The organism is Collinsella sp. CM84Y_54, from assembly GCF_036317945.1.
In the GTDB taxonomy this organism is placed as follows: domain Bacteria; phylum Actinomycetota; class Coriobacteriia; order Coriobacteriales; family Coriobacteriaceae; genus Collinsella.
Window position 1 is genome coordinate 57,672 of record NZ_JAWQCX010000001.1, and the last position, 115,343, is coordinate 173,014.

At 59.3% G+C, this 115,343-nt stretch carries 101 protein-coding genes and 1 riboswitch (2 of these 102 cut by a window edge); of the genes, 72 read left to right on the forward strand and 29 right to left on the reverse strand.

Annotated features, from left to right (window positions below):
* A protein-coding gene (locus tag V2391_RS00270; protein WP_329737805.1) for a LysR family transcriptional regulator crosses the window boundary here: on the reverse strand, nt 1-182 show its beginning. The gene continues 721 nt to the left of window position 1, outside the view; the window shows 182 of its 903 coding nt (coding positions 1-182); it begins with the start codon at nt 180-182; its stop codon lies beyond the left edge, outside the window.
* Nucleotides 183-456: 274 nt separating this feature from the next.
* On the opposite strand from V2391_RS00270, the gene V2391_RS00275 reads away from it, so the two are divergent.
* From V2391_RS00275 to V2391_RS00285, 3 genes are all read left to right on the forward strand, one after another.
* On the forward strand, nt 457-1,767 hold the full coding sequence (locus tag V2391_RS00275; protein WP_329737806.1) for an O-acetylhomoserine aminocarboxypropyltransferase/cysteine synthase family protein: 1,311 nt from the start codon (nt 457-459) through the stop codon (nt 1,765-1,767).
* Between the two features lie 312 nt (nt 1,768-2,079).
* On the forward strand, nt 2,080-2,856 hold the full coding sequence (locus V2391_RS00280) for a hypothetical protein (protein ID WP_117745853.1): 777 nt from the start codon (nt 2,080-2,082) through the stop codon (nt 2,854-2,856).
* Between the two features lie 186 nt (nt 2,857-3,042).
* Complete coding sequence (locus tag V2391_RS00285; protein ID WP_148345631.1) at nt 3,043-3,249, forward strand: hypothetical protein; 207 nt, start codon at nt 3,043-3,045, stop codon at nt 3,247-3,249.
* 108 nt (nt 3,250-3,357) lie between these two features.
* On the opposite strand, the gene V2391_RS00290 is transcribed toward V2391_RS00285, so the two are convergent.
* Both V2391_RS00290 and V2391_RS00295 read right to left on the reverse strand, forming a co-directional pair.
* Entirely contained in the window at nt 3,358-4,272 is a 915-nt protein-coding gene (locus V2391_RS00290) for a ketopantoate reductase family protein (protein WP_329737807.1), read from the reverse strand.
* Nucleotides 4,273-4,389: 117 nt separating this feature from the next.
* A complete protein-coding gene (locus V2391_RS00295; protein WP_138374657.1) occupies nt 4,390-4,584 on the reverse strand; it encodes a hypothetical protein in 195 nt (64 codons plus the stop codon).
* A gap of 163 nt (nt 4,585-4,747) precedes the next feature.
* On the opposite strand from V2391_RS00295, the gene V2391_RS00300 reads away from it, so the two are divergent.
* The 6 genes from V2391_RS00300 to V2391_RS00325 all read left to right on the forward strand — a co-directional run bounded on the left by V2391_RS00300 (nt 4,748) and on the right by V2391_RS00325 (nt 11,340).
* A complete protein-coding gene (locus tag V2391_RS00300; RefSeq protein WP_148345629.1) occupies nt 4,748-5,935 on the forward strand; it encodes an aldo/keto reductase in 1,188 nt (395 codons plus the stop codon).
* Nucleotides 5,936-6,028: 93 nt separating this feature from the next.
* Nucleotides 6,029-7,048 (forward strand): Gfo/Idh/MocA family protein, encoded by a 1,020-nt coding sequence (locus V2391_RS00305; RefSeq protein ID WP_329737808.1) that lies wholly within the window; start codon nt 6,029-6,031, stop codon nt 7,046-7,048.
* A 172-nt stretch (nt 7,049-7,220) separates the two neighbouring features.
* Nucleotides 7,221-8,087 carry a deoxyribonuclease IV gene (locus tag V2391_RS00310; RefSeq protein WP_329737809.1) on the forward strand — a complete coding sequence of 289 codons (867 nt, stop codon included), beginning with the start codon at nt 7,221-7,223 and terminating at the stop codon, nt 8,085-8,087.
* 147 nt (nt 8,088-8,234) lie between these two features.
* Nucleotides 8,235-9,095, forward strand: a complete 861-nt coding sequence (locus V2391_RS00315; protein WP_035138867.1) for an ABC transporter substrate-binding protein — start codon at nt 8,235-8,237, stop codon at nt 9,093-9,095.
* 118 nt (nt 9,096-9,213) lie between these two features.
* Nucleotides 9,214-10,575: an ABC transporter permease subunit gene (locus V2391_RS00320; protein WP_329737810.1), complete on the forward strand. Its 1,362-nt coding sequence runs from the start codon at nt 9,214-9,216 to the stop codon at nt 10,573-10,575.
* 12 nt (nt 10,576-10,587) lie between these two features.
* Nucleotides 10,588-11,340, forward strand: coding sequence for an amino acid ABC transporter ATP-binding protein (locus V2391_RS00325; protein WP_117745860.1), 753 nt, complete (start codon nt 10,588-10,590; stop codon nt 11,338-11,340).
* 117 nt (nt 11,341-11,457) lie between these two features.
* Here V2391_RS00325 and V2391_RS00330 read toward each other — a convergent pair whose 3' ends face one another.
* Together V2391_RS00330 and V2391_RS00335 are read right to left on the reverse strand one after the other, a co-directional pair.
* The gene (locus tag V2391_RS00330; protein ID WP_329737811.1) at nt 11,458-11,877 is read right to left on the reverse strand and encodes a flavodoxin; all 420 of its coding nucleotides are present in this window, start codon (nt 11,875-11,877) and stop codon (nt 11,458-11,460) included.
* A gap of 46 nt (nt 11,878-11,923) precedes the next feature.
* Nucleotides 11,924-12,628 (reverse strand): DUF3793 family protein, encoded by a 705-nt coding sequence (locus V2391_RS00335; RefSeq protein ID WP_329737812.1) that lies wholly within the window; start codon nt 12,626-12,628, stop codon nt 11,924-11,926.
* 176 nt (nt 12,629-12,804) lie between these two features.
* On the opposite strand from V2391_RS00335, the gene V2391_RS00340 reads away from it, so the two are divergent.
* Both V2391_RS00340 and V2391_RS00345 read left to right on the forward strand, forming a co-directional pair.
* Nucleotides 12,805-13,188, forward strand: coding sequence for a heavy-metal-associated domain-containing protein (locus V2391_RS00340; RefSeq protein ID WP_329737813.1), 384 nt, complete (start codon nt 12,805-12,807; stop codon nt 13,186-13,188).
* Nucleotides 13,189-13,461: 273 nt separating this feature from the next.
* Nucleotides 13,462-15,987 (forward strand): hypothetical protein, encoded by a 2,526-nt coding sequence (locus V2391_RS00345; RefSeq protein ID WP_329737814.1) that lies wholly within the window; start codon nt 13,462-13,464, stop codon nt 15,985-15,987.
* Here the strand turns inward: V2391_RS00345 and V2391_RS00350 are convergent.
* Together V2391_RS00350 and V2391_RS00355 are read right to left on the reverse strand one after the other, a co-directional pair.
* Complete coding sequence (locus V2391_RS00350; RefSeq protein ID WP_329737815.1) at nt 15,984-16,409, reverse strand: hypothetical protein; 426 nt, start codon at nt 16,407-16,409, stop codon at nt 15,984-15,986. The two genes, V2391_RS00345 and V2391_RS00350, sit on opposite strands and share 4 nt — an antisense overlap.
* Nucleotides 16,402-17,928 carry a Y-family DNA polymerase gene (locus V2391_RS00355; RefSeq protein ID WP_442877992.1) on the reverse strand — a complete coding sequence of 509 codons (1,527 nt, stop codon included), beginning with the start codon at nt 17,926-17,928 and terminating at the stop codon, nt 16,402-16,404. The genes V2391_RS00350 and V2391_RS00355 overlap by 8 nt, the downstream gene beginning before the upstream one ends.
* A 236-nt stretch (nt 17,929-18,164) precedes the next feature.
* On the opposite strand from V2391_RS00355, the gene V2391_RS00360 reads away from it, so the two are divergent.
* Nucleotides 18,165-18,668, forward strand: coding sequence for an iron-containing alcohol dehydrogenase (locus V2391_RS00360; RefSeq protein WP_329737817.1), 504 nt, complete (start codon nt 18,165-18,167; stop codon nt 18,666-18,668).
* A gap of 199 nt (nt 18,669-18,867) precedes the next feature.
* Nucleotides 18,868-20,562 (forward strand): glucose-6-phosphate isomerase, encoded by a 1,695-nt coding sequence (gene pgi, locus V2391_RS00365; protein ID WP_329737818.1) that lies wholly within the window; start codon nt 18,868-18,870, stop codon nt 20,560-20,562.
* A 141-nt stretch (nt 20,563-20,703) separates the two neighbouring features.
* Here pgi and V2391_RS00370 read toward each other — a convergent pair whose 3' ends face one another.
* The 3 genes from V2391_RS00370 to V2391_RS00380 form a co-directional block, all read right to left on the reverse strand.
* Nucleotides 20,704-22,008 (reverse strand): VirD4-like conjugal transfer protein, CD1115 family, encoded by a 1,305-nt coding sequence (locus tag V2391_RS00370; protein WP_329737819.1) that lies wholly within the window; start codon nt 22,006-22,008, stop codon nt 20,704-20,706.
* Nucleotides 22,001-22,618 carry an ATP-dependent Clp protease proteolytic subunit gene (locus V2391_RS00375; RefSeq protein ID WP_022094432.1) on the reverse strand — a complete coding sequence of 206 codons (618 nt, stop codon included), beginning with the start codon at nt 22,616-22,618 and terminating at the stop codon, nt 22,001-22,003. Before V2391_RS00375 ends, V2391_RS00370 begins: the two co-directional genes overlap by 8 nt.
* A gap of 63 nt (nt 22,619-22,681) precedes the next feature.
* A complete protein-coding gene (locus V2391_RS00380) occupies nt 22,682-23,572 on the reverse strand; it encodes a hypothetical protein (RefSeq protein ID WP_329737820.1) in 891 nt (296 codons plus the stop codon).
* A gap of 489 nt (nt 23,573-24,061) precedes the next feature.
* Between V2391_RS00380 and V2391_RS00385 the strand changes: the two genes are divergently transcribed.
* The 8 genes from V2391_RS00385 (at nt 24,062) to V2391_RS00420 (ending at nt 32,558) form a co-directional block, all read left to right on the forward strand.
* The gene (locus tag V2391_RS00385) at nt 24,062-24,904 is read left to right on the forward strand and encodes a Cof-type HAD-IIB family hydrolase (RefSeq protein ID WP_329737821.1); all 843 of its coding nucleotides are present in this window, start codon (nt 24,062-24,064) and stop codon (nt 24,902-24,904) included.
* A gap of 63 nt (nt 24,905-24,967) precedes the next feature.
* On the forward strand, nt 24,968-25,627 hold the full coding sequence (locus V2391_RS00390) for an HAD family hydrolase (protein WP_308196326.1): 660 nt from the start codon (nt 24,968-24,970) through the stop codon (nt 25,625-25,627).
* A gap of 150 nt (nt 25,628-25,777) precedes the next feature.
* Nucleotides 25,778-26,521, forward strand: coding sequence for a GntR family transcriptional regulator (locus V2391_RS00395; RefSeq protein ID WP_035138851.1), 744 nt, complete (start codon nt 25,778-25,780; stop codon nt 26,519-26,521).
* A gap of 218 nt (nt 26,522-26,739) precedes the next feature.
* Nucleotides 26,740-28,203, forward strand: coding sequence for a YfcC family protein (locus tag V2391_RS00400; protein ID WP_329737822.1), 1,464 nt, complete (start codon nt 26,740-26,742; stop codon nt 28,201-28,203).
* 9 nt (nt 28,204-28,212) lie between these two features.
* A complete protein-coding gene (locus V2391_RS00405; protein WP_118081839.1) occupies nt 28,213-29,796 on the forward strand; it encodes an amidohydrolase in 1,584 nt (527 codons plus the stop codon).
* Nucleotide 29,797: 1 nt separating this feature from the next.
* The gene (locus V2391_RS00410) at nt 29,798-30,649 is read left to right on the forward strand and encodes a sugar phosphate isomerase/epimerase family protein (protein WP_117745875.1); all 852 of its coding nucleotides are present in this window, start codon (nt 29,798-29,800) and stop codon (nt 30,647-30,649) included.
* Nucleotides 30,650-30,711: 62 nt separating this feature from the next.
* On the forward strand, nt 30,712-31,680 hold the full coding sequence (locus tag V2391_RS00415; protein WP_329737823.1) for an SIS domain-containing protein: 969 nt from the start codon (nt 30,712-30,714) through the stop codon (nt 31,678-31,680).
* A 14-nt stretch (nt 31,681-31,694) separates the two neighbouring features.
* Nucleotides 31,695-32,558: a PfkB family carbohydrate kinase gene (locus tag V2391_RS00420; protein WP_138374647.1), complete on the forward strand. Its 864-nt coding sequence runs from the start codon at nt 31,695-31,697 to the stop codon at nt 32,556-32,558.
* A 279-nt stretch (nt 32,559-32,837) separates the two neighbouring features.
* Here the strand turns inward: V2391_RS00420 and V2391_RS00425 are convergent, their stop codons facing one another.
* Both V2391_RS00425 and V2391_RS00430 read right to left on the reverse strand, forming a co-directional pair.
* The gene (locus V2391_RS00425) at nt 32,838-33,620 is read right to left on the reverse strand and encodes a TatD family hydrolase (RefSeq protein ID WP_118081837.1); all 783 of its coding nucleotides are present in this window, start codon (nt 33,618-33,620) and stop codon (nt 32,838-32,840) included.
* 14 nt (nt 33,621-33,634) lie between these two features.
* On the reverse strand, nt 33,635-34,432 hold the full coding sequence (locus V2391_RS00430; protein WP_118081834.1) for a tRNA threonylcarbamoyladenosine dehydratase: 798 nt from the start codon (nt 34,430-34,432) through the stop codon (nt 33,635-33,637).
* 460 nt (nt 34,433-34,892) lie between these two features.
* Between V2391_RS00430 and V2391_RS00435 the strand changes: the two genes are divergently transcribed.
* The 3 genes from V2391_RS00435 to ettA all read left to right on the forward strand — a co-directional run bounded on the left by V2391_RS00435 (nt 34,893) and on the right by ettA (nt 37,733).
* Nucleotides 34,893-35,171 carry an autorepressor SdpR family transcription factor gene (locus V2391_RS00435; RefSeq protein WP_022094448.1) on the forward strand — a complete coding sequence of 93 codons (279 nt, stop codon included), beginning with the start codon at nt 34,893-34,895 and terminating at the stop codon, nt 35,169-35,171.
* A complete protein-coding gene (locus V2391_RS00440) occupies nt 35,164-35,868 on the forward strand; it encodes an SdpI family protein (protein WP_329737824.1) in 705 nt (234 codons plus the stop codon). The genes V2391_RS00435 and V2391_RS00440 overlap by 8 nt, the downstream gene beginning before the upstream one ends.
* 185 nt (nt 35,869-36,053) lie before the next feature.
* On the forward strand, nt 36,054-37,733 hold the full coding sequence (gene ettA, locus V2391_RS00445; protein WP_329737825.1) for an energy-dependent translational throttle protein EttA: 1,680 nt from the start codon (nt 36,054-36,056) through the stop codon (nt 37,731-37,733).
* 61 nt (nt 37,734-37,794) lie between these two features.
* On the opposite strand, the gene V2391_RS00450 is transcribed toward ettA, so the two are convergent.
* Together V2391_RS00450 and V2391_RS00455 are read right to left on the reverse strand one after the other, a co-directional pair.
* The gene (locus tag V2391_RS00450; RefSeq protein ID WP_329737826.1) at nt 37,795-39,102 is read right to left on the reverse strand and encodes a hypothetical protein; all 1,308 of its coding nucleotides are present in this window, start codon (nt 39,100-39,102) and stop codon (nt 37,795-37,797) included.
* Between the two features lie 138 nt (nt 39,103-39,240).
* The gene (locus tag V2391_RS00455) at nt 39,241-40,185 is read right to left on the reverse strand and encodes a hypothetical protein (RefSeq protein WP_329737827.1); all 945 of its coding nucleotides are present in this window, start codon (nt 40,183-40,185) and stop codon (nt 39,241-39,243) included.
* A 203-nt stretch (nt 40,186-40,388) separates the two neighbouring features.
* Between V2391_RS00455 and V2391_RS00460 the strand changes: the two genes are divergently transcribed.
* From V2391_RS00460 to V2391_RS00480, 5 genes are all read left to right on the forward strand, one after another.
* Nucleotides 40,389-42,368, forward strand: a complete 1,980-nt coding sequence (locus V2391_RS00460; RefSeq protein ID WP_329737828.1) for an NAD(+) synthase — start codon at nt 40,389-40,391, stop codon at nt 42,366-42,368.
* Nucleotides 42,369-42,486: 118 nt separating this feature from the next.
* Complete coding sequence (locus V2391_RS00465) at nt 42,487-43,650, forward strand: pyridoxal phosphate-dependent aminotransferase (protein ID WP_329737829.1); 1,164 nt, start codon at nt 42,487-42,489, stop codon at nt 43,648-43,650.
* A gap of 201 nt (nt 43,651-43,851) precedes the next feature.
* The gene (locus V2391_RS00470; protein ID WP_022094138.1) at nt 43,852-44,802 is read left to right on the forward strand and encodes an L-lactate dehydrogenase; all 951 of its coding nucleotides are present in this window, start codon (nt 43,852-43,854) and stop codon (nt 44,800-44,802) included.
* A 159-nt stretch (nt 44,803-44,961) separates the two neighbouring features.
* Complete coding sequence (locus V2391_RS00475; protein WP_329737830.1) at nt 44,962-46,122, forward strand: DUF2974 domain-containing protein; 1,161 nt, start codon at nt 44,962-44,964, stop codon at nt 46,120-46,122.
* 111 nt (nt 46,123-46,233) lie between these two features.
* Complete coding sequence (locus tag V2391_RS00480) at nt 46,234-47,238, forward strand: nucleoid-associated protein (protein ID WP_329737831.1); 1,005 nt, start codon at nt 46,234-46,236, stop codon at nt 47,236-47,238.
* Nucleotides 47,239-47,530: 292 nt separating this feature from the next.
* Here V2391_RS00480 and dapD read toward each other — a convergent pair whose 3' ends face one another.
* The 3 genes from dapD to dapA are packed head-to-tail and all read right to left on the reverse strand — an operon-like array spanning nt 47,531 to nt 51,332.
* The gene (dapD, locus tag V2391_RS00485) at nt 47,531-48,250 is read right to left on the reverse strand and encodes a 2,3,4,5-tetrahydropyridine-2,6-dicarboxylate N-acetyltransferase (protein WP_329737832.1); all 720 of its coding nucleotides are present in this window, start codon (nt 48,248-48,250) and stop codon (nt 47,531-47,533) included.
* 39 nt (nt 48,251-48,289) lie between these two features.
* Nucleotides 48,290-49,030: a 4-hydroxy-tetrahydrodipicolinate reductase gene (gene dapB, locus V2391_RS00490; protein WP_199409411.1), complete on the reverse strand. Its 741-nt coding sequence runs from the start codon at nt 49,028-49,030 to the stop codon at nt 48,290-48,292.
* Nucleotides 49,023-51,332: a 4-hydroxy-tetrahydrodipicolinate synthase gene (gene dapA / locus V2391_RS00495; RefSeq protein WP_329737833.1), complete on the reverse strand. Its 2,310-nt coding sequence runs from the start codon at nt 51,330-51,332 to the stop codon at nt 49,023-49,025. The genes dapB and dapA overlap by 8 nt, the downstream gene beginning before the upstream one ends.
* A gap of 65 nt (nt 51,333-51,397) precedes the next feature.
* Nucleotides 51,398-51,566, reverse strand: a riboswitch (Lysine riboswitch).
* Between the two features lie 144 nt (nt 51,567-51,710).
* Between dapA and V2391_RS00500 the strand changes: the two genes are divergently transcribed.
* The 7 genes from V2391_RS00500 to V2391_RS00530 all read left to right on the forward strand — a co-directional run bounded on the left by V2391_RS00500 (nt 51,711) and on the right by V2391_RS00530 (nt 56,496).
* A complete protein-coding gene (locus V2391_RS00500) occupies nt 51,711-52,898 on the forward strand; it encodes an amidohydrolase (RefSeq protein ID WP_329737834.1) in 1,188 nt (395 codons plus the stop codon).
* Nucleotides 52,899-52,998: 100 nt separating this feature from the next.
* The gene (locus tag V2391_RS00505; protein ID WP_117745894.1) at nt 52,999-53,280 is read left to right on the forward strand and encodes a type II toxin-antitoxin system RelE/ParE family toxin; all 282 of its coding nucleotides are present in this window, start codon (nt 52,999-53,001) and stop codon (nt 53,278-53,280) included.
* On the forward strand, nt 53,252-53,593 hold the full coding sequence (locus V2391_RS00510) for a HigA family addiction module antitoxin (protein ID WP_192919605.1): 342 nt from the start codon (nt 53,252-53,254) through the stop codon (nt 53,591-53,593). Before V2391_RS00505 ends, V2391_RS00510 begins: the two co-directional genes overlap by 29 nt.
* Before the next feature lie 29 nt (nt 53,594-53,622).
* Entirely contained in the window at nt 53,623-53,946 is a 324-nt protein-coding gene (locus tag V2391_RS00515) for a hypothetical protein (RefSeq protein ID WP_329737835.1), read from the forward strand.
* Between the two features lie 164 nt (nt 53,947-54,110).
* Nucleotides 54,111-54,554 carry an FxLYD domain-containing protein gene (locus V2391_RS00520; RefSeq protein ID WP_117745896.1) on the forward strand — a complete coding sequence of 148 codons (444 nt, stop codon included), beginning with the start codon at nt 54,111-54,113 and terminating at the stop codon, nt 54,552-54,554.
* Between the two features lie 32 nt (nt 54,555-54,586).
* Nucleotides 54,587-55,009, forward strand: coding sequence for an XRE family transcriptional regulator (locus V2391_RS00525; RefSeq protein WP_329737836.1), 423 nt, complete (start codon nt 54,587-54,589; stop codon nt 55,007-55,009).
* A gap of 71 nt (nt 55,010-55,080) precedes the next feature.
* Nucleotides 55,081-56,496 carry a serine/threonine protein kinase gene (locus V2391_RS00530; RefSeq protein WP_329737837.1) on the forward strand — a complete coding sequence of 472 codons (1,416 nt, stop codon included), beginning with the start codon at nt 55,081-55,083 and terminating at the stop codon, nt 56,494-56,496.
* 39 nt (nt 56,497-56,535) lie between these two features.
* Here V2391_RS00530 and V2391_RS00535 read toward each other — a convergent pair whose 3' ends face one another.
* The 6 genes from V2391_RS00535 to V2391_RS00560 all read right to left on the reverse strand — a co-directional run bounded on the left by V2391_RS00535 (nt 56,536) and on the right by V2391_RS00560 (nt 64,899).
* Nucleotides 56,536-57,669, reverse strand: coding sequence for a coiled-coil domain-containing protein (locus V2391_RS00535; RefSeq protein WP_329737838.1), 1,134 nt, complete (start codon nt 57,667-57,669; stop codon nt 56,536-56,538).
* A gap of 526 nt (nt 57,670-58,195) precedes the next feature.
* The gene (locus V2391_RS00540; protein ID WP_329737839.1) at nt 58,196-58,942 is read right to left on the reverse strand and encodes an energy-coupling factor transporter transmembrane component T family protein; all 747 of its coding nucleotides are present in this window, start codon (nt 58,940-58,942) and stop codon (nt 58,196-58,198) included.
* Nucleotides 58,935-60,686: an ABC transporter ATP-binding protein gene (locus tag V2391_RS00545; protein ID WP_329737840.1), complete on the reverse strand. Its 1,752-nt coding sequence runs from the start codon at nt 60,684-60,686 to the stop codon at nt 58,935-58,937. The genes V2391_RS00540 and V2391_RS00545 overlap by 8 nt, the downstream gene beginning before the upstream one ends.
* Nucleotides 60,687-60,792: 106 nt before the next feature.
* Entirely contained in the window at nt 60,793-61,362 is a 570-nt protein-coding gene (locus tag V2391_RS00550) for a hypothetical protein (protein ID WP_329737841.1), read from the reverse strand.
* 409 nt (nt 61,363-61,771) lie between these two features.
* A complete protein-coding gene (locus V2391_RS00555) occupies nt 61,772-63,571 on the reverse strand; it encodes a C69 family dipeptidase (protein WP_052044126.1) in 1,800 nt (599 codons plus the stop codon).
* A 410-nt stretch (nt 63,572-63,981) separates the two neighbouring features.
* Nucleotides 63,982-64,899, reverse strand: coding sequence for a diacylglycerol/lipid kinase family protein (locus tag V2391_RS00560; protein ID WP_329737842.1), 918 nt, complete (start codon nt 64,897-64,899; stop codon nt 63,982-63,984).
* A 98-nt stretch (nt 64,900-64,997) separates the two neighbouring features.
* Here V2391_RS00560 and rnd point away from each other — a divergent pair, with 98 nt between their 5' ends.
* The 7 genes from rnd to V2391_RS00595 all read left to right on the forward strand — a co-directional run bounded on the left by rnd (nt 64,998) and on the right by V2391_RS00595 (nt 72,109).
* Complete coding sequence (gene rnd, locus V2391_RS00565) at nt 64,998-66,131, forward strand: ribonuclease D (RefSeq protein WP_035137916.1); 1,134 nt, start codon at nt 64,998-65,000, stop codon at nt 66,129-66,131.
* 238 nt (nt 66,132-66,369) lie between these two features.
* Nucleotides 66,370-67,074, forward strand: coding sequence for a zinc metallopeptidase (locus V2391_RS00570; RefSeq protein ID WP_329737843.1), 705 nt, complete (start codon nt 66,370-66,372; stop codon nt 67,072-67,074).
* Between the two features lie 115 nt (nt 67,075-67,189).
* The gene (gene xseA / locus V2391_RS00575) at nt 67,190-68,641 is read left to right on the forward strand and encodes an exodeoxyribonuclease VII large subunit (RefSeq protein ID WP_329737844.1); all 1,452 of its coding nucleotides are present in this window, start codon (nt 67,190-67,192) and stop codon (nt 68,639-68,641) included.
* Between the two features lie 42 nt (nt 68,642-68,683).
* Nucleotides 68,684-68,950: an exodeoxyribonuclease VII small subunit gene (xseB, locus tag V2391_RS00580; protein WP_006234311.1), complete on the forward strand. Its 267-nt coding sequence runs from the start codon at nt 68,684-68,686 to the stop codon at nt 68,948-68,950.
* A 155-nt stretch (nt 68,951-69,105) separates the two neighbouring features.
* A complete protein-coding gene (locus V2391_RS00585) occupies nt 69,106-69,441 on the forward strand; it encodes a histidine triad nucleotide-binding protein (RefSeq protein WP_329737845.1) in 336 nt (111 codons plus the stop codon).
* Between the two features lie 147 nt (nt 69,442-69,588).
* A complete protein-coding gene (locus V2391_RS00590; RefSeq protein ID WP_329737846.1) occupies nt 69,589-70,767 on the forward strand; it encodes an acetate/propionate family kinase in 1,179 nt (392 codons plus the stop codon).
* 163 nt (nt 70,768-70,930) lie between these two features.
* On the forward strand, nt 70,931-72,109 hold the full coding sequence (locus V2391_RS00595; RefSeq protein WP_035137923.1) for an acetate/propionate family kinase: 1,179 nt from the start codon (nt 70,931-70,933) through the stop codon (nt 72,107-72,109).
* Between the two features lie 353 nt (nt 72,110-72,462).
* Here V2391_RS00595 and pta read toward each other — a convergent pair whose 3' ends face one another.
* Nucleotides 72,463-73,443 carry a phosphate acetyltransferase gene (pta, locus tag V2391_RS00600; protein ID WP_006234296.1) on the reverse strand — a complete coding sequence of 327 codons (981 nt, stop codon included), beginning with the start codon at nt 73,441-73,443 and terminating at the stop codon, nt 72,463-72,465.
* 231 nt (nt 73,444-73,674) lie between these two features.
* On the opposite strand from pta, the gene glf reads away from it, so the two are divergent.
* Nucleotides 73,675-74,877, forward strand: coding sequence for a UDP-galactopyranose mutase (glf, locus tag V2391_RS00605; protein WP_329737847.1), 1,203 nt, complete (start codon nt 73,675-73,677; stop codon nt 74,875-74,877).
* Nucleotides 74,870-75,901 (forward strand): glycosyltransferase family 2 protein, encoded by a 1,032-nt coding sequence (locus V2391_RS00610; RefSeq protein WP_148345564.1) that lies wholly within the window; start codon nt 74,870-74,872, stop codon nt 75,899-75,901. Before glf ends, V2391_RS00610 begins: the two co-directional genes overlap by 8 nt.
* A 362-nt stretch (nt 75,902-76,263) precedes the next feature.
* On the opposite strand, the gene V2391_RS00615 is transcribed toward V2391_RS00610, so the two are convergent.
* The 5 genes from V2391_RS00615 to ppk1 all read right to left on the reverse strand — a co-directional run bounded on the left by V2391_RS00615 (nt 76,264) and on the right by ppk1 (nt 82,497).
* Nucleotides 76,264-77,265 (reverse strand): P1 family peptidase, encoded by a 1,002-nt coding sequence (locus tag V2391_RS00615; protein ID WP_329737848.1) that lies wholly within the window; start codon nt 77,263-77,265, stop codon nt 76,264-76,266.
* A 101-nt stretch (nt 77,266-77,366) separates the two neighbouring features.
* Nucleotides 77,367-77,948 carry a Maf family protein gene (locus tag V2391_RS00620; RefSeq protein ID WP_329737849.1) on the reverse strand — a complete coding sequence of 194 codons (582 nt, stop codon included), beginning with the start codon at nt 77,946-77,948 and terminating at the stop codon, nt 77,367-77,369.
* Nucleotides 77,945-78,487, reverse strand: coding sequence for a DJ-1 family glyoxalase III (locus tag V2391_RS00625; protein ID WP_329737850.1), 543 nt, complete (start codon nt 78,485-78,487; stop codon nt 77,945-77,947). Before V2391_RS00625 ends, V2391_RS00620 begins: the two co-directional genes overlap by 4 nt.
* A gap of 180 nt (nt 78,488-78,667) precedes the next feature.
* Complete coding sequence (gene rlmD, locus V2391_RS00630) at nt 78,668-79,996, reverse strand: 23S rRNA (uracil(1939)-C(5))-methyltransferase RlmD (protein WP_329737851.1); 1,329 nt, start codon at nt 79,994-79,996, stop codon at nt 78,668-78,670.
* 98 nt (nt 79,997-80,094) lie between these two features.
* A complete protein-coding gene (gene ppk1 / locus V2391_RS00635) occupies nt 80,095-82,497 on the reverse strand; it encodes a polyphosphate kinase 1 (RefSeq protein ID WP_329737852.1) in 2,403 nt (800 codons plus the stop codon).
* A 556-nt stretch (nt 82,498-83,053) separates the two neighbouring features.
* Between ppk1 and arcA (V2391_RS00640) the strand changes: the two genes are divergently transcribed.
* From arcA (V2391_RS00640) to pstB, 27 genes are all read left to right on the forward strand, one after another.
* Nucleotides 83,054-84,295: an arginine deiminase gene (gene arcA, locus V2391_RS00640; RefSeq protein WP_329737853.1), complete on the forward strand. Its 1,242-nt coding sequence runs from the start codon at nt 83,054-83,056 to the stop codon at nt 84,293-84,295.
* A 149-nt stretch (nt 84,296-84,444) separates the two neighbouring features.
* Complete coding sequence (locus V2391_RS00645; RefSeq protein ID WP_329737854.1) at nt 84,445-85,569, forward strand: aminotransferase; 1,125 nt, start codon at nt 84,445-84,447, stop codon at nt 85,567-85,569.
* Between the two features lie 571 nt (nt 85,570-86,140).
* The gene (gene arcA, locus V2391_RS00650; protein ID WP_099431519.1) at nt 86,141-87,382 is read left to right on the forward strand and encodes an arginine deiminase; all 1,242 of its coding nucleotides are present in this window, start codon (nt 86,141-86,143) and stop codon (nt 87,380-87,382) included.
* 105 nt (nt 87,383-87,487) lie between these two features.
* Complete coding sequence (gene argF, locus V2391_RS00655) at nt 87,488-88,483, forward strand: ornithine carbamoyltransferase (protein WP_006234279.1); 996 nt, start codon at nt 87,488-87,490, stop codon at nt 88,481-88,483.
* A gap of 138 nt (nt 88,484-88,621) precedes the next feature.
* Nucleotides 88,622-90,109 carry a YfcC family protein gene (locus V2391_RS00660; protein ID WP_438861074.1) on the forward strand — a complete coding sequence of 496 codons (1,488 nt, stop codon included), beginning with the start codon at nt 88,622-88,624 and terminating at the stop codon, nt 90,107-90,109.
* Between the two features lie 553 nt (nt 90,110-90,662).
* Nucleotides 90,663-92,144 (forward strand): DUF1846 domain-containing protein, encoded by a 1,482-nt coding sequence (locus V2391_RS00665; RefSeq protein WP_022094206.1) that lies wholly within the window; start codon nt 90,663-90,665, stop codon nt 92,142-92,144.
* A 256-nt stretch (nt 92,145-92,400) separates the two neighbouring features.
* Nucleotides 92,401-92,736 (forward strand): hypothetical protein, encoded by a 336-nt coding sequence (locus V2391_RS00670; protein WP_329737856.1) that lies wholly within the window; start codon nt 92,401-92,403, stop codon nt 92,734-92,736.
* Between the two features lie 177 nt (nt 92,737-92,913).
* On the forward strand, nt 92,914-94,575 hold the full coding sequence (locus V2391_RS00675) for a CTP synthase (RefSeq protein WP_329737857.1): 1,662 nt from the start codon (nt 92,914-92,916) through the stop codon (nt 94,573-94,575).
* 2 nt (nt 94,576-94,577) lie between these two features.
* Entirely contained in the window at nt 94,578-95,519 is a 942-nt protein-coding gene (xerD, locus tag V2391_RS00680) for a site-specific tyrosine recombinase XerD (RefSeq protein ID WP_329737858.1), read from the forward strand.
* A 461-nt stretch (nt 95,520-95,980) separates the two neighbouring features.
* Entirely contained in the window at nt 95,981-96,415 is a 435-nt protein-coding gene (locus tag V2391_RS00685) for a division/cell wall cluster transcriptional repressor MraZ (RefSeq protein ID WP_006234269.1), read from the forward strand.
* A gap of 20 nt (nt 96,416-96,435) precedes the next feature.
* On the forward strand, nt 96,436-97,401 hold the full coding sequence (gene rsmH / locus V2391_RS00690; RefSeq protein ID WP_117840379.1) for a 16S rRNA (cytosine(1402)-N(4))-methyltransferase RsmH: 966 nt from the start codon (nt 96,436-96,438) through the stop codon (nt 97,399-97,401).
* A 90-nt stretch (nt 97,402-97,491) separates the two neighbouring features.
* Complete coding sequence (locus tag V2391_RS00695; protein ID WP_329737859.1) at nt 97,492-97,962, forward strand: hypothetical protein; 471 nt, start codon at nt 97,492-97,494, stop codon at nt 97,960-97,962.
* A 183-nt stretch (nt 97,963-98,145) separates the two neighbouring features.
* Complete coding sequence (locus V2391_RS00700) at nt 98,146-99,846, forward strand: peptidoglycan D,D-transpeptidase FtsI family protein (protein WP_329737860.1); 1,701 nt, start codon at nt 98,146-98,148, stop codon at nt 99,844-99,846.
* A 123-nt stretch (nt 99,847-99,969) separates the two neighbouring features.
* Nucleotides 99,970-101,394, forward strand: a complete 1,425-nt coding sequence (locus tag V2391_RS00705; RefSeq protein ID WP_329737861.1) for a UDP-N-acetylmuramoyl-tripeptide--D-alanyl-D-alanine ligase — start codon at nt 99,970-99,972, stop codon at nt 101,392-101,394.
* Nucleotides 101,395-101,397: 3 nt separating this feature from the next.
* Entirely contained in the window at nt 101,398-102,417 is a 1,020-nt protein-coding gene (mraY, locus tag V2391_RS00710; protein ID WP_329737862.1) for a phospho-N-acetylmuramoyl-pentapeptide-transferase, read from the forward strand.
* Between the two features lie 9 nt (nt 102,418-102,426).
* Nucleotides 102,427-103,833: a UDP-N-acetylmuramoyl-L-alanine--D-glutamate ligase gene (murD, locus tag V2391_RS00715; RefSeq protein ID WP_329737863.1), complete on the forward strand. Its 1,407-nt coding sequence runs from the start codon at nt 102,427-102,429 to the stop codon at nt 103,831-103,833.
* Nucleotides 103,834-103,869: 36 nt separating this feature from the next.
* Nucleotides 103,870-105,363 carry a putative lipid II flippase FtsW gene (gene ftsW / locus V2391_RS00720; RefSeq protein ID WP_329737864.1) on the forward strand — a complete coding sequence of 498 codons (1,494 nt, stop codon included), beginning with the start codon at nt 103,870-103,872 and terminating at the stop codon, nt 105,361-105,363.
* Nucleotides 105,353-106,468 (forward strand): undecaprenyldiphospho-muramoylpentapeptide beta-N-acetylglucosaminyltransferase, encoded by a 1,116-nt coding sequence (gene murG, locus V2391_RS00725; RefSeq protein ID WP_329737865.1) that lies wholly within the window; start codon nt 105,353-105,355, stop codon nt 106,466-106,468. Before ftsW ends, murG begins: the two co-directional genes overlap by 11 nt.
* A 97-nt stretch (nt 106,469-106,565) precedes the next feature.
* Nucleotides 106,566-107,984: a UDP-N-acetylmuramate--L-alanine ligase gene (gene murC / locus V2391_RS00730; RefSeq protein WP_329737866.1), complete on the forward strand. Its 1,419-nt coding sequence runs from the start codon at nt 106,566-106,568 to the stop codon at nt 107,982-107,984.
* A gap of 5 nt (nt 107,985-107,989) precedes the next feature.
* On the forward strand, nt 107,990-108,901 hold the full coding sequence (gene murB / locus V2391_RS00735) for a UDP-N-acetylmuramate dehydrogenase (protein ID WP_329737867.1): 912 nt from the start codon (nt 107,990-107,992) through the stop codon (nt 108,899-108,901).
* A gap of 73 nt (nt 108,902-108,974) precedes the next feature.
* Entirely contained in the window at nt 108,975-110,126 is a 1,152-nt protein-coding gene (locus V2391_RS00740; protein WP_329737868.1) for a cell division protein FtsQ/DivIB, read from the forward strand.
* 198 nt (nt 110,127-110,324) lie between these two features.
* The gene (gene ftsZ / locus V2391_RS00745; protein ID WP_118080350.1) at nt 110,325-111,479 is read left to right on the forward strand and encodes a cell division protein FtsZ; all 1,155 of its coding nucleotides are present in this window, start codon (nt 110,325-110,327) and stop codon (nt 111,477-111,479) included.
* Between the two features lie 215 nt (nt 111,480-111,694).
* Nucleotides 111,695-112,495: a polyphenol oxidase family protein gene (locus V2391_RS00750; RefSeq protein ID WP_329737869.1), complete on the forward strand. Its 801-nt coding sequence runs from the start codon at nt 111,695-111,697 to the stop codon at nt 112,493-112,495.
* Nucleotides 112,492-113,328 (forward strand): phosphate ABC transporter substrate-binding protein, encoded by an 837-nt coding sequence (locus tag V2391_RS00755; RefSeq protein WP_329737870.1) that lies wholly within the window; start codon nt 112,492-112,494, stop codon nt 113,326-113,328. The genes V2391_RS00750 and V2391_RS00755 overlap by 4 nt, the downstream gene beginning before the upstream one ends.
* 1 nt (nt 113,329) lies before the next feature.
* Nucleotides 113,330-114,253: a phosphate ABC transporter permease subunit PstC gene (gene pstC, locus V2391_RS00760; protein ID WP_329737871.1), complete on the forward strand. Its 924-nt coding sequence runs from the start codon at nt 113,330-113,332 to the stop codon at nt 114,251-114,253.
* A gap of 3 nt (nt 114,254-114,256) precedes the next feature.
* Nucleotides 114,257-115,162, forward strand: a complete 906-nt coding sequence (pstA, locus tag V2391_RS00765) for a phosphate ABC transporter permease PstA (RefSeq protein ID WP_329737872.1) — start codon at nt 114,257-114,259, stop codon at nt 115,160-115,162.
* A gap of 12 nt (nt 115,163-115,174) precedes the next feature.
* On the forward strand, nt 115,175-115,343 hold the start of the coding sequence (pstB, locus tag V2391_RS00770; protein WP_035137966.1) for a phosphate ABC transporter ATP-binding protein PstB. Its footprint extends 635 nt past the window's final position; the window shows 169 of its 804 coding nt (coding positions 1-169); the start codon lies at nt 115,175-115,177; its stop codon lies beyond the right edge, outside the window.

Below are 115,343 nucleotides of genomic sequence, written 5' to 3' on the forward strand. Positions count from 1 at the left end.
CCGTCGTTGGTGAGTGCAACACCGCGGCAAGAGCGCGTAAAGATTTCGATATGAAGTTCCTGTTCCAGGCTTTTGACGGCGTTTGAGATGTTGGACTGAGCGGTATAGAGGCGCTGAGCTGCGGCGTTGATTGAGCCGGACTCTGCCACGGCGATCAAAAAGCGAAGCTGCTGGAGGGTCATCGGCGCCCGTCCTTTCGATAGCTATCTATAAAACCGATAACAGGTTAGCGCTTTTAAGTGATTGACCGAGGGAAACAATGTTCGTACTATTCAAAACACACAAAGGCGGTAGGTAATTAAGCCAACCACGGAACCGGGATGCGAAAGGAGGCCCGCATATGAATTGCTTACCAAGACGAATGCCGGGCTCCTGTTTGCGCCCGTCGGCGTGATCAGGAGACAGCGACTTACTTCTCTCTTATTTATTTACTTTTATTTGATCAAGGAGATCGTCATGAGCCAGTTCATCAACAACCCCGAGCACACCTTTGGTTTCGATACCCTGCAGCTGCACGTTGGTCAGGAGAGCGCCGATCCTGCATCCGACTCCCGTGCCGTGCCTATCTACCAGACCACGAGCTATGTGTTCCGCAACTCCCAACACGCCGCCGACCGCTTTGGTCTTGCCGACGCCGGTAACATCTACGGCCGTCTGACCAACTCCACCCAGGGCGTCTTCGAGGACCGTATCGCCGCCCTCGAGGGTGGCGTGGCAGGTCTTGCCGTCGCCTCCGGTGCTGCTGCTATCACCTATACCCTGCAGGCTCTTGCCCAGGCCGGTGACCACGTGGTGGCTCAGAAGACCATCTACGGTGGTTCCTACAACCTGCTGGAGCATACGCTCTCCCAGTTTGGTGTCGAGACCACGTTTGTCGATGCCCATAACCTGGAAGAGGTCGAGGGTGCCATCAAGGACAACACCACGGTCATTTACCTTGAGACGCTCGGCAACCCCAACTCCGACATCCCCAACATTGACGCCACCTCCGAGGTCGCCAAGAAGCACGGTCTGCCGGTTGTCGTCGACAACACCTTCGGCACCCCGTATCTGTTCCGTCCGCTGGAGCATGGTGCCAACATCGTCGTCCACTCTGCAACCAAGTTCATCGGCGGCCACGGCACCTCGCTGGGCGGTGTGATCGTCGACGGCGGTAACTTCGATTGGAAGGCGAGCGGAAAGTACGCCCAGATCGCTGAGCCCAACCCCTCCTACCACGGTGTTTCGTTTGCCGAGGCTGCCGGTCCCGCTGCCTTCGCAACCTATGTCCGCGCTATCCTGCTGCGTGACGAGGGCGCCTGCATCAGCCCGTTCAACGCCTGGGTCCTGCTCCAGGGCACCGAGACTCTGTCGCTGCGCGTTGACCGTCATGTCGAGAACACCAAGAAGGTCGTTGAGTTCCTGACCGGTGACAGCCACGTCGCCAAGGTGAACCACCCGAGCCTGCCTGAGCACCCCGATCACGAGCTCTATCAGAAGTACTTCCCCCGTGGCGGTGCCTCGATCTTTACCTTTGAGATTAAGGGTGGCCAGGAGGCAGCTTGGAAGTTCATCGATCATCTGCAGGTGTTCTCGCTGCTCGCCAACGTGGCCGACGTCAAGTCGCTCGTCGTGCACCCGGCTACCACCACGCACTCCCAGCTCTCTGCCGAGGAGCTCGCCGAGCAGAACATCACGCCCTCCACGATCCGTCTTTCCATCGGTACCGAGAACGCCGAGGATATCATTTGGGATCTGAAGCAGGCCTTCGCCGCGCTGGACGAGTAAGGCGACTTGTGCAAGGACCCCTTGCGACTCGATAGGTATAACTGCATAAAATGCCTGATCAAGGCGCCTGTGCGAACAATGGTTGCACAGGCGCCTTTTTTGCATAGAGAGGGTGCAAAAACAGGGTTTTTGATACGATTTATGCATTTGAGTTGTGGAAAACTCCTGTTGAGAGGATGTGAGTTTTACGCAATTGACGTGCGCCTTTTGAGTAAAACCGCAGGTCGCGATTTGCTCGGGGTACTATGCAGCGCGATCGAATCACACGCAGCCCAAACGCAGCAAAAACACACTACGGAGGTTTCCAGCTACATGAGGATCGATTCACGAAAACCGAAAGCCGCCGCCCTTTCCGCCGCTCTGACCGTGGCACTTTTGGCGGGCGTCGGCGCAACTGATGCCCACGCGGCAACACTATCCGATACGGTCGGATCTACGCCGTCCGAGGCGACGCTGGTGCAGCCCGTCGACTACCGCGGTGACGGTTACGGCTCTATGCAGGAGTGGAACGCCTCGATGGGGGCGAAGCGCGATTCCCTGGAGATGCGCGCTCAGATCATTATGAATATGTATGGCGACTATGCTACCGATGACGAGCGCGCTGTGTTGCAGGGCTGCATCGACGGCGCGAGTAGCCTGTTGACGATGGGGGAGGTCGACGCCAAGTCGACCGAGCTCGACGAGCTTCGCTCTACGCTAGAGGATGCCAAGCGCGAGGCGCTCGAGGCTGCCGCAGCCGAAGCCGAGGCCGCTGAGGCCGTTCAGGCTTCGTATTACAACGCTGGCTCCGGCTCGTCTTACGCGTCTGCTGCGTATTACGCGAACGGCTCGGGCCTGACGCGCTCGAGCGGCGTCAATAACTATAACGGCCGCCGCGAGACTTATTACAGCAGCAACGTGTTGTATCACCACCGCACGGGCGAATGGACGCAGGACGCCGAGGGCTTTTGGCGCGATTCCGATGGCTACTACGTCGTTGCCGCGGGCGATAAGGCCCAGGGCTCCACGTTTACCGGGTCCAAGGGCGAGTGCAAGGTCTATGACTCCGGCTGCGCTGCCGGAACCACCGATTACTACACTGGCTGGTAATTTTTCTGCATCACGGATATTTGACGGACGGGCGTCTTTACCGAGCTTTAGGGCAACGTAAGGACGCCCGTTCTATGTATGCGTTTGAGTTAACAGAGCGCTTACCGTGGCAGTACGCCGCGCATATGGGCGCGGGGCACACTAGTTCATGAGAAATAAGGTCTTTCTCGTGGAGGAAGTGGTCTTGTGAACGCTCGAGATATTGCTATTGCCGCCGTCGCATTGGTGCTTGGCTGCCTTGGTCCTACGGCCGCGCTCGTTGTGGGCATGCAGGGGTCTTGTGGGGCTGCCTCTATCGTGGTCAGTGCGTTGATCGCGGCCGCACTGCTGGGAAGTGCGGGTGTAGTCCTTTGTCGCGACGATGAGGACCAGGCGTCGGAGTCGCAGCTCTAACCGTCGGGACATCGACTACTGGTTATAGATGAAGATGAAAGCCGCCGTAAGGGGAGTGCTCCTTGTGGCGGCTTTGCTGTTGAGCCTGTTGACGTGGTGAGCCGGGCGCTACCAGCTTTTCTCGATATCGCGGATGCGCTGATAGAGCCAATCGTTTTGCGGCACTTGGATATCGTGTTTGACGGCCAGGCGGCAAATGGTGCCCGCGAACTCCTCGACTTCGGTTTTTCGTTGTGCGATGCGGTCCTGCGCCATTGAGGGCATACCGGCGGGGTCGATTCCCTCGATGAGGTGCACCATCTGCGTCAGGTCTGCCTCGGTCAGCTCAATGCCCTCGGCGTTGGCGACCGCAAGCGTTTCGCGCATGGCAGAAACAAAGCAGCGACGCTGCTCGGAGCCCGGCTCCGTGGCGCTTCCGTAGGTCCCGCCGTAGGCCATGCACGTCTGGTTGATGCCGTCGTTGAGCATGAGTTTGGCCCACATGCGGTGCGTAACGTCGCTCTCGACGGTATGGGCGATGCCGCAGCGCGTGTAGAGCTCGTCGATGGCGGTGACGGTTGCGAGCTCAGTGCCGGCCGCCGCGCCAAAGCGGATTTCGCCCGCATTGGTAAAGGTGAGCTCTCCGTTGAGGAACACGGCGTCCATGCCCTGGCAAATACCAAGAACGGTATGCTCCCAGCCAAAGCGCTCGGCAATCTTCTGCTCGCTCGTAATGCCGTTACACAGCGAGGCGATGAGCGTATTGGGTCCCACGACGCGCTCCATAGTCTTGAGTGCTTGGTTGAGTCCAGTCGTCTTGACCGTGAGAATGACCAGATCGGCGGGCGTTGCCTCGCTGGCGCGGACGGACTTGAGCGCACAGGGCTTGCCATTGACGGTGAGCGCATCGCCCGCGTGACGCTCAAAACGGGCGTCATCCATAACGTATTCGACGGCGTCGTTACCGAGTGCCTGGGCGATCATACTGCCGTAGAGTAGCCCGACGCCGCCCTTGCCGATAAAGGTGACCTTGTTGATCTGCATGTGAATTATCTCCCCATATAAAAGGTGCCCGCGTAAGGGGCGCCTGATGGATTGTATGCCGCCAGCGCACCTTGTGCATGCAGGGTGGCGATTTTTAAATGAATGGACGTGTGGAGCTTACGCTGCGGGGCAGACCGCGAAAACGCGTGCGGGATATCCAACGCCATCGCGCACCTTGGGGAAGGTGCAGAAGATGACGGCGCCTGTGGCGGGAAGCTCGTCCAGATGGTCCATGACCTCGATCTGATAGCGGTCGACCGAGAGGATGTACTGCTCGCCGGGGTAGGGGTAGGCGTCCTCACGTGTGGTCACGGTCGCTTCCTTTCATCGGGCTTTTTGCTGATGTTAAAGCGGTGTCGTGACGGCTCGATTTCTGCTACGTTACGATACATTCTCGATTGCGATTCCACGATGTTTCGGCTGCGTGACCATTGTGTTTCGCCTTGCCGGGGCGCTGATGGCGAAGGGAGGGGCCGTGCAATACCGTGTTGACCCCAAAAGTGGTAACCGAATATCCGCTCTGGGTCTGGGCTGCATGAGGTTTCCCGGTGCGCCGGGACATCCCGATGCGAAGACGGCCGATGCCATCATTTCCCGTGCGGTGGAGCAAGGGATAACCTATCTGGACACGGCCTATCTCTACCCCGGTAACGAAGCTTGTGTGGGAGCTTCGCTTGAGCGCCTGGGTCTGCGCGACCAGATTTTGCTCGCGACCAAGTTGCCGCACGCTTCGTGCAAATGTGCGGAGGATTTCGACCGCTTTTTTGACGAGCAGCTGCGCCGTTTGCGGACTGACCATATCGACTACTACCTCATGCACAACATCACCTCGCCCGCGCAGTGGGAGCGCGTGGCAGCTTTGGGTATCGAGGACTGGATTGCGCACCAAAAGGCTGCGGGGCGTATTCGCCAGATAGGTTTTTCGTACCACGGCGGTGCGGCGGATTTCCTCATGATGCTTGACGCGTATGACTGGGATTTTTGCCAGATCCAGTACAATTATGCCGGAGAGCGCTACCAAGCGGGAACGGCGGGACTCATGGCAGCCGCCGAGCGCGGGCTCGCGGTGTTTGTGATGGAACCGCTTTTGGGTGGACGCCTGGCGGGCAAGCTGCCTCCGCGGGCCCGCGCCGTGCTCGATGACGTACGCGATCCGTACCTGAAGACGCCGGCTGCTTGGGGCCTTTCGTGGGTGTGGAACCATCCTCAAGTCACGATGCTGCTTTCGGGCATGACCGATACCGCGCAGGTGGACGAGAACGCGGCATTGGCGGATCGCGCACTGCCGGATTCGATGACGACAGAGCAGCTCGATACCATCGCACGCGTGCTGGGAGAGTTTGAGAAATCGAATCGCGTGCCCTGTACGGGGTGCGGCTACTGCATGCCGTGCCCCAAGGGTATCAATATTCCCGGCTGCTTTGGCGCCTACAACGCGAGCTATGCGCATAGTTGGTTTACGGGGCTGTCTCAATACTTTACGGCGAGCGCGGTGCGGACGAACGAGCCCAAGCTGGTGAGCAATTGCGTCAAGTGCGGCAAATGCGCACGTCACTGCCCGCAGCACATTGATATTCCCGAGCGTCTCGACGATGTGCGCCGACGTTTCCAGCCTGGTCCCGTAACGGCCGCGCTTAAAGCCTTTTGCAAAACGCGCTCCTGATGCCCCTTTTATAACTTGCGGTGGAATAGTTCCTGTTTGCGGCAGAATAGGGGCCAAGCAGGAACTATTCCACCGCAACTGAAGGGGGCTGTCGTGGGCTATCGGGATTCATGTGATGGTTTGCGTGATGTTCGCTGGGGCGTTTTGGGCGCTGGACACATTTCGCATCGATTCGCATCGTCGCTCAAGGAGGTGGACGGGGCACGGCTTGTGGCTGCCGCCGGTCGCACTCCTTCGCATGTTGAGGAGTTTTGCAGGGCGTTTTCGATTGATGCCGCGCACGGCTATGCCACGGCTGACGATAGCGGCGATGCGGCTTATGATGCGCTGATTGCCGACCCCGATGTCGACGCAATCTACTTGGCTCTTCCACATGGCATGCATGCGCATTGGGCCTGTCGGGCACTGCGCGCGGGAAAGGCCGTACTGTGCGAAAAGCCGGCCGTTTTGAATGAAGAAGAGGCCCATGCGATCGCCTCCGTTTCCCGTGAGTACGGCGTGCCGTTTATGGAGGCGATGAAGAATCGGTTTTGCCCGATGCGCACTCGCGTGAAGGACTTGCTTGCGTCGGGTGAGCTTGGCCGTATTGTCTCGATTGAAAGCGTGCAAAAGCTCGATTACGGCGAGTCTCCTTCGGGCTATCTGCTTGATCCGTTGCAGGGCGGCTGTCTATATGACATGGGCTGCTATGCAGTCGGGTGGTTTGAGGATCTGCTTACGGGCGCGTGCGATGTTTCGTCTCGTGAAGTTCGCTGGCGTGACGTATCGGGCGGCCGCGTGGATTGGGCCGATGAGATCCATATGAGTGTCGGCGGCATACCCATTCATATGGTGTGCGACGGCAAAGCAGCATATGAAAGCCGCTTAACGATTGCCTGCGAGCGGGGTTCGTTGGAAATCGAGCGCCTCCATCGCCCCGAGCTCGCCCATGTGAAGTACTCCGACGGACGAATGCTCGAAATAAATGCCCCGTTTGAGGTCGATGATTTCTACGGCGAAATCCGGCATGCGACCCAGCTCATCCGGGCGGGGAAACTCAAGAGTCCCGTCATGCCCCTAGCCGCCACACAGCGCTGTGCGCGCATCATCGATGCAATCCGTCTAGCCCTCTAGGACCTGGCGCTGACGCGTGAGGGATCATGACGCCCGCGCCCGTAGCCGTAGTGCTTGGTGGCCCGCATCTCTGATGCCCCTTTTATAACTTGTGGTGGAATAGTTCCTGTTTGCGGCAGAATAGGGCATCGACAGGAACTATTTCACCGCAACTGATGAGGGGGAGCTGGAGATGCTGACGATCGGGTGTCATCTTTCGACGACGAAGGGCTATCGGGCAATGGGGGAGACGGCGCTGTCCATTGGCGCCAATACCTTTGCATTCTTTACGCGCAACCCGCGCGGCGGCAAGGCGAAAGACCTTGACATGGATGACGTGGCGGCCCTGCGCGAGCTTATGGGGCAAAACGACTTTGGCCCGCTCGTGGCTCATGCCCCGTATACCTATAACCCCTGCTCGGCCAAAGAGCGGGCGCGCGAGTTTGCCCTGGAGGCCATGGCAGAGGACCTGCGTCGCATGGAAGCGCTGCCCGGCAACTACTACAACTTCCATCCCGGTGCGCATGTGGGGCAGGGCTCCGACGCCGGCATTCAGATGATCGTCGACACCCTGTGTCAGGTGATGTTTGAGGGTCAGCAGACGACGGTGCTGCTCGAGACTATGGCCGGCAAGGGCACCGAGGTGGGCCGCAGCTTCGAGGAGCTGGCGCTCATCATCGAGGGCGTTGCCGACAAACGCCCCGAGCTGTCGGCCAAGTTGGGCGTTTGCCTGGACACCTGCCATGTGAATGATGCCGGCTATGACATCGTCCACGATCTTGACGGTGTGCTCGACGAGTTCGATCGTGTGGTGGGTATCGAGCGCCTGCGCGCCGTGCATATCAATGACTCCAAGAACCCTTGCGGCGCCCATAAGGATCGCCACGAGTGCATCGGCAAGGGCTACCTGGGTAGTGAAGAGTTTGGCGGCGGTATGCAGGTTATGCAGAATATTGTATCGAATGGCCGCTTGCGCGCCTTGCCATTCATTTTGGAGACACCGAACGAACTTGCAGGTTATGCGGCTGAAATCAAACTGTTAAGGTCCTTGCAGCAGTAATGGCTGCCATAAAGTGGAGTGCTCCATTCACGTTATGGGTTTGTTTCAATCAGTTTTCTAATTGCAGATTCTTCCAAGCGGGTGCATAATAACCCTCAGTTTTTGCAGACCTCTGAATCACATGGGGTCATTGGAAGGAGACTGATTATGAAGCTGAAGAAGCTTGGCGCATTTGCCGCCACGGGTGCTATGGCGCTCGCCCTCGCTCTGACGGGCTGCGGCTCGTCCAACGCCACCTCTGGCTCTGATGCCGGTTCTAGCAGCTCTGACGACGCTAAGGTCGAGAAGGTCGACGGCTCCAAGGAGTACGCGCTCGTCAAGGACGGTACGCTGACCGTCGGCACCTCTGCCGAGTACGCTCCGTTTGAGTACAAGGATGACAACGGCGATTATCAGGGCTTTGACCTTGAGCTCATCAAGGCCATCGGCGACAAGCTGGGCCTGGATGTCGAGTACGTCAATAACGACTTTGACACGCTGGTTCCGGGCGTCGCTTCGGGCGCCAAGTATGACGTCTCCATCGCGGCTATCACCGACACGCCCGAGCGTGAGAAGGAAGTCACTTTCTCCGATTCCTACTACATGGACGATCAGGCTATCGTGACCAAGGTCGATAACACCGACATCACGGCCGATAACTACAGCGAGAAGCTCAATAACGCTGACGCTACCATCATCGTCCAGTCTGGCTCGACCGCCGAGTCCTTTGCCCAGGAGAACTTCCCCAAGGCCAAGATTGTCCCCTACAAGGACGCCACCGAGTGCTTCAGCGCCCTGCAGTCCGATAAGGGCGACGCCGTAGTCACCAACCGCTCCGTTGCTAGCCAGCTGACCGCCGAGCAGTTCAACACCTGTCAGACCATTAAGCAGATCAGCACCGGCGAGGAGTACGCCATCGCCATCAACCAGGGCAACACCAAGCTCAAGGACGACATCAACCAGGCCATCAAGGACCTGACCGATGACGGTACCGTTGACGCCCTCATGGCTAAGTACAACATCAAGTAAAATAACTACTTGATTGCGCGCGGGCCCTTTCCGTTTTGGCGGAGAGGGCCTTTGCGCTTCTCTTGACGGAGAGCATTTCCGTCTCGTTTTGCCGGCAACTTCTACGATAGGAGCCACCTTGTCTCGACTGAACAAAGGGGCCGCGGAGCAGCATTTTCCACTGCCCGCCTTGCTCCAAAAGCTAGTCTGCGTCATGGCCGTGGCGCTCGCGCTGGTTTGCGCGGGGGCATATGCGCCCACGACCGCCCAGGCGCTTGAGACCGCAAAGATTACCGCCCGACCCAACACCGGTTCGGGCAGCGCTGTGGTCGGCGGTACCGAGACGCGCGTTACCTGGGAGGTCCAAGCCGATGCCGATGAGGAGCTGAGCGGTCTTTCGCTGACGTTTGTCGACGGCACGACGTTTGGTACCGATGACACGCGATTGACGATGCTCTCGGGCGAGGACCTCATGGATCGTACGCCCATGAAGCCCACGTGCAAGGCTGACGGCCAGACGCTCAAGATTGACTTTGGCGAGACGGCGCCTGCCGGCGGCTTTTTCCGTGTCGAGGTTTACGGCGTGACGTTTCCCGTCGAGGGCGGCGATGAGGCCTTTAGCGGCACCTATACGCTTGCCGACGGTTCGACCAAGAAGATTTCCAAGATTCCTTCCGTCGAGATTAAGGGCGTGACGGCATTCGATAACTTCCTGGCCGACCTTAAGGAACAGCCGTGGGTCGAGGCATGGAATTCCAACATGTTCCTTCGCCTGTTCCTGAACCCGGTCATTTTGGTCCAGAGCCTGCCGATCGTCTTTAAGGGCTTCCTTATGTCGCTCTCGATCGTGCTCGTGGCATTTCCGTTGGCCATTCCCTTTGGCTTTGCGCTGTCGCTCATGCGCATTTCCAAGTCGCGCATCCTTCGTTGTCTTGCCGGCATCTATGTGAATATCATCCGCGGCACGCCGGCGTTCCTGCAGATCTACATTGCGTTCTTTGGCCTGCCGCTTGCCGGTGTCAAGGTTGACGACTACGTCTTGGGCGTTATCGTCATGGCCATGAACTCGTCTGCGTACCTGTGCGAGATCTTCCGTGCCGGTATTCAGTCGATCCCCAAGGGTCAAAACGAGGCTGCTCGCTCGCTGGGCATGAATGCCTTCCAGACGCTGCTCTACGTTATGATTCCGCAGACGTTCCGCAATGTCCTGCCTACGCTGACCAGCGAGTTTATCCTGCTTTACAAGGATACGTCGCTGCTTGCCGCCGTGGGCGTGGTCGAGATCGTCATGAACGCCCGCACCATCGTGGCAACAACGGGCTCCATTACGCCGTATGTGGTTGCCGCCCTGTTCTATCTGGTCATTACCCTGCCGCTTGCGCGCTTGGTGAGCGGTCTTGAGGCGAGGCTGCTGGGTACGGCCGAAACCAAAAAGAAGCGTCCCACCAAGAGCGCCGGACAGGTTGTCGCGACGCCCGCCGACCATATCGCTGGTCTGTAAGGAGGTTCTATTATGAGCGAAACCAATAACTCGAACGAGGTCGTCGTCAGCATCAAGAATCTCCAGAAGGCCTTTGGCGATAACGTGGTCCTGCGCGACATCGACCTTGATGTGCACAAGGGCGAGGTCGTCGTAGTCCTGGGCCCTTCGGGTTCGGGCAAGTCGACGATGCTTCGCTGCATTAACCGTCTCGAGGAGCCCACGAGTGGTTCGATTGTCGTCGAGGGCGTGGATGTGTGCGCCAAGGGCGTTGACCTCAATAAGGTGCGTACGCACTTGGGCATGGTGTTTCAGCAGTTCAACTTGTTCCCGCACCTGTCGGTCAAAAAGAACGTCATGCTTGCGCAGCAAAAGGTGCTCAAGCGCAGCAAGGAAGAGGCCGAGAAGATTGCCATCGAGGAGCTGACCAAGGTCGGCCTGGCCGAGCGCATCGATTTTATGCCGAGTCAGCTTTCGGGCGGTCAGCAGCAGCGCGTGGCCATCGCCCGCGCCCTGTCGATGAATCCGCACGTGATGCTCTTTGACGAGGCCACGTCGGCGCTCGATCCTGAGCTTGTCCGCGATGTATTGGGCGTCATGCGCGATCTTGCGCATGACGGTATGACCATGATCGTGGTGACGCACGAGATGGGCTTTGCCCGCGACGTCGCCGACCGCGTCGTCTTTATGGACGGCGGCGTTATCGTGGAGGATGGCACGCCGAGCGAGGTCTTCGACCATCCTAAGAGCGAACGCACCAAGGCGTTTTTGGGCAATATCTCGTAGCCGCTTTATATGACTGACATAGCAGAAAACGGGAGCCGGATGTGATCCGGCTCCCGTTTTTGTTGGGACGCGAATGTGTTTTGGTGCAGAGCGCGTTACGGGCGGAGCTCATTGCCGCTAGGCGAGCTCAGCTCCAAGGGCGCGGCAGGCCGCCTCGCCCTCATCGTCGGGGGCGTCGTAGCAAATGACGGAATCGACGACGTTGACACCTGCCTCGTCGGCATCGGCCTTCCAGTTGTCCATCCACTCGCCCTCGGCCCACGAATAAGAGCCAAAGAGGACGACCTTCTTGTCGCCGAGGGTTTCCTTGACTTCGTCCCACATCGGTTGGAACTCATCGTATTCAAGCTCCTCGGAGCCCATGGCGGGGCAACCGAAGGCGAAGGCATCATAGTCGGCGGCCCTGTCGGCAGAGAAGTCGGCGCAGGGGATGACTTCGGCCTCGGCGCCCGCGGACGTGGTGCCCTCGGCAACGAGGTTTGCCATGGCCTCGGTGTTGCCCGTGCCGCTCCAATAGACGACGGCGATCTTGCTCATGTTGAGTCCTTTCGGTTGTGCGGCGTGCGGCCGCGTTTTGTATGCACTATCGGGTTGCCTGGACAAGTTGTCCCAGGGTGCAGCCCCGTTGATAGATGTAGGTAAGGTATTGCGTGCATGCGCGATAGGAATCGAAGGTCGTGAGCGCCTGCTCAACGTTTGTGTATACCTTCCATGCGCCAAAGACCTTATAGTTTTCGCCGTGCTGGACGATAAACTGATGGACATCTTCGTAGGGATAGCCCAAAAAATAGCCAATTTCGTGGGGGAACTCGCACGTGCATCCCGTATCGCAGTGCCTATTTCGCGCGAATGCGCAGACGCTGCCGTCATAGGCGCTTTCTGCGGCATTGCTGCTTGCCAGCGTGATGCGCGCGGCGAGATGCACCAGGGATGCGGGCAGGTTGTGGACATCGTAACCTTCGGCTGCAAGCGCCGTCGTGGCGCGGGGGTCGGAGAGGTATCGCATGAGGTCCGCAGGGCGGTACACATAGATGAGCGCTCCGCAGGGGCGCCAGACCAAAACGCTCATATGGATCCCGAGTGGCCGGAGCTCGCGGTTGCATTGGGCTATGACGGCGAGCAGGCGAGAGCGTCGATCTTCGATATGGGCGGCGCTAGGTTTTCCGTTTTGGTTGGCGTAAACGCCGGGATAGGTAAAGAGCGATGCCGGCTTGATACCTGCGAGCGTAGAGGAGCAGTTGCGTACGACAGCCGTTTGGTATGTTGGGATGTCAATGGTTCGAGTCACGATGCTCCTTTCGGGTCCTCAGTTGTTAGCCTAGGAAAACTTATACACGAAAGTAAGCCTTGGTCAACTAAAAAGTTTGAAGAGGGAAACTAATTGACCGAACCGACACGAGTTTGGAGTAAGATGGGAACACCCCATGGGGGTATAGGTATAAGAGTTTGGAGAAAGGGGATCGCATGGACGACTTGATCAGCCCTGCAAATATCATCGTGCTTGCCGTGATCGCACTCGGCATGTTCTTTGGTGTGCGTCGTATTGCCGTATCGACACGCGGAAAGAGCTGCTGTAGTGATGGCGCGAGTTGCAAGAAGGCCAAGAAGGTTGTGGTGGCCGATGCCGATGAGTCTCACTATCCCTACCACGATGAGCTGCTTATCGGCGGCATGAGCTGCGACGGGTGCGCTCAGAACGTAGTCAATGCTCTCAATGCGCTGGATGGCGTGTGGGCAACGGTGACGTATGCGGACCACACGGCACGCGTGCGTTCGAAGCGCCCGATTGACCGCGAGGCACTCGAGACGGCGGTGAGAGACGCGGGCTATTTCGTTATGAAAATGTAGATGCTGCCCTCTCCAATGAGTACCGGCCTCCTCCCCATTGGGGCTATCGACGTCCTAAAATTTGCGCAAAAAACAACTCGCGGATGCGGCGAAAGTGGAGTTTGGTGACGGTTCGCGCGGAATTCGTGACCAATCGAGCATCCGCTATCCCGTAAGAAAAAATACAGGTGTATATTTATATGCTGATTATTGCTGTGCCCAGATTGCAATTAAACGTGGACAGAGATGATGAATGCTAAAACTGGGCTTAAGGACAGGGGAGGCTATAGCCTTATGAGACGAGTGGGAACACTTGGCTTGGTGGCAGCGCTTGCCGCTATCTTGGCATCACCGTTGCCGGCGAATGCCGAAGACACTTCGGGTGCCGTTACCTACAATGCGGGAAATGGATATTCCTTTGAGAAACTCTCGCATCCTTCGGTAGGAACGTCGCAGCCTGATGGCATCGTCGACTACCAGGGTGACGGTGTCGTTGCCGTCCCGGGCACCGACGGTAACACGGCCAATAACGAAGGCGATCGCGGCCAGAGCTACACTTGGGCGGCTGCGAGCTATGGTGACTGGCTTTATGTGGGCACCTGCTATGCGGCGATGGGCAACACGCTTACGCTCATGAACAGTACGCTGGGCGATTCCTTTGATGTCGAGACCATGCGCCTGACGCTGGAGGCCATGTTTAACGGCACGTTCTTCTATGGACAGCAGAAGGAGGACGGCACGGCCGACAAGGACAGCGGCGGCATCTTGGTCAAGATCAATACCAAGACCGGTGAGACCAAGCTGCTACTCTCTGAATCGCTCAACGGCGTCGCTCCTTTGTTCCGCAATGCCGTGAGCTATAAGGGCAAGCTCTATTTCTGCGGCAGCGTCAGGGCCAATGGCGGCAAAAGCGGTCTGCCTGCTGTATATGAGATTGATCCTAAGACGGATGAGTACAAAGTTGTCTATCAGGGCCTTTCGAGCATGCAGGATTACGGTGCCGCCTACAAGCAGGGCATTTCTACCGGTATCCGCGGCATGTGTGTCCATGATGGCCAGCTCGTCATCAGTAATGTGGGCAAAGACGCGGCCGGTAAGTTTGTGTCGACAATCCTGACGTCGCCTGACCCGTCAAAGGGCCAGGACAGCTTCACCGAGATTGCCAACTCGGACACGTTGTTTAACTATCCGGCGATTCGCTATCAGGACAGCATCTACGGCGGCGCCATTTGGGATATGGTCTCGTACAATGGCCATCTCTATGCGACCATCTGCACCGGTACGCCCGAGAACGCTCCCGATGATAATTCCATGCAGTCGTTTGCCATGGTTCGTGGCGACAAGAACGCCGACGGCAGCTATTCGTGGACTCCGATTGTCGGCGACAAGGCAGACGGTGCAAAGTACTGCTTTGGCATCGATCCTGCCCGTACCCGTTCTGGCGCTGCCAACCTCGTCGTCTACAACGACTACCTCTATATCGGTGAATACAACGACGAGGAGATTGCTCTCGAGCGCATCCTGTTCAACAAGTCCAGCACCGAAGAGGGCGGCAAGAGCAGCATGGGCGGCGTTGACTGCTCGTTTGTGAATGCCAATCTTGAGCAGTCGGTCAACATCTATCGCATGGACAAGGACGAGAACATGGAGCTCGTCGTTGGCGATCGCACTGATATGTTCCCCGAGGGCGGTATTTCCGGCCTGACTTCGGGCTTTGGCCGAAACGAGAACCAGTACATTTGGCGCATGCAGAAGTTCGACGGCAAGCTGTATATCGGTACCTTTGATACCGCGAGCCTGCTTGAGCCGATCGGCCAGTTCTCCAATGGCGACATTATCGATATGACGCCCGAGGAGTGGGAATCTCAGGTTCAGCGCCTTAAGGACCTGCTTGATCACCTGCTTGACGTGAATTTGCCCGATGCCCCCATCGTTCCTGTGGACACGCTTGCGGACGATGATTCAAACGAGGCCGTCGAGGTCGATGACGAGAAGACCGAGGCCGTCGAGGTCGATGACGAGAAGACCGAGGTTGCTAAGGGCTTTGGCGATCTAAGCGATGCGCTGGAGGATGCCACGGGCGATCTTTGCGATCAGGCCGCGACGATGTCCCGGGACTTTGAGGACGACGCAGCTTATGTCCAGAAGATCGATGGCGAGATCGCGTACTTCAAGTCCTTTGCCGACCAGTATCAGGACATGCTCGATAGCTATGAGAGCCTGAAGCAGCAGTACGAGGATGCCTATGGCACCGAGCTGCCGGGTGATATTCAGGATGCGCTCGATAAGCTGCTGAGTGCGGAGAACCTCAAGAAGTTGCAGAGTGTCCTTACGTGCATGTGCTACCTGCGCGATGCCGAGCGCGGCTTTGATATGTATGTGACCGAGGACGGCGTGAACTTTACGACGCTGACGACCAATGGCTTTAACGATCCGTATAACCATGGTCTGCGCACCTTTGCGGTGACCAACCAGGGTCTGTGCCTTGGTACCGCCAACCCGTTCTATGGTTGCCAGGTCTGGATCCAGCGCAAGGAGAATTCGGAGAATCCGGTTGATCCCGGTACTCCGGATCCGACGGAACCCACCGATCCTTCGCAGCCGGGTGGCGGCGATCAGCCTGGTGGCAGCCAGACGGGCGGCAACGACCAGTCGAGCAGCGCCACGACCACCGTCACGACGACCGCTAAGAAGACTCCGAAGGACGGCTCGCTGCCTCGCGCTGGCGACTCGACCCTCACGCTGGTCTTGGGATTGCTGGTTGCAGCTGCCGCAGTGCTTGGCATTGCTCTCGTCTTGCGCAAGCGTTCTCGTCGCTAGGCTCGACCACGCAGCTCAATGCCTTGGATATCGTCGAAGTCGATGGCGATATCCCTGAGTTTGAGCAGCTTGAACGCGGGTAGCACTTCGTCGAGAATGCCCGTGCGGCTACGATAGCCGTACATATCGTAATAGGTGACACGCACCAAGTCGCCACGTTTGAGGCCCTCGAGCTTTTTCGAAAGCTCGAGGGCTTTTTCTTCTGTGAGCTCGCATTTGGGTTCGACGGTGATTTCCTGCTTGCGTACGAGCTCGTAGTATCCCGTGAGGGCGGCAAAGGGCATAAACTGCGCGGCACGGCCGGCACGGACGGCGCCGTTGGCGGTGAGCTTGGGGTCGGCGGATCGACGTCTTCCCTCGGGGTCCGCTAGACGTTCAAAAGGCGTCGGTGGCCGCATCGGCTGTTGTTGGGACTTAGGCACGATGTCCTCCTACCTGATCGTTGCGTTCGCGTGCGGTGGCGCCGGTGGTGAAGCTTAATCCCTTGACGAGCGCGTTCTTGCCGTACTTGCCCTTCACGGCCAGGACGGCGCGCGCCAGGTCGCGCTCGCGCTCATCGGCCTTAATATCGCTAAACAGATCGATGGTGGCAAATTCCTCGGGCATGAGGTTGCCAAATCCCAGGTTGATGCGCTTGACCGGTCGTTTGGGATCGACAGTCTGCGCCCAGAGCTCATCGAAATAGCCCATGATCTTCTTAAACGAATTGGTGCGCTCGGGCAGCTTGCGGGATGCATTGGAATGTGCGAACAGCGCAGCATAGCCACCACGCGGTTTGCCGCCGTGCTCTCCCACAAAGATGCCGTCGATTGCCTGTGCTTCGCGCACCAGGCGGTGCCGTTCGTCATCGCGTTGGACGGGCCTGGGCGCACGGGGTGCGAGCTCGGGGCCGGCGGTTGCGGCGGGTTCGATGCTCGACGTGCTTGAACGCAAATGCCCGCATCCGTCTACATATTGCGCTGTGCCGCTGGCGTCGAGGCGGCGTATGCCGGCGCGCTCGCTCGCGTAGCCTACAAAGAGCGAGATGCTGTCGCACACCACGTGCTTATCGACTAAGTCCAACACGGCGTTGTCGACCATCTCGCGCAAGACGGTGTAGGCCTGCTCGTAGGCATAGCCTTTCGATAGCACTTGCCCCGTGGTTGTTGAGGTTACCTGCGGGCGATAGGCCTGAATATCGGCGATAGTTGTCGGCTCGCGCCCAAAGGCGTGGTCGATAAGATACTCGGCATTGACGCCGAGCTCGTCGTAGAGCAGGTTTTCGTCGAGCGCCGCGACGCCCATCAAATCGTAGACGCCGTATTTTTCGAGTCGCGCTGCCACGCCGGGCCCGATGCCCCAGATGTCGGTGATGGGGCGGTGAGGCCAGATTTCCTTGCGGAACGTCTCGTCGTCGAGTATGCCGATGCGGCTGGGTACGTGCTTGGCGGTAATGTCGAGTGCCACCTTGGCCTGGAATAGATTGGGGCCGATGCCAACCGTTGCCGTGATGCCGGTGCGCGCGAGGACCTCATCGCGCAACATACAGGCAAAGTCTTTGGCATTAGTGTGGTAGAGGTCCAGATAGGGTGTCACGTTGATAAAGCACTCATCAATTGAGTAGACGTGAATGTCTTGCGGGCTCACGTATTCCAGATAGATACCGTAGATTTTCGCCGACACTTCCATGTAGTGCTGCATGCGCGGTACGGCCTTGATGTAGCCGATGCCGTCGGGAATCTCGAACAGACGGCATCGGTTGTGTATCCCGAGGTCCTTCATGGCCTGTGTGATGGCGAGGCAGATGGTCGTGCGCCCGCGCGATTCGTCGGCAACGACCAGGCACGTAGTGAGGGGGTCGAGTCCGCGGTCGACGCACTCGACGCTGGCGTAAAACGTCTTAAGGTCGATGCAGATATAGGTGTGACGCTCGTGCCCCACGCGTCCTCCCATCAAACACATGTTCTTATCGAATACATGTTCGATAATACCCGCTCATCCGGACATCGTCAAAACCTGCCAAAAAGGGACTGGTTTGTTTTGGTAGGTATGGTCGTGCGGCTGCATCGGGGTTTTAACGCAGCTCTAAAGAGTGCGAAACAGCCCGGAAAACCTCGCTTCGTAGCATGAGCCTAACGATTGATATCGCCTATACGCACGGAAGGGTTGTGGGAAAGATGGTCAATTATGGGTTTGGTATGCCGACGCGCCTTGTTGCGGATGGAGACGTGGCTCGCTGGTGCGGGCGATTGGTTGCTCACTACGGTGGTACCAAGGCACTGGTCGTGCTGGGCGGTGACAAGCATACGTGCGATGAGCTTGTCTCGGCGGCACTTGGCTCGCTTGATCGAGCACTACTCGAGCGTGTACTTTTCCGCTGCGGCTCGGTTGAGGGCGACGGGGAAGACGAGCTGATCGACGAAGCCGTGGCCCTGGCGACCGACGAAGGCGTGGACTTTGTCTTGGCGATTGGCGATGCCGATACTGCTGGCTTTGCGCGCGAACTCGCGCGTCGCATGGCGGCGCTCGATGCCGGCGAAGACGGCTTTGTGCCTTATGGATGCATTGTCTCGGAGGGCAAGGTGCCTGCTGTCGTGGGCACCGGCGAGGTTCCCGTTTTTGCCATTATCGCGCCCGAACTGCTGGAGGGCATCGGGTCTCCTCTGCGTGAGTTGCTCGGTAGCGTCTGCGCCGCGGCCTAATATTTGCCAGAAAAGGACGGGTTATTTTTGGTTGGTAAAGCGTTTGACCTGCCAAAATAAGCCTGTCCCTTTTTGATCGGCTGCCGTTTGGGGGCCGATTGGCAACGCTCGCTGATTGTAGTCTTGACCTGCGCTAGAATAGTGGCATCTGAATGTCCGGGTGCATGGAGGCGTGCGCCCGTATGCTGAGGAGGACTCTATGGCAACTGTTGCCGCACCTATCGATGCTACGTCGACTGCCGCTTGGAAGGCACTCGAGGCTCATCAGGAGAAGCTCGAGGCCGATGGTATCGACCTCAAGGCCTGGTTCGCCGCCGATGCCGAGCGCGTGAACAAGCTGAGCTTTGACGCCGGTGACCTGCACTTCGATCTGTCGAAGAACCTGGTGACCGATGAGACCGTCAAGCTGCTGTGCGATCTTGCCCGCGAGGTGAAGCTCGAGGAGCGCCGCGACGCCATGTTCTCCGGCGAGCACATCAACACCACCGAGGACCGCGCCGTCCTGCACACCGCGCTTCGCCGCCCGGCAACCGAGAAGGGCCAGCTCATCGTCGACGGCCAGGATGTCGTCGCCGACGTGCACGAGGTCCTCGACCGCATGTATGCCTTCGCCGAGCGCGTGCGCTCCGGTGAGTGGAAGGGCGTTACCGGCAAGAAGATCGAGCACCTGGTGTCTATCGGCATCGGCGGCTCCGACCTGGGCCCGGTCATGGCTTACGAGGCCCTGCGTCCCTATGCCGACGCCGGTATCGACTGCCGCTATATCTCCAACATCGACCCCAACGATCAGGCAGAGAAGCTCAAGGGCCTCGATCCCGAGACCACACTCGTGATCATCGTCTCCAAGACCTTCACCACGCTCGAGACCCTCACCAACGCCCGCGAGGTCAAGACCTGGATGCTCGAGCAGCTCAAGGCTCAGGGCGCCATCGACGGTTCCGATGAGCAGAACGCCGCGGCCGTGGCCAAGCATTTCGTCGCCGTTTCCACCGCACTCGACAAGGTCGAGGCCTTCGGCATCGACCCCGCCAACGCCTTCGGTTTCTGGAACTGGGTCGGCGGCCGCTACTCCGTCGACTCCGCCGTGGGCCTGTCGCTGATCGTCGTCCTCGGCCCCGAGCGCTTCCAGCAGTTCCTCGAGGGCTTCCATGCCATCGACGAGTACTTCTGCAACACGCCGCTCGAGAACAACGCCGTCGCGCTGATGGGCCTGCTCAACGTCTGGTACGTCAACTTCTTCGGCTCCAAGAGCCACGCCGTGCTTCCGTACTGCCAGTATCTGCACCGTTTCCCGGCCTACCTGCAGCAGCTCACCATGGAGTCCAACGGCAAGCATGTCCGCTGGGACGGCAGCGCCGTGACCTCCGACACTGGTGAGATTTTCTGGGGCGAGCCCGGCACTAACGGTCAGCACGCCTTCTACCAGCTGTTGCATCAGGGCACCGTGGTGGTCCCGGCCGACTTTATCGCTTTCGCCAACACTGCCAACCCCGCAACCGACAGCGGCCAGGATGTCCACGAGCTGTTCCTGGGCAACTTCCTGGCCCAGACCAAGGCGCTCGCCTTTGGTAAGACGGCCGATGAGGTGCGCGCCGAGGGCACGCCCGAGCAGATCGTCCCAGCCCGTTGCTTTGAGGGCAACCGCCCGACGACCTCGATCTTCGGCGACACGCTGACCCCGTTCGCACTCGGCGAGCTCATCGCCCTGTACGAGCACATCACGTTTGTCGAGGGCACGGTCTGGGGCATCGACTCCTACGACCAGTGGGGCGTCGAGCTGGGCAAGCAGCTTGCCAAGCAGATTACCCCGGCCTTCCACGACGACGCCGCCAAGGCCGAGCAGGACGCTTCGACCCAGGCGCTCATCGAGTTCTACCGCGCTCACCGCAAGTAGTCGCTGCTGTTAACGCATCGCGCCTTATAGTCAGGGGCCCGTATCCGATAGGATACGGGCCCCTTTGCTTTGCCGTGGTCCCGGGGCGCACGGCCTTTGTGGAACATCGCCGGGGCGACGCGCGCTGCGAGAACCCTGCGCCTAGATCTCGGCCTCCGCATGGCCTCGCTGCGCCTCGGGCAGCTCCCCGTAGAACGGATGGTCTTCGAGCCTAAAGCGCTCGACCTGTTCGGGAGTGCGACCGCGTACAAAGAGCCACGAGCGATCAATCGGCGTCGCCATGAGCGTGCTGGGCAGCGCGTCGGCGCGGTCGGAAAACACCCGGGCACTCTCGGGATCCTGGAACGCCAGCACCAGATGCGTGTCGCAGTTGCCCATGATAGAGCGTGCGCGTGCCTCGCCATAGAGCGCATCGAGCTGGTTGGTCGACTGCAGCAGCAGCGTTGCCCAGATGTTGCGGCTTCGGATAATCGAGAGCACGTTGTCGATCTGGGGGATCTGCAGATTTGCGAAGTCATCGAGCATAAAGCGCACGGGCACGGGCAGGCTGCCGTCGGGCTGCCTATCGGCCTCGCGAATGAGGCCCATAAACGCCTGCGTAATAAAGAGGCCGGTCAGCGGATCGAGATTGCGGTCGATATCGCTCACGGTTACAAACAGGGCGCAGGGGGTGTGTCCCATGGAAGCGAAGTCCACCTGATGGCACTCACGATAGAGCTGTGCCGCACCGTCGAATCCCAGACACATGACCTTTTCGGCAAGGATGCCGACGATGCTCGCGTGCATGCGCTCGGCATTTTGCGTAATGGCGTAGCGCCGCCATAGCGAGAGGGCATAGCTTTGGGGGTCGGTCGTGATCAGGTCGTCAAACAATCGACCCGTGGCACCGTCCTGCAGGTGCTCGATCAGCTTGATGACCGAGCTGATCGTCTGCTCGTCGGCGGGTAGCTGTTCGGTGACGTAGGCGATAAGACACGACAGCAGGTTTGCCGCCGCATGATCCCAAAAGGGTTGGTTGTTGTCCTCGATGGGGCAGATGGCCTTTGCCACCGAGAGAATGTCCTGCTGGTTGGGCCTGCCGTCCGCCTTGCGGCGAATGTGCTTCAGGGGGTTGTAGCCGCAGCGCTCGATGCCGGGCGCAAGGGCCGGGACGGTGTTGAGGTCGGCGAAGTTGAGACGTTGCACGCGGTAACCGTGGGCTGCCAGCACGGGTCCCACTTCGCGACAGAGCGTGCCTTTGGTGTCGAGCACGATGTAGCTTGCGTTCATTTGCAGCAGGTTGGGCTTGAGGACGTTTCGGGTCTTGCCGGCTCCCGAGGGGCCGATCACAAGTGCATTGTTGTTGAGTCCCGTTTGGCGGGTGTCGCAGGAAAGCGTTCGATCCTTGGCGAGGATGGTGGACGATGCGGACTCAGATGCGGCGAGGCGGCTGACGAGGTTAGACATGGGCGACCTCCTTGGTGGTCGAGAGGATTTCGTGGGCAAAGCCGAGCTCGACGGCGCGCTCGGCCGAAAGGTAGGTGTCTTTTGCAGTGAGGGACTGGATGCGCTTGGGCGTGAGGCCGCTGCGGTCCGAGAGGATTTGCGTGAGGGTCTTGCGGGTCTGCATGAGACGCCGGCTGGTTTCCTGCAGCGCAAGTGCCGAGCCGCCTGCCCCCTGGGGGATCAGCGGGTCGTGAATCATAAGCTCTGCATGGGGCGCCATACGGCGATCGTCGCCGCCCATAAAGATCACGGCGCCCATGGACGCGGCGAATTCCAGGCAGACGGTGCGGATGGGGCACGATGCGAGGCGCATGGCGTCATAGATCGCAAGACCCGATCGCACGCTTCCGCCGGCGCTGGCGACAAATATGGTGATGGGGCGGCTGGGGTCGGTGGCATCGAGCAGGCGGATCTGCTGGCATAGGTCGTGGGCCATCGGGGTTTCGATATTTCCCATGACGGAGAGCTCGCGACGGGCGAGCATCTCATCGTAAATGCTGGTGAGCGTGATACCTCGGGCGGATTCACGCATGGTGAGGGGGCTGATGATGGGGGAATGATTGGTGTCCATGAGGACTCCTTTCTGTTGGTTGTGTTGTGGAATAGGATTGTTGCCCGCGGAGGGGCTGGCGGGCTACAGGGTTCGTCCGAGCCTGAGATCGAGCTCGGTTGTGGGGCAGGCTGCCTGTTCGTGCGGCTCGCAAGCGCCAAGGGCTCCAAAGCGATGGAGCGTTGCGACGGGCGTGGTGTAGGCGAGCCGCAGCTGATGCTCGACAGGGGCACATCCGTCATTTTTGTAATGAGCCGCGTAGTACTGCGCGATGCTGGCGTTCATCTCGCTGCCATTGCGATGGCGCTCAAACTGGCGTCTGCAGGTCTCGATGATCTTTGCTACCGACTTGGGTGCCGTCGCGGGAACAAGGGCGAGATAGCCCTCAAATAGCTCGTTGATGCTCAGGAGGCACAGCAGGTCGATCAGCGTCCTTATGGCTGCTCCCTCGGCGGAAAAGTGCGCGGTCATGCGGTTATATCGGTTGCGGTCGACGATGGCTGCATGGGGTCTCGGAGTTTTCTGCCCTGTGGTCCCGGGCTTTTGCCGCGCCTGTGTATTGAGCTCGACGTTGCAGCGCTTGAGGCCGTCCAACGGAAGGAACAGTGCGGTGCGCAGGGTGTTCCGCTTGCTTTCGAGTTCATGACGCTCGTCGGGTTCCCATTCGAGCTTGAGTTTCGTGTCGAGCGCCGTAAGCATATGGGCTAGGCAGCCTACGGTAAGAACGTACGAATCGTTGTCGCGTTTTGGGGCATAGGGGTCTGTCAGCTTGCGAATGTCGGGGTCGCCCATGATCTTTGTGCAGCGCTTCAGCAGTTGAGGGTGGTCGGCCAAGATCGTCGCGAGCGGTAGCGACGCGTAGTTCTTGATGGTCGCGGCGGCAAAGGCGGCGTCATATTCGTTTGCATATGCTCGCTCAATGCGGGCATCCAGAATGCTTTTCTTATCGCCGTCTTCAGCGTGATGGTTTGTCATAGCTTCTCCAATCGGTTGATGTTCGTGCTGTTTGTTGATGTGTTGGTTGTCGTGAGTGATGTGCTTGCCGTGGGTGATGTGCTGACGTTGGGGTGCTATGCGGTTTTCAATGTGCCCGTGAGGCAGTTGCTGCAGGGGCGGGATAGGACGGCCCATGCAAGGCGGAAGGCATCGTGCTCAAAATCGAGACAGCAATGCCCGGGGTGCCTCACATGTGGCAGTTACCTCATTAAGTTGTCATTGCGTTTGGGGTTGTACTTTGCCGATCTTCTTTCTCTTACACGCTAAAACTCAAACTTCATATGCTCGATCTACTTAAAACCGCAACGGCGGTCTTTTATCAACTTATATGTCGGAACGCGTCTTTGCAAGTACTTTTTTGCGTTTGTTTCAAATGGGGTGGTTTTGCAACCGTCATACGCGCGCTGTGCGAACGTGCCCCGGCTCGGATAAGATAGTGCGCGATAAAAACGATGCAAGGAGGCATATATGGCAATCAAAGCCATTGCGATGGATATCGACGGTACGCTCACCAACGACCAAAAGGTCATCAGCCCGCGTACGCGCGAGAAGCTGCTCGCGGCGCAGGAGTCGGGCATTAAGCTCATCTTGGCTTCGGGCCGTCCCGCATGGGGGCTGCACGCCTTGGCGCAGGAGCTCGACCTTCAAAACCATGACGGTCTGCTAGTTGCCTTTAATGGCGCGCATGTGGTCGACGCTCAGACCGATGAGGTGCTGTTCGATCAGGCTATGCCTGCCGACGAATTGCATCGCCTGATTGATCACCTGCGTAATTTTGACGTGATTCCTATGATTTCGCTCGGTCGCGATTTGCACGTCGAGGACTCGTACCATTGCATGATCACGCTGCCTGACGGCTCGCAGAAGAATATCGTCAAGTATGAGCGCGACGCGTGCGATCTTAAGATTCGCGAGGTCGAGAGCCTGCACGAGGTCGCTGATGCTTATCCCGTGGACAAGCTACTTACTGCGGGCGATCCTGCCTATCTGCAAGCGCATCACGAGGAGATGTATGCGCCCTTTAAGCAGACGCTTTCGGGCATGTTTACGGCCGACTGGTACTTTGAGTACACGGCGCCCGGTATCGACAAGGCCCGTGCGCTCGAGGGTGCCCTGCCCAAGCTCGGCATCGATGCCAGTGAGGTCGTATCGTTTGGCGACGGCCAGAACGACAAGTCCATGATTGAGTGGGCCGGCACCGGTATTGCCATGGGCAACGCCGTCGATGAGGTTAAGGCTGTAGCCCAGATGGTGACCGCCAATAACAACGAAGATGGTATTGCAGTGGCGCTGGATAAGCTGCTGGGCTAGAATCGCCGATAATGCATGGTTCGGGCGCCTGCTTACAGGCGCCCTTTTGTTAGGGAGGGTGCCGTGTCCGCATTTCCGTTCGACGCCGTTATCTTTGACATGGACGGCGTCATTGTCGATACCGAGTATTACTACCTGGGCGAGACTGCCGCGTTTGCCAAGGAGCTTGGGCTTAACCTGACTCAAGAGGAGTTGAATGGGCAGGTCGGTACCTCGCATCAGTTCTTCCTGCATATGCTGGTCGATTGGTTTGAGCGCGCCGGTAAGGGGCATTTTACTGGCGAGGAAGCGTTGGCCCGTTGGGACGAGTGGGCGCATAAGCGTCCGCGCGACTATCAGGCTTTGATTAACCCAGGCGCCGTGGATACGATTCGAGAGCTGCCGCGCCGTGGCGTTCGCGTGGCGCTTGCCAGCTCGTCTCCCATGGTTAGCATCGAGGAAGTGCTCAATGCGTGCGGGCTGTCGGATGCCTTTGAGTATGTGGTGAGCGGCGAGCAGTTTAAGGAGAGCAAGCCCGAGCCCGACATCTACCTGCATGCGCTGGACCTGCTGGGGCTGCCCGCGAATCGCTGCTGCTGCGTTGAGGATTCGGTGCCCGGCATCACTGCCGGCAAGCGAGCCGGCCTGACAGTTATTGCCAAGCGCGAGGAACGCTTTGGCTTTAGCCAGGATGCCGCGGACAAGATTATCGACCAGCTGCCGGAGCTGCTCACGCTTTCTTAGGAGCGCGGTAGTTGCGCGTTTTTCGGGTCTGATGAGTAAATAGCCAACATTTTGGTGCGACACCTAGCATACTTTAAGCTAATGCGGGCTTAAGGGCTTGTTGAATGCCCTTAAGCCCGTTTTAGAATAAATTGTGCTGGGAGAAGGTATATGCCACCGACTGAAGGGCTAACTGACGGTAAAGCAGCGATACCGCTGTACCAACAGGTCATTGATATCATTAAAAACGAAATCAACTCCGGCGCCTACAAGGCAGGCGCGCGGATACCCAACGAATTCGAATTGGCTGAGAGCTATAAAGTTGGCCGCGTTACCGTGCGACGCGCTATTGAGGAGCTCGTCCAGCAGGGCTATCTAACGAAGCGACAGGGGAAAGGCACGTTTGTCAATGCCCCCAAGCTCAAGCGCAAGATTCGCCAGAAGGATGACGTTCAGAGTTTTTCGGACGCATGCCGCGTTAACGGAATGGAACCGGGGGCGTGTGTCATTTCGAGAAAGATACTGCCGGCGGATTCCACCGAAGCACAGTTCTTTGGTGTTCCCGTTGGAACTGACTTGATTTGCGTTGAGCGCGTGCGCACTGCCGATGGAGTCCCCGTCATGCTCGAGAACAACATATACGTTTACGAGGACAACGCCTATCTATCAACGGCACCTCTATCTAACCAATCCATTTTTGAGTTCGTGCGTAACCGGACGGGCCGTACGCCCGCGTTTACCGACCCGTGCACACTCGAGATCGCGTGCGCGTCGCCCGAGGTCGCTCGGCTGTTGGCAGTTCCCGTTGGCGAACCCTTGTTTTATATGGAAGCCTTCTTTTTTGATGAGCAGCGGCGGCCGTTTATCATCGGTCGTCAGCGGATCGTTGGGTCTCGCTACGTTTTTGACATCTAGGACATTGCGAATGGAAGCGCCCGGTGGATCATCTCACCGGGCGTTTCCATACCGTTCACGGCGCAAACGCGACCGTTCAACCGCGTTGCGGCAATCAGTTTGAAATTATCTTGATGAAGGAAAAAGCTGCTGGTAATCTATGGGACGTCATAGAACGTTTGCATTGTGCAAACGTTGAAGCGAGATGCGATGCAGTCTCGAGTTCTTTGGAGGTATCTATGTCAGATACGAAGGCGAAGAAGACAAACAGACGTTTTAAGTTCAAATTACCGCATGTCTATACGATCATGTTCTTGCTGATCGTTGTCTTTGCGGTCCTGACTTGGATCGTTCCCTCTGGTCAGTATCAACGCAAGACGATTTCGACAGCGGCGGGCGAGCGTGAAGTCGCCGTTGCTGGAACCTATGAACAGGTCGATAAGAACTACACCGATTCCGAGACCGGCGAGACCATCAATCTGGGTCAGGATATCTTCGCGGTTCTGCAAGCGCCCACCAAGGGTATCCAAGAGGCTGCCGACGTCGTTGCGTTCGTCTTATTGATTGGCGGATCGTTCGCGATCATCACCAAGACCAACGCTTTGAATGCCGGCATGAGCCGTGTGATTAAAAAGCTCAAGAACAAGGACATCCTCATCATTCCCATCACGATGACGTTGCTGTCCATTTGTGGCACTACGTTTGGTATGTCTGAGGAAGCCCTGCCGTTCTATGCCATCTTCATTCCCATCATGATGGGTATCGGTTATGACTCGATGACGGCATTCATCATCTGCTTCCTTGGTCCTAACCTGGGATATTGTGCTTCGACCATCGACCCGTTTAATGTTTTGATCGCCCAAGGCATCATTGGCATCGAGGGTAATCCGCAACTGTGGCTGCGTGCCGTTTCTTGGGTCATCTTCACTGCCGTCGGTATCGCATGGGCCATGCGCTACGCCATGCGCGTCAAGAAAAACCCCGAGTCGTCCATTGTGTACGAGGACGATAAGCTCAAGCGTATTGAATTTTCCGTGACCGATGCCTCCATCGAGGAAGAGTTCACTATCCGTCAGAAGCTCGTGCTTATCGATTTTGCTTGCGGTATGGGCATTATCGTCTGGGGTCTTGTTACCCAGGGCTGGTACATGAATCAGATTTCCGCCGTGTTCCTTGGCATGGGCTTGCTTGCCGGTATCCTGGGCGGCCTTGACCAGCAGACGATCGCAGAGGAGTTCGTTAAGGGTCTCGCCGACTTTGCGTACGCTGCCGTCGTTATCGGTATCGCTCGCGGTATTCTGGTCATCGCCGAGGGCGGCATGATCATCGACACCATCCTCCAGGCGCTCGCTACTGCACTGGCCGGTGCACCTGCCGCCGTCTACACCACGTTTATGTATATCGTCCTTGGCCTGCTCTCTTTGCTGGTTCCCTCGAGCTCTGGACTTGCGGCGCTCACCATGCCCGTCATGGGTCCGCTGACCGAGCTTATGGGCCTCAATCCCGAAGCCGCCGTTACCGCGCTCCAGTTTGCTAATCAGACCATCAACACCATCAGTCCCGTGGCGGGCATGACGGTTGCCGGTCTTGCCGTGGCAAAGATCTCGTTTGGTCAATGGTGGAAGACCATTTGGAAGTTCTTCATTTTCATGGTCGTCTTTGGCCTGATCGTAACGGCAATCTCTGGCATGCTTCCGGCGTAGGTGGTTGTGATGTCTGATCGTTTGACGGTCCTGACGTCTAAGAGCGTCTTTACCGGTACGGGGGACCTGCCGTTTGAAGGTTTCGTAGCGGTCCGTGGCAATCGAATTGAGGCTGTTGGCACCAAGTGTGAGCTAGCTTCGTATTTGACCCAGGCGGACGAGGTAGTTGACCTGGGCGACCGCACCGTCATGCCTGGCCTGATCGATGTGCATACCTTCTATACAGGCTGGGCGCTGCGGACGTTGGGGCCTGATCTGTCCGGCATCGCTGATGCCAAAGAGGCCGTGTCGCTCTTGCGTGCATGGAAAGAAGATCGTCCGGATTGCGCGGCGGCTTTTGGCCACAACCTACCCGAAACGTTGGCATCGGATGCCGAGAACGCAAATACAGCAGCTGTGTTTGACGAGTGTTTTGGCGATATCCCCGTCGTCTGCTTTACACCGGGCGCGGATACCTGTGTTCTCAATGCTGCCGCCAGTGCGCGATACGGCTTCACACCCCAGGCGTGCTATGCCGAGAAGATCTGGCGCATGATGAGCGATTTCCTCGCGCTGCCCGAGGTGCGTGCAGGGTATTCGGACTACATGAGCATGCTTAACGAACGCGGCGTTACCGCCATCAAGGAGATGGCGTTTGATGACTACTACGGCTTTGCCGACGAAATGGCTCGCCGTGAGGAATCTGGTGAGCTGACGGTTCGCGTCTCTATGATGTCGCAGCCGGTGGGTGCCGGTGCAAATCTTGCATATGCCCGCGAGGCACGAGAGCGCTTCCGGGGACCGTTCGTTCGTTTTTCTGGCTTCAACCGTATGACCGATCGCGGCGTATGGGCGGGGCTTGCCGAGATGATAGAACCCTATGAGGACTCGGCCGATGCGGGCGCTGCCGGCAAGACGGTCGTCGAGGAGCCAGAGTGGGATCTGATTGAGAACGAGCTGCGTGCAATTGATGCTGACGGATTCCGATATTCCTTGCATTGCCAGGGCGATGGCGCCGTTCGTCGCACCGTGGCGCTCTATGCCTCGCTGCCTCGAGACGAGCATGGACGGATGCTTCGCCGCCATGCGATTACCGATCTCGAGAACTCTGACCCGACCGATCTTGTCGAGTTTGGCAAGTTAGGTGGAATTTGCGAGGTCTATCCGCAGATTCTGACGCTGGACCGACGCGAGGATTGCCTGTCGATGATGCGTCGACAAATTGGCGAGACGCGACTTTTGCACAGCTGGAATCGCCGCGGCATGGAAGATTCCGGATGCACAGTGTGCTGTGGAACGGATTTGCCGCTGCTGATTCCGAGCCTGGGCGAGTCAATCTACAGCGCGTGCGGCGGATTCTTCGCCGACGGACTGCCTGTGAATGAGGTCAACACGCTGACGCTTGTCGAGCTCTTGCGCGCTTGGACTGCCGGGGGCGCGTACGATCTGATGCGCGAAGACGAGCTGGGTACGCTCGAGGTCGGCAAGCTTGCCGATATCTGCGTGCTCGATCGGGATGTGTTTGACCTCGATTATCGCGACGCACGCGATCTTGCGGTTGATATGACGATGTCGGACGGACAAATCGTGTTCGATCGAAATAAGGAGGCATAAGATGTCTGAATCCAAACCGACGCTGCGCCGCGAGCAGATTGCGGGCATGAATATCCACTACATCATGTGGTCGCTCGATTACTTCCTTGATGTGCAGCAGCGTTTGGGCTTTGAGTCCATTGAGCTGTGGTGCGCAGAGCCGCATGTGACGCTCGACCATACGGGCTACTTTGAGGCTGAGGTCCTGGCGAAAAAGGCTGCAGACCGTGGGCTTAGGTATCGTACTCTGTGCCCCGAGAACGTTGTCTATCCTTGGCAGTACTGCGCACGCAAGCCGCTGCATGAACAGCGCAGTCTGGCGTACTTTAAACACGGCATTGAGCTTGCCGAGGTACTTGGGTGCGACCGTATGTCCATCAACTCGGGCTGGGGCGACTGGGACGAGGACCGCGAGGAAGCCTGGAAGCGCAGCCGCGAGCACTTGTCCATTCTGGCGGAGTATGCCGGCGAGCACGGTCTGGTGCTCACGATGGAAAGCCTGCGTCCCGAGGAGAGCAACCTTGTGACGACGGTTTCCGATGCGAAGCGCATGATTGACGAGGTCGCGAGCCCGTACTTACAGCCCATGGTTGATACAACCGCGATGGGCGTTGCAGGCGAGACGCTCGAGGACTGGTTTGCCGCCTTTGGTGATGGGGCAATTCACGAGATGCACTTTATCGACGGTGACCCGTATGGCCATCTGGTGTGGGGCGATGGCAAGCACGATATGGACGCCTTCGTTGCCACACTCAACGCCCATGGTTTCGACGGCATGCTGGGCCAGGAAATCACGGACGGTCGTTACTACGATGACCCGGCGGCGGCTGATGCCAAGAACATGGCCGCATTCGAGAAATATCTGATTGACTAAAACAACTATCGGCCACGCAACCAACGTCATTGATTGCGGCCCAAACAAGAAAGGAACTGGATATGAACGCACACGATCTGATCAAAGAGGCAATTGCCGAGAAGGGCAAGTTCGACAGCGTCTACTGGATTGCTTGTGGTGGCTCCATGATCGATTTGATCCCGGCTCACGAGCTTCTGCAGCGCGAGGCAACCACCTTCACTTCGTATATCTATACGGCTCGCGAGTTCGATATCATGCGTCCGCGTCGTCTGGGCGAGAAGTCCCTGGTCATTGCTTGCAGCCACAGTGGCAACACCCCCGAGGTCGTTGAGGGCTGCGAGATTGCCCTTGCCGCCGGCGCTACGGTGATCGCCCAGACCGACAACGCTGGATCTAAGATCGACTCCGGCAGGTGGACCACGTGGGTCTACCCATGGGGCGAGGGCGTGCCGCAGGCTGAGGTCCCCGCTGGCATTTCGCTGTCGCTTGCGGCCGAGCTGCTCGATCAGCAGGAGGGCTACGCCGATCTTGCCGATATGTATGCCGGTATCGCCGAGATGGATAAGATTCTTCCCCCGGCACGTGAGAAGGTAAATGCCGAGCTGGGCGATCGTTTTGCCAAGCTTTGCCAGGAGCACGAGTTCTTCTATATTCTGGGCAGCGGTCCCAACTTTAGCCAGACCTACGGTTTCGCTATCTGCTCTCTTATGGAGATGCAGTGGCAGCACTGCAGCTACATCCACTCTGCCGAGTACTTCCATGGCCCCTTCGAGGCTACTCAGGATGGCGTTTTTTACTTCCTGCAGATGGGCTCCAGCGAGTGCCGTGCTATGGACGAGCGCGCCCTGGCGTTCCTTAAGACGCATACCGATACGCTGATGGTGCTCGATGCCAAGGAGTACGGTATGGAAGCCGTGCCGGCGAGCGTCCGTGCCTATCTGGACCCGGTGCTGTTCTACGCCATGAACTGCGAGCTGCGTGCTGCACGCGGCAAGGTGTTTGATCACGATCCCGATTTCCGTCGCTATATGGGTGTTGTCGAGTACTAGAAGGGACAAAGGCCATGGCATTTAACGTTAACGCGCTCGGATTTGGCGACAACGTCGTCGATCGCTACGAGCATATCCACACCATGTATCCTGGCGGCAACGCGGTGAACTTCGCCGTTTATGCCAAGAAATGCGGTGCCGCACGTTCCGCATACATGGGCATTTTTGGCAATGACGCCGCTGCCGAGCATGTCATTGCAAGCCTCGAGGATGAGGGTGTCGAGCTTGACAAGTGCGAGCAGATGATTGGCGAGAACGGAGCGGCTCGCGTGACCGTCGTTGACGGTGACCGTGTCTTCCTCGGCTCCAACGAGGGCGGTATCCGTGGCGATGCGCGCTATGTCCTCGATCGCTTTGACCTTGCGTACATGAAGCAGTTCGATGTGGTTCATTCGGGCAACTATTGCTTTACCGAGCGCGAGCTGCCCAAGCTGAAGGCTGCGGGCGTCACGGTCTCTTTTGACTTTTCGGACGACTCCACCGACGAGTACTACGAGCAGATTGCACCCTACGTCGATTTTGCCTTCTTTAGTGCGGCGGATGCCGCGAGTGAGGACGAGATTCGCGAGCGTCTGGCATGGGTGAAGGGCCTGGGTCCGCGTTTTGTGTCGGCTACGGCGGGTGCCGAGGGCTGCATTGCTTACGACGGCGAGCGTTATTACCGCCAGCTGGCTAAACCGGTAACGGACATGAAGGACACCATGGGAGCGGGCGACTCGTTCCTCACTTCGTTTTTGATGTGCTATCTCGATTCCGCCAAGCGTGGAGAGGATGGCGCCGAGGCTATCGAGCGCGCGCTCGACTTTGCTGCCGGGTTTGCCTCGACCGTGTGCGGCATGGAAGGTTCTTGGGGCCACGGAGCACCAATCGTCGAATAGCCGAGCGGTCCCGGGGAGGTGCAGGATCCTCCCCGGGACCTCGTGTGCAAAAAATGCCAAATATGAGTACTGTGACTAATTTAGTCGCAGCAAAATCAACCCCTTCAGACGTGATTTGAGCGTCTGGAGGGGTTTAAGATTTGCGAAAACGCAGGATGAATGACTGTAATAGCTTTAATTAGCGGACAATCGAGGATTATTCTGGCGGTTGGAAAGTTAAAAGAAATGTATCCATTCCGGTAGCAGTACTCATATTTGGCATTTTTTGCACACCAGGGGTTAGCGAAGGTCAAAAAAAGAGCGCGCATTTGTTAAAACTATCGACTCGATGCGCTTTGCGTCGCAGTTTTTGAGCGAGGTGATGCGTTCTGAGGTCCTTGTGAGCGACCTGATGAGCGACTGCGCGCTTGTTTCTGTGTTTGGCTCGGCCGGCGCATCGGTCTCGAGCAGTAGGCGGTCGAGTGGAATCTGTCGTGCGTATTCGCGACCGCGCTTGGTCGCGAGCATGCGTTCGTTGACGGAAAAATAGCAGCCCGCATTACGCGCGCGGGTGAGTTCGTCCGAAGTGCCGCTAAACCAGTGGAAGATGATAGCGGGGGAGTCGGGGTTTGGGATGAGTAGTCCATGCGATTCGAGGACGTCCAGTACGGCTCCTGCCGAACGAACGGCGTGAATTGATATCACGCGCCCGGTAAGAGGATGCTGCACGAGCGCATCGCAGAGCCGGTTAAGTGCCTGTATTTGTAGCGGCTCACTTCCAGCAAAGCGCGCGGAAAAGTCGAGTCCGACTTCGCCGATGTAGCGTTCTTGGGCAGCAACTTCGCAAAGCAGATTGACTTCGGCAAAACCGCAGTGGCCATCGGCGAGCCACCAGGGGTGAAGCCCAACGCCGGCGATGATGCCCGGGTGGCGACGAGCGCGCTCGTTTGCGGCCGAAAAGTCGCGTGGATCGACGCCGCAATCAAATAGACCCAAGCCCAGCGCCGTTGCCTCATCGGCAACGGCGTCCGGGTGAGCCATTAAATCAAGATGGCAGTGTGCATCAAATAACCGGGGCTCCATCTCGGCGCGCTCCGCTAGTCCAAGCGCTGGCCATCGGCGCGCACGCGCTCGGTGCCGCGGCCACTGATCTGGCGGATAACCTCGCCGGCAATCATCTGGCCCATGATGGGCGGCATAAAGCTGGCGGTTCCGAGCTCGGTGCGCTCGTGGATATTGGAAGGGTCGCGGGGCTGTGTCTTAACCGATTCCTCGCAGCTAAACAGTACATGCAGACTCTTGATTCCGCGCTTCTTGCATTCTTTGCGCATGATGCGGCTCATGGGGTCACGTACCGTATCGAAAATGTCGGCAAAGCGGAGGCACTCGGGATGGAGCTTGTTGGCCCCGCCCATGGAGCTAACCAAACGAATGTCGTGGTCCTGAGCATATTTGGCAATGGTGAGCTTGGCCGAGATGGTGTCGATGGCGTCGACGACGTAGTCGAGCTTGCCGTCCGTCTGCTCCAAAACGCTCGCGAAGAACTCGTCGATATTGTCGCTCAACAGGTATTCGGTGCGCTTGATGACGGTAGCGGCTGGATTGATGTCGTGGATCATGGCTTCCATAACATCGACCTTGCGCTTGCCGATGGTGCTTTGAAAGGCGATGGCCTGGCGATTGATATTGCTGGGCGCGATGATGTCCTTATCCAGAATGACGAAATGACCAATGCCGCCGCGGGCAAGTGCCTCGCAGCAATTGGAGCCCACACCTCCGCAGCCGAGCACCAGCACCGTGGCGGCGGCGAGTTTGTCGAGTGCCTCGCGGCCCATGATGATCTCGAGCTTGGTGTCGCGTGTCTCGTTGGGGGTTGCGGCTGTGGTTTCGGTCATAGACATCCTCCGATGGGGAAGCGAATCGTGTTTTAGCTATCGTCATTATAGGTATTATCGCGATTCCATTTGAGCCCTAGGGGCTTGTTGAAATGAGGCAGTGATTCGCATAAGATGAAGCAGATGGCACCCGTTGCCGCGGGTTGGCCAACTCCCAAACACGTTTGTAGCGTGAGAAGTGGCCGTCTTCGCATTACGCGGGGGCGGCTATTTCATTCGACCTCCAATGTGGATGCCGAGCTCCACAGCCGCGATTACAAGCAATAACAACGTCAGGACATCGTCAATACTCATAGTCCATCTCCTTCTCGGGTAGAGGGAGCTGGCCCATCTGCTTCAACTTCCATTGTAGCTAAATACGAACGAATGTTCTATAGATGTTCCTGTATTAGATAGTTAGACAAACATCTAAATATCGAGTATAGTGTGCGCGTCATGAGAGATGATGAAAGGGGGTCTTATGCCGGGAGAGGGTTTTAAGGCGCTTGCCGATCCAACGCGACGGCGCATTTTGGAGTTGCTGCGCGAGGGCAATTGCACGGCGGGGGAGCTTGCCGAGCATTTCGATATCAGTAAGCCGTCGCTGAGCCATCACTTGGCGACGCTCAAAAACGCCGGGTTGGTAACCGACGAACGTCATGGTCAAAACATCGTATACAGCTTAAACACTACCGTCATGCAGGACTTGATCGGTTGGTTTATGGGCTTTACAAACACGGAAGGTGATAAGGATGAATAACGAAAACAAGGGCATTCACCCCACGGGGGTATCGTCGCGCGTGTGGATTGCGCTGGTCGCTCTGTGCGTCGCCAATGTCGTAGCGCATCTCATGGTGATGCCGAGCTTGCCTGGGCAGATTCCCACGCACTGGGGCGCGAACGGCGCCGTCGACGGTTGGGGTCCCAGCTGGATGGCCTCCGCGCTCGGCGTGCTGCCTCTGGTGCTTCTCGCAATGTTCTGCGTGGTGCCGCGCATCGATCCCAAAGGTGAGGCATATCGAACCTCGGGCAAGTTCTATCAGGGCTTCGTAATCGCCTTCACCTTGTTCATGTGCGCCATAAGCTGGCTGGGAGAGCTTACGGTCTGGGGCGTGGTGCCGGCGGTCGGTTCGGTCAACGTGCTGATTTCCGGTGTTGTCGGTTTGCTGTTCATCGGCGTAGGCAACTACTTGCCGCGTGTGAAGCAGAACTATACGCTCGGTATCAAGACGCCTTGGGCGCTTGCCAATCCCGAGAACTGGCGCCGTACGCAGCGCTTTGGCGGTGCCTGCTTTATGGTGCTGGGTGTTGGCCTGATTGCGATGGGCGTGGCAGGCAGCGTGCTTTCGAGTGAAGTCGTCGCCGCGGTGATTGCGGTTCTGGCGTTTGGTTCGGTTGGAGCCGTCTACGTCTACTCGTATCTGCTGTGGCGCAAATCGCAGCGAGCCGCTCGCTAAGGTTGCGGAAAACTAGCGTACGTAGTTCATAGTATGTTCCGGGGGAACTTTTCCCAGGTAGTATTAGGGGGTATGGGCAACCATGCCCCTTTTTCGTTACGTTTCAGAGCTGGTTTTTCCATTTCGTTTCCACTTAGGCGAAACAAGAATAGAGAAACAGCAGGTAGAAAGGATAAAACAGGCAAATGGCGGAGTTTATCTACCAGATGTATCAGGCTCGTAAGGCCCATGGCGACAAGGTAATCCTTGACGACGTGACCCTGAGCTTCTACCCCGGTGCCAAGATCGGCGTCGTGGGCCCCAATGGTATGGGCAAGTCGACCCTGCTCAAGATCATGGCCGGCATCGAGGAGGTCTCCAACGGCGATGCCAGGCTCACCCCCGGCTACACCGTGGGCATCCTGCACCAGGAGCCGCCGCTCGACGATGACAAGACCGTCATCGAGAACGTGCGCATGGCATTTGGCGATATGATCGCCAAGGTCGATCGCTTCAACAAGATCGGCGAGGAGATGTGCGACCCGGATTGCGACATGGACGCCCTCATGGCCGAGATGGGAAAGCTCCAGGACGAGATTGATGCCGCCGACGGCTGGGATATCGATTCCAAGCTCGGCCAGGCCATGGACGCCCTGCAGCTGCCCGATTCCGACATGCCGGTCAACGTACTTTCCGGCGGCGAGCGCCGTCGCGTGGCCCTGTGCAAGCTGCTGCTCGAGGCTCCCGACCTGCTGCTGCTCGACGAGCCCACGAACCACCTAGACGCTGAGTCGATCCTGTGGCTCGAGCACTTCCTGCATAACTACCAGGGCGCGGTGCTTGCCGTCACGCACGATCGCTACTTCCTGGATAACGTTGCCGAGTGGATCTGCGAGGTCGACCGTGGTCACCTTTATCCCTACAAGGGCAATTACTCCACGTATCTGGAGACCAAGGCCGCGCGTATCGAGGCGCAGGGCAACCGCGACGCCAAACTCGCCAAGCGCATGGAGGCCGAGCTCGAGTGGGTGCGCAGCTCGCCCAAGGCCCGCCAGGCCAAGAACAAGGCCCGTCTGGCTCGCTACGAGGAGATGGAGGCCGAGGCCCGCGCAAGCCAGAAGCTCGACTGGACCGACATTCGCATCCCTGTGGGCCCGCGTCTGGGCAACAAGGTGCTCGAGGCCCATCATCTGCACAAAGAGTTCGATGGCCGCGTGCTCATCGATGACCTTTCGTTCACCCTGCCGCGCAACGGCATCGTGGGCGTCATCGGCCCCAACGGTGTGGGCAAGACCACGCTGTTCAAGGCGATTGTGGGTCTGGAGCCGCTGACTTCGGGCGAGCTCGAGGTGGGCGAGACCGTCAAGATCTCTTACGTCGACCAGAACCGTTCCGGCATCGACCCCGACAAGAACCTATGGGAGGTCGTCTCGGACGGCCTGGACCACATGATGGTCGGCGAGACCGAGGTTCCGAGCCGCGCTTATGTGGCGAGCTTTGGCTTTAAGGGCCAGGACCAGCAGAAGCGCGCTGGCGTGCTCTCCGGCGGCGAGCGCAACCGTCTGAACCTGGCGCTCACGCTCAAGCAGGGCGGCAACCTGTTGCTCCTCGACGAGCCCACGAACGACCTCGACGTCGAGACGCTGTCCTCGCTCGAGGCGGCGCTGCTCGAGTTCCCGGGCTGCTCGGTGGTCATTAGCCACGACCGTATGTTCCTGGACCGCGTCGCCACGCACATTCTGGCGTGGGAGGGCACCGACGAAAATCCGGGCAACTGGTATTGGTTCGAGGGCAACTTCGAGGCCTATCAGGCCAACCGCATCGAGCGCCTGGGCGAGGACGCAGCCCAGCCGCATCGTATTCACCGCAAGCTCACGCGCGACTAGTCGAGCTCAGGTGGCCTAACGAGAATGGGACGATAACCTTGAGGGTTATCGTCCCTTTTTGTTACTTGGTAGAAGGCTCGACTTTATCGATGGTCCAGGCGGCTCCGAGACCGCCGGTGGTGTTGCGGCGGATGCGCACGGTGACTTCGCGGCGCTCGCCGGCCTGCGTGTAACGCAGGGGGAAGCTTGCGCGGTTTCGCGCGACCTCGATGGTACCGCGCTCGCGGGCGATCCAGTAGTACTCGCCGACGATGCCGAGGGTGTCGGCGCCGTAGGGGAGATAGGTTGACAGCTGGTGCAGAAGCGGGCCGGGGCAGAAGATCTCGGTTGTGAAATCGACGGGGAAGTCCTTGGGGATGGCGGGCGCTGCAGGTGCGGGGGTTGGGGCTGCTGCGGGTGCCGGAGCCGGTGCCGGTGCGGGAATTTGGTCGCAAGCAGCGGTGGGCACGGACTTGATGACGGGTGCGGGCTCTGGCGTCGAGTCCGGTTTGATCGTGGAATCTGCGGGCTCCACGGTGACGGGCGCGTCTGCAGCTGCAGTTTCAACCTCAACCTGCGTCGCGTTCTCGTTCTCGACGCTCGGCTTTGCCTCGATGGGCGTGGATGCCATGGTGGTGATGCCGGCGTTGGCGTTCTCGGGATCATAGACGACCGTGAGCGAGATGGCGGGCTGCGGCGTCTCGGGCTCCGGCGCCGACTCGGTAGCGCCTTGATCGGCGGGCTCGTCGGACTGATCGTCCTCAGCCTCGTCGCCAAAGACATCGCTGTTTTGGAACGCAGGCGTCTCAGGCTGGTCAGCGGCTTCTTCGGTTGTCGACTTGGGAGCCTCGTCGAGCTCCGCAGTGGCTTCCTGCTCGGATATGACTTTGGAATCGGTCGTGGCGGCGATTTCGGTTTCGGCTTCTGCTGTTACCTCAATAGCGACTTCGATCTCTGCCTCGGGCTCGGGTTCCGGCACGACTTCAACCATGGCTTCGGGCTCGGGACGCTTAACGTGCTTGGGGCGCACGGCCTTGAGGTCCTTCTCGCCGCGCTTTTTCTTTTTGTAGGACTGCTTGGCGCCCTTGGCAGCTTTGGGCTTGTCCTCGCCTTTGGCAAGGGCGGCATCCCAAGCCTCGTTGGCGATGACGGTGGCATACAGGCGACCGCCCTTAAAGACGGTCAGTCTAATGCAGTCGTCGAGCTCCTCGAGCAGCTCGCGCGTGGACTCGAAGCCCAGGTCATAAGCGGTCATGTCGCCGGCGGCGAGCGCCTCCTCGACCTGCGTCATAAACGTTTGCTTGCCGCACCCAATCGCGTCGCGCAGCAGACGATACAGATAGATGTGGTTGCCCAGCGATAGCGTGGGCGTAACTATTGTCTTGCTCATGGCAAATCTCCTCTATACACACCAAAGCATCTTACCATCGCACGGGCCTTGCCATCTCGTCGCCCAAGGTAAACGGGCGCGACCGTTGCCGGTTCGCGCCCGTTATGCAGGTCGGTTATCTATGAGAGACAAACGTGCTTAGTTGCCCGATGCCGTGTCTTGGCTCGAGCTGTCTGATGCCGTGCCGGAAGCGGTTCCGCTCGAGCTGTTGGTGTTGCTATTGTCGGTAGATCCCGTGCCCGATGCATTGCCGCTCGTCTGGTCGCCTGTGCTCGGTTGAGAGCCGTCAGTCGTTTGGCTTGAGTCGGTCGTGCTGGATTGCGTGCCGCCGCTGTTCGCAGAGGAATCAGCGCTCTGCGACTGATCGGGGGTGTTCGAGGACGAGTCGGTGGATGAGGAGGCGCCCTGCGAGTCGTCTTGCTGGCTTTGCGATTGACCGGTGTTATCCGCGTCGTGCTCGGTCGTGCGCGACGAAAGGATTGGCTCGGGACGCTCGCCCAGACCCTCACCGGCGGTGGTGATAAGGATGGCACCGGTGCAGGCGATGACCGCGACGATGGCGATGGCGATCGAGAAGATGATGACCTTCTTTTGCGTCTGGCTGCGCTCTGCCGCCGCCTTGGCGCGCAGGCTGTTGGGAGCGACGCGTGCCGTGGTCGCGCGCCCCGCAATCTGGCGCATCTCTTGCGTAGTCGCGGCGCCGCCCAGGTGCTCCTCGGCATTAAATTCAACGGGCTCATAGGCGCCGGCGGGGTAGTCGACGTCGGCGTGCGTACCTTTGAGGGCTTTGGCGCTGGCAGAGATAAAGTGGCGGTAGACCTGCGAGGACACAACGGTGATGACCGAGCTCACGGCGGCGCCGATCACCGATCCGGCGATACCGATTTTGGAAGCAAGCGCGACGCTCGTGGCGGCGGCTGCAGCGCCGGCGATGATTTGGGGAATGGAAATGTCGTCGAACAGGCCCTTTTTGGGCGCGATGGCCATGGTCTGTCCGATGGAATGGTTTTCGTGAACGCCGTTGTTGAGCGCGGCCGGTGTCATGACGCGTGTGCGCGGCGCGTCGGTGTACTTGGTTGTCATGCGGGACCCTCCCGGTGTAAATCTGCTTCGTTTCATGTAGCCATCAGGGTACCCACCAGATGTGAATCGTACGTGACATTTAACAGATACCATCAACTCATCAATAGCTCACCAAGTTGGTGGGATGCGGTTGCACCCGGCGGTTGAACTACAATAGGGCTTGCTAATTGTTGTGAATGGCGTCTACGCACGGGAGCATTCTTATGAATCTTCACCTTTCTCAGTCTGATGGCTTTTTGCGTGTGGCGGCGGCGTCGCCGCAGATTCGCGTGGCCGATGTCGAAGGCAATGCCGAGGTTGCGCTGGCGGTTGTTCGCGAGGCTACCGAGCGCGGCGTTCGCGCGCTGGTGCTGCCCGAGCTCAACTTGTGCGGCTATACCGCGGCCGACCTGTTCCATAACCGCACGCTGCTGCATGCCTGTGAGGCCGCTCTGGTACATATCCTCGACGAGACTCGTGAGCTGCCGATTGTCTTTACCATCGGTCTTCCCGTTGCAGTTGCCGAGAATATCTACAACTGCGCCGCCGTGTGCTGCGCGGGCGAGCTTTTGGGTCTTACGGCCAAAAAGTATCTGCCCAACTATGGCGAGTTCTACGAGCGCCGCTGGTTTGCTCCGGCGCCTGCGGATCCCGTGTGGGTTGAATTTGCCGGTCAGGGTCCGGTTCCGCTGGGTTCGGGGCTTGTCTGCCGCTGCTGTGATGAGGGCGCCGAGGACCTGGTGCTGGGCGTTGAGGTCTGTGAGGACCTGTGGGTGCCGGCGCCGCCTTCGACCGAGATGGCGCTTGCCGGTGCGACGGTGATTCTCAACCCCTCTGCTTCCGACGAGATCATCGGCAAGGCAGACTATCGCCGCAGCCTTATTTCTAACCAAAGCGCACGCCTGTACTGCGCCTATGCCTATGCAGACGCGAGCGAGGGCGAGTCCACGACCGATATGGTCTTTGCAGGCGAGAACCTTATCTACGAAAACGGCTCCAAGCTCGCCGCCACCAAACTGCTTACCTGCGATATGGCCGTCGCCGATGTCGATCTTGACCGTCTGGTTGCCGAGCGCCGTCGCTCGACGACGTGGACGCGCGCGGACGATGCGCCGGAGGCCACGACCGTTGAATTTTCGTTTGAGGGCGTGCTGGCAGACGAACCTGTCCTGCGCGATGCCTGCGATATCGACCGCGTTTTCCCTCGCGCGCCTTTTGTGCCGGCCGACCATGGTGATCTGGCCGAGCGCTGCGAGACCATCCTCGACCTGCAGACCGCCGGCCTCAAGACCCGCCTTGCCCATACGGGTACCAAGGCTGCGGTCATCGGTCTTTCGGGTGGCTTGGACTCCACGCTGGCACTGCTTGTGACCGTGCGTGCCTTCGATGCGCTGGAGCTGCCGCGCACCGGTATCACGGCCGTGTCCATGCCCGGCTTTGGCACGACGCATCGTACCAAGTCGAATGCCGAGTCGCTCGCTCACGACCTGGGAGTGAGCTTCCGCGAGGTTTCGATCCACGCGGCTGTGGAACAGCACTTCAAGGACATAGAGCACGATCCGACCGTGCAGGACGTGACCTACGAGAACAGCCAGGCCCGCGAGCGTACGCAGATTCTGATGGATCTGGCCAACCAGGCTAGCGGTTTTGTCATCGGCACGGGCGACTTGTCGGAGCTGGCACTCGGTTGGGCTACCTATAACGGCGACCACATGAGCATGTATGCCGTCAACGCGAGCGTGCCCAAGACGCTTGTGCGCCATCTGGTGCGTTATGCTGCCGATGTCTTTGGCGGGCGTATTGCCGAGACGCTGCTCGACATCCTCGATACACCGGTGTCCCCCGAGCTTCTGCCGCCCACGGGCGACGGCGAGATTGCGCAGAAGACTGAGGATTTGGTGGGCCCGTACGAGCTGCACGACTACTTCCTCTACTACCTGCTGCGTTTTGGCTTTGAGCCGGGCAAGATCTACCGCATGGCGCTCAAGAGCTTCGAGGGCGTCTACGACGCCAAGACCGTCCACACGTGGTTGCGTACGTTCTACCGTCGCTTCTTTGCTCAGCAGTTTAAGCGCAGCTGCCTGCCCGATGGTCCCAAGGTGGGCTCGGTGACGCTCAGCCCGCGCGGCGATTGGCGTATGCCGAGTGACGCCAGCTCGCGTCTGTGGCTTGCGCAGATCGATGCGCTCAATGCAATTGACTAAGGTTGGCTAAATTGAACCAATACGGGGGTTGCAAGCGTTACACTTTTGCAATCTGATGGCCCGTATCGCGCGGCGCTCTTGTCGGAGCGCCGCGTTTTTCATATCGAAAGGTGGCACCATGCAGGCATCGCAGCGTCTCGACCGCTTTGGCGCGGAGGTCTTCGCCTCGCTCAACAACAAACTGCTCGCGCTGAAGGCTCAGGGCAAGACCATTTACAACATGAGCGTGGGCACGCCCGACTTTAAGCCGTACGACCACGTGGTCGAGGCGCTCACGCAAGCAGCCAAAGATCCCGAGATGTGGAAGTATGCCCTGCGTGACCTGCCCGAACTCAAGCAGGCCGTGTGCGATTACTATGAGCGTCGCTTTGGTGTCTCCGGCATTACGCCGTCCATGGTGCAGTCGTGCAACGGCACGCAGGAGGGCGTGGGCCATTTGGGCCTGGCCCTGCTCGATCCGGGCGACACTATTTTGGTTCCCGATCCGTGCTACCCGGTCTTTGAGGCGGGTGCCAAGATCGCCGATGCCAAGCTCGAGTACTATCCGCTGGTTGCCGAGCACAATTACCTGCCCTATGTGGCGGGCATCGATCCCGAAGTGGCCGACCGCGCCAAGTATATGATCGTGTCGCTGCCCGCCAACCCGGTGGGCTCGGTGGGCACGCCCGAGATCTACGAGGAGATCATCGCTTTTGCCCGCGAGCACGACCTGCTCATCGTCCATGACAACGCGTACTCCGACATCGTGTTCGACGGCGAGCCGGGCGGCAGCTTCTTGCAGTATCCCGGTGCGCTCGAGGTGGGCGTTGAGTTCTTCTCGCTCTCCAAGTCGTTTAACGTCACCGGTGCTCGCATCGGCTTTTTGGTCGGCCGCGAGGACGTGGTCTCTGCCTTTGCCAAGCTACGCGGCCAGATCGACTTCGGTATGTTCTTCCCGATCCAGAAGGCTGCTATCGCCTGCCTGAACGGTCCGCGTGATGAGGTCGAGGCGCAGCGTCTGAAGTACCAGGAGCGTCGCGATGCCCTGTGCGACGGTCTTGAGGGCCTGGGCTGGGAGCGTCCCAACGCGCATGGCTCCATGTTTGTGTGGGCCAAGCTTCCCGGTGGTCGCACCGATTCCATGGCGTTTTGCGAGGAGCTCATGGAGAAGGCCGGTGTTGTGGTGACGCCGGGCGCGAGCTTTGGTCCTTCGGGCGAGGGGCACGTGCGCATGGCGCTGGTCCTGCCGCCCGATCAGATCGCTTTGGCTGTCGAGGCCATTCGCGAGGCGGGTCTGTATTAGAAGGCCATTTCGACTCGTCAATAGCTCGAAACCGATTTCGTGCAGTTATTTTACGAATCCTGCAAATAATTTCGGTAAACGGTCGATATTTGGCTGCGAATAGGAGCATAATCAAAGTCCCGATTGGATGTATTGGGATTACGGCAAGCCGCTCGGGTCGTTCCCGGGCGGCTTGTTTGTGGAGAGAGATGGGAGTTTCTAATGGTTAACGAGAAGAAGGTCGCTATTGTCGGCTGCGGTTTCGTCGGTTCGTCTTCGGCGTTCGCGTTGATGCAGAGCGGTCTGTTCTCCGAGATGGTCCTTATCGACGTGGACAAGAACCGCGCCGAGGGTGAGGCTCTGGATATCGCGCACGGCATGACGTTTGCCGAGCCGATGAAGATCTACGCCGGCGACTATTCCGATGTAGCCGACGCCGCCATGATCGTCGTCACCGCTGGCGCTGCCCAGAAGCCCGGTGAGACCCGCCTGGACCTGGTCAACAAGAACGTCAGCATCTTTAAGTCCATTATTCCCGAGATTAAGAAGTCTGGCTTCGACGGCATTCTGCTCATCGTCTCCAACCCGGTCGACGTTCTGACCTACGCCGCCATCAAGATGTCCGGTCTGCCCGAGGGCCATGTCATCGGCTCCGGCACCGTGCTCGACACCGGCCGTCTGCAGCAGATGCTCGGCGCTCACGTCGAGGTTGACCCGCGCGATGTCCAGGCCTACGTCATGGGCGAGCACGGTGACTCCGAGTTCGTCGCTTGGTCCAGCGCTCAGGTTGCCGGCGTGCCGCTGAACACCTTCTGTGAGCTTCACGGCCACCTGGAGCATGAGGCTGCCGAGAAGCGCATCGCCGAGGACGTCAAGAACTCCGCCTACACCATCATCGAGAAGAAGCACGCCACCTACTACGGTGTCGCTATGGCCGTCAAGCGCATCTGCACTGCTGTCATGCGCGATGAGCAGACCGTTCTGCCTGTCTCCTCGCTCATGGTGGGCGAGTACGGCCTGTCCGATCTGGCCATCTCCATGCCGACGGTCGTTGGCCGCGACGGCGTCGTTTGCCGCGTTCCCGTGCCGCTGAACGATGACGAGCAGCATGAGCTCACCGTCTCTGCAAAGGCCCTCAAGGACATCATCGACAGCGTCGACTTCTCCTGCTAAATCAAGCTCGCTAGAGCGAAAAGCTACAATGAAGGCGCCCGGATTCATGTGACCCGGGCGCCTTTTTGGTGCATCGGGGACAGGTTTGTTTGCATCAAATGAGGTGCAATCGGTGCAAAACCAGCCTGTCCCCCTTGCACCATTGTTGATGGGAGGGTCATGTCTGATTCGCCTAACTTTTTGACCTATGCCCAGACGGCCTTTGACTCGTTTGATGAGCGGCCGTTCTGCGCGGTGGACAGTCTGGTCTTTGCCTGGTTGTCGTATTTGCGCCTGCCGGACGACATGCCAGAGCTTGAGGGCTGGCGGGGGCTTGACGTGCGCGAGCTGCTACGTGCCGAGTGCTATCGGGATATGGTTGGCGACCTGTGGAATCCAGAGGGAAGCCTTGCCTTGTTGGAGGCAGTGGCAGCAAATCCCAGATACCGCGGTGCGCGCATTTGCGGCTATCGCGCCGTGAACGATGTTGCGATGACGGAGCAGTTTGCGGCCATGACGCTCCGATTTCCGGCAGGGTTTAGCTACGTTTCCTTCCGAGGGACCGACAGCACGATTGTGGGCTGGAAAGAGGACTTTAACATGGCGTTCCGGTGTCCTGTGCCGGCCCAGGAATCCGCGGCGCGTTATGTGGACGAGGCGGCGGATGCGATTGACGGGCCGCTCTTGTGCGGAGGCCATTCCAAGGGCGGAAATCTGGCTGTGTATGGTGCAGCGATGTGCTCAAGCGGTGCTCGTAACCGGATTGAGCGGGTCTTCTCCCACGATGGCCCTGGCTTTGTCGAGGAGTTTCTGAACGGAGACGCCTTTGCGAGCCTTTCTGGTCGTATCGATAAAACCCTGCCCCAGTCTTCGATCTTCGGCATGATGTTCGAGACGCAAGAGGACTACGCTATCGTCGAAAGCACCGAGTTTAGCCTGCTGCAACACAATCCCTTTAGCTGGGTGGTCGACGGCTGCGATTTTGTGTATTGCGAACGCCTGTCTGCTGGCGCGCGATATGTTGATGGCTCTATTCGCGAGATGCTGCTTGCAGTGTCACCTGGCGAGCGCGAGCGTTTTGTAGAAGCGTTGTTCTCCGTGTTTGAGGCTACGGGCGCCGAACGTTTTGCGGATATCGCCGGGAACATGCGCGAGAACCTGCCTGTGATGCTCCGGGCCGCCCAAGGCTTTGACAAGGATACGCGCCATTTTGTTTCGCAGACCATCGCGGCAATCCTTAGATGTGCATTGCTGCCCAAACGCCCTCAGATCGACATGTCCGCTGCCGGTAAGAGCCTGACAGAACAGCTCGAGGCTTGGCAGTCCGAACTCTTGCGCTAGCCATTGGTGCAAAGCAACCTGTCCCCGATGCACCAATCTTCGATGCGCCTGGGGCGGGCTCGACCGCTATACTGGTTCGTGCCGAAATCAATCTAGAACGGAATGCCGTATATGAAAATCAATCACGCGATTCTGCATATCCTGGACTTTGACTCTGCCGTCAACGTTATGAGCCAGCGCGAGCTCGATATCGAGAGCCGTACCGTGCGCAACTTCGTGACCACGCATCTGCGCCGCGCGCGCACCTCGGCCGACAATAAACGCGCCACGTTTGCCGAGAACTCTGCGTTTGGCGGCGAGCTCAAGGGCTATTTCTTTGGCGAGCGCGAGTTCGTGGACCTGTCGCAGCAGATTGCGGAGTTCATCTCTTCCGAGCTCACCAAAGCCGAGAAAGCCGAGTCCACCGACGTGCTCGTGGCCGATTTTGACGACGATGAGGATGTCCGCTGGTTTGCCGTGATGCTGCTGGGCTCCAAGCAGGCATTCATGCACGAAGTGGGCCGCGAGGAAGGGGAGGTACGCAACGACATCGCGCGCCACTGCGCCATTCTGCCGAACCCCTCGCAAAAGGTGCCGAGCTATGCCATCGTGCGCGCAAGCACCATGGAGATCGGCTACGTGGACAAGAAGCGCAAGATTGCCGGCGAGGACCGTATGCTTATCCCCGATGGCCTGCTGCAGTGCGACACGGGCGTATCGGGCAAGGAGGTCATCGACACCGTGACGCGTGTGGTCGAGGAAGTCGCCGAGGAGCACGGTGCCAATACGGCCGTAGCGCTCGCTAAGGTTAAGGCTGCCGTTGCCGAGAAGGTTGAGGATGACGAGGAGCTGCCGCCTTGGGATATCGTCGATGAGGTCTTTGAGGATGAACCGGTTATCAAGGAGAGCGTGCGCGCGGCACTGACCGAGGAGAAGGTGCCTGAGCGTGTGCCCGTGGAGCGCAAGCAGGTCGAACGCGCGGCCGTACGCAATCACAAGATTCGTACCGACACGGGTATCGAGATCAGCTTTCCGGCCGAGATGGGTTCGAACTCCGAGTACATCGAGTTCGTCAACGAGCCCAACGGCCTCATCTCCATCGAGCTCAAAAACATCGGGTCAATTGAGAATCGATAAACTGCGCTTGTAAGCTGCAGACAAAACAAAGGCCGAAATCCTTCGGGACTTCGGCCTTTTTGCTTGGAGCTGAATTGAGTTGCAGACTGAGCATGCGTCAGCGAAAACGCCCCTAGGCGAGCAAGGTGACGTGAAAGAGGAGGGAAGCGTACTTCGGTACGCGACCGACGATTGAACGTCAGATTGCCGCTTAGGGGCGTTTGCAGCGTCGAGAGGTCCGTCGTTCGTTAGAACGACGGAACCAAAGGTGCAGCGTCGACTAGTTACGCGGTTTGGTGAAAACCGCGTAACCCTACAGCTTGCGCAGGCCTTCCTCGAGGCCAGTCTTGCTGTCGGTCTGGGCGTCGCGCATCTTGATGACGCGGGCGGGGACACCGGCCACGACGGCACCGGCGGGGACGTCCTCGACGCACACGGCGCCGGCGGCGACGACAGCGCCCTTGCCTACGTGCACGCCCTCCAGGACCACGGCGTTGGCGCCGATCATGACATCGTCCTCGATGATGACGGGCGTGGCGCTGGCGGGCTCCACAACGCCTGCCAGCACGGTGCCGGCGCCGATGTGGCAGTTCTTGCCCACGGTGGCGCGGCCGCCCAGCACGGCGCCCATGTCGATCATGGAGCCTTCGCCAATGACGGAGCCGATGTTGATAATGGCACCCATCATGATGACGGCGCGGTCGCCGATCTCGACGCGGTCGCGGATGATCGCGCCCGGCTCGATGCGGGCGTTGATGCCCTTAAGGTCGAGCATGGGGACGGCGGAGTTGCGGCAGTCGTTCTCCACATCGTAGTAGTCGATGGAGTCGGCATTGGCATCCAGGATGGCCTTGAGCTCATCCCAGTCACCAAAGACGGTCTTGCCACGACGACCGCCGTAGACGTGTGCATTGCCCCACTGGACCTTCATGCCCGGCTTCTCGCGCACGTACAGCTTAACGGGCGTCTTTTTGGGCGCGGTGGCGATGTAGTTGATAAGCTCTTGTGCATCCATCTCGGCTGCGTTACTCATATATTGTTTCTCCTTTGCGTGGATACGGTTGATACCTGGTTAGGCAAACATGACCTGGTCGAACGTATAGAAGCCGGGTTCGCGGGTGACGAGCTTCTGCGCGGCTGCCAGGGCGCCGTTGACGAAGATCTGGCGGCTCGTGGCGCGGTGCGTGAGCGTGACCTCCTCGTCCTGGCCAAAGAAACTTACTTTGTGCACGCCGGCGACGGTGCCGCCGCGCAGCGAGTGCATACCGATCTCCTTGGGGTCACGCGCACCGCACATGCCCTCGCGGCCATAGACGGGGTAGTAGCCTGCCTCGGGCTCAGCTTCGACGATGGCGTCGAGCAACAACTTAGCAGTGCCGCTCGGGGCGTCGACCTTTTGGTTATGGTGCGTCTCGACGATTTCGCAGTCAAAGCCGGGCAGCTCGCGTGTACCCTGTGCCACCAGATGGCGCAGGACTGCGATACCGATGGAGTAATTGCCGGAGTGCATGACGCGGGCGTTCCGACCCAGCTCGCGCAGGCGATCCATCTGCTCGGGCGTATAGCCCGTGGTGCCCGAGACCAACGCCGCGCCCGTGCGCCCGACATAGGCGACGACGGCATCGAAGGTCACGACGTTCGAGAAGTCGATGATGACGTCGGCTGCCGGGGCGTTCTCGAGCTCGGACAAGTCGAAGCCGATCTGGGCGACGATGTCGAAAACGGGCTGACCGGCGGCGTCGACAATGCCCTCGGCGGTAGTGCGGATGAGCGAGCCCATGCGGCCCGTTCCCATAATGACGGTCTTAATCAAGCAGACCAGCTCCCTTCAGAGCATCGGTAAGTGCGGCGCGCGTGTCGTCTGTCATGGGGCACAGCGGCATGCGGTAGTTTGCCTCGATCATACCCATCTGAGCGAGCGCTTCCTTGACGGGGATGGGGTTGACCTCGCTAAAGAGGGCATTGATGAGCGGCTGGCCGGCAATCTGGATATCGCGGGCACGCGCCACGTCACCGTCCAGATAGGCGCGGCACATGTCATGCACAAGCTGCGGCTGAACGCCGGCCCACACGCTGATGGTGCCCGAGGCGCCCAGGCTCATGAGCGGTACGGTAAGGGCATCCTCACCCGAGTACATGCGGAAGTCGTCGGACAGCAGGTGAGCGATCTTGGCCGCGTAGGCGACGTTGCCCGAGGCTTCCTTAATACCCATGATGTTGGGGTGTGCGGCCAGGCGCTCCACATTGCGCTCGCTGATGCCGCAGCCGCAGCGGCCGGGAATGTTGTACAGGATGCAGGGGATGTCCACGGCATCGGCGACGGTCTTAAAGTGCTGATAGATACCCTCTTCATTGGACTTGTTGTAGTAGGGGGTAATGAGCAGCAGGCCGTCGGCGCCCAGGCCCTGATAGGTGAGCGACTTGGTGAGCATGGTCTGCGTGGAGTTGGAGCCCGAGCCAGCGATGACGGGGACGCGTCCTGCAACATGCTTGACCACGGCGGCGACGACGGAGTTATCCTCGTCATCAGTCATCGTGGCACTCTCACCGGTGGTGCCTAGGGTGAGGATGGCGTCGGTGCCATTTTGCAGGTGGAAATCGATAAGGCGCTCGAGTGCGTCAAAGTCGACACTGCCGTCCTTTTTAAACGGCGTAACAAGGGCGACGATTGAGCCCTCAAGATTGCGGATGTCCATGTTCTTCTCCTTCGCGTCCGCGATCTGGATGCGCTTATTCCATTGGGCGGCGACGGCCAGGCGCTCGTCTTGAGCGCGACGACGGGCACTTTCGGCGCGCGACTTGGCCAGCAGCTCTCGGCCGCTCGGCAACACGTCGAGCGTGGCAAAATAATCGTCCGGGCGCTCGGCGCGGCGTATGAGGTCGGCCGAGCCATCGGGACGTAGCAGGACCTCGGCGGAGCGCAGCCGTCCGTTGTAGTTGTAGCCCATGGAGTAGCCATGCGCACCGGTATCGTGAATCACAAGCAGGTCGCCCATGTCGATATGCGGTAACTCGCGATCGATGGCGAACTTGTCGTTGTTCTCGCACAGATTGCCCGTAATGTCGTACGTGTTTGTGACAGGCGCCGCGGTCTTGTCGGCGCCACCCGGCTGGCCCATCACCGTAATGTGGTGGTAAGCGCCGTACATGGCAGGGCGGATCAGATCGACGGCGCTTGCATCGACACCGATATAGTCCTTGTAGATCTGCTTCTCGTGGATGGCCTTGGTGACCAGGCAGCCGTAGGGGCCCATCATAAAGCGGCCCATCTCGGTGCAGATGGCCACATCGCCCATACCGGCGGGAACCAGGATCTCGTCGTAGGCCGCGTGCACTCCCTCGCCGATGGCGTGAATGTCGTTGGCCTGCTGCTCGGGCAGATAGGGGATGCCGACGCCGCCGGACAGATTGATGAAGGCGACATGTGCGCCGGTCTCACGCTCCAGGCGCACGGCAAGCTCAAAGAGGATGCGCGCGAGCTTGGGGTAGTAGTCGTTGGTGACGGTGTTGCTGGCAAGGAATGCGTGGATGCCAAAGTTTTCGGCGCCCTTGGCCTTGAGCATGCGGAAGGCCTCGAAGAGTTGCTCGGTGGTCATGCCGTACTTGGAGTCGCCGGGGTTATCCATGATGCCGTTGGAGAGCTGAAACAGGCCGCCCGGATTAAAGCGGCAGCTGACCGTCTTGGGGACGGGGCCTGCGACGCGCTCAAAGAACTCGATGTGGCTGATGTCGTCGAAGTTGACGATGGCGCCCAGCTTGTCGGCGAGCTCAAAGTCCGCTGCCGGCGTGTCGTTGGACGAGAACATGATGTCGTGTCCCGTGATACCCAGCGAACGGGCGATCATGAGCTCGGTATAGCTCGAGCAATCGCAGCCGCAGCCGTATTCGTTGAGAATGGAGATGAGCGCCGGGTTGGGATTGGCCTTGACGGCAAAGTATTCCTTAAAGCCCGGGTTCCATGTGAAGGCGTCGCGCACCTCTTGCATGTTGCGGCGGATGCCCGCCTCGTCGTATAGATGAAACGGCGTGGGGAACTGCTCGACGATATGCTCGAGCGTCTCCTTATCCACAAACGGCTGCTTGGCCGCATACGCTTCATTGGGGGTCAATGCCATGTCCCGTAAACCTCGCTATCCAGACGGCGCCATCTGCGCATCGAATCCGCATAGCGTGGACCCCATGTCCGGATAGCGCTCCCGCATTGCTGCAGACAGTCCTGTGGGTGTTTCCCGCAGGCCCACCAGGTTGTTCGTGCCCGAAAAGCCCAGTTCGGCGGGTTTCGCCTCCCCACGGGGTCAAAGCCTGCCGGCTCGCCCGCGGTTCTTCGTGCCCGCGCCTCTATCAAGTGGTAACGACCCTACCACGTTGCACTTTAGCAAACAAGAGTATTCGTATATAACGTTTAAAAAATGCAGCAATATGCTGGAAACATGTGTGCCACAATCCTGTATCACAATAAGTTGCAACAGATATGCCTCACGAAGGGATCTTCTATGACCGAGCTCCAAGAACTCCGTCGCTATCGCCGCGATCTCCATCGCATTCCGGAGCTCGATTTCGATCTTCCGCAAACCATTGCCTATATCGAGGGCGTGCTGGCACCGCTCGCTTGCGAGGTGACCCATCCGTGCCCCAGCTGCGTCTGCGCTTTCTTTGATGTTGGCGTTGGTGCCGCGCATGCCACGGCGATTCGCGCCGATATGGACGCGTTGTCCATTGTCGAGGCAACAGGGGCAGCGTTCGCCTCGACAAATCCCGACAAGATGCACGCTTGCGGACATGACGGACACATGGCTATGGCACTTGCCGCCGCGACGTATGTCGACCGTACGATTCGTGAACAGCCGGGCGTCATGAGGCGAAACGTGCTCTTTGTGTTCCAGCCGGCCGAGGAAACGACCGGTGGTGCCAAGATGGTATGCGAGAGCGGCGTGTTCGAATGCTACGGGGTCGACCGCATTTTTGGCTTTCACGTGTGGCCCGATCTGCCTGCCGGCACGTTGGCGAGCTGTTCCGGCCCGCTGCTGGCGCGTTCGAGCGAAACGCATATCCATATTCACGGTACGAGCATCCATATTGCTAAGACTTATGGCGTGCCGGTTGAGGAGTCGCACGATGCCGCGTTGGCGGCAGCGAAGTTTTTGGTTGCCGAGCGCGGGCTGATGGACGAGCTGGGCACCGACGAGCCCTGTATCGGCAAGTTTGGTCTGCTGCAGGCCGGTACCGTCTGCAACGCGGTGGCGGGGGAGGCCCATGTTGCCGGCAGCCTGCGTGTGTTTACGGACGACATGTTCGACCGTGCGCGTGAGGGCGTGCGCCGCGTGCTTGATGAGGCATGCGCCGCAACGGGCTGCACATATGACCTCGATTTTGCCGAGGGCTATCCGCCGGTCGATAACGATCCCGAGCTATTTGCCAATGTCGCGCCTGCCTTGCCCGAGCTGCAGCTCGTGGATGAGCCTTTGCTGATTGCCGAGGACTTCGCCTTTTACCAGCGCCATCTGCCGGGCGTGTTCTTCTTGCTGGGCACGGGCGTTCCTGTCAGTCAGGATAATCCGAGCGACGCCGAGGGCTGCCCCGCCTATTCCACGAGTGCCCTGCATACTGATACCATGCTCTTTGACGAGGAAATCCTGCTCAAAGGCCTCGATGTCTACAAACGATTACTTTTGCTTGGTTAATTGACGTGGACGTTTGTTCTCGAAAATACGAACAAATGTACGCTATAATAGGGATGTAACTCTATAGAAACGCTTGACGTTATTAACGTAAGGCGATACTATGATTGCATCATATAAAGATGAAGACACTGAACGCTTTGCAATGGGTGTGCGGATTAGGAAGTTCATTCCTTTTGAGCGGGTCGCCTTGAGGAAGATTCGCCAACTGCAGATCTGCGCTTCGCTTGATGATCTTCGCGTTCCGCCAGGCAATCGTCTTGAAGCGTTGAAGGGCGATCGCGCCGGTCAATATAGTATCCGTGTCAATGAGCGCTATCGGGTCTGTTTTGAGTGGAGACAGGGGATGGCTTGGAATGCTGAAATCGTCGATTATCACAAGTGACAAAACTGATGCTGGCTTGTTGTCGCCGGTGGCCCCCGGCGAGCTTCTCAAAGAGGAATTTCTTGTCCCTATGGGTATTTCTCAATATCGCCTTGCTAAGGAGACCGGGATTCCGGCTCAGCGTATTGGGCAGATTATTTTGGGAAGGCGTCGTGTTACGGCTGACACCGATCTTCGTCTTTGCCGCTACTTTGGCCTGACGGATGGCTATTGGCTTCGAGCCCAGATCGCGTTTGACCTCGAGGCAGAGAAGAGGCGCATCGAACCGGAACTGGATAAGATCGTTCCCGTTCAGCAGGTCGTTGCGTTGTAGCGCTCAAAGATGTTGAGGTTGGAGTGACGATGAAACGACGCCGACAGTCTGTCGTATATAGTCCTGGTGGGTGCGGATGCGGCTTGCTGCTGCTCCCGGTTATTGCTGTGAGCATTGGCGTGATGTTTGCGCTTGCTGGACTGGCGGCAGCGGCACTTGTGCTGTTGATTGTGGCCATTGGCGTGACGATTTGGCTCTGCCGCAATCGCGAGCAACGCCGTGCCGACGGTAACACCAATGTCGGATGGGTCTTCTTTCTGATCATTGCGTACCTGCTGAGTGTCAGCTACCTGGTATTCTTTGTCCTGTTGATGATCAGCGCCTTTACCGGGGAATCCGTCACGGTGGGTTGATGCGCTGCCAGCAGACGGTCGCGCAAAGTGCGTTTGCTCGGCGTTTGGATAACTGCGTTGGCCGTTTACCGCAGTCTTAGCTCTCAGCTAATGAATTCAAGTTTAATCCTTCCTACGATGTGCTGTGTGCCGGCGCGGTGGCCGGATCGTAGGAAGGATGCATAATGGCAAAAGAGGGAAAGAAGTCGATTGGCAAGATTGTCCTAGGCGTCATCGTGGTGCTGGTTATTGCCGGTGCCGTGGGCTCTATGGGCGGCAACTCAACCGATTCGTCTGCGAACGATTCGGCAAAACCTGCCGAGACGACACAGCAGGCTGAGGAGCAAAAAGAACCGCAAGAACCGTATACCATTGCTGACGAGGCTGAAGACGCCTCCAATCAGTTTGCCTATAAGATCACGGGTACGCTGACCAATAACACAGACAAGGAAAAGAGCTACATTCAGATTGAGTATGTTCTGTATGATGCTGATGGCAACCAGGTTGGAACGGCTCTTGCAAACACCAATCATCTGAAGGCGGGCGGCTCCTGGAAGTTCGAGGCGCTGGGCACGGTGTCTCCCGATCAGGTCGCCAGTTGGGAACGCTCGGACGTGAGCGGTTTCTAGCATGTTGCATGCACTGGGGGAGGTGAGGGCGTATGCCCGATAAAAAGCTGACTGAGGAGCTGCTCAATGAGCTTCTCGATGCGCCAAGCATTGATGGCTATATCAAAGAGCACGACTTTGCCGCCCCGTCGCTTTCGGAGTATCTGAAACAGCTTTTGGAAGAAAAGGGGCTGGAGCGTTCGCGAGTGGTGCGCATGGCCGACCTCAACGAGACGTTTGGCTATCAGATCTTTACCGGTGCGCGGCATCCGAGCCGCAATAAGGTGCTGCAGATTGCATTTGCCATGGCGCTGACACTCAAGGAGGCCAACCGCGCCTTGACGGCGGCAGGCGCCAATATCCTCAACTGCAAGGACCGCCGTGACGCCATCATCATTTTCTGTATCGATCGTGGCTGCAGCCTGCAAAAGGTGAACGAGGAGCTGTATCGCTTTGGCGAGGAGACGGTGAGCTAACGGTTAGCTGCCGGCGGAGGCGCCGTTCACGACATTTTGAACGTGCAGGGCACGGGCGTCATGGTGCGTCCGTGCCCTGCGTTATTATGGACGCTATGGATACTCAGAGCCCAACATATTCCGATGATGAGCTGACCGCTGCGCTCGCCGGACACCTGGCGTCACTTGAGCGTGATGACAGCTATCGCGTAGACCGTGTGCTCAAGCACTCCGACGTCGAGACGACCGAGCTCGTGTACTTTGAGGGCTCCGGCGGAGGATCTCTTGGTCCCTTTGTTCGCAAGCGCATCGACGCGTCGGCCCAGATTGGCGGGGCGTATGAACGCCTGTTTGCGGCCCAGCATGCCGGGCGACGTTACGAGCACTTGCCTCGGATTGTCGATTGCCACCGCGTGGGCGACGAGCTTTGCGTGGTCATGGAATACATCGAAGGCGAAACGCTCGGGGCCCTGGTGGGGCGTTTGGGTGCAACGCCCGATTATGCTTGTGAGCTGTTTGGCTCCCTTTGTGATGCAGTTGCGGAGCTCCACGCCGGCTTTGCGTCGGCGGGGGAGGTGGCTGCGCCGGTGATTCATCGCGACCTAAAGCCCTCGAATATCATCGTGTCGGGCGCGAACTATACGCCTGATGACGGCCTGACGTTTTCATCGCTGGTGATTATCGACTTGGGAATCGCTCGCGTGTGGCGCGAAGGAGCCGATGCCGATACCGTTAAGTTTGGCACGCGACCCTATGCGCCACCCGAGCAGTACGGTTTTGGCCAGACGAGCGTGCGAAGCGATGTCTATGCGCTCGGTGCCCTGCTGTTCTTTTGTCTGACGGGGGCCGAACCCAAGCCGGGCCGGAACATGCGCGAGCAATGCGAGGCATGTGACGTTCCCGTCCCGTTTGCCGATGTTATTTGCATGGCGATGGCGCTCGATCCGGACAAGCGCTTTGCAAGCGCGAAGGCGCTAGGGCACGCTGCACGCGCATCGTATGCGTTGTCCACACCGACGCCATCGTCCGCGCCGAATGTTGCTTCCTTCCAAGAGCCTCCAGAGCGGCGAGTTGTGTGCCCTTCGCCCGTGCTCCCCACAGATCAGTCTCAGGGTGGATTGCCGTTGGTGCCTGAGCGCCCGAATTTACTCTCCCACATTCCCGACACCGTTGGGCGCATTTGGAACGCATTCGTCTATCTTTCGCTACTTGTTTTCTTTGCCGGAAGCCATTTTGCCGTTTTTCATCCCACAGGCGCCAACCAAAACTACCCGATGTGGTTTCTCGCGATTGAGTATTTTGTCTTCGTCGACGGTTTCGTAGCGCTCATTCATTTTGTAATGCTCGATAAACGCCGCCTTCGCCGGCGGTTTGAGCTACTCGATAGATATCGCGGTAAAAAGCTTGCAAAGCTCTGTTTCAAGGCTATGGGTGTGCTCTTGTTGGCAATGATTATCATTGTTGCCATCGCAAACGCGACGGGCGTCGTCGATACCTCCGTCGCGTAAAAGAAAAAGGGCCCCGATTGGGGCCCTTTGACGTTGATCTTAGATGCGGTTCATCTGGGTTGCAACCTTGTTGTACCAGTCCTGCCACGTGGGCGGGCAGTACTTTTTGGCGGCTGCCGGGGTAAGCGTGGAGCCATAGTTGGCGCCCAGGTAGGCGACGTGGGCAGAGACGCCCTCGCTCCAGCTACCAAAGCTCCGCCAGCCGCCGCCACGGGCGCTCCAGCCCCAGGCGTTATAGGAGCCGGCACAATAGAGGCCCTTGCTGCTCTCGACGCAGGCGATGGCAGGGGACCAACGGGGGTCAACACCGGTGTTCCAGGCTGCCACGGCAAAGTTATAACCCTGGCCTGCCATGGGGGAGCCGGCGAGGTAGTTGTCAATGCGACTCGTCCACTCGTTGATAAACGAGTCGTAATCTGAGTTGCCGGTATTGGAGTTGTTCACCGTGGTGTCGATGGTGGCGTTGGCGTTGTTGGCCTGGCTGTTGGAGTTGTTGCCGCTTACGCCCTCGCCCGAGAGCTTCTCGGCGGCAGCGGCCTTGTCTGCCTCGAGCTTGGCCAGCTCGGCGGCATTTTCCTGCTCGGCTTTTGCCTGGGCTTCGCTGCGAAGCTGCTGGGCCTGTGCCAGTGCATCTTCGGCGGTTTTCTGCTCGGTCTCGAGTTGGGATTTAGCCTGTTCAAGCTCGGTCTTGTTCTGCTCGAGCTCGGTCTGCATCTTGTTGAGCTCTTCGATCTCATCGACGCTCGAGCTCGCGATCTGGTTGGTGTACCTGCAGGTGGTGATGAACTCGCCAAGGCTCTGTGCGTTGACCAGGAAGCTCACGATGGGATTGGTGCCCTTCTGGTACTTATACAGATCGCGCATGGCGGAGCTTGCCTTTGCCTGCTGATCGGGAAGCTCGGCTTCGATCTGCTCGATGCTTGCCTCGTTGGTGTCGATTTGCTTTTGCAGATCCTCGAGCTTGGTGCGGGCCTCGTTGTAGGCGCTCGTGGCGGCTTCGATCTTCTGCTGGGCGGCGGAAAGCTGATCCTGCGTTGCCTGCGAGGCGGCATAGGCCGCGACGGGGGAGAGCATCGGCGTGGCCGTCAGCGCAACGGCGAGCGCGGCGCTCGTGATGATACGAGCCGGCCTCGACGCGATGAACGCTGCGGTGCGATGGTTCGAATGCTGCATCCAGTCCCTCTGCAATCAATCGTAGGTTATGGTTCGAACGGTATTCTACTACTGCTTTCGACCTCAACTTGAACCTTAAAGGTTCTAAAGGGTCAAGTTGAACTTGAGGCTTTGGCCTTGACCTGCAGTTATAGTGAATTGTTGAGAAACCATAGAGTTCAACTTTAACGTTACGGAACCCTATCGAAGCTCGATTTAGAGCTGAAAAAGCTGCCTCACGTGGGGTTTTGCAACTATAGGGTTCCTTCGCGGCGAGCCCGCTCCACCTCTTTAAGTGCTTCAGCAGGGGTGAAGGAACAGGTGCCATCGCCAAGTTTGACTACCTGGATATCGTCCCCGGTATGGACCTCTCCGCCGTGAAGGACTACGCCAAAGATGCCCTCGTGGGGAAAGAAGGGCCCCGGCTCGTTCAGTCCGAGTCGGGGCTCATTGCGCTTGGTTGCAGTTGTTGCACGGCTGGACTTACGGGGAGAGCTGACGTTCGCCCAGAAAAAACCGACCAAAAAGCCTGTCCCAAATTGGCAGGTTAGAACAGGAAGCCGAGGACGATGAGGGCAATGCTGACAATAAGTATGGCAATGTCCAGGCCCTTGATGGGATAGCGCTTGTACGAGCTCGCGCGCGTGCGTAGGTAGAAGCCACGCTGTTCTGCCGCCAAGGCCGTGGCATCGGTTTTACCCACGCTCGAGATCAGTAGCGGCACGCACAACGGCAGCATGAGCTTAAGCTTCTTGATGGGGTTTTTGGTGTCATACTCGATGCCGCGTGCGGTCTGCGCCTCCATGATGGCGTTCATCTCCTGGCCAAACACCGGCACAAAGCGCAGCGCCGTGGTAAAGGTGAAGGCGTAGCGATACGGCACGTGCAGTACCTCCACGCAGGCGTTGGCAAGGTCGTTGAGCTTGGTCACCATGAGCATCAGAATAAGCGGAAGCGCCACGCCCAGCAGGCGCAGGCAAGCCTTGGAGCCGGTGATGAGACCCGTGTCGGTAACGAAGCCCCACACGATGTTGCCATCGCGCATAAAAGCCAGCTGCAGCACCAGCATGATGAGCGCGAGCGGAATCAGCAGCCTGAGCAGCGCGAGCAGGCGGCCGACGACGCCGGCGTAGGCTCCCAGCGCGAGCGTGAACGCCAGAAAGCCCAGCAGTGCCACATAGGTGTCGGACAAGAAGATGCCGATGATGATGGCGGCGGCGAGGCCCAGTTTGATGACGGGGTTCAGGCGGTGTAGCAGCGTGTCACCCGGCATGTAGTCGATGACGTTAACCACGGCGGACCATCTCCTCGGTAATGCGAACGATATCAGTGACCTCACTCACCTGTGTAAAGGCGGGCGAGACGGTGGATGCCAGACGGCGCGAGAGTTCGATGACCTGGGGCGGCTCAACGTAGGCACGCTGCATGAGCTCGATGTTCGAGAACAGCTCGTGCGTGCGCCCGCGGTCGAGGATGCGGCCGTTGGCCATCACCACGATGCGCTCGGCAAAGTCGGAAACGACTTCCATGTCGTGACAGACCATGATGACGGCGCAACCGCGCTCTGCCATGGTGCGCACCGTTTCCATCACGGTCATGCACTCGCGGTAGTCCAGGCCGCTCGTGGGCTCGTCGAGCACCACGATCTTGGGCTCGACCACTACAACGGAGGCGAGCGCCACCATCTGGCGCTGACCGCGCGACAGCGAGAACGGTGCCTCGTCGGCGGGCAGACCAAAGCGGTCGATGACCAGCTGGGCGCGACGTAGAGCTTCGGCGCGGTCGATGCCGGCAAGTTCTAGACCAAAGGCGACCTCGTCGAGCACGGTGTCTTTGCAGATTTGGCGGTCGGGGTTCTGGAAAAGCGTTGCCACTTCGCGTGCGATGCGGCTCGTGGGAACCGATGCCGTGTCCAAGCCCGTAACGCGTACGCTGCCCGATGCGGGCTTGAGCAAACCCGTGAGCAGTTTGGTGAGCGTGGTTTTGCCGGCTCCGTTTTGGCCGACAATGCCCACGAGCTCGCCGGGGTAGAGCGTCAAGTTGAGGTCGTGAACGGCGGCGCCTCCATGGGGGTAGGAAAACTCGACATGGTCAAAGGTGAGCACCGGCTCGGCGTCTTTCGCATGCGGGCGCAGCGACGGCGCGTGCGGGGAGCCTGCGGGCGCCTGGGTATCGCTTGTCGCACGGTCGGGGTCGACGATGCCTGCGATCAGGCGTTCCGCCTCGTCGACATCCAGACAGGGCGTGCCGCTTACCAGGCCATCGGCTTCGAGGCTGTTGAAGATGCGCGTGACGCGCGGGCAATCGACGCCGATGGTGCGAAGCTCGTCGGTGCGTGCGAAGACCTCGTGCGGCTCACCCTGCAGCGCGATCTGGCCGTGATCGAGCACCATCACGCGGTTGCAGTACTCCGAAAGTAAAGCGACCTTTTGCTCAACGTCGACGATGGTGATGCCGAGCGCACGGTTTGCCTCGCGCAGCGTCTCGAAGACCAGGGTGGAGCTGGCGGGGTCGAGTGCTGCGGTGGGCTCATCGAGTACCAGGACGCGCGGGCGCATGGCGAGGATGGCGGCGATGGCTACCTTTTGCTTTTGGCCGCCCGAGAGGGTGGCGATCTCGCGGTCGCGCAGGTCGCTGATACCGACGGTTTTAAGCGCCTCGCTCACGCGCTGCTCGATCTGGTCGTGCGGAACGCCAAAGTTCTCGAGGCCAAAGAGCATTTCGTCCTCAACGACCGAAGCGACCATCTGGGTATCGATGTCCTGCAGCACGCTGCCGACGATCTGCGATATGTCGGTGAGCGAGACCTCGCAGGTGTCGTGGCCGTCAACTAACACGGAGCCATAAAAGGTGCCGGTGTAGTGGTGAGGCACGGCGCCCGACAGGCAGGCGGCGAGTGTGGACTTACCTGCGCCCGAGGGTCCGATGATGCCGATGAATTCCCCCTTGTTCACGCTGAGCGAGACGTGGCTGAGCGCCTGCTCGGTTTGCGTGCCATAGGAGAACGAGACATCGTCGACGTTGATGATCGTTTCCATGGATACCTTTCATAGTCATCGGGGACGTTCTTACATGACTGGTCGTTTAGGAACGTCCCCAAATGCTCGTTGTTTGGGACAGTCTTTGGTGGTAAAGCCGGGCAGGTTAGTTGAGCTTAAGGGCCTTCTGGATGGGCAGGTAGAGAGCGCCGACCAGAATTGCGTTAAACACGGCGGTCATGGCGACGACGGGCAGCATGGCTGCGGCGAGCTCGCCCACAACGCCGAGCATGGCCATCTTGATGACCATGAAGATGACGCCCGAGACAAAGGTGGTCACGAATGTTGCGACGATGGCGATGACGGGCTTAACCTGGCCGTCCTTGGCGGTGGCGTTGACAATGACGGCCATGAGCATAGCGGCGATGCCCTCGGCGGCAAAATCGACAAACGGCGAGGTGGTAGTGATCTGGATCACGGCCGCCGAGATGAGACCAATGACGAGCGCCTGGCCAATGTTGGGACGAACGACCAGGATGGTGAGGCAGAAAGCCGAGATGATGAACTCGGGGCTGATCATGCCGCCCGAGATGCCCGAGATTGCCTTGCCGACGGTGAAGTTGAGGATGAAGCCGGCGGCAAGCAGGATGGCGAGCAGGACAAGGGCGCGGATATCGAGTTTGCCGCGGTCGGCGGTCTGGACGGTGCGGGGCTGGGCGGTGGTGTTCTGAGACATGGTGAAAGTCCTTTCGAAAAAGGGAGTGTAAGAGAAAAACGGAGGCGCGTGATGCGAATGCGATCGGGCTCGAGATAGAAAAAGGCCCCCGGTCGAAACCGGAGGCCTTCCAATCACCTAGAGCGCAAAAACAGGCGTGAGGGACTCACTTTCGACCGATCGTATTCGCATCACGCCACCACCAGTTGTTGAGGGACTTCATCGTGTTCATCATCTTGGTGGCTCCTTTCGTGATGCCTTGGCGCGGTTACACCTCATTGCTGTTGCGCTGCACTATAGCACAGCGAAGTGTGTGCGGGGAAATCTTTTTTTGAAAAGATTTCGGCGGCGTTTCCTGCCGGTCAAAAGGGCAGGCTGAGCGGGCGGGATGACTCATGCGACCCCGCCCGTCTCTCGGAACGTGAGGGTCTTAGGCCTTCTTGCGACGATAGAGCACGAAGCCGCAGACACCGATGATGACGATGGCGCCAACGGCCATGGCGGCCATGTTGTTGCCCTCGGACTTCTCCTCGGTCGCCTCTTCCTCAACCTCGGGCTCGGCAACGTCCTCATCGGAGAGGGCCTCGTCGGCGTAGGTGATGGACTCGACCAGGCAGTCGTTGTCGGCATCGTAGTCACTCGGGACGAACTCCTCGGAGAAGTCGCCCTCCTTGAGGTAGTCGCGCATCTCCTCGAGCATGGCCTTGCACTTGACGTAGGTGTTCTTGGTCGCCGCCTTGCCGGCCTTGTTGGCCAGGGCGGTGCGGGCCTCGGTGTCCTTGGCGGCCTGCATGGCCTCGTCGACGGTCAGGTTCTGCTCAATGAGCTCCTTCTGCAGGGCGTCGAGATAGGCGCGGACGCCGGTGGCGCAGCTGTCGCGGTTCTCATAGGCAAGCGTGTTGATGTCCATGAGAACGTAGTTGATGGAGTTCTTGGGCTCCTCGTTGTTCACGACGTCTTCCTCTTCACAGTGATCAAAGGAGACATCCTGATCGCTGAAGTAGGGGCTGACCTCGGTGAGCAGTGCGGAATAGAGGGGGATAGCGACGGAGAACTCGGCGTTGGAGAGCATCTCCCATTGGATGGTCGCGATCTCGGGGTCCATGCCGTGACGGATCTGGAAGGTGTGGATCTCGGTGTTGCGGTTGGAGCCGATGGCATAGGCGCCGTCGGTGTTGGCGTTGAGGCCGGCGACATTCTCGCCGCGAGCGGCGAAGGAACGAATCATCTCAAAGGTGTTCCAGTCGGACTTGCCGGGCGTAAAGAACAGCGGCTGCATCTCGTGGACCAGGGCGCCGGTCGTCGCACGAGCGTCTTCGCGCTCGTCCTTGACGATCTCGTAGTCGGTGCCCTCGGCAAGCGGAGCCATGAAGTAATCGCGGCCCTGGACATAGCGCGACCACTGGTGCATACCGGCCTCGCTAATCTCCTCGCCGTAGGTCTTGGCGACGTCGAACTTGCCGTCGGTGTACTCGGCAAAGCCCTTCTCCTTAGGCATGGACTCGATGCCCTCGGAGTGGAGGCAGTTCTCGGTGTCGTCGAGGTCGACGTCATAGGTGAGGTTGCCGATGTTGGGGTTGAGCGAGGCGATATCGTCGGTGAGCCTCATGGCAATCCACTGATGGCCGGAAAGCGCTGCAAACAGCCAGGTCTCGTTGTTGTCGGCGATGATGATCTGGTCGTTGGAGCAGACGCCCTGCTCGTCAATCAGGTTGCCGAGGAGCTCGACACCTTCGCGGGCCGTGGCACTCTCGCCTAGAATGACGCTGGCGTAGTTGTACTCGCCGATGCCGGTCTCCTCGGTGACGGGGTCGGCTTCCTCTGCCTTCTCGTTATAGGAGGTGCTCAGCGTGGCAGAGCAGGAAACGCCCTTCTCGTTGATGCCAGCCTCGGAATATGCGTCGTAACGATCTTCCCACTGAGAGGGGTTGTCGCGAACGAAGGTGTAGCGGTAGGTTGCGCCCTTGGACTTGTATTCAAAGCCGGACTCGACCGAGGTGTACTTGCTGCCGTCCTTGTGTGCGGGCTCGATGCCAAAGTGCTTGACGTAACGCGGGCCGAAGTCCTCGGAGCGGCCGTAGTACGTGTTGCCGTCTGCCGTGAGCTGGCTGCCCATGTAGATCTGGGTGCAAGCGAGCGCCGAAGTCGGCATAGCCATAATGGCCGCTGCTCCAAATGCAAGGCCGCAGCCAAGCTTCTTGAGCGTGTTGACAGGATGAGTAAACCTCATGATCCCTCCCAACTGTTGAAACCCCGCGAAATCGTACGGAGCTTCAGCTAATAAATACATCTACTAGCCTAAAGGAAGTTTAAAGAGTATTCATTCGACAATAGCTTTTACTCGATGAGCGTGAAGAAATATACGATGAGCGGATAATAATACTCATTATATGGCTTTAGTTAAATAAAGGCACCCTGCATTTACTATAGCTGAATAAAGCGCCAGACAGTGCTCAAAAAGGAAACTCTCCCGCTGTTTAGGATTTGCATAAACAACGGGAGAGTCGATAACTGGATGAATATCATACCAATGTGGATTTACTTCTTTCGGCGGTGAATCACATTGATGGCGTAACCGACGAGCATGGCCAAGACGATGACGATAAAGCCAATTAGGGGATTGTCGTTCATGGGGCCCTCCTATTTTCCGAGTGGTGAAAATTCGTCGACGATGAGATCGAGGCATTGCGGCAGTGCGCGGGCGCCAAAGACGCCGGAGTTGCTGGAGATGATCTCGCCATCGAACTGCATGCCCAGCGATGGCGTGCAGGTGATCTTGGCTTCCTTGGTCTGGATGATCTTAAACTGCGGACGGCCGAGCAATTTGCCAGCGGGGTCGAGCGCGGCGGTAATTACCGTGGGGAGCAGCTGCACCGTGCGTACGGGCTCAATAACGACGATGTCGACCATGCCGTCGTCCATGCGGCAGTTAGGGAATAGGTTGATGTCGTTTTGGATGACCGAGGTATTGCCTGCCATGCAGCAGATGCCGTCGAGCTCCTCGACGATGCCGTCGTGCTCAATGGTGAAGTGTGCCACCGTGGGGTTGGGCGTAGCGAGCGCGGAGAGGAAGTAGGCGATCTCGCCAATGTCGTTTTTGGTGGGAGCGGCCTTCATCATGATCTCGGCGTCGAAGCCCGAGCCGGCGATGATGATAAAGCCGTGGCGCTTCTCGTTACCGTTCTCGTCGAGCCAAAAGAGCTCACCCATGTCCACCTTGACCGTGCGGCCGGCGCGGCAAGCCTTGGCGAGTGCCGCCGCCTCGGGGGCATTGCCGATGTTGTTAAAGAACAGGCAAGCCGTGCCGGAGGGGAAGACGAGCGTAGGGACACCGCACCCGCGCATCTGGTCGAGCACGTTGGAGACGGTGCCGTCGCCACCCGAAACGACCACGCGATCGAACTCACGAACGTCCGCTACCGCGTCCTCGGGCTCCATGCCATCGCCGATAAAACGCATCACGACCTCGTCGCCGCCCTGTGCAAGGGCGTGCGTGAATGCGAAGATTTCATCGGAGCTGGGACCCGATGCCGGGTTGTGGATGATAAGGCAGCGCATACTTACGTTCCCGTTCTGTGACTAACCGAGTATAGTTGTAGAGCAATGCCGATATCCTACCCGTGTTTTTCGGGCCTAACCTTATTCGATGGGTTGATATGTACATTTCCACACATCAGGCTCTGGTCGACTTTTGCCAGCGCGCCCGCGAGTTCGACGCGATCGCCGTCGATACCGAGTTTTTGCGCGAGCGCACGTTTCATCCGCGCCTGTGCCTGGTCCAGATTGCCACCCCCGCCGAGAGTGTCGCTGTCGATCCGCTGGTGATCGACGACCTGTCGCCGCTTGCCGAGCTTATGGCCGACGAGGGCGTGGTCAAGGTATTCCATGCTTGCTCACAGGACATGGAAGTTATGCTCCATACCGTGGGCGCACTGCCGCGACCGATTTTTGACACGCAGGTTGCCGCCGCCTTTTTGGGCGAGCGCCAGCAGATTTCGTATGGTGCGCTCGTTCAGACGTTCTGCGGCGTATCACTGCCCAAGACCGAGTCGCTGACCGATTGGTCGCGCCGCCCGCTGAGCGATAAGCAGATCGAGTACGCGATCGATGACGTCAAGTACTTAATCGTCGCCTATACCGAGATGATGAGCCGCCTGCGTGAGCTGGGCCGCGTGGACTGGGTGCTCGACGAGTTGCGTCCTTTGGCCGACGAGTCGCACTACCGCGCCGACCGCCATGAGGCATTCCGCAAGGTCAAACGCATCAACTCGTGTAGCCGCCATCAGCTGGGCATTGCGCGCGAGCTTGCCGCTTGGCGCGAGGACCGCGCCGAGCGTCGCAACATCCCGCGCAAGTGGGTCATGTCCGACGATACGCTGCTGGCCCTGGTTAAGCGCAATCCCGTGCGTGTCGAGGAGTTCCGTAGCATCCGCGGTACCGACCAGCTGGGGGAGCGCGACGTGGATGGCGCGTTGATGGCCATCAAGCGCGGCGCAAGCTGTCCGCACGATCGCCTGCCGCTCATGGTGCGCGGGCATCGCCAGATTTCGCCGGAGCTTGAGAGCGTGACGGATCTCATGTACGCGCTCATCCGCCTGGTTGCCGAGCGCTCGGGCGTGGCGACCTCGGTCATTGCCTCGCGCGATGACCTGGCCGACTACATTGAGCATCCCGAGCAAAGCCCCCTGCGCGAAGGCTGGCGCTTTGAGCTCGTGGGTTCGCGCCTGGACGATCTGCTCTCGGGCAACATGGGGTTGACGGTGAAGGACGGCAAAATCGAGCTCCTGTAGGTATATAGTTACGCGGTTTTACCAAACCGCCTAACAGCTCGACGCTGCAAACGGCCGAGAGCGGCAATCTGACGTTCAATCGTCGCTCGCGTACCAAAGTACGCGTCGCTTCTCTTTCACGTCACCTTGCTCGCTTTCGACCGTTTTCGCTGACGGTGCCAAAACATCGATGCTGATTTGCTTGCCAGCTGAGTGGGTAGAATGCCTCCAACGTGTAACTCGATTCGGAGGAATTCGCATGCCCTATTACTATGGTTACGGCTTTGGCATCGACCCGCTGTACCTGCTGGTTATCCTTGTTTGTACGGTGCTTGGTCTTGCGGCGCAGAGCTATATCAACTCGACGTACAAGACCTGGTCCAAGGTTCGCTCGGACGGCGACACGGGTGCCACGGTCGCTCGCCGCATGCTCGACGCCAACGGTTGCAACGCCGTGGGTATCAAGGGCGTTGCCGGTGAGCTCACCGACCACTACAACCCGCAGGATAACAACCTGTATCTCTCGGACGCTAACCGTTCGGGCGGATCGGTCGCAAGCGTTGCCGTGGCCTGCCACGAGGCGGGTCATGCCGCCCAGCGTCAGAGCGGTTACGCCATGATGAAGGTTCGCACCGCCCTGGTCCCGGTCGTCAACTTTACCCAGAACACCTGGACCATCGTGTTGCTCTTGGGCCTGTTTATGAACATCGCCGGGCTCACGACCCTCGCATTGATCTTCTTCTCGTTTAGTGTGCTGTTCCAACTCGTTACGTTGCCTGTCGAGATCGATGCCAGTCGCCGCGCCGTGGCGTATATCGAGCAGTCGGGCATGAGTTCCAAGCAGGTCAACGGTGCCAAGAAGGTGCTGACGGCAGCCGCGCTCACCTACGTGGCGGCGGCGCTCACCTCGATTATTCAGCTGCTCTACCTGATGGCCCGCTACAACAGAAACTCCAACCGATAACAAATTGGCTTGACAGGCGCCGCGGAGATTCTTGTCCCCGCGGCGCTGTACTATGTGTTGGACTTGAATCTGCGCAGGGTCGAAGCCCTTGTGCTCGATAACGAAAGGAGGCTGCGTGGCAGGCTGGAATCTAACCGGCAATGCCGTTTCCGCCGAGTTCGACGGTTCGGACGATCAGGAGCGCAAGGAGCTCAGCGTGAGCCAGGCAGTGGAGATCGCCGCCGGTGCGCTCGATGCCATTCCGCAGCTGAGCGTTCTGGGCGAGGTCACAGGTTTTCGTGGTCCTAACGCCCGAAGCGGTCACTGCTACTTCCAGATCAAGGACGACTCGGCCGCCGTCGACTGCATTATCTGGAAGGGCGCCTATCTCAAGCGCACCTTCGATCTGCGCGATGGCATGCAGGTGAGCTTTAAGGGCAGCTTCAATCTCTATAAGCCCACGGGTCGCATGAGCTTTGTTGCCCGCTCATTTTCGTTGGCGGGGGAGGGTCTGCTGCGTCAACAAGTGGCGCAACTGGCCGAAAAGCTACGCCGCGAGGGCCTGATGGACGAAGCGCGCAAGCGCCGCATCCCGGTGTTCTGCTCCCGCGTGGCGGTCGTCACCTCGCTTTCGGGTGCCGTAATCGACGACGTTAAGCGCACGTTGCGTCGTCGCAACCCGCTCGTCGAGGTCGTCTGCGTGGGCGCCAAGGTTCAAGGCGAGGGTGCGCCGGCCGAGCTCATCGAGGGCTTGCGCCGCGCCGCTTCCATTACGCCGGCGCCCGACTGTATTTTGCTGGTGCGCGGCGGCGGCTCCTTTGAGGACCTCATGACCTTTAATGACGAGGAGCTTGCCCGCGCGGTGGCGGCTTGTCCTGTGCCCGTGGTGACCGGTATTGGCCATGAGCCCGATACCTCGATTTGCGACATGGTGAGCGACCGTCGCGCCTCCACGCCAACGGCAGCGGCAGAATCGGTGGCGCCGGCTATGACGGAGTTGGCTGACGTGCTCGAGACGCGCCATCAGCGTCTGGGCGCCGCGATGGCTTCGATGATCGGGTCGGATCAGGTCGATCTGGAAATGCTCGACCAGCGCGGTCGTCGAGCCTGGGATGCCTATACGGCTCGTCTGGGCGACGCGCTCGATGCAGCCGCATGCCGCCCGTGCCTCAACGACCCAACGTTTATGGTCGAGCGTCGCGAGTCCGAGCTTGCCCTGACGGCCGATCGTCTGTCCGGCGCCATAACGCGTTCGGTTGGGGCCTTCCGCTCCAACTCCGAGCGTCTGCCCGAGCGCTTGATCGCAAGCACCTCAGGGCTCGATGGCAAGCGCCATGCGCTCACACTTGCGAGTTCCCGCCTGGAGCATCAGGGGCGCACGATGCTCAGCAAACCCGCGTCCGACCTGGGCCGTGCGGCAGCCTCACTCGATGCCCTGTCGCCGCTCAAGGTGCTTGCCCGCGGCTATTCCATTGCATATAGCGAAGCCGGTGTGGCTACGAGCGCCAAGACCTTTAAGCCAGGCGACGCCATTCGCGTGCGTATGGCAGACGGCATCGTGGCGGCAACGGTCGATACGGTCGAGTAAGCCGTGTTTCATAGCGATAAACCTTTAGGAAAGGAAACAGATATGGCAGAGAAGACCCCGGTCGAGCAGCTTACGTACAAGCAGGCCTCGCAGGAACTGGAGCTCATCATCCGTAGCTTGGAGTCGGGCGATATGGAGCTCGAGGAGTCGCTCGAGAGCTATACCCGCGGCGTCGAGCTCCTCAAGAGCCTGCGCACCCGCCTGTCCGATGCCGAGCAGAAGGTCTCGGTGCTCCTTAAGGACGTCGACGGCAACGATGTGCTCGCCGACGGCGAGGCCGCCAACACCGACGACAACCTCTCGTTCTAACCATCTCGCAGCCTACTTTGGGGTAGTCTTTTTGGGACGGGGCTTTTTTGACTACCCTTGCGCGACGGCTTGCCGAGTGTTTGCGCTTGCGAAAAAGTAGTCAAAAAAGCCCCGTCCCAAAAAGACTACCTTGGTCTGTGAGAAAGGAACCTACCATGTGTGATTGCATCTTCTGCAAAATTGCCAACCACGAGATCCCCTCGACCGTTGTCTATGAGGACGACCGGGTCATCGCCTTCGACGACCTCAACCCCCAGGCGCCGGTCCACACCCTCGTGATCCCCAAGAAGCACTACAGCGACATCGCCGACAACGTGCCTGCCGAGACCATGGGCGCCATGGCCCACGCCATCCAGGAGGTCGCTAAGGCCAAGGGCCTGGAGGACGGTTTCCGCGTCATCTCCAACAAGGGCGTCAACGCCGGCCAGACCGTCATGCATTTCCACATGCACGTCCTCGGCGGCAAAAACCTGGGCGAGAATCTCATCTGAGGACGCTTCTTCCGTGCAATGAAACGGAAGCTCTGGCATCGATAACTTATATATCAACGCAATAAACCCGAGCGCGAGGGCGTTTGGGTTTATTATTGAAGCGTATGTAACCTGGCGGCGCCACACCGCCTGTTAGTAGGGAGACACATGAACGTTCTGGTCGTCAACGCGGGATCTTCGACTCTTAAGTATCAGGTCATCGACACCAAGTCCCACAAGGTGTCCGCAAAGGGCTCCTGCGAGCGCGTCTGCTTTACCGGCGGTACCTTCACCCACGCTGCCAACGGTTCCAAGAAGGTGACCGAGAACATCGAGTTCCCCGACCACAAGGTCGCCATCGAAGTCGTCCTGAAGGACCTCGAGGCCAACGGCGTTAAGATCGAGGGCATTGGCCACCGTATCGTCCAGGGCGGTTGGTACTTTGGCGATTCCTCCCTCGTCGACGAGGACGTTCTCGCCAAGATCCGTGAGGTCGCCCCGCTGGCGCCGCTGCACAACAACCCCGAGGCCAACGTTATCGAGTTCTGCCTGGAGCAGTATCCCGACCTGCCCAACGTTACGGTCTACGACACCGCTTTCCACTTCAACATGCCCGAGGTCGCCAAGACCTACGCCCTTCCCAAGGATGTTTGCGACAAGCTGCATATCCGTAAGTACGGCGCCCACGGCACCAGCTATCGTTACATCTCCAAGAAGGTCGCCGAGATGACCAACGGCGAGGCCCGCAAGGTCGTCGTGTGCCACATCGGCTCTGGCGCTTCCTTGTGCGCCATCGAGGACGGCAAGTGCATGGACACCACTATGGGCTTGACGCCGCTCGACGGTGTCATGATGGGCACCCGCTGCGGCTCCATTGACCCGGCTACCGTGTGCTACCTGCAGCGCGAGGGTGGCTACACCTTCGACGAGGTCGACGAGATGATGAACAAGAAGTCCGGCCTTTTGGCTGTGACCGGCGGCAAGACCAACGACTGCCGCAACGTCGAGGAGCTCGCCGCTGCTGGCGACCCCGAGGCTCAGCTCGCCTTCGACATGTTTGTCTACAAGATTGCCGCCAAGGCTGCCGAGATGGCCACTTCCATGTGCGGCATGGATACCCTGGTCTTTACCGCTGGCATCGGCGAGCACGCTCCGGCCGTCCGCGCCGGCGTGACCGACCGTCTGGCCTTTATGGGCGTCAAGATGGATCATGCCCGCAACGCCCTGCGTGGCGACGGCGCTTGGTGCCTGTCTGCCAAGGATTCTAAGGTCAAGATCTTCGTCATCCCCACGGACGAGGAGTTCATGATCGCTTCTGACGTCGAGCGCATCGTCAACGGCAAATAATTGCAAGAGGGGAGGGGCTGGACGACCAAGTGCCGTTCAGCCCCTCCTTTGCGCTCGCTGGGCGATATTCTGATAGCTATTTATCAAGATATGATAACTTCTTATTAAAATGCGGCCGCCTTAAGGGGTCTGCGTGGACCGTATTGCACTGCAAAGGAGTCTCATGAACGTACTTGTTGTCAACGCCGGCAGCTCAAGCCTTAAATATCAGCTTTTGGATACCGATACCCGCGAGGTTTTCGCCAAGGGCAACTGCGAGCGTATCGGATCGGACATGGGCATCTTCGGCCACTCCGAGAACGGTGGCGCCAAGCAGACCGAGGAGGTTCCTTTCCCCGATCATCGCTCTGCTATCGCTCGTGTGCTCGAGGAGCTCGAGAAGACCGACTTTACGATTGATGGCATTGGGCATCGCATCGTTCAGGGCGGCTGGCACTTCGATGATTCCGCGGTCGTCGACGACGAGGTCATGGCCAAGATCCTTGAGGTGGCACCGCTTGCTCCGCTGCACAACTACGGCGAGGCCGCAGCAATCGAGTATTGCCGCGAGAAGTATCCTGAGCTGCCCAACGTCGCCGTTTTCGACACCTCGTTCCACATGACCATGCCCGAGGTCGCCTACACCTACGCCCTGCCCAAGGACGTGTGCGACAAGTACCACGTGCGCAAGTACGGCGCCCACGGTACGAGCCACCGTTACGAGTGGATGATGGCCAAGGAGATCCTTGGCTCGCGTTGCCACCGCCTGCTCTCGTGCCATTTGGGCAACGGTGCCTCGCTCGCTGCCATCGAGGACGGCGTGTGCCGCGACACCACGATGGGGCTCACGCCGCTTGACGGCCTGATGATGGGAACCCGCTGCGGCTCCATCGACCCGGCTACCGTGTGCTACCTGCAGCGTGAGGGCGGCTACAGCTACCAGGAAGTCGACGACATGATGAACAAGCAGTCTGGTCTGCTTGCTATCTCGGGTATCTCCAACGACGCCCGCGACATCCGCACGCGCGCCTCCGAGGGCGACGAGCGCTGCCTGCTCGCCTTCGATATGTTCGCCTACAAGGCCATGCAGCAGGCCGGCTCCATGATCGCTTCCATGGCGGGCGTGGACACCATCACCTTTACCGCCGGCATCGGCGAGAACGACTGGTCGATCCGCAAGGCCTTCTGCGACTGCTTTGAGTGGCTGGGCGTGCGCATCGACAACAACAGGAACCGCGAGGCCGTAGGCAACGGTCCGCAGGTCATCAGTGCCGCCGGTTCCGCCGTCACGGTCATGGTCATCCCCACCGACGAGGAATACATGATCGCCCACGACGTCGAGCGTCTGACCAAGAACAACTAACGCACCCGTTTGCATGTAAACGAAAGGCCTCCCGAGCAACAGCTCCGGAGGCCTTTTTACTAGCAGGCGGAAATTCCAGTCCCAAAGTGACCATCGCCAGCAACGCCTGCGCTCCCAGCAACGGCGCCCGATCATTCAGACCTTCAGCTCCAGCTCGCAGCCAAGCCGCCGTCCACCCCAGATACCCTGATTGTTACGTGACGGTAGAAGGCAGCACAGGTTAACCCCTGAAAACACTCCGCAGACCAGAAACGCCCCCGTTCATAGCTCCGAAGGGGCAGAACGAGGGCGTTTCATTGGTCGAGGACGTTTTCAGGGGTTAACCTGTGCTGCCTTCGGCGGGGATATGTCCGCTACTCAGCCATCTGAGCCTGGACGGCAGTGATGGCCACGACACCCACGATGTCGTCGGCAGAGCAGCCGCGCGACAGGTCGTTAACCGGCTTGGCGATGCCCTGCAGGATGGGGCCGTAAGCGTCGGCGCCGGCGAAGCGCTGGACCAGCTTGTAGCCGATGTTGCCGGCCTCGAGGTCGGGGAACACGAGCACGTTGGCCTTACCGGCAACGGAGGAACCGGGAGCCTTGAGCTGGGCGACGGTGGGAACGATGGCGGCGTCGAGCTGCAGGTCGCCATCGATGGCGAGCTCGGGAGCCTTCTCCTTGCAGAACTTCACAGCCTCCTGGACCTTCTTGGCGACCTCGCCGCCGGCGGAGCCCATGGTGGAGTAGGAGAGCATGGCCACGTGCGGCTCAACGTTGCCCATGAAGGTGGACCAGGAGTGAGCGGAGGCGATGGCGATCTCGGAGAGCTCGTCGGAGGACGGGTTGATGTTGAGGCCGCAGTCGGCGAAGATCAGCGTGCCGTCGGTGCCGAACTGCGGAGTGTCGGTGCACATCACGAAGAAGGCCGACACCAACTTGGTGCCCGGGGCGGTCTTGAGGATCTGCAGCGCGGGGCGCAGCGTGTCGGCGGTGGAGTGGCAGGCGCCGGAGACCAGGCCGTCGGCGTCGCCCATCTTGACCATCATGGTGCCAAAGTAGGTAGCATCCATCACCTGGGCGCGAGCCTGCTCGATGGTGACGCCCTTCTTGGCGCGGAGCTCGGCAAACTTCTGCGCGTACTCCTCGTGCTTCTCGGCATTGCGCGGGTCGATGACGGTAGCGCCGGGAACGTTGATCTCGTCGGGGTTGCCCAGGATGACGATCTTTGCCAGGCCCTCCTCGATGATCTTGGTGGCTGCGACGATGGTGCGCGGATCCTCGCCCTCGGGCAGGACGATCGTCTTAAGGTCGGCCTTGGCGGCAGACTTCATACGGTTAAGAAAATCGCTCATGTTACTCCTTACAAGCGTTTCGCTAAGCTCCAGGCGCCTGACTGCACACGAATAAACCCGCTGCTAGCGGGTTTACCTTTCAATAATGTACGCCGCGGTGCTTGAGCTTTCCTTGTGTGGCAAGCTCATTATAGGACGCATTAGCGCTATAATCGCTCTGATAAATATGTCTCGAAGAATGTTCGAGAAAAGCCCAGCTAACGAGCCCGTGGCTTTTGACAAGGAGTATCGATGCAGATTACCTCAGGCCTGCCTGAAGGCTTTAACGCCGGCGCATACGACATGATTGTTGTCGGTGCCGGATATGCCGGTGCCGTTTGTGCCCGCCGTCTCGCCGAGACCATCGGCTATCGCGTTGCCGTTCTGGAGCGTCGTAGCCACATTGCGGGCAACGCTTACGACTGCGCTGATGAGGCCGGGATCCTTATCCACGAGTACGGTCCGCACATCTACCACACTTTTAACGAGCGCGTCCATAATTTCCTGTCGCGCTTTACCAAGTGGACGGACTATCAGCACAAGGTGCTCGCCAACATCAACGGTACCCTTATGCCCGTGCCCTTTAACCACGCGAGCCTCAAGCTCGCCTTTGGCGATGAGCGCGGCGAGGAGCTGTATCAGAAGCTCGTGGAGACCTTTGGCAAGGACGTCAAGGTGCCCATTATGGAGCTGCGCAAGAAGAACGACCCGGATCTTGTCGAGGTCGCCGATTACGTCTACGAGAACGTCTTTTTGCATTACACCATGAAGCAGTGGGGTCAGACGCCCGACCAGATCGATCCCTCGATCACCGGCCGCGTTCCCGTCTTTGTGGGCGACGATGACCGCTACTTCCCGCAGGCTCCCTTCCAGGGCATGCCGCAGGACGGCTATACCGCGCTGTTCGAGCACATGCTCGACCACGATCTGATTGATGTGTTCTGCGACGTGGACGCCCGCGACCTCTTCGAGATCGACGAGACCACCGTCAAGATCGACGGTAAGGTCTATGGCGGCGAGATCGTCTACACCGGTCCGCTTGACGAGCTGTTCAACCTCGACCTGGGCGCTCTACCGTACCGTACGCTCGACATGAAGTTCGAGACGCTCGATATGGACCAGTTCCAGCCCGTGGGCACCGTCAATTACACCACGAGCGAGGATTACACGCGTATCACCGAGTTCAAGAACATGACTGGTCAGGTCCTGCCCGGCAAGACCACCATCATGAAGGAGTATTCCAAGGCCTATACGCCCGGCTCGGGCGAGACGCCCTATTACGCCATTCTGGAGCCCGAGAACCGCGAGCTCTATGAGCGCTATCTTGAGCGCGTCCAGAACCTGACGAACTTCCACCCGGTGGGTCGCCTGGCCGAGTATCGTTACTACGATATGGATGCCGTGACCAACTCTGCCCTCGATCTTTCGGATGAGATTATCGCCTGCCATGCATAAAGTCATATCATTCGGTATTCCCTCGTATAACGCCGCCAAGGACATGGACCATTGCATCACCTCCATTCTGGAGGGGAGCAATTACGCCACTGATATCGAGATCATCATCGTCGATGACGGTTCCAAGGACGAGACGGCAGCTAAGGCCGACGAGTGGGAGACGCGTTATCCCGGCATCATTCGCGCGGTGCATCAGGAGAATGGCGGCCACGGCATCGCCGTCCTCTCGGGCTTGCGCGAGGCACAGGGCACCTACTACAAGGTCGTCGACTCGGACGACTGGCTCGATGGCGCAGCCCTATCGACTATGCTTTCGATCCTTCGCGGTTTTGAGGAGCGCGACCAGCGCGTCGACCTCTTTATCTCGAACTATGTGTACGAGAAGGTTTACGAGGGCACACACACCGCTATCGGCTACAAGTTTGCCCTGCCGCGAAAAAAGATCTTTACCTGGGACCAGATTGGTCATTTCCGTCTGGACCAGAATCTGCTTATGCACAGCCTGTGCTATCGCACGGATGTGCTGCGCGCGTCCAATCTGCCCATGCCGCCGCACACGTTCTATGTAGACAACATCTACGCCTACGTGCCGCTGCCGCGTTGCAAGACCATGTACTACGCCGACATCGACCTCTATCGCTACTTTATCGGCCGTGAGGGCCAAAGCGTCAACGAAGCCACGATGGTCAAGCGTCTGGACCAGCAGTTCCGCGTGACGCGCATCATGATGGAGTCGTTCCATCTGTACGGCGATGTCGAGTCGTCGCGTCTGCGCTCGTACATGATGGGCTATTTCACCATGATGATGGCAATCTGCTCGGTGCTTACTAAGCTTTCCGACGAGGATTGTGCCGACGAACGCCTGAAGACGTTGTGGAATGATCTGAAGGCCTATGACGAGCGCATGTATCGTCGTGCACGCTACGGTGTGGTTGGCTTCTTCACCAACCTGCGCGGCCGTGCCGGTGACAAAACCACACTCGGCCTATACCGTCTTGCCTCAAAGATCTTCAAATTCAACTAGCACAGAAGTGCTCGGGTAACGGGGACCCCTGGTCCTTAACTTGCTACTTCGAACGGTCCTGCGCAAGACGGAGGCGCCACTGGCGCCTCCTTTGCGTGCGGAACTCGTATCAAGTTAAGGACCAGGGGTCCTCTGCTATGTCTCGCTTTATGTCAGCAACCTGAATTTGAAGATCTTAGACGCGCGGTACACAGGGGCCTGGGCTGAAAGGGATCTTGTTGAGTAGGTTGCCCGGTGTGTCTTGGTTATGTTTGTCGCGAGTTCCGCACGAGCCGAAGAGCACGTAATGTGCTCTTCGTGCGAGCCAGGACTGTAGAGCAGCAAACATAACCAAGACCCACCGGGCAACCGGACGAGCTAGTTTACTTCGCGGCGCCGGGGATGCCGTGGGAGGTTTTGGCGGTTTTGGCTCCGTTTACGATGGCGGTTTCTAGGGCCCTTACGGCGAGCATGCCCAGCAGGTCTAGGGGAACGGCGGCGCTTGCCTGGGCTCCCAGTTTGCCGCTGGCGAGGGTGTAGATGGTGTCGCCGTCGTTGGTGGTGTGCGTGGGGCGGATGGCGTGCGCGTAGGCGTCTGCTGCCATCTGGGAGACCTTGGTGGCCTGGGCCTTAGTGAGCTCCACGTTGGTGACGATGCAGCTGATGGTGGTGTTGGTGCGGTCGAGCGGCATCTGCATGGATCCGGCGGCGGCAAAGGCTGCGAGTTCCATGTCGACGATCTGGTCGCTATCGGCCGCGGCACGCATACCGGCGACCCACTCGCCGGTGGTCGGGTCGACAACGTTGCCACAGGCGTTGACCGAGACCACGGCGCCCACCTTGATGGGGCCGAGCGCCACGGCGGCAGCGCCAAGGCCGGCCTTCATGCAGGTGGCGGGCCCCATGAGCTTTCCGACGGTGGCACCCATGCCGGCACCTACATTGCCCTGCTCGAGCATGGTGGGGGTGTTGTCGAGTGCCTCACGCACGGCGGCGATGCCGGCCTCTATGTCGGGGCGCACGGTGGGATCGCCAAAGGCGAGGTCGAAGATGCAGCTGGAGCACACGATAGGCACCTGCGTGGGGCCGACGGGAAGGCCGATGCCGCGGTTCTCAAGCTCGCGAGCGACGCCGCTTGCAGCCTCGAGGCCAAAGGCCGATCCACCCGACAGGCAGATGGCGTGGACCTTGTCGACGGTGTTCTCGGGACGCAGCAGGTCGGTTTCGCGCGATGCTGGAGCACCGCCGCGAACGTCAACGCCGCCGGTGGCGCCCTCGGGTGCCACGATTACGGTGCAACCGGTGCCGGCCTCCTCGTCCGTATAGTTGCCATAGCAAAAGCCATCGACATCGCAGACGTCAATGGCCTCGAGCAGTGTATCCATGTTTAACTCCTATCGGTTTTCCGCCGCGCCTTGTGCCCGGTCGGGATCCGTACGGTACGCAAAAATTGTAGGCGCTGGGGAATACCCAGCGCCAGATGCAATTACGAGAGTTTTTGAATCGCGCGCGCGACGCGGGCGATGGGCAAGCCCACCACGTTGTAGAAGTCGCCCGAAATGTCATGCACGAGCAGGCGGCCGCCTGTGCCCTGGATGCCGTAGGCCCCGGCCTTGTCCATGGGTTCGCCGGAGGCAACATAGCGCTCGATCTGCTCTTCGGTAAGCTCATAGAACGTCACGTCGGTCACATCGACAAACGACAGGCTCTCGGCGGCATGCGGAGCTGTAGCGTCGCCGGCTTTAACGATGCAGACGCCGGTCGCCACCTGGTGCGTGCGGCCCGAAAGCTCGCGGAGCATGGTGCGTGCCTCGTCCTCGTTTGCCGGCTTACCCAAAATCTTGCCATCGAAGGTGACGATGGTATCGGCCGCGACGGTCAGCTCATTGGGCTCGGCATGCTCGGCGGCGACGGCAGCGGCTTTGGCACGCGCCAAGCGCTCGACGAGCGTAAGCGGAGCTTCGCTATCAAAGGGCGTTTCATCGATATCCGCGGGAATCACGCGAATGTTGTAGCCTGCCTCGCGCATCAGCTCTATGCGGCGCGGCGATTGCGAAGCCAAAATCATAGCTGGATGCCCTCGGCGACCTTCTCGACGGCCTTGTCGCCGGCGAGCGTGCGCAGCAGCTTCAAGGCAAAGGGGAGTGACTGTGCCATGCCGCTGGCAGTGATGATGTTGCCGTCTTGCGTGACCTTCTCGCCGGTATAGGCGCCCTCGGGGAAGCTCTTCTCAAAGCCGGGGAAGCACGTGGCACGGCGTCCCTCGAGAAGGCCAAGCTCGCCCAGGATAAACGGGGCGGCGCAGATGGCGGCAACGTGCTTGGTTGCGGCGAACTCGCAGACCACATCACAGACACGCTGGTCGGTGCGCAAGTTGGTGGCTCCGGGCAGGCCGCCAGGCAGTACGACGCAGTCGTACTCGTCAAAGTTTATTTCGTCAAAGAGGGCATCGCAGGTCACGGGAATCTGCAGCGAGCTCACGACCTCGCGCGTGGGCATGATCGAGACGAGCGTGGCACGCACGCCGCCGCGACGCATGACGTCGACCATGGTCAGACATTCAATCGTTTCAAAGCCATCGGCGGCGAGAACGGCAACGCTGGGCATGAGAGTTCCTTTCGTAAGGCGGCATACAATTAGCCGTCTTATACCCCGAAGACCCCCGCTTGCCACGCTCGATTTCCCAATGTTTAAAAAGGGACGGGGATTAAATAATCATTCGGTGCACAATTGATTATTTAATCCCCGTCCCAGAAAAATCATCGGGCGTGGTCTTGGGCAAACAGTCTAGTTACGCTTGAGATGGACGACGGTTTCGCAGTGGAAGGTTTGCGGGAACAGGTCGACCGGTGTGATCTTGACGGGGGAGAAGGTGCCTTTCTCGACAAAGCGCTTGAGGTCGCGTGCCAGGGTGGCCGGATCACAACTCACATAGGCGACATCGCGAGCGCTCGTGCTGGCGATGAGGTCGATGGCCTCGGGCGCCAGGCCCGCGCGCGGCGGGTCGACCACCAGGACATCGGCATCCTGGTCGGGGAACTCGCGCACGGCATCGCCGCCGATGACGCCGACGTTGTCGAGCTTGTTGATCTCGAGGTTACGGCGCAGGTCGCGCACGGCCGGACCGTAGGCTTCGACGGCGGCAACAAAGTCGCAGCGGCGGGCGAGCGGCAGGGTAAAGGTACCGGCACCGCAGTACAGGTCCACGGCCAGCTCGTCTTCCTGCGGGTCGAGGGCGTCCATAACGAGCTCAATCAAAATCTCGGCGCCCTTGGTATTGACTTGGAAAAACGATGGGGCGGACAGGCGCATCTGGCCGTCAGCGATGTTCTCGGTCCACGAGCCCTCACCGGCGAGCATCTCCACCTTAGAGACACGGCGGGCCTTCTTCTCGCCCTTGCTCATGACGCGCACGACGCTCGTGGGGTGCGCGGCGTCTGCCAGTACGCGTGAGACCTGTGAGCGCGGGAAGGAGCCTGTGGGTGTCCAAAGTGCGACCTCGAGTGCTTTGGTGCGACGTGAAGCGCGAATGCCCACGCGCTCCAGACCCAGGTCGTGGCTGCCGCTCAGATAGTTGAGCGCGCCGACGACCGATTTGAGCGCCTTGGGAAAACGCTTATCGAACAGCGGGCACGAATCGACGGTCACGATCTTGCTGGGGTCGATGCCGTGCATGCCAAGGCGAACACGGCCGTTAACGAGAGTGGGCTCCAGCTCAATCTTATTGCGGTAGCCCCAGTCGTCCTTGGTATGGCGGATAGGCTGGACAAGATCGTTGACCTGCTCGGGGGTGAACTTGCCAATGCGCTCGAGCGTGGAGCGCAGGTTTTGCTCTTTGGCGGCAAGCTGAGCGGAGCGCGATAGATTGCCCCACGAACAACCGCCGCAGATGCCCACGAAGGGGCAGGGGGGCTGAATGCGATCGGGACTCGGCTCCAGAATCTCGGTCGTGCGGGCGCGCATAAACGACTTGCCGTCCTGCACGATCTCGGCTTCGACGGTGTCGCCTGCCACAGCGCCCTGCACAAAGACGGCCTTGCCGTTGTCGGCATGTGCCAGACCGTCGGTGCCGTACGTCATCGATTCTATGGTGAGCTTCATATTCCTGCCTGTCATTCGCGTTGCTGTTCGCACCATGGTAGCAGGGAAAAGCGCCCCGCATCCGAGGCTTTCCTCAAATGCGGGGCGCTTCTACAAACTGCTTCTACAAACGTCTATTTCGTCTTGCCGGTAATGAGCGTCTTAAGGCCTAGGCCGATCAGGCCCAAGCCCATGCGCACGCGGCCAGGGCGATGGCGCTCGATGGCCTTGGCTTTGCCAGCGGGCTTCTCGCGGCGAGCGCTCTTCTCGGACGCGGGCTTGGCCGCCTGCGGTTGGGGCCGAGGGGCAGGTTCGGACTCAGGCTCGATAACGGTCGCTCGGACTTTCTGGACCTCGGGAGCGGTCGGCTGCGGCTCGGGCTCAGGCTGGGATGCGAGCGCGGGCTCTGCCTCGGTGGCGGCCTCGGCGTTGCGATAGGCACGTTCCAGCAGAGCTTCCTGCGAGTTGAAGGGCTTCTCGTCCTCTTTGCGCTCCACCGGAACCCAGGTGCCGTCACTCGTCAGGCTGCGTGCCTTCACGTTGTCGCGCAGCTGCATGCCCATGTACTCGTGCACCAGGGCGCGGCAGGTGGGGTCGAGCACGGGGAAGGCGATCTCCACGCGGTGCTCGGTGTTGCGCGTCATCATGTCTGCCGAGCTCAGATAGATCATGTCCGAGTCCACGCCAAAGGCATAGACGCGCGCATGCTCCAAAAAGCGTCCGACGATGGAGCGCACGTGCACGTTCTCGGTCTTGCCCGGAACACCGGGCTTGAGGCACGAGATGCCGCGAATGATCATGTCCACGCGCACGCCGGCACACGATGCCTCGGCAATCTTGTCGATGACCTCGCGGTCGGTAAGCGAGTTGAGCTTAAAGAACACGCGGGCGGGCTCGCCAACGAGGGCGCGCTGGATCTCGCGATCCAGGCCGCGCATGATGAGCGGCTTGAGGCCGACCGGCGCCACGCCCAGGAAGCGGTAGTCGCCGCGCAGGTTGCCCAGCGACAGGTTGCGGAAGAACAAGTTGGCGTCCTCGCCGATGCCGGGATGGGCGGTCATGAGCATAAAGTCGCTGTAGAGCTTGGCCGTCTTCTCGTTAAAGTTGCCGGTGCCCAACAGTGTCAGGCGTGTAAGCGCCATGCCCTCGCGATAGGTGAGCTGGCAGATCTTGGAGTGGCACTTAAAGCCCTCGGAGCCGTAGATAACGGTGCAGCCGGCCTCTTCCAAGCGCTCGGCCCACTCGATGTTGTTCTGCTCATCGAAGCGGGCGCGGAGCTCCATGAGCACCGTGACCTCTTTGCCGTTCTCGGCGGCATCGATCAGCGACTCGCACAGGCGGCTCTGCTTGGCCACGCGGTAGAGCGTGATACGCAGCGAGATGCACTCGGGGTCGTAGGCGGCCTCGTGCACCAGGTCCAGGAACGGGTTCATGGCCTCATAGGGATAAAAGAGCAGCTTGTCGTGCTGAAGTACCTGCTCGCGGATGGAGCGGGTCATATCGATGGTGGGGTTGGGCTGCGGCTTAAACGGCGTAAAGAGCAGCTCGTTGCGCAGGTGCTCGGGAATCTTACCCTCAATGCCAAAGACGTAGCCAAGGTCAAGGGGGATATCGCAGGTAAAGACCGAGCGGCGAGAAAGCTCGAGCGCCTTGCGGATGGTCTTGAGCGTTGGCTTTTCGAGTGAGCCCGATACGGCGAGCACCACCGGCTGCAGGCGCAGGCGCTTCTTGAGGATGCGCTTCATGTGCTGGCGGTAATCTTCCTCCTCCTCGACGCCCTCGCCGTCCGGGTCGATATCGGCATTGCGGGTGACGCGGATCAGCGCGCGATCCAGCGGCTTGTAGGAGCCAAAGCAACTGTCGAGGCAGGCGAGGATAACGTCTTCGAGCAAGATATAGGAGTAGGTGCCGGCGGGCGAGGGAATCTCGACCACGCGGTTCATCGAGGCGGGAATCTCGATCAGGCCGAGCAGGCTTTCCTCGTCGGTGACGCCGTCCAGGCCACAAGCCAGATAGAGCGCGCCGTTGCGCAGGTTGGGGAAGGGATGGCGCGGGTCAATGACCAGCGGTGAGATAACCGGCGACACGTAGGCCTGGAAGTAGCGGGTTACAAAGGTGCGCTCCTCGGGCGTAAGCGAATCGATGCGGGCGCGGTGAACGCCCAGGGTGTCGAGCTTGCCCTCGATGCTCTTAAAGATGGACTCCCAACGGGTAAGGAGCCCGGGCAGCTCTGCCATGACAGCATCGACCTGTTCGGAGGCGGTCATATTGCTCTTGTTGTCGACAGGCTGCTTTTTGAGCTCTGCCAGATCGGACAGGCCGCCCACGCGCACCATAAGGAATTCGTCGAGGTTGGACTCGAAAATCGACACGAACTTTAGACGCTCGAACAGCGGAACGGTTTCGTCGAAGGCTTCGTCAAGCACGCGGTTGTTAAAGCGCAGCCAGCTAAGCTCTCGGTTTTGCGTGTACGAGAAGTCGCGCGGCGGCTTGCGCAGCTTAGCGGCCTTTTGCTTCTTTTCGATTTTGCTCGGCATATGCATCTGTCCGTTCAGTCCCCGCAGGGGACGGTAGCCTAACTCTAATTCACTATTGTCTCAATTTAGTCGACCGCCGGCACGGACGTATCTCGTGAACGGTATCTTTACCTACTTCTTACGCTGACAAGCCGAAGCACTAACGTCCGGTGATTTGAGCAAGCGATCTATATCCTCACTCAACTGGTGAGAATGTATGAATAAGAATGATAGCAAGCTGAATATAATCGAATGTAGGTCGAATCGAGGGCAAGCGTCATTTATATGCAGAAAACCGTTTTCACTATGCAATTTTGAATCATGGATAACTTTGAGTGTTCAAGCTTGATTTCCTAGAAAAATAACGTTTACCTAGGAAAATCTGCTTTACGAAACTGAAGTGTATCATGGGAAATCATATGCGATATACCGTTCATCGTACTTTGCTGACCGTTCGGGGGCGAGGTAGCATTACGGATGGAATTTGGATATAACTAGAGCTGTCAGCAAGCAGCGTCCCATATGGAGGGGCGCTGATACATTCGGCCAGTAAGGCCCGAAAGAAAGGTAGGAGGCCATGACGAAAGGTCTGCACGTGCCTTCCGAGATCGGCAAGCTCAGGAAGGTCTGCCTGCACCGTCCCGGCGACGAGCTCCTCAACCTGCCGCCCGACGAGCTCGAGCGACTCCTGTTCGACGACGTCCCGTTCCTGGAGGTCGCACAGCAGGAGCACGACACCTTCGCCCAGATCCTGAGGGACCAGGGCGTGGAGGTCCTCTACCTCGAGAACCTCGTCGCCGAGGTGTTCGACCAGGTCCCCGGCGCCCGCGCCGAGTTCACCGACCAGTACATCGCCGAGGCCGGCATCCGCGGCCAGCACATGCCGCAGATCGTCCGCGAGAAGCTGGACTCCATCGAGGACAACCTCGAGTTCGTCAAGAAGACCATGGCCGGCATGACCAAGGCCGAGATCGACATGCCCCTCACGGCGTCCACGACCCTCGACTCCCTGGTCAACTCCGAGTCCGAGTCCGACCTGATCATCGACCCGATGCCTAACCTCTACTTCACCCGCGACCCGTTCGCGGTCGTCGGCGAGGGCGTCAACCTCAACCGCATGTACTCGGTCACCCGCAACCGCGAGACCCTGTACGGCAAGTACGTCTTCAAGTACCACCCCGACTACAAGGACGTCTCGCTGTACTTCCGCCGCGACTGCCAGTTCCACACCGAGGGCGGCGACGTGCTGAACATCAACGAGAAGACCCTCGACGTCGGCATCTCCCAGCGCACCCAGGCCGCCGCTATCGACGTCATGGCCCAGAACATCTTCTGGAACTCCGACTCCAAGGTCGAGCGCATCCTGGCCTTCGACATCCCGGTCTCGCGCGCCTTCATGCACCTCGACACGGTCTTCACCCAGATCGACGTCGATAAGTTCACGATCCACCCCGCCATCATGGGCACCCTGCGCGTCTACGAGCTGACCGCCGGCAAGAACCCGGGCGACGTGAACATCCGCCTGATCGAGGACACCCTCGAGCACGTCCTGGAGGACGCCACCGGCGTCGACCAGGTCAAGCTGATCCCCTGCGGCGGCGGCGACCCGATCGCGGCCTCCCGCGAGCAGTGGAACGACGGCTCCAACACCCTGTGCGTCGAGCCCGGCAAGATCTGCGTCTACGCCCGCAACACCGTCACCAACGACGTGCTGTACAAGGAGGGCCTGGACCTTCTCGTCGTGCCCTCCGCCGAGCTCTCCCGCGGCCGCGGCGGCCCGCGCTGCATGAGCATGCCCTTCTGGCGCGAGGACCTCTAAGGTCTTCAAGGACCCGTACAGGTCTTAATAAATACATCTAGCTGCCATTAGATGTCTCCCAATGGGGCGGTGCGGGTTTTCGCACCGCCCCATTCTTGTATGAGGAACGTCAACACGATTGGATGACTGCTTTTGTAAGGAGCTTGGCCATGGATATCAAGACAATCGGCGTTGAAGAGTGGCTCAACGTTTGGGAGAAGAGCGCCACGTGGGATATCGCCCAGTCGACGATCTCCTCGCTTACCATGGGCGAGCTGCGCGCGCTCGACGAGCAGGACGGCGCCACGTTCTATGAACGCCTGGACCGCGAGAAGATGAACTACGGCTGGATCGAGGGTTCGCCGGAGTTTAAGGCCGAGGTTGCCAAGCTGTATCGTCGCGAGGTCAATCCCGATCACATCCTGCAGACCAACGGCTGCACGGGTGCGAACCTCAACGCCATCATGGCCGTGGTCGAGCCCGGCGATCACGTGATTGCCGAGTGGCCTACCTATGCGCCGCTCTACGAGATCCCGCGTACGCTCGGCGCCGAGGTCGAGTACTGGGAGCTTCGCGAGGAACTCGGCTGGAAGCCCGATATCGAGGAACTCAAGCGCTTGGTGCGCCCCAACACGAAGCTCATCTGCATCAATAACGCATCGAACCCCATCGGAACGGTGCTCGATGCCGATGCGCTCGGCCAGATTGCTGAGATCGCCCGCTCGGTTGGCGCCTATGTGCTTTGCGACGAGGTGTACCTGCCGCTTGAGAACACCGAGGCCTTTATGTCGATGGCCGACGTGTACGAGAAGGCCATCGTCACCAACTCCGTGTCCAAGACCTATTCGACGCCCGCGGCCCGCGTGGGCTGGGTCGTGGCCGACGAAGAGGTGTCCAACCGCATACGCACCTATCGCGATTACACCATGATCTGCGGCGGCGTGTTCAACGACGCCTTGGCGACCTATGTGCTTGAGCACAAGGACAAGATTCTCAAGCGCAATCGCAAGATCGTGTTTGGAAACCGCGATATCGCGCAGGCTTGGATCGATACGCAGCACCGCGTTTTCTGGACGGCCCCGCAGGGCGTGTCCACCTCGTTTATCCAGCTTGATATTCCCGAGGACGACGAGGAGTTCTGCAAGCGCCTGCTGTCCGAGAGGGGAGTGCTGCTGGTACCCGGCAGCCGCTTTGAGCTTCCCTGCGGCGCACGCCTGGGCTACTGCGCGAGCGAGGACGTTCTGCGCGAGGGCCTGAGGCTTCTGGGCGAGGCACTGGCGGAGTTCGATCGCTAGGATTCCGACGGCTCTCAAAGCCGCTCAAATCTGTCTACGATTATCGATAACAGTCCCGTTTCCCAAGAGGGGAGCGGGTCTGTTTTTCTATACCGAGAAGTCAAGTTGTTACAAATGAGGCCGTAAGGCGAGCCGGTATTCGATGGGTCTTATACTGAGCTTCCGGTGAACGGTATCAAGTGTCTGGTAAACGGTAATTTGTTACCAGAAATGAATAGGACAAACTTTTTTCTGAATAAAAATGAAAATGGTTGAGACGCGGTATGAATCGCTAATTCTATTCATAGCTTTATTGGAAATATGCAATTTGAGGGTTGTTTAATAAAGTTAAGTTCCATTTGTTATTTGGATTGAAAACGCGTTTAAGCACGTAAATAAACTTTATTAAATCAAAGTGTGCCATGCGTGAAGTATATGTGTATGCCGTTCACCCCTCATATAAAACCGTTCGGGGGCGAGGTGGAAGTATGAACTGATTTTGGATATAAATATGTCGTCAGCAATAACGCCTCACACGGAGGGGCGCTAACGAATCGGCCCTGACAGGGGCCCGAAAGAAAGGTAGGAGGCCATGACGAAAGGTCTGCACGTGCCTTCCGAGATCGGCAAGCTCAGGAAGGTCTGCCTGCACCGTCCCGGCGACGAGCTCCTCAACCTGCCGCCCGACGAGCTCGAGCGACTCCTGTTCGACGACGTCCCGTTCCTGGAGGTCGCACAGCAGGAGCACGACACCTTCGCCCAGATCCTGAGGGACCAGGGCGTGGAGGTCCTCTACCTCGAGAACCTCGTCGCCGAGGTGTTCGACCAGGTCCCCGGCGCCCGCGCCGAGTTCACCGACCAGTACATCGCCGAGGCCGGCATCCGCGGCCAGCACATGCCGCAGATCGTCCGCGAGAAGCTGGACTCCATCGAGGACAACCTCGAGTTCGTCAAGAAGACCATGGCCGGCATGACCAAGGCCGAGATCGACATGCCCCTCACGGCGTCCACGACCCTCGACTCCCTGGTCAACTCCGAGTCCGAGTCCGACCTGATCATCGACCCGATGCCTAACCTCTACTTCACCCGCGACCCGTTCGCGGTCGTCGGCGAGGGCGTCAACCTCAACCGCATGTACTCGGTCACCCGCAACCGCGAGACCCTGTACGGCAAGTACGTCTTCAAGTACCACCCCGACTACAAGGACGTCTCGCTGTACTTCCGCCGCGACTGCCAGTTCCACACCGAGGGCGGCGACGTGCTGAACATCAACGAGAAGACCCTCGCCGTCGGCATCTCCCAGCGCACCCAGGCCGCCGCTATCGACGTCATGGCCCAGAACATCTTCTGGAACTCCGACTCCAAGGTCGAGCGCATCCTGGCCTTCGACATCCCGGTCTCGCGCGCCTTCATGCACCTCGACACGGTCTTCACCCAGATCGACGTCGATAAGTTCACGATCCACCCCGCCATCATGGGCACCCTGCGCGTCTACGAGCTGACCGCCGGCAAGAACCCGGGCGACGTGAACATCCGCCTGATCGAGGACACCCTCGAGCACGTCCTGGAGGACGCCACCGGCGTCGACCAGGTCAAGCTGATCCCCTGCGGCGGCGGCGACCCGATCGCGGCCTCCCGCGAGCAGTGGAACGACGGCTCCAACACCCTGTGCGTCGAGCCCGGCAAGATCTGCGTCTACGCCCGCAACACCGTCACCAACGACGTGCTGTACAAGGAGGGCCTGGACCTTCTCGTCGTGCCCTCCGCCGAGCTCTCCCGCGGCCGCGGCGGCCCGCGCTGCATGAGCATGCCCTTCTGGCGCGAGGACCTCTAAGTCTTTCCGTTTCCGGTGCGGTCCCCCTACAACCGCACCGGTTTCGCCCGTCAAACGGGCAACACTAATACTTACGTAATTCATTTTTTCGAAAGGAAACGAACCATGGGTGTTAACCTCTCCGGCCGTAGCTTCCTCAAGCTTCTCGACCTCACCACCGAGGAGATCGAGTACCTGCTCAAGCTTTCCAAGAACTTCAAGGACATGAAGCGCGCTGGCGTTCCGCACCGCTATCTCGAGGGCAAGAACATCGTTCTGCTCTTCCAGAAGACCTCCACTCGTACCCGCTGCGCCTTCGAGGTCGGCGGCATGGATCTGGGCATGGGCGTCACCTACCTCGATCCCGGTTCGTCGCAGATGGGCAAGAAGGAGTCCATTGAGGACACCGCCCGCGTTCTCGGCCGCATGTATGACGGCATCGAGTTCCGTGGCTTTGCCCAGGACGACGTCGAGGAGCTCGCTGCTAAGTCCGGCGTGCCCGTGTGGAACGGCCTGACCACTGAGTGGCACCCCACCCAGATGCTCGCCGACATCCTGACCGTCCAGGAGAACTTCAACTACGACATCAAGGGCAAGACCCTCGTCTTCATGGGTGACTGCAAGAACAACGTTGCTCGCTCCCTCATGGTTGTCTGCTCCAAGCTCGGCATGAACTTCGTGGCCTGCGGCCCCGAGGAGTGCATGCCCGCCGACGACGTCATCGAGGCCTGCAAGCCCATCGCCGAGGCCAACGGCTGCACCATCAAGCTGACCACCGACGTCAAGGACGGCGTCACCGGTGCCGACGTTATCTACACCGACGTGTGGGTCTCCATGGGCGAGCCCGACGAGGTCTGGGCCGAGCGCATCGCTCAGCTCACCCCGTATCGCGTTACCTCCGAGGTCATGGCTATGGCCAACCCGGGTGCCATCTTCCTGCACTGCCTGCCCAGCTTCCACGACACCAACACCACGATTGGCGCCGAGAAGTGCGAGCAGTTCGGCATCACCGAGCAGGAGGTCACCGACGAGGTCTTCGAGAGCCCCGCTTCCAAGGTCTTCGACGAGGCCGAGAACCGCATGCACACCATCAAGGCTGTTATGTACGCCACGCTCAAGTAAGAGCATCTAGCATCTCGCTCGGGGTGTCTTGCTGCACACCCCGAGCGGCTTTGTCTGGTAAATATCTCGCGTCGGGCGGTGGGCACGGCACGGAAGATCCGCTTCGCGCGAGAAAGTTAAATGATTTATGAAGGGGGGATGAGAACCATGACTGAGACCGCTAAGAAAAAGCGCGGTATGCCTTCATCGTTCACCATTCTTCTAGCTCTGCTGGCAATTGTTGCAGTGATTACCGTTATCGTCTCCGGCACGTCCGGCGGCGCGGTTACCGCAGCCCGTCTGAGCGATTTCTGCACCGCCCCGATCCTGGGCTTCGCTGACGCTCTGCCCGTCTGCCTCTTCGTTATGATCCTGGGCGGCTTCCTCGGCATGATGACCGAGACCGGCGCCCTGGACAACGGCATCGCCGTTCTGGTGCAGAAGCTTAAGGGCAACGAGATTATGCTCATTCCCGTGCTGATGCTCATCTTCTCCCTCGGTGGCACCACCTATGGTATGTGCGAGGAGACCGTTCCCTTCTACGCCCTGCTCGCCGCTACCATGATGGCCGCTGGCTTCGACCCCATGGTCGGTGCCGCTACCGTCCTGCTCGGCGCTGGCTGCGGCTGCCTGGGCTCCACGGTTAACCCGTTCGCCGTCGGCGCTGCCGTCGACGCTCTGACCGGCGTTGGCATTGAGGTCAACCAGTCCATCATCATCGGCCTCGGTGCCGTCCTGTGGATTGTCACTACCGCTATGTCCATCTTCTTCGTGATGAACTATGCCAAGAAGGTCAAGGCTGACAAGGGTTCCACCATCCTGTCGATGCAGGAGCTCAAGGACGCCGAAGAGGCTCACGGCAAGGCTGCTTCCGAGGTCCACAAGGAGGTCAAGCTCACCGGTCGTCAGAAGGGTGTTCTGATCGCCTTCGCCTTCACCTTCGTCGTCATGATCGTCGGCTTCATCCCGCTGGCCGACCTCAACGAGGGCGTCGCCAACTTCTTCGACGCTGGCGCTGTCTACGATGCCGACGGTAACGCCGTCGTCCAGGGCTGGTCTGCCCTGATCACCGGCCTGCCCATTGGCCAGTGGTACTTCGACGAGGCTTCCACCTGGTTCTTCCTCATGGCCGTCCTGATCGGTATCATCGGAGGCCTGTCCGAGAAGCAGATCGTCAACACCTTCATCACCGGCGCTGCCGACATGATGTCCGTTGTTCTCGTCATCGCCCTCGCCCGTGGTATCTCCGTCCTCATGGCTAACACCGGCCTCGACGTCTACGTCCTCGACGCTGCCGCCAATGCTCTGGCTGGCCTGTCCGGCGTGATCTTCGCTCCCATGAGCTTCCTGGTCTACTTCGGCCTGTCCTTCCTGATTCCCTCGACCTCTGGTATGGCTACCGTCTCCATGCCCATCATGGGACCGCTGGCTGTTAAGCTCGGCTTCTCGCCCGAGGTCATGGTCATGATCTTCTCCGCTGCTATCGGTGTCGTGAACCTGTTCACCCCGACCTCCGGTGCCATCATGGGCGGTCTCGCCCTGGCCAAGATCGAGTGGACGACCTGGCTCAAGTTTGCCCTTAAGCTCATCGTCGCGCTCTCCGTCGTCTGCGCCGTCATCCTGACCGTCGCCTGCGTGCTGCTCTAAGTACCCAACGGGTACCCCACGGAAACCTTGACGATCCTGTAAAGGATCACCTGGTCATCGTCTGTCCGGTGGGGTCAACCCACCGGTAGACTCCTACCTTTAGCCCCCTCCCGTTCCGTGCGCGGGAGGGGGCGACTTGCGTTCCGGCGTTTTACCAAACGCCGGAACCACTCGACGCTGCAAGCCCGCCAGAGCGGCAATCTGACGTTCAATCGTCGGGCATGGCCAAAAGGCCTATGCCCTCCTCTTTCACGTCACCTTGCTCGCTCTGGCGGGCTTTCGCTGACTTATGCTCAACCTGCGACGTTCCCCTTGTTGGTGCTGGGGGCAGATTGCTCGCTCTGGCGGTCGCTCGTTGACTTTGGCTCTGCCTGTGACGTTTCCATTGTTGGTGCGGAGTGACTTGGTCATTGCTTCAAATTAGCTACCCCGGGTCCCCGGTGGTTGCGGTAGGCGTGTTTGGTTGGTGCCTGTTGATGGCCTGGGCATCGGGGAGGGTCTGCTCCGTTATAATCGCCTAGGACATTAAATGGAAACGGGACGGGAGCCATACATGCGCCAGGGTTTCGACAACGCGAAGTATATCGAGCTGCAGGCTGCTCACATTAAGGAGCGCATCTCGCAGTTTGGCGGCAAGCTCTATTTGGAGTTTGGCGGCAAGCTGTTTGACGACTATCATGCGAGCCGTGTGCTGCCGGGTTTTGAACCGGACAGCAAGTTCCGCATGCTCAAGAGCATTGCCGATGATGTTGAGGTCATCATCGCAATCAATGCAAACCATATCGAGAAGAACAAGGCCCGTGGCGACCTGGGCATTACCTATGACGAGGACGTCTTGCGCCTGGTCGACCTGTTCCGCGGCAATGGTTTTGCTGTCGCGGCCGTGGTTATCACGCAGTATGCCGGTCAGCCCGCTGCCGACGTCTTCCGCAATCGTCTGAATGCACTCGGCATTCCCGCCAAGCTGCACTATCCCATTGAGGGCTATCCGCACGACGTCGATCTGATCGTTTCTGACGAAGGCTACGGCAAGAACGAGTTCGTCGAGACCACGCGTCCGCTCGTTGTCGTGACGGCGCCCGGTCCTGGCTCGGGCAAGCTCGCCACCTGCCTCTCGCAGCTGTATCACGAGCATAAGCATGGCACCGCCGCCGGTTATGCCAAGTTTGAGACCTTCCCGGTCTGGAATCTTCCCCTGACGCATCCGGTCAATATTGCCTACGAGGCCGCTACGGCGGACCTCGACGATGCCAACATCATCGATTCCTTTCACCTTGAGGCCTACAACAAGACCACGGTCAACTACAACCGCGACGTCGAGGCCTTCCCGGTGGTCCGTGCCCTGATGGAAAAGATCCTAGGCAAGAGCCCCTACCAGAGTCCCACGGACATGGGCGTCAATATGGTCGGCTTTGCCATCACCGATGACGATGCCTGCCGCGACGCTTCCAAGATGGAGATCGTCCGCCGCTACTTTACCGCGGTCGAAAATGTGCGCCGTACCGGCGTGGGCGATGAGCAGGTCGACCGTCTCAAGATTATTATGAAGAAGGCCGGCATCGATAAGAACTACTCACCGGCGCGCTCGGCGGCCCTAACCAGGGAGCAGTTGACGGGTGGTCCCGTGGGCGCCATGGTCATGCCGGACGGTTCCGTGGTGACCGGTAAGACCTCCACGCGCCTGGGCGCCGCAAGTTCGCTCATTATGAACGCTCTCAAGCATGTTTCGGGCGTCGATCTTGAGCTCGAGGTCATCAGCGACGAGGCGATCGAGCCCATCAGCAAGCTCAAGACGCATTTCCTGGGCAGCAAAAACCCGCGCCTTCACACCGACGAGACGCTTATGGCGCTGTCGATCACCTCGGCTACGAGCGAGACGGCCGCTCGTGTCCTTTCGGGCTTGGAACAGCTGCGTGGCTGCGATGCCTTCTTTAGCGTGATTATCTCGCCGACGGACGAGACGGTGCTGCGCAAACTGGGCATCAACGTGTGCTGCGAGCCCAAGTTTGAGCGCCGCGGTTTCTTCCATCGCTAAGTTTGAAGCGCAGCGGTAATTGCATTGCATTTTGGCCGTATCGGGTTAGCGCCCGGTACGGCTTTTTGATCAATTAAGCGTCTATTTCGTCGAAAAATAGCCGTTTACCTGCCTGGAAACGATTTGAGCGGTATAAAATAACTGTAACTGTTTCATCCTTAGCTGGATGCCGCATGATGGATATTACCTGCCATCGTGAGGTGTGTCGGTCGTGCACGGCGCGCCGGATGCTCGTGCTCGGTTAGAGGAGGCTGCCATGGCGGGCAAGGGTCGTGCGAGTGTCAACGATATGAAGCGTGTCGAAGTGCTGGTGTTGATGGAGATCGCCCAACAATCCGAAAGTGGCGGGACATATGGTTTCTCGCGCAAAACGCTTGCGGAGCACGTTGGGGTGTCTCCGTATCGAGCCCGTGCCGCAATTGAACGCTTGGATTCTGACGGCTTGATCGAGGTCGTTTCGCGATATAGCGAGGACGGCGGCCAGCTTGCAAATGGTATTTGCCTTACCGAGCGCGGCGGGTGGTATCTGAGAGGCATCCGAGCGGGTATGCTCGTTCAGGATATGCTCGAGGACGAGCTTGCCGATCGGTAGCGATCTGCCGCCTAAGTTGCTGTGACGCCGCTCAGGTTCCGGGCGGCGTTTTGTTTCGAGATTGAGAAATGCAAGCACTTTGGTGAAAAATGGCGAGCTGCTTCTTTCTCAAGTATTACAATGAAGACCCGTAAGATGTGTATGGACAACTTCTACGGGAAGCGCAGGTAACTCAATATGACCAAGCATGTGTTCGTAACCGGTGGCGTGGTTTCGTCCCTAGGCAAGGGTATTACCGCGGCCTCATTGGGCCGTCTGCTCAAGTCACGCGGCTACAAGGTAACGATGCAGAAGGCCGACCCGTATCTGAACGTCGACCCCGGTACCATGAGCCCGTTCCAGCACGGTGAGGTCTTTGTGACCGAGGACGGCTACGAGTCCGATCTGGACCTGGGCCACTACGAGCGCTTTATTGACGAGAACCTGACCCGCGATTCTAACTTTACGACGGGCGCTATTTACAAGAGCCTGATTGCCCGCGAGCGCCGCGGTGACTTTTTGGGCGGCACCGTCCAGGTGATTCCGCACGTTACCAATGCCATCAAGGACAAATTCCGCCGCATCGAGGAGCAGACCGGCTCCGACGTTGTCATTACCGAGCTGGGCGGCACGATCGGCGACATCGAGTCGCAGCCGTTTGTGGAGGCTATCCGCCAGTACCGCAAGGAGGCCGGTCCCGAGAACGTCTGCTACATCCACGTGTCGCTCGTTCCCTATATCGCCGCTGCACACGAGGTTAAGACCAAGCCCACGCAGCACTCCGTCAAGGAGCTGCGCAGCTTTGGTATCCAGCCCGACATTATTGTGCTGCGCTCCGATCACCATATTGACGACGCCATTCGCGGCAAGATCGCAAGCTTCTGTGACGTCGACACCGACTGTGTCTTTACCAACGAGGACTGCGCGAGCATTTACGACGTGCCGCAGCTGCTCGCCGAGCAGGACTTTGACCTGCGCATTTGCGAGCGACTTGGCCTCGATCCGCGTGAGCGCGATATGAGCGAATGGAATGAGTTCCTGCGCAAGCAAAACCATGCCAACCATCACGCCGATAAGGTTAAGGTTGCCGTCGTGGGAAAGTACACCCAGCTTCCCGATGCATATCTGTCGGTTATCGAGGCCCTGCATCACGCGGGCGTTTTCTACGATCGTCACGTAGATGTGCAGCTGGTCGATGGTGAGAGCCTCGATGCCGAAAACGTCAATGAGGTTCTGGGCGACGCATCGGGCATCCTGGTTCCCGGCGGCTTTGGCAAGCGCGCCCTGGAGGGCAAGATCCTCGCGGCAGAGTTTGCTCGCGAGCACAAGATTCCGTATCTGGGCATTTGCCTGGGTATGCAGGTTGCCGTGTGCGAGTTTGCCCGCAACGTCGTCGGTCTTGCCGGCGCCAGCTCCTCCGAGTTTGACCCGGACGGTCCGTTTAGCGTAATCGACCTGATGAGCTCGCAGGAGGACGTGACCGAGAAGGGCGGCACCATGCGCCTGGGTGCCTATCCGTGCAAGCTCGCTGCCGGTACTCTCGCGCGTGAGGCGTATGGCGAGGAACTTGTCTACGAGCGTCACCGTCACCGTTTTGAGTTCAACAATGCCTTCCGCGATCAGCTTGAGGACGTCGGTCTTGTCATCTCGGGCCTTTCACCCGACGAGCGTCTGGTCGAGATGGTCGAGCTGCCGCGCGACGTGCACCCGTGGTACGTGGCCACTCAGGCTCACCCCGAGTTCAAGAGCCGCCCCACCAATCCTCAGCCGCTGTTCCGTGAGTTCGTGCGCGCCTCGATTGGTCAGCATGAGGGTGTCGATCGCCTACAGGTGACGCCCATGAATCTTGCGACGGACTAAGGTTGCCATCGAACAGGGAACATATCGAAGAGGCTCCTTCGTCGTTCGCTGTGGCGGCGGGGGAGTTTCTTGATTACCTTGCAGTCGAGCGGGGCTTGGCGCGCAACACGATTGCCGCCTATCGCCGAGACCTGACGACTTACTGTGCCTATCTGGAGCGGACGGGCATTGCATCCTTTGAGGATGTGAGCCGGCGGGTCATCGAGGACTTTGTCGCGGATCGGCGCGACGGGGGCTATTCCGACGCTTCGGTGGAGCGCGCACTCGCGGCCGTCAAAGGCTTGCATGCCTTTTTGGTGCGCGATGGGGCTGTGGCCCAAAATCCCACGGCGGCATTGCGTTTGCCAAAAAAGGCCGAGCGCCTGCCGGAGTGCCTTTCGGTGGAGGATGTTTCGGCATTGCTCGACCAGGATTTTCCGGATAGCGAGATGGGCCTGCGCGATCACGCCATCTTGGAAGTGCTGTATGGGTGCGGCCTTCGCGTGAGCGAGCTGGTGGGGCTCGATGTGAGTGATATCCATGTCGATGACGGCTTTGTGCTGGTTCGCGGCAAGGGCTCCAAGGAGCGTCTGGCCCCGTTGGTGGGAAGTGCGGCGCGTGCCCTGACGCACTTTATATGTGATGGCCGTCAGCCTCTGGCGGCTCACGCCCGCGGGGCGGGGACGCCGGCGGTCTTTTTAAACAAGAACGGCGGGCGCCTGTCGCGTCAGGGTGTTCACGCCATATGCGAGCGCTATGGGCGCCAGGTGGGGTTGGTGGGCCTCCATCCGCACACGTTGCGCCACTCCTTTGCCACTCACATGCTTGCGGGCGGTGCGGACCTTCGCGTGTTGCAGGAGATCTTGGGGCACGCCGATATATCGACCACGCAGGTCTACACGCATGTCGATCGTACGCAGCTGGCCGAGGTTTACCTGGCGGCCCACCCGCTGGCGCATCGCTAATACGCTGCCGACCTGCAATTACATGCTATCCGAGGACGGACTCTCGATTGCTGGAACGTGCTGTTGCGCACGTTTTGGCAGTCGGGGGTCCGTCCCATTTTGCGCCATCGGCCAATGGCACGGTGGGGTGCACATGGCGCGCGTGGGGGAGTTTGGGGGCGATGTGAACGGCGTGTAAAGAGGTCTAAAATTCGCCTCAAGGTCAACTTGAAGGTTGAGGTTGAAAGGCGGGGTGCTACAGGTGGCATCCCGCCTTTGTGTTAAACACAACATATTGTGTTTTCGAACATATGCTCGGGGGTGGCGCCCAATAGTTAGGGGGTGGAGTAGTGGGGTAGGGTGGGGGAAGGGGTGGGGAAAGGTGTTGAAAAATGGGGCGGTTCCCCATATTATTAATGACGTCGACAGGCGGGGTGGTTCCCCGCGTACGTGCCATCTGAGTAACCGAGGGGAGGGCGCACATGGGAATGACTGGTGCATACGAGCGCAATCTCGATGCAAAAGGTCGTCTGTCCCTGCCTGCACCCCTTCGCGAGGAACTTGGAGAGCACGTTCGCGTGTTCAAAGCCCTGGATGTCGATGCTCTGTACGTGTTCTCTGCCGAGGCCTTCGATAAGTGGGTCGAAGGACTCTTCGCGGGTCGCGAGGGCCACGAGGGTTTTAACCCGCGTGACATCAACGACCAGAAGCTCATGAGGGCGATCAACAAGCGTACCACGTCGATGGATGTGGACAGCGCCGGTCGTATCGGTCTTTCTGAGTCTCTCCGCAAGCAGGCGAACCTCGACCGCGAGGTGACGGTTGTGGGCAACTACGACCACCTTGAGGTTTGGGACCGCGCCGCGGCCGATGAGGACGATGACGACGAGGCCCTGCTTGACCTCTTCTTCTCGTAAGGGCAAGGCACGAGTAACGGATGGAGCGTGGGATCTTGACACAAGAATATCGGCATGAACCTGTCATGCTCGGCGAAGTGCTTGAGTCGCTGCAGCTAAAGAGCGGCTCCGTTGTCTGCGATTGCACCCTTGGCGGTGCCGGCCATTCGGTAAAGATGGCCGCGCAGGTGGGGGAGACGGGCCTTTTGCTCGGCGTCGATCAGGATGACATGGCCCTCGAGGCCGCTGGCGCCCGTCTGGACCGCGAGGTTCCCGGCGTCCCGCACCAGCTGCTGAAGGGCAACTTCGGCGACTTGGACGAGCTGCTTTGCTCGGCCGAGGTGCCTGGGGTCGATGGCTTTCTGTTTGACTTGGGCGTTTCGTCACCGCAACTCGATATCCCTGGCAGGGGCTTTTCGTATAACGAGGATGCCCCATTAGACATGCGGATGGATCCGGGTAATAACACCTTAAACGCAGCTGAGGTCATCAATACCTATAACGAACACGACCTCGCCCGGATTCTACGCGTCTATGGCGAAGAGAAGTTTGCCTCGCAGATTGCACGCGAAATCGTGCGCCGTCGCGAGCAAGAACCGATCGAAACCACCGGTCAGTTTGTCGAGATCATCAAGGCGGGAATACCTGCTGCCGCTCGTCGGCATGGTGGGCACCCTGCCAAGAAAAGTTTCCAGGCCATTCGCATCGAGGTCAACCACGAGCTCGATGTGCTCGAGAGAGGGCTTGACGCCGCCACCAGGTGGCTCAACCCGGGCGGGCGTATTTGCGTCATCTCGTATCACTCGCTCGAGGACCGTATCGTAAAGAACCACTTTAAGGAGATGAGCCAGGGGTGCACGTGCCCGCCGGAGATTCCGGTGTGCGTGTGCGGCAACGTGCCGATACTCAAGGTCATCACCCGCAAACCCTTGGTTGCCCAACCCGATGAGGTTGCGCGCAACCCTCGGGCGAGATCAGCCAAAATCCGCGTGGCGCAGCGCCTGTAGGCGCGACCGCGCGAAATTGGACCTCCCGCTCGCACCATAAACGAAGCTTAAACACACTACCAACGTACTCGGGATGGGAGGCGGCATATCATGGGCTATAACACCTCAAACGCAGCGCTCGCCTATGATATGAACGCCATGCCCGCCTACCGCGAGGCACCGCAGGCGCCCGCTGCCCCTCGTGAGCGGCGCACACCGCGTTTTGATGTCTACACGGGCGCGGGCCGTCAGGCAAACCAGGCGGTAAGCCCGGTTTTCATGAGCGTTCTTAAAACGGTTTGCATCATTGCGGCTATCTTCATGACGATCGGTGTCGCACGCGTGGCACTTGCCGGTGTTACGGCCCAGGTGCTCAACGGCAACGCAGAGCTTACCAACACGCTCGAGAAGGCGACCGACGAGAGTTCTGACCTTGAGGTCATGCATTCGGTCTATGGTGCCGACACGCGCATTCGCGATCTTGCGGGTGCCTATGGCATGGTGGAGCCCAGCGAGAGCGTTACGCTTGACTTTTCGCAGGATGCAGCCGCGGGCGCTCGCTCGACTGCGGCCGCTCAGTAAATAAGACGGTAGCTGAGTATGACAAATGACTATCGCCGCGGTTCCGACGGGAGCCACGGGTCTGGACGTCCCTCCTCGCGGGGACGTTCTGGTTATCAAGGAACGGGTCGGCCATCTTACAACGCGGGGCCGTCCCATGGCAACGACCCTGCGTCGCGTCTTCGTGGCTCGGGCGGACCTCGGGTGCGCAATACGGGCGCGCGCAAGGGGGCGTCGTCTGAATGGGTTACGGGAACGCCGCTGCCTCGCCGCGATGTCGTTATGGGCTGTATTGGGGTTGGCCTTGCCGCGGGCGTCTTCCGTCTTGCCGAATACCAGATCGTGAATGCTGACAAGCTGCGCGAGCGTGCGGACGCGCGTCGCCTGCTCTCACAGACGCTCTATGCCAAACGCGGCACTATCTACGACCGCAACGGCAACGTGCTGACGTCGTCGGTCGAATGCCGCAATGTCGCTGTGAACCCTCAGCTTGTCGAGGACGTCGACAAGACAGTCTCGGCGCTGGTCAAGGCCACCGGTATCGATAAAAAGACCTGCCGCAAGCTGGTGCTGTCTGATGGTTCCTGGGTGTATATCAAGCGCCAGGTCGACGAGGATGACGCAGCCGCCCTGGAAAAGAAGAATCTACCCGGCGTGCTCTTTGAGCAGGCCATGAAGCGGGTTTACCCGTATGGAAACCTGGCTTCTCAGGTGCTGGGCATCGTGAATGTGGACAACGTTGGCCTGACGGGACTCGAAAAACAATACAATGAGCTTCTGACTGGAACGAACGGCTCTCTTGTGCGCGAGCGCGCAAGAGATGGCGGCTATATCGCGGGCGGTGCCTATAAAAAGGTTGCCGCGGTCGATGGCGTGGACATTGTGACGACGATCGACGTCAACATTCAGCGCGCGGCGGAAGATGCCTTGGCCGAAGCGGTTGAGAAGACGAAGGCAAAAAACGGTTCGGCCCTGGTGACTGACCCGACGACTGGAGAGATCCTGGCCGCTTGCTCGTATCCGACCTATGACCAGACCGATTTGGAAAACGCCAAGACCGAGGATATGAACCTTCGTCTGGTGACGGATGCCTACGAGCCCGGTTCGGTCTTTAAGACGTTGGTGGCGGGCGCCGGATTTGATTTGGGCGTTGTACGCACGAGCACATCGTTTGAGGTTCCGGCGAGCATCAAGGTGGGCGGCGATACCGTTTCCGATGCCGACAAACGTGATTACGCCATGACAATGGACGTACGCGAGATGATGCGTCGTTCGTCCAATGTCGGTTTTGTTTTGGTGGGGCGCAAGATTGGTGCCGATGATTTTGCGTCCTACGTGGACAAATGGGGCATTGGACACAGCTCGGGTGTCGATTTTCCGGGCGAGAGTTTGGGTATTGTCAAGAAACGTGATCAGTATGATGGTGCCACCTTGGGTGCGATGAGCTTTGGCCAGGCGCTGTCCGTGTCGCCGATTGAGGTCGCGCGTGCCGTGGGCGGTATTGCCAACGGCGGCGTGATGATGACGCCGCACTTCTATAAGTCCAGCAAGGGCGATGAAAAGGATTGGGGCGAGGGCGATCGCGCGATTTCCGAGGAGGCCGCCTCGCAGGTGACATCGTGTATGCAGACAGTCGTTGCCGAGGGAACGGGCGATGGCGGTGCGGTGGACGGTTACGACGTGGCGGGCAAGACCGGTACGGCCGAGCGCGCCGATGAGAACGGCGGCTACCTCAAAGATAATTACATGTCGTCCTTTATGGGATTTGCCCCGGCGCAGTCGCCCAAGGTTCTGTGCTACATCACCCTCGACGGAACCCCAGCTAGCTCGCATGCCGCCGCGGTGCCGTTCCAGTCCATTATGGCCAACGCGCTTGACGTGCTGGGTATCCCGCGCACCAAGTAGGGGGTTACAAACTACGGAATGGCCAGTCGGTTAATCCGGGGTGTTCACACGCCCTGCACCACGCATAGGTTGCGCTGGGATACAATACGCCGATAGCATTATTAGGTTTACAGGGGAGCTGCAATGATAGAGATCGCCGTCAACAACCTCGCGGCCGCAACAGGGGCCCGAACCGTGACGGGAGAAGCCGATCGGGTATGCCGCGGCTGCGTTATCGACTCACGCCAGGTTGAGGAGGGCACGATATTCGTCGCCTTCCCGGGCGAAAAGGTCGACGGCAACGACTTTGCTTCCTGTGCCATCGAGTCGGGTGCCGGCGCCGTCGTGATGACACGCGAGCCCGATGCCGAGCTGCTTTCGCTGGCCCATGAGAAGGGCTGCGCCATCCTGCATGCCGATGACCCCGAGGAGTTTTTGCTTCGTCTGGCTCACGCTTATCGTTTGGAGCTTGGCTGCCTGGTGATTGGCATCACCGGTTCTATCGGCAAGACGACGACCAAGGACGTGCTCGCCGCGGTGCTCGCCAAGCGCTATCGCGTTTGGGCCACCAAGGGCAACTATAACAACCTGATCGGTATGCCGCTTACGGTACTGGCGGCCCCTGCCGATACCGAGGTTCTGGTGCTCGAGATGGGCATGAACCATTTCCATGAAATTGAACGCCTGTCTCAGTCTGCCAATCCTAACCTTGCCGTCGTGACCAAGATCGGTACCTCCCATATCGGTATCCTGGGCAGTCGTGAGAATATCGCTCGTGCCAAGTCGGAGATTGTTGGCGGCATGTGCGCCGCCGGCGACCTTCTCCCGTTACTGGTTTTGGGTGGTGAGGACGACTTTACTCCGTTCATCCGTGACACCTTCGCCGGGCCTGCGGGCATCGACGTGATGCTTGCGGGCGTCTCGGACGACGATGAGGTCCGTGCGCGCGACATTCGCATTGACGACGAGGGGCGCCCGGTCTTTACGCTCGATTTTGGCTCGGGCGAGACCATTGACACCCTGCTTGCCATTCCCGGCGTGCAGTCCGTTCCCAATGCCGTCAAGGCCGCGGCGGTTGCCCATCGCCTTGGCGTGACGCCCGAGCAGATCGATTCCGCCTTTAGGGGTCTCACGATTACCGGGCATCGTCAGGAGATCAAGCGCGCCAAGAGCGGCGCCCGCGTCATCGACGACTCATATAACGCCAGCGCCGAATCGATGGCGGCGGGCCTCGACCTGCTGTGCTCGCTTTCGTGCATGGGTTCGCGCATGGCCGTTTTGGGAGAGATGGGAGAGATGGGCGACGAGGCCCCTCGCATGCATGAGCTGGTGGGCGCCTATGCGGCGGCCAAGAAGCTCGATATGCTCGCATGTGTCGGTGGTGAGCTTGCCCGGCGTATGGCCGAGGCCGCGCGCATGATGGGTATGGACGAGGACCGCATCCAGGTGTTCTCCGACTATCAGCAGGTGCTCGACCATATGGGCGGCGCACTTGAGAAGCATGATGTCGTGCTGGTCAAGGGCTCCCGCTTCGTTGAACTCGATCGCTTTGTGGAAGGTGTGTGCTAGACCATGTTCGGCAATCCTTCGTATCCTACGTACCAGGCCTTTTTGGGATTGGGCATCGCCGCTATCATCGCGATGCTGCTTATGCCGTGGTGGATTAAGCTCCTGAAGGTCGAGGGTATCGGCCAGCAGGTTCGCGCCGATGGCCCCAAGCGCCACCTGATTAAGCAGGGCACGCCCACCATGGGTGGCGTCATCATCCTGGTCGCTGTTTCGCTGACGTGCCTTTTGATGGGCAAGCTCACCACCGAGCTCGTGCTTGTGCTGCTCGCCACGCTGGCAACCGGCGTTCTCGGTCTCATCGATGACCTGACTTCTGTCACGCACGGCCGCTCGCTCGGCCTGACGCCTCACGCCAAGATGATCGGCCTCACCATCATCTGCGTTACCTTTACCGTGCTTGCCGTCAACTGGTGCGGCGTTGCCCCCGAGATTCGTTTTCCCGGTGGCCTGACGATCGACCTTGGCGTGCTCTCGACCACCATTTGCGGCCTTTCTTTCCCGTGGCTCTACCTTGTCTTTTGCTGGCTGATGATCGCGGGCCTTTCCAACGCCGTAAACCTCACCGATGGCTTGGACGGCCTTGCCGGCGGTACCTCCATGATCGCTATGCTGGCCATGGCTGCCATGGCGTTTTTACACGGCGATGTGAACCTGTCCATCTTCTGCACGGCGTGCGCTGGTGCCTGCTTGGGCTTTTTGTGGTTCAACTGCTATCCGGCGAGCATTTTTATGGGTGATACCGGCTCGCTGGCGCTGGGCGCTGCTTTTGCCTGCACCTCCATCATCACCAACACCGAGGTCGTTTCCCTCATCATCGGCGGCCTGTTTATCGTCGAGACCTTGTCGGTCATGATTCAGGTCGTCTATTTCCACTTTACGCACAAGCGCGTCTTTCTCATGGCGCCCATTCACCATCATTTCGAAAAGAAGGGCTGGGCCGAGACCAAGGTCGTCATCCGTTTTTGGATTGTCGCCGCGGCCTTCGGAGCCCTGGGCCTCGCTTTGTTCTTCCAGTTGGGATAGTGGTCTTTCATGCCTCTTGCTGATGTCTTTAGCTTGCTCGTTTTGGGCCAGGGTAAGTCCGGTCTTGATGTCGCTCGCTGGGCGCTTGCGCATCCCGAGCGCGTGAGTGCCGTTACCGTTTACGGTGGCGGCACATCCGAGCCCAACGATGCCACGCGCTCGCTCGAGGCGCACGGGGCATCGTTTGTCTACGGAACCGAGCAGGTCGAGGGCGCGTTTGATGTATGCGTGACGTGTCCGGGCATCTCGGAGTTCTCGGCATTCTTTAAGGCTGGCCGCGATCACGCTGCCCAGATTATGGGTGAGCCCGAGTTTGCCTACCGCCTGTCTCCCCAAAATTGGATTGCCATTACGGGCACCAACGGCAAGACGACCACCACGTCGCTGACCGACTACCTGCTTAAGGCGGCGGGCGAGGCGAGCGTTGCTGTCGGCAATATCGGTGAGCCTCCGGTGAACGAGATCGATGGCCGCGCGCATAACGAGTGGTTTGTGGCGGAGCTTTCGAGCTATCAGATCGCAACGACCCAGGAGCTTCACCCCCGTGTGGCGGTGCTACTCAACATTACCCCCGACCATCTGGGCTGGCATAAGAGCCATAAGAACTATGCGCTCGCCAAGATTAAGCTCTTCGAGAATATGGTCGACGATGACCTGGTGATTGTTGACGTCGAGGATGCCGGTATCCACGAGTTCGATGAGTACATCTATGTTCCGGGCCGTCGCATCTGCAAGGTTGCTTTTGACGAGCCTGCGGGCGAGGACGCCGCATTTGTGCGCGATGGCAAGATGGTCGTTCGCCTGAAGGGCGTCGAGACCCCGCTCGTCGATACGTCCGAGCTTAAGATTTCGGGCCATCACAATGTAATCAATGCCCTGTGTGCTGCCACGGCGGCCCTGACGGTCGGCGCCGATGTTGACGGTGTGTGTCGCGGCCTGGTCTCGTTCCAGCCGCTGGAGCACCGCGTTGAGCCCTGTGGCGAGATCGATGGCGTGCGCTATGTCAACGATTCCAAGGCAACGAACACCGATGCGGTCGAAAAGGCCCTGACGGCATTTCCCGATGACGATGTGATCTTGCTGCTCGGCGGTCACGATAAGGGCACGCCGCTCGAGTCCTTTGCCCGCGTTGTGATGGATAACGTTCGCTCGGTGGTCTGCTTTGGAGACGCGCGCGAGCGCTTTACCGCCGCTATGGACGAAGCGGATGTCGACGGTGATGTCGATATCGCCCAGGCCGAGGACCTGCGCGATGCCGTGGACGTTGCCCGTTCGCTGTCGAGCCGCGGCGATGTGATCTTACTGTCGCCCGCCTGCTCTTCGTTTGATGAGTTCTCGGGCTACGAGGAGCGCGGCCGCGTGTTTAAGGACTATGTGGCCCAGCTTGCCGCTGCGTCCAATACGCAAACGGAATAGGGGTTGCCGGTGAGAGAGGAGAGCCCCCGACAGAATATGAGGAGGCCCGACTCGGACCGTGCTTCCTCGCAGCGCAGCACGCCGCGCGCCGGTCGTGGCACGCAGGGCATCGGCGAACGTTATATCGCCGGCGTCCCCGCACGTATCATGCGACCCCGCCTGGTCTTTTTGACCTGCCTGTTCTCGCTGGTCTGTTTTGGCCTGCTTATGGTGTACTCGGCATCTTCAGTCGAGGCGCTTCACGAGAACGACTCCGCGACCTACTTTTTATTTCGACAGTTTATGTTCACGGTCGTCGGTGTTGCTGCCCTCGAGTTCATCGCGCGCGTTGCACCCGATAGCTGGTTTGGCGAAGGGGCGCTTAAACTTGCTCTTATCGCTATGATGATCTTGCTGTTTGCGGTGTTCCTCTTTGGTAGCGGCAGCCGTGGTGCTACGCGTTGGCTGAGCATTGCCGGCATTCAGTTTCAGCCATCGGAGTTTCTCAAGCCGTTTGCCATTGCCTATTCGGCCATCATGCTCGACCGCGTGTTTTCGCCCGGTGGCAACATCAATGAGTTCCTTAAGGGCATGGGCTTCTATTTGGGCGCATCGCTCGTCTTGATTTTTATTCAGCCCGACTTTGGCACCATCCTGATTATTCTGTTGACGATTATGTGCATGGCGCTCTTTGCCGGCCTTGACCCAAAGTTCATTATCGGTGCGATTCTTGCTGGCGCCGTCATCATCGTGATCGCTCTTGTCGTCGAGCCGTACCGTATGGTGCGCATTCAGGTTCTCTTGAATCCTTGGGCAGATGAATATGGAGACGGGTATCAGGCAACGCTCGCCATTATGGCGTTTGCTTCGGGCGGACTGTTCGGCCGCGGTATCGGCAACTCAACCATGAAGTACTCGTATTTGCCCGAGGCGCACAACGACTACATCCTGGCCATCATTGGCGAGGAAGTTGGCTTTTTGGGGACGCTGCTGTTTTTCTTGGTGTTTGCGATGCTGATCTACTCAGCGTTTCGAATCGCCGAGCAAGCTACCGATCGTCGTGGGGCGCTTATGGCTTCGGGCTCTGCGGTTATCCTCGCGGTGCAGTTTTTGATCAACGCGCTGGGTATTCTCAACGTGTTTCCCATGACGGGCAAGCCGCTGCCGTTTATCAGCTATGGTGGCTCTTCGATTATCGTGTCGCTCATGCTCGCCGGGCTTATCTTGCGCGTCTCGCACGAGAGCGCTCGACGCGATGAATACGATCGTCGCCGCGATAGCTTTGCCGTTATGGACGAGAGCACTGCCGGGGTTCCCCATGCACGCGGGGAGCGCTCGTCGCGTGGCGGCTTTACCGTCTTGAACGGTTTTGCTTCGGAGTCGGATGCCCGTCTCCGGCCACGCTCGGCGCCACAGGGTCGCCCGCAACGACCGACGCCGCGCAATGCGGGTGGCGGATATAATCGAATCGACCTGAATTCGGACCCGTCGACGCGCTTGCGCACCGACGACCAGGGGCCGCGCGTACGAAGGGACTACCATGACCGATAAGATGACCGTTGCTGTCGCAGCCGGCGGCACGGCGGGACATATCAACCCCGCACTTGCCTTGGCCGAGGAGCTGCGCGACCGTGGCCACCACGTTGTATTTGTGGGTCAGTCGCATAAGCTCGAGGGTCGTCTGGTTCCCGAGGCTGGGTTTGATTTTGTACCGATTACGGTTACGGGCTTCGACCGCTCTCGCCCTTGGACAGCATTGAGCTCGCTGTGGCGTGTCTATAAGGCGAAGCGCGCGCTCGGCAACCATTTTTCTAAAGCCCGCAAGCCCGATGTCGCCATAGGTTTTGGCGCCTATGTCGAGGTCCCGCTTCTGGGCTGGTGCAAGGACGCGGGCATTCCGTATCTGCTGCACGAACAGAATTCCGTCCCGGGCCTTGCTAACAAGATGATGAGTTCGCATGCCGCCCGCGTTTGCATCTCGGTGCCGGCAGCGCGTTCCGTGTTTGAGCGCGAGGGCGATCCTGACCATGTGCTCATGACCGGCAACCCCGTGCGCCGTTCTGTGATCGAGGGTGATCGAGTCCGCGGCCGCAGGGCCCTTGATGTGCCCGAGGACACCACGCTCCTGCTGGTGTTTGGCGGCTCACTTGGTGCCCAGCATCTTAATGAGCGCGTGGCTTCGCTTAAAAACGAGTTGCTCTCGCGCGAGAATCTCTATGTTTTGCATTCGACGGGCGCCGATGGCTTTGAGGACACCGAGCGCGCTCTTGCCCTGACGCCCGAGGAGGCGAAACGGTATCGCGTCCAGCCCTACATCGACAATATGGGCGATATGCTGGCTGCGGCCGATTTGGTCCTCTCGCGCTCGGGCGCTTCGAGCGTCGCCGAGATTGCCGCTCTTGCCGTTCCTTCGGTGCTGGTGCCGTATCCGCATGCGACGGCCGATCATCAGACCACCAATGCCCGCTATCTGGTCGATGCCGGTGCCGGCGTGCTCTGCGCCGATGTCGATATCGACACCCAGGCGTTTGCCGATGAGCTGCTGCATCTTATCGATGATGCGCAGGCGCGCGATGCCATGCGCCAGGCGGCTCGCGGTTTGGCCCAAGACCGCGCTGCCGTCCTTTTGGCGGACGCGGTAGAAGGATTGCGTTAGTTAGACGGGATATCGCGGGTCGCCCTCGCGCGGATGCGGTAGGTGCGGTAAAGTAAACGGGTTACAGGCAGTGTTTACGCAAGGAGTACACGAGCACATGGCTGATTCCAAGACTGCAACCTCCGCGCCCGAGTTCAAGAGCGCCCATTTTATCGGTATCGGTGGCGCCGGCATGAGCGGCATCGCCCTCGTCCTTCACGAGCGCGGCTATGTCGTTACCGGCTCCGACCTTAAGACGTCGCGCTACATTCGCCAGCTTACCCGCGCCGGCGTGAAGGTGCATGTGGGCCATGAGGCTGCCACCATCGACGAGGTCAAGCCTGACGTCGTCGTGGTCTCTACCGCTATTCCCGAGTCCAACCCCGAGCTCGTCCGTGCGCGCGAGTTGGGTATTCCCGTGTGGCCTCGCGCCAAGATGCTCTCGGCTCTGGGCCACGGCTACACCACCGTTGCCGTTGCCGGTACTCACGGCAAGACCACGACCTCTTCGATGTGCGCCACCATGCTCGACCGCATGGGTCTGGACCCCAGCTTCCTGATCGGTGGCATTGTCGAGGGCTACGATACCAACGGCAAGAACGGCTCGGGCGACTATTTTGTCGCCGAGGCGGATGAGTCCGACAGCTCCTTCCTGTTCCTTAACCCCAACGTGGTCATCGTGACCAACGTCGAGGCCGACCATCTCGATCACTACTCGGGTATCGAGGAGATCGAGGCCACCTTCGCCAAGTTTATGAGTCTGGTGGGCGAGGACGGCACGGTCATCGTCTGTGGTGAGGACCCGCATCTGGTCGAGCTTGCCAGGTCGACCGGTCGCCGCGTGCTTTCCTATGGTTTTGCCGAGACCAACGACATCGTCTGCGTGCATCCGGACGTCCGAGGCATCCAGAGTGATTTTGTCGTCCGCTTTGAGGACGGCACCGAGCACGCCGTCGAGATTAAGAGCAACCCCGGTCGCCACAACATGCTCAACGCCACGGCGGTTCTTACGGTCGCTCATGTTCTGGGGCTCGATATCGACGCTGCCGCAAAGGCGCTTTCGAGCTTTGAGGGCGTCCGCCGCCGCTTTACCCATGTGGGCGATATCGATGGTATTACCGTGGTCGATGACTACGGCCATCACCCCACCGAGGTCAAGGCGACCCTCGCTGCCGCTTCGTCGCTTGGCTACAAGCATGTCGACGTCGTGTTTCAGCCGCACCGCTACTCGCGTCTGCAGGCTCTGTGCGACGACTTTGCCGATGCCTTCGCCAATGCCGACAAGCTGCTGTTAATTGACGTGTTTTCTGCCGGCGAGATGCCCATCCCAGGTGTCACGTCCAAGATGCTCGCCGATACCGTGCGCGCCAAGCACCCCGGTAAGGAGGTCGTGTACTGCTCGAGCCGTCTTGAGCTCAACGAGGAGCTCGAGAAGATGGTGGGCGAGGGCGATTTGCTGCTTACCATGGGCGCCGGCGACGTCACGACGGTCGGCCCCGAGTTCATCGAGTATCTGACTGCCAAGAAGGACGCTTAAACCCCATGGGTTTGTTTAACGCCGTCATGGCGCTTTCGGGCATGATCGATACGGACGTAATCGAGGATGAACGCCTCGCGCGCCATACGAGCTATCGTATCGGTGGCAAGGCGGACCTCTTTGTGACGTGTCACAGCTATCATGCCCTGCGCCGCGCCGTGGCGGTGCTCGACCGTGAGCAGGTGCCGTGGGTCATTATCGGCAAGGGGTCTAATCTGCTTGTTGCCGATGCGGGCTATCGCGGTGCCGTTATTTCGCTGGGGCGCGAGTTTCAGCGTACGGTTGTCGCCGATGACGGTTGTACGCTGACGGTCGGTGCGGGCGTGATGTTCGCACGCCTGGTCAACGAGGCGCTGTCACGCAGCCTTTCGGGCCTTGAGTTTGCGGTCGGTATTCCCGGCTCCGTTGGCGGCGCCTTGTCCATGAACGCCGGCACGCGAACCGAGTGGATTGGCTCGCTGGTCGAAGATGTCGTTACATTCGACCCGGGCTCCGGAATTAAGCATTACGCGGGCTCGGAGATCGCTTGGGGCTACCGTGAATGCAGCTTGCCGCGCAACGAGATCATTTTGGAATGCGTGCTCAAGCTCAAACCTGCGCCCAAGGCCGATATCCGTGAGCGTATGGAGCGGTACCTGACGCGGCGCAAGCGAACACAGCCCATGGGCTGTGCATCCTGCGGGTCGGTCTTTCGCAACCCGCCCGATGCGAGCGTGGGAAAGCTTATCGAGGATTGTGGATTAAAGGGTTTTTCGGTTGGCGGCGCGGAAGTTTCTCCCGTACACGCTAATTTTATCGTTAATAACGGAACCGCCTCGGCCGATGACGTGGCCGCGGTTATCAGACATGTGCACGGAAAGGTGAGGGAGGCGTATGGCATCGAGCTCAGACCGGAAGTTAAATTCCTCGGCTTCTAGAGCATCGAAACCAACCTTCCGCCGCGCCGGAGGGCGTTCCGGCGCACCGTCCCAGTCTCAACGTAAATCCGTCATGCCTTCTAAGACCGTCGGGTCCGTGCGGTCTTCCAAGCGTTCGGCTGCCGGCTCGCAACTTGGCAGACGGCCCGCGGCCAAAAAGGTTGCTCGTCCGGCGGCACGTCCCTCGGTAACGTCCAAACCGGCGACGGGCGCCAAGCCTTCTCGTCCCATGGCTTTGCCCACGCCCTCGTTGGGGGCAAAGGCGACGCGTCCCGGTCGCGTGCTGGGTGCATCGAAGCCACGTATGTTGACGTCGGTGTCGGCCTCCGCAAAACCGCAATCGGGCAAAAAAGGCTTCAATCCGCTGTCATCGATCGGCGCCCTGGCAAATCATGCGACGGGTGCCGCTTCTGCCGTTAAGGGCAAGGGTAAAATCATGGGCGGCATCCTTGCTGCTTTGGCAGTGCTTGCGGTCGTTGCCATCGTTGTCATTAACTCAGGCCTGTTCGCCGCCACCGATATTCAGATTCGGGGCAGCGAGCATGTGACCAAGCACGATGCTATCCAACTGATCGATCTGCCCGAGAACACGTCGCTGTTCAATGTGAATTCCGACCAGATCACCGAGGGCCTCAAGCAAAATCCGTGGGTCTCGGGCGTGGATGTCCAGCGTCAATTTCCCCATACGCTCATCATCACGCCGACGGAACGCAAGGTTATCGCAATCGCCTACATTAGCTCCGACGATCTTGCGTGGGCCATCGGGGACGATGACACGTGGATTGCGCCGCTGTCTACCTCGGTCGATGTTGACGACCAGGGCAACGTCACCGCAACGGGGGAGGGTGCCAACACCCTGACCGGCATCGATGCCGCCCTGGCACTCGCCAAGCATTACGGTGCCGTGCTGCTGACCGATGTCTCGGCCGATGTCGCACCGGTTTCGGGGCAAGCGGTAAATTCCAAGGCAGTCAAGGCCGGTCTGGATTACGTCCGCGGATTCTCGAGCGAGTTCTTGGGCCAGGTCAAGGATATTTCCACGCCCTCGGTCGAGGCCATCTCGGCGAACCTCGATAACGGTATCGAGGTGTCGCTCGGAGATTCGGATGATATTGCCAAAAAGGAGCGTATCGTTACCAAGCTGCTTTCGCAGGTGGAGGGCGTGACGTATATAAATGTTCGATCTCCTGGCAACTATACGTTTAGGAACGCGCCGACCTCGTAGCGTCTTCTAGCCTTTGTTGACGGGGCATACCGCGCCGTTTATCTGGTTTGTTTGGTTTTCACCGTCAATTATTTGACTGATGCGTTCATAATGTGCAAACATAATACGGTTTACCTTTGCATTTACTTTCAACTTGAAGGTTAATGTGCGCAGGGGTCAACCCATGCTATGGCTATAACCTTTGTTCGGAGGACCGACATGCACGAGACAGAGATCAACAACTACCTTGCCGTCATTAAGGTGGTCGGCGTCGGCGGCGGCGGTACCAACGCGGTCAATCGAATGATCGAAGAGGGCATCCGCGGCGTCGAGTTTGTTGCCATCAACACCGATGCTCAGGCACTCGCGATCTCTGATGCCGATATCAAGGTGCACATCGGCACCGACCTGACCCGCGGCCTGGGCGCTGGCGCCAATCCCGAGGTCGGCCGTAAGGCCGCCGATGAGTCCCGCGACGACATCGCCGAGGCGCTCGCTGGCGCCGACATGGTGTTCATCACCTGCGGCGAGGGCGGCGGCACCGGTACCGGCGCTGCTCCCATCGTTGCCGATATCGCGATGAACGAGGTCGGCGCGCTGACCGTCGCCGTCGTGACTAAGCCCTTTACGTTTGAGGGCCGCAAGCGTAAGAAGAGCGCCGAAGAGGGCATTAAGACGCTTTCCGACTGCGTCGACACCATGATCGTTATCCCTAACGATAAGCTGCTCGACATCGCCGAGAAGAAGACCACCATGCTCGAGGCCTTCGCAATCGCCGATGGCGTCCTTTCCCAGGGCACCCAGGGCATCACCGACCTCATCACCGTCCCCGGTATCATCAACTTGGACTTCGCCGATGTTAAGACCATCATGAAGCAGGCCGGTACCGCTATGATGGGCATCGGTACCGCTTCTGGGGACACCCGTGCCGTCGACGCCGCCCAGCAGGCTATTTCCAGCCCGCTGCTCGAGAGCTCCATCGATGGTGCCACTCGCGTCCTGCTTTCCATTGCCGGTTCCAAGGACCTGGGCATCCAGGAGATCAGCGACGCCGCCGATGTTGTCGCCAACGCCGTCGACCCCGAGGCCAACATCATCTTCGGTACCGTTGTGGACGAGTCCCTGGGCGATCAGGTGCGTATCACCGTTATTGCTACGGGCTTCTCCGACTCCAACGTCAACCGTCAGGACGAGCTCTTCGCTGCTCAGCAGTCCCAGAGCAAGGCCGCTGCTTCTACCGAGCCGCAGCGCACCGCTCCTGCCACGAGCCCGGCTCAGGCTGCCCCGACTCGCAACGTCGGTGGTACCGAGCTCCCGAACTTTGGTAACGACCAGTTTGAGCTTCCCGACTTCCTCAAGCGCGGCAGCTTTTAGTTCGTCTTTCTAAACGACCTGCATGGGGTGCGTCCGATTGGGCGCACCCTTTTTTGTTGTGTTTCGCCTTTGTAAATGAAAGCCTCCAATCTCCTTACGTTCCCTTTACGTTTGGTCCCTACCGCTGCGGGTATCCTTTTGATGAAGTATGGCAGCCGTATGGCACGGACTGCAGCGGCGTCGCCGCGATACTTGTGTTATTAGGAGGCTTTAGTATGGCAGCACGTGCGGACAACGTTTCGCGTGTCGACCATGATGGAGTTACGTTCGTAGAGGGCGCGACGCGCGATGTTCGTTTTGCCTTTACCGAGCGCACCGGTGGTGTTTCCGAAGATGCGTACTCCTCACTCAATCTGGGCTCGCATGTTGGCGATGACCCCTTTGCCGTTCAAGAAAATCGTCGCCGCGCACTCGAGGCCTTGGGTGCCGCCGAGTGCGAGCACAACCTGCTTGTTCCCAATCAAGTACACGGTGACCATGTCGTGACGGTGACCTCGAACGGTGCCGATGATCTCGAGAACATTCGCGAGCAGATTGCCGAGGGCTGCGATGCCATCGTCTGCATGGCCCGTGAGGTGCCCGTGATGCTCTGCTTTGCCGATTGCGTTCCCGTGGTGCTGGTGGCTCCCGGCGGCTTTGCCGTGGTGCACTCTGGCTGGAAGGGCACGATTGCGCGCATTTCCGCCAAGGCGTGCCAAGCGCTCTGCGAGGCGGCTGGCTGCAAGCCGGATGACATCTCTGCCTATATTGGGCCCCATATCCTGGGAGACGAGTACGAGGTGTCCCAAGAACTTGTGGACCGCTTTGCCTCCGAGTTCGTGTGCATCGATGCCGCCGCTTCTCGTATGCTCGATCTTTCTGCCGCCATTCGCGAGGCACTGATGGACGCCGGCGTCGAAGCGAGCGGCATTGTGGACACCAAGCTTTCCACCGTTCGCCAGAATGACCGCTTTTATTCCTACCGCAACGAGGGCGGCACCTGTGGGCGCCATGCTGCGATCGGCGTGATGCTATGAGAAAGATCGCATCGGTCCTGAGCGCGGCAGTGCTCACGCTCACGCTTTGCGCCTGCTCCTCGGGATCTTCTACGTCCTCTATTACCGTGGCCGGCTCGACCACGTGCCTTCCCATTGCCGAGATCGCGGCCGAGGGCTTTAAGGAAGAGGCCGGCATCGACGTGCTCGTCTCCGGCCTTGGCTCCTCTGCGGGTATCGAGGCCGTCAGCAACGGCACGGCCGACATCGCCAGTTCGTCTCGTGGCCTCAATGCCGACGAACAAGACCTTGGCCTGACCCCGATCGTAATCGCGCACGACGGCATCGCAGTCATCGTGAACGACGACAACCAGGTCGAGGATCTCTCGACCGAGCAGCTCCGCGATATTTACGCCGGCAAGATCACCAACTGGAAAGAAGTCGGCGGAGAGGACCTGAAGATTCAGGTTATCAACCGCGACGAGGCGTCCGGTACGCGCGAGGCCTTCCGTACCATCGTGATGGGCGGCACGCCGTTCGATCGTCGCTCGGCTGTTCTTTCGGGCACGGGCCAGGTGCGCGATGTCGTGTCCCGCTCGCGTGGCGCCATTGGCTACATCTCGCTTGGTTTTGTCGAGAGCCTCAACGCCAAGACCTCGGTTAAGGCCGTTTCGGTCAACCATGTTGAGGCATCCGAGAAGACGGTCGCAAGTGGCGGCTATCCCATCTCGCGCGACCTTTACTTCTTTGTGAAGGGTGCGCCTTCGCAGCAGGCGCAGGACTACATTGACTATGTGACGTCTGAGAAGATGGACAAGCAGATTCGCGAGGCGGGCTTTATTCCCGTCACCAACGACGGAAAGGGGAGTGAGTAGCGTGGAAGTGCAGGAAACCCCCCAGATCGAGCAGGAGGCTCAGACGCCCAAAAAGCGTGAGTTGGCGTTGGTGTCGCGCAGTACCTATCTCAAGGAGAAGGCGCTGCAGTGGATCTTCTTTGCCTGTGCGTTCTTGGCGGTCGTCACCGTCATCCTGATTTTTGTCTTTACCACGTACTCGGCGCTGCCCGTCTTTACCGACATCGGTCTGGCGGACTTCTTTAGCTTTACGTGGGCGCCCTCCGAGGGTCACTACGGCATCATGTCGTTGCTGGCGGGCTCTGGTCTGGTGACGGTCGGTGCGCTCGCCATGGGCGTGCCCCTGGGTGTGGGCACGGCTGTATATCTGGTCGAGATCGCCAGCAAGCGCGTGCGCAGGCTCATCAGCCCCGCCGTCGACCTGCTGGCGGGCATCCCCTCCATCATCTACGGTTTCTTTGGCATGGTCATCATTCGTCCGTTTATCGCGCAGCTGACCGGCGGTCTTGGCTTTGGCGCGCTGACGGCGTGGTTCGTGCTCGCCATCATGATCGTTCCTACCATCACCACCCTCACCATCGATGCCCTCAATTCCATTCCCATGGGCATTCGCGAGGCGTCCTATGCCATGGGTGCCACCAAGTGGCAGACCATCTACAAGGTCGTGTTGCCTGCAGCCAAACTGGGCATTGTCGATGCAATTGTCTTGGGTATGGGGCGTGCCATCGGTGAGACCATGGCCGTGCTCATGGTCGTCGGCAACGCTCCGGTCATCCCGGACAGCATCTCGAGCCCCATCTCGACGCTCACGAGCCAGATTGCGCTCGACATGAGTTATTCCTCGGGCCTGCACCGCTCGGCTCTGTTTGGCATGGGCGTGGTCCTGTTTATCATCTCCGCTGCACTGGTGGGTATCGTCCGCCTGATTTCCAAGAAGAGGGGGTAGGCTATGTCCGATTCCGTTGACACGACGGTCGATACGACCTCGTCGCGCGAGCGCATCAAGCGTGCCCTTTCCCATGGCAAGAAGGGCCGCATCAATAAGGACCTGTCCAACAAGATCATGCTCGGCGTGTTTCGCGCCGCGGCCTATATCACCACGCTGGTGCTGGTTGCCATCATCGCCTACGTGGTCATCAACGGTCTGCCGCATATCTCGCTCGACTTTATCTTTGGCTGGCCGCAGGGCGTAAACGCCGAGGGTGGCATCTGGCCCACGATCGTCTCGACCATCTACGTGACGGCACTCGCCATGCTCATCTGCACGCCGGTTGCCGTCTTGGCTGCGGTCTATCTGGCCGAGTACGCCAAGCAGGGCAAGGTCGTCGACATCATTCGCTATGCTGCCGATGCCCTGGCCTCGGTGCCCTCCATCGTTATGGGCCTCTTTGGCTACGCTTTGTTTGTCGAGGCTATGGGCCTGGGCCTTTCGATGGTCTCGGCCGCCCTGGCGCTGGCGCTTCTGATGCTGCCCATCGTCATGCGCACCACCGAGGAGGCAATCCGCGCCGTTCCGCGCTATATTCGTTGGGGCGCATATGGCCTGGGCGCCACCAAGTGGCAGGTCGTCTCCAAGATCGTGCTTCCTTCGGCCTTTGGCCGCATCGCCACCGGCATCGTCCTTGCCATCGGCCGCGCCATCGGCGAGACCGCGGTGGTGCTCTACACCATGGGTCAGGCCATCAACCTGCCTATATCGCCGCTCGATTCCGGTCGTCCCATGACCGTTCACCTTTATCTGCTTGCCAATGACGGCATCAACATGAACGCAGCCTACGGCACTGCGCTTTTGCTGATGGCGATTATTCTGGCCTTCAACCTGTTTGCGCGTTATCTGTCGCGCAAGCGCCGCTAGTTAAGGAGTCCCATGTCCGTCTATCAGTCCGCTCCCACGCCGGAGCAAGCGGCCATCACGGCCAAGGATTTCAACTTTTGGTACGGTGACTTTCATGCGCTGACGGGGCTCGACCTCAACATCGCCAAAAACGCCATCACCTCGTTTATCGGCCCTTCGGGCTGCGGCAAATCGACGTTTT

Bases quoted from the DNA above. Each gene is read 5' to 3' on its own strand.
- V2391_RS00405 (WP_118081839.1), top strand. From the start codon at position 28,213: ATGTCTGATCGTTTGACGGTCCTGACGTCTAAGAGCGTCTTTACCGGT.
- ppk1 (WP_329737852.1), bottom strand. From the start codon at position 82,497: ATGCCGAGCAAAATCGAAAAGAAGCAAAAGGCCGCTAAGCTGCGCAAG.
- V2391_RS00355 (WP_442877992.1), bottom strand. From the start codon at position 17,928: ATGTGTTTGATGGGAGGACGCGTGGGGCACGAGCGTCACACCTATATC.
- V2391_RS00625 (WP_329737850.1), bottom strand. From the start codon at position 78,487: ATGCCCAGCGTTGCCGTTCTCGCCGCCGATGGCTTTGAAACGATTGAA.
- V2391_RS00280 (WP_117745853.1), top strand. From the start codon at position 2,080: ATGAGGATCGATTCACGAAAACCGAAAGCCGCCGCCCTTTCCGCCGCT.
- V2391_RS00360 (WP_329737817.1), top strand. From the start codon at position 18,165: ATGCCGACGCGCCTTGTTGCGGATGGAGACGTGGCTCGCTGGTGCGGG.
- V2391_RS00465 (WP_329737829.1), top strand. From the start codon at position 42,487: ATGCAGGCATCGCAGCGTCTCGACCGCTTTGGCGCGGAGGTCTTCGCC.
- V2391_RS00330 (WP_329737811.1), bottom strand. From the start codon at position 11,877: ATGAGCAAGATCGCCGTCGTCTATTGGAGCGGCACGGGCAACACCGAG.
- V2391_RS00425 (WP_118081837.1), bottom strand. From the start codon at position 33,620: ATGGAGCCCCGGTTATTTGATGCACACTGCCATCTTGATTTAATGGCT.
- V2391_RS00595 (WP_035137923.1), top strand. From the start codon at position 70,931: ATGAACGTACTTGTTGTCAACGCCGGCAGCTCAAGCCTTAAATATCAG.
- V2391_RS00560 (WP_329737842.1), bottom strand. From the start codon at position 64,899: ATGCGCTGCCTTATCATCCACAACCCGGCATCGGGTCCCAGCTCCGAT.
- V2391_RS00510 (WP_192919605.1), top strand. From the start codon at position 53,252: ATGCTGAAATCGTCGATTATCACAAGTGACAAAACTGATGCTGGCTTG.
- V2391_RS00750 (WP_329737869.1), top strand. From the start codon at position 111,695: ATGGCAGCACGTGCGGACAACGTTTCGCGTGTCGACCATGATGGAGTT.
- V2391_RS00310 (WP_329737809.1), top strand. From the start codon at position 7,221: ATGCTGACGATCGGGTGTCATCTTTCGACGACGAAGGGCTATCGGGCA.
- arcA (WP_099431519.1), top strand. From the start codon at position 86,141: ATGACGAAAGGTCTGCACGTGCCTTCCGAGATCGGCAAGCTCAGGAAG.
- V2391_RS00290 (WP_329737807.1), bottom strand. From the start codon at position 4,272: ATGCAGATCAACAAGGTCACCTTTATCGGCAAGGGCGGCGTCGGGCTA.
- V2391_RS00520 (WP_117745896.1), top strand. From the start codon at position 54,111: ATGGCAAAAGAGGGAAAGAAGTCGATTGGCAAGATTGTCCTAGGCGTC.
- V2391_RS00665 (WP_022094206.1), top strand. From the start codon at position 90,663: ATGCGCCAGGGTTTCGACAACGCGAAGTATATCGAGCTGCAGGCTGCT.
- V2391_RS00660 (WP_438861074.1), top strand. From the start codon at position 88,622: ATGAGAACCATGACTGAGACCGCTAAGAAAAAGCGCGGTATGCCTTCA.
- rnd (WP_035137916.1), top strand. From the start codon at position 64,998: ATGTACATTTCCACACATCAGGCTCTGGTCGACTTTTGCCAGCGCGCC.
- mraY (WP_329737862.1), top strand. From the start codon at position 101,398: ATGTTCGGCAATCCTTCGTATCCTACGTACCAGGCCTTTTTGGGATTG.
- V2391_RS00480 (WP_329737831.1), top strand. From the start codon at position 46,234: ATGAAAATCAATCACGCGATTCTGCATATCCTGGACTTTGACTCTGCC.
- murC (WP_329737866.1), top strand. From the start codon at position 106,566: ATGGCTGATTCCAAGACTGCAACCTCCGCGCCCGAGTTCAAGAGCGCC.
- V2391_RS00475 (WP_329737830.1), top strand. From the start codon at position 44,962: ATGTCTGATTCGCCTAACTTTTTGACCTATGCCCAGACGGCCTTTGAC.
- V2391_RS00340 (WP_329737813.1), top strand. From the start codon at position 12,805: ATGGACGACTTGATCAGCCCTGCAAATATCATCGTGCTTGCCGTGATC.
- V2391_RS00380 (WP_329737820.1), bottom strand. From the start codon at position 23,572: ATGACAAACCATCACGCTGAAGACGGCGATAAGAAAAGCATTCTGGAT.
- ettA (WP_329737825.1), top strand. From the start codon at position 36,054: ATGGCGGAGTTTATCTACCAGATGTATCAGGCTCGTAAGGCCCATGGC.
- V2391_RS00755 (WP_329737870.1), top strand. From the start codon at position 112,492: ATGAGAAAGATCGCATCGGTCCTGAGCGCGGCAGTGCTCACGCTCACG.
- V2391_RS00550 (WP_329737841.1), bottom strand. From the start codon at position 61,362: ATGTCTCAGAACACCACCGCCCAGCCCCGCACCGTCCAGACCGCCGAC.
- V2391_RS00695 (WP_329737859.1), top strand. From the start codon at position 97,492: ATGGGCTATAACACCTCAAACGCAGCGCTCGCCTATGATATGAACGCC.
- argF (WP_006234279.1), top strand. From the start codon at position 87,488: ATGGGTGTTAACCTCTCCGGCCGTAGCTTCCTCAAGCTTCTCGACCTC.
- V2391_RS00610 (WP_148345564.1), top strand. From the start codon at position 74,870: ATGCATAAAGTCATATCATTCGGTATTCCCTCGTATAACGCCGCCAAG.
- V2391_RS00515 (WP_329737835.1), top strand. From the start codon at position 53,623: ATGAAACGACGCCGACAGTCTGTCGTATATAGTCCTGGTGGGTGCGGA.
- dapA (WP_329737833.1), bottom strand. From the start codon at position 51,332: ATGGCATTGACCCCCAATGAAGCGTATGCGGCCAAGCAGCCGTTTGTG.
- V2391_RS00395 (WP_035138851.1), top strand. From the start codon at position 25,778: ATGCCACCGACTGAAGGGCTAACTGACGGTAAAGCAGCGATACCGCTG.
- arcA (WP_329737853.1), top strand. From the start codon at position 83,054: ATGACGAAAGGTCTGCACGTGCCTTCCGAGATCGGCAAGCTCAGGAAG.
- pgi (WP_329737818.1), top strand. From the start codon at position 18,868: ATGGCAACTGTTGCCGCACCTATCGATGCTACGTCGACTGCCGCTTGG.
- V2391_RS00685 (WP_006234269.1), top strand. From the start codon at position 95,981: ATGGGAATGACTGGTGCATACGAGCGCAATCTCGATGCAAAAGGTCGT.
- V2391_RS00615 (WP_329737848.1), bottom strand. From the start codon at position 77,265: ATGGATACACTGCTCGAGGCCATTGACGTCTGCGATGTCGATGGCTTT.
- V2391_RS00450 (WP_329737826.1), bottom strand. From the start codon at position 39,102: ATGAGCAAGACAATAGTTACGCCCACGCTATCGCTGGGCAACCACATC.
- V2391_RS00525 (WP_329737836.1), top strand. From the start codon at position 54,587: ATGCCCGATAAAAAGCTGACTGAGGAGCTGCTCAATGAGCTTCTCGAT.
- V2391_RS00675 (WP_329737857.1), top strand. From the start codon at position 92,914: ATGACCAAGCATGTGTTCGTAACCGGTGGCGTGGTTTCGTCCCTAGGC.
- V2391_RS00440 (WP_329737824.1), top strand. From the start codon at position 35,164: ATGAATAACGAAAACAAGGGCATTCACCCCACGGGGGTATCGTCGCGC.
- V2391_RS00590 (WP_329737846.1), top strand. From the start codon at position 69,589: ATGAACGTTCTGGTCGTCAACGCGGGATCTTCGACTCTTAAGTATCAG.
- dapD (WP_329737832.1), bottom strand. From the start codon at position 48,250: ATGAGTAACGCAGCCGAGATGGATGCACAAGAGCTTATCAACTACATC.
- rlmD (WP_329737851.1), bottom strand. From the start codon at position 79,996: ATGACAGGCAGGAATATGAAGCTCACCATAGAATCGATGACGTACGGC.
- V2391_RS00325 (WP_117745860.1), top strand. From the start codon at position 10,588: ATGAGCGAAACCAATAACTCGAACGAGGTCGTCGTCAGCATCAAGAAT.
- V2391_RS00370 (WP_329737819.1), bottom strand. From the start codon at position 22,008: ATGTCTAACCTCGTCAGCCGCCTCGCCGCATCTGAGTCCGCATCGTCC.
- glf (WP_329737847.1), top strand. From the start codon at position 73,675: ATGCAGATTACCTCAGGCCTGCCTGAAGGCTTTAACGCCGGCGCATAC.
- V2391_RS00645 (WP_329737854.1), top strand. From the start codon at position 84,445: ATGGATATCAAGACAATCGGCGTTGAAGAGTGGCTCAACGTTTGGGAG.
- V2391_RS00555 (WP_052044126.1), bottom strand. From the start codon at position 63,571: ATGAGGTTTACTCATCCTGTCAACACGCTCAAGAAGCTTGGCTGCGGC.
- V2391_RS00420 (WP_138374647.1), top strand. From the start codon at position 31,695: ATGGCATTTAACGTTAACGCGCTCGGATTTGGCGACAACGTCGTCGAT.
- V2391_RS00410 (WP_117745875.1), top strand. From the start codon at position 29,798: ATGTCTGAATCCAAACCGACGCTGCGCCGCGAGCAGATTGCGGGCATG.
- V2391_RS00455 (WP_329737827.1), bottom strand. From the start codon at position 40,185: ATGACAACCAAGTACACCGACGCGCCGCGCACACGCGTCATGACACCG.
- rsmH (WP_117840379.1), top strand. From the start codon at position 96,436: ATGGAGCGTGGGATCTTGACACAAGAATATCGGCATGAACCTGTCATG.
- pstA (WP_329737872.1), top strand. From the start codon at position 114,257: ATGTCCGATTCCGTTGACACGACGGTCGATACGACCTCGTCGCGCGAG.
- V2391_RS00375 (WP_022094432.1), bottom strand. From the start codon at position 22,618: ATGGACACCAATCATTCCCCCATCATCAGCCCCCTCACCATGCGTGAA.
- V2391_RS00620 (WP_329737849.1), bottom strand. From the start codon at position 77,948: ATGATTTTGGCTTCGCAATCGCCGCGCCGCATAGAGCTGATGCGCGAG.
- V2391_RS00345 (WP_329737814.1), top strand. From the start codon at position 13,462: ATGAGACGAGTGGGAACACTTGGCTTGGTGGCAGCGCTTGCCGCTATC.
- V2391_RS00545 (WP_329737840.1), bottom strand. From the start codon at position 60,686: ATGGAAACGATCATCAACGTCGACGATGTCTCGTTCTCCTATGGCACG.
- V2391_RS00570 (WP_329737843.1), top strand. From the start codon at position 66,370: ATGCCCTATTACTATGGTTACGGCTTTGGCATCGACCCGCTGTACCTG.
- V2391_RS00315 (WP_035138867.1), top strand. From the start codon at position 8,235: ATGAAGCTGAAGAAGCTTGGCGCATTTGCCGCCACGGGTGCTATGGCG.
- ftsZ (WP_118080350.1), top strand. From the start codon at position 110,325: ATGCACGAGACAGAGATCAACAACTACCTTGCCGTCATTAAGGTGGTC.
- V2391_RS00385 (WP_329737821.1), top strand. From the start codon at position 24,062: ATGGCAATCAAAGCCATTGCGATGGATATCGACGGTACGCTCACCAAC.
- V2391_RS00430 (WP_118081834.1), bottom strand. From the start codon at position 34,432: ATGACCGAAACCACAGCCGCAACCCCCAACGAGACACGCGACACCAAG.
- V2391_RS00535 (WP_329737838.1), bottom strand. From the start codon at position 57,669: ATGCAGCATTCGAACCATCGCACCGCAGCGTTCATCGCGTCGAGGCCG.
- murD (WP_329737863.1), top strand. From the start codon at position 102,427: ATGCCTCTTGCTGATGTCTTTAGCTTGCTCGTTTTGGGCCAGGGTAAG.
- V2391_RS00460 (WP_329737828.1), top strand. From the start codon at position 40,389: ATGAATCTTCACCTTTCTCAGTCTGATGGCTTTTTGCGTGTGGCGGCG.
- V2391_RS00400 (WP_329737822.1), top strand. From the start codon at position 26,740: ATGTCAGATACGAAGGCGAAGAAGACAAACAGACGTTTTAAGTTCAAA.
- V2391_RS00505 (WP_117745894.1), top strand. From the start codon at position 52,999: ATGATTGCATCATATAAAGATGAAGACACTGAACGCTTTGCAATGGGT.
- murB (WP_329737867.1), top strand. From the start codon at position 107,990: ATGGGTTTGTTTAACGCCGTCATGGCGCTTTCGGGCATGATCGATACG.
- V2391_RS00415 (WP_329737823.1), top strand. From the start codon at position 30,712: ATGAACGCACACGATCTGATCAAAGAGGCAATTGCCGAGAAGGGCAAG.
- V2391_RS00705 (WP_329737861.1), top strand. From the start codon at position 99,970: ATGATAGAGATCGCCGTCAACAACCTCGCGGCCGCAACAGGGGCCCGA.
- V2391_RS00470 (WP_022094138.1), top strand. From the start codon at position 43,852: ATGGTTAACGAGAAGAAGGTCGCTATTGTCGGCTGCGGTTTCGTCGGT.
- V2391_RS00670 (WP_329737856.1), top strand. From the start codon at position 92,401: ATGGCGGGCAAGGGTCGTGCGAGTGTCAACGATATGAAGCGTGTCGAA.
- V2391_RS00275 (WP_329737806.1), top strand. From the start codon at position 457: ATGAGCCAGTTCATCAACAACCCCGAGCACACCTTTGGTTTCGATACC.
- xseB (WP_006234311.1), top strand. From the start codon at position 68,684: ATGGCAGAGAAGACCCCGGTCGAGCAGCTTACGTACAAGCAGGCCTCG.
- murG (WP_329737865.1), top strand. From the start codon at position 105,353: ATGACCGATAAGATGACCGTTGCTGTCGCAGCCGGCGGCACGGCGGGA.
- V2391_RS00585 (WP_329737845.1), top strand. From the start codon at position 69,106: ATGTGTGATTGCATCTTCTGCAAAATTGCCAACCACGAGATCCCCTCG.
- pta (WP_006234296.1), bottom strand. From the start codon at position 73,443: ATGAGCGATTTTCTTAACCGTATGAAGTCTGCCGCCAAGGCCGACCTT.
- V2391_RS00500 (WP_329737834.1), top strand. From the start codon at position 51,711: ATGACCGAGCTCCAAGAACTCCGTCGCTATCGCCGCGATCTCCATCGC.
- V2391_RS00740 (WP_329737868.1), top strand. From the start codon at position 108,975: ATGCCTTCTAAGACCGTCGGGTCCGTGCGGTCTTCCAAGCGTTCGGCT.
- ftsW (WP_329737864.1), top strand. From the start codon at position 103,870: ATGAGGAGGCCCGACTCGGACCGTGCTTCCTCGCAGCGCAGCACGCCG.
- V2391_RS00435 (WP_022094448.1), top strand. From the start codon at position 34,893: ATGCCGGGAGAGGGTTTTAAGGCGCTTGCCGATCCAACGCGACGGCGC.